The sequence below is a fragment of the Endozoicomonas sp. PH6C genome, from assembly GCF_059322965.1.
This window is the reverse complement of the sequence record NZ_CP185342.1, coordinates 5658700-5774042: the sequence shown is the minus strand read 5'-3', so window position 1 is coordinate 5774042 and position 115343 is coordinate 5658700. Positions and strand designations below refer to the sequence as shown.

At 49.0% G+C, this 115343-nt stretch carries 44 protein-coding genes (2 of these 44 only partly in view); 11 read left to right on the top strand and 33 right to left on the bottom strand.

Annotated features, from left to right (window positions below; translation table 11 throughout):
- The 3 genes from ACOMG9_RS20820 to ACOMG9_RS20810 form a co-directional block, all read right to left on the bottom strand.
- Nucleotides 1-4526, bottom strand: partial view of an AAA family ATPase gene (locus ACOMG9_RS20820; RefSeq protein WP_448218294.1) — the 5' portion only. Its footprint begins 2932 nt before the window's first position; the window shows 4526 of its 7458 coding nt (coding positions 1-4526); its start codon is at nucleotides 4524-4526; the stop codon falls past the left edge of the window.
- A gap of 125 nt (nucleotides 4527-4651) precedes the next feature.
- Nucleotides 4652-12178, bottom strand: coding sequence for an AAA family ATPase (locus ACOMG9_RS20815; RefSeq protein ID WP_494529336.1), 7527 nt, complete (start codon nucleotides 12176-12178; stop codon nucleotides 4652-4654).
- A gap of 123 nt (nucleotides 12179-12301) precedes the next feature.
- Nucleotides 12302-19960, bottom strand: a complete 7659-nt coding sequence (locus ACOMG9_RS20810) for an AAA family ATPase (protein WP_494529335.1) — start codon at nucleotides 19958-19960, stop codon at nucleotides 12302-12304.
- 266 nt (nucleotides 19961-20226) lie between these two features.
- Here ACOMG9_RS20810 and ACOMG9_RS20805 point away from each other — a divergent pair, with 266 nt between their 5' ends.
- Complete coding sequence (locus ACOMG9_RS20805; RefSeq protein ID WP_494529334.1) at nucleotides 20227-20634, top strand: type II toxin-antitoxin system HicB family antitoxin; 408 nt, start codon at nucleotides 20227-20229, stop codon at nucleotides 20632-20634.
- Nucleotides 20635-20812: 178 nt separating this feature from the next.
- On the opposite strand, the gene ACOMG9_RS20800 is transcribed toward ACOMG9_RS20805, so the two are convergent.
- From ACOMG9_RS20800 to ACOMG9_RS20790, 3 genes are read right to left on the bottom strand one after another with little or no spacing between them, the layout of a single operon-like run.
- Nucleotides 20813-21589: a M48 family metallopeptidase gene (locus ACOMG9_RS20800; protein ID WP_494529333.1), complete on the bottom strand. Its 777-nt coding sequence runs from the start codon at nucleotides 21587-21589 to the stop codon at nucleotides 20813-20815.
- Complete coding sequence (locus tag ACOMG9_RS20795; RefSeq protein ID WP_494529332.1) at nucleotides 21589-23640, bottom strand: type I restriction enzyme subunit R domain-containing protein; 2052 nt, start codon at nucleotides 23638-23640, stop codon at nucleotides 21589-21591. Before ACOMG9_RS20795 ends, ACOMG9_RS20800 begins: the two co-directional genes overlap by 1 nt.
- A complete protein-coding gene (locus ACOMG9_RS20790; protein ID WP_494529331.1) occupies nucleotides 23637-24680 on the bottom strand; it encodes a PDDEXK nuclease domain-containing protein in 1044 nt (347 codons plus the stop codon). Before ACOMG9_RS20790 ends, ACOMG9_RS20795 begins: the two co-directional genes overlap by 4 nt.
- Before the next feature lie 192 nt (nucleotides 24681-24872).
- Here ACOMG9_RS20790 and ACOMG9_RS20785 point away from each other — a divergent pair, with 192 nt between their 5' ends.
- Nucleotides 24873-25958: an IS630 family transposase gene (locus tag ACOMG9_RS20785; protein WP_494530400.1), complete on the top strand. Its 1086-nt coding sequence runs from the start codon at nucleotides 24873-24875 to the stop codon at nucleotides 25956-25958.
- 243 nt (nucleotides 25959-26201) lie between these two features.
- Here ACOMG9_RS20785 and ACOMG9_RS20780 read toward each other — a convergent pair whose 3' ends face one another.
- The 8 genes from ACOMG9_RS20780 to ACOMG9_RS20745 form a co-directional block, all read right to left on the bottom strand.
- Nucleotides 26202-33677, bottom strand: coding sequence for an AAA family ATPase (locus ACOMG9_RS20780; protein WP_494529330.1), 7476 nt, complete (start codon nucleotides 33675-33677; stop codon nucleotides 26202-26204).
- A gap of 147 nt (nucleotides 33678-33824) precedes the next feature.
- Nucleotides 33825-41285: an AAA family ATPase gene (locus ACOMG9_RS20775; RefSeq protein WP_448218286.1), complete on the bottom strand. Its 7461-nt coding sequence runs from the start codon at nucleotides 41283-41285 to the stop codon at nucleotides 33825-33827.
- 139 nt (nucleotides 41286-41424) lie between these two features.
- Nucleotides 41425-48990, bottom strand: coding sequence for an AAA family ATPase (locus ACOMG9_RS20770; RefSeq protein ID WP_448218285.1), 7566 nt, complete (start codon nucleotides 48988-48990; stop codon nucleotides 41425-41427).
- 138 nt (nucleotides 48991-49128) lie between these two features.
- Nucleotides 49129-56637 (bottom strand): AAA family ATPase, encoded by a 7509-nt coding sequence (locus tag ACOMG9_RS20765; RefSeq protein ID WP_494529329.1) that lies wholly within the window; start codon nucleotides 56635-56637, stop codon nucleotides 49129-49131.
- 218 nt (nucleotides 56638-56855) lie between these two features.
- Nucleotides 56856-57440, bottom strand: a complete 585-nt coding sequence (locus tag ACOMG9_RS20760; RefSeq protein ID WP_448218283.1) for an RING finger domain-containing protein — start codon at nucleotides 57438-57440, stop codon at nucleotides 56856-56858.
- 202 nt (nucleotides 57441-57642) lie between these two features.
- The gene (locus ACOMG9_RS20755; RefSeq protein WP_494529328.1) at nucleotides 57643-65193 is read right to left on the bottom strand and encodes an AAA family ATPase; all 7551 of its coding nucleotides are present in this window, start codon (nucleotides 65191-65193) and stop codon (nucleotides 57643-57645) included.
- A 158-nt stretch (nucleotides 65194-65351) separates the two neighbouring features.
- Nucleotides 65352-72938 carry an AAA family ATPase gene (locus ACOMG9_RS20750; protein ID WP_494529327.1) on the bottom strand — a complete coding sequence of 2529 codons (7587 nt, stop codon included), beginning with the start codon at nucleotides 72936-72938 and terminating at the stop codon, nucleotides 65352-65354.
- A gap of 158 nt (nucleotides 72939-73096) precedes the next feature.
- Nucleotides 73097-80410, bottom strand: coding sequence for an AAA family ATPase (locus ACOMG9_RS20745; protein WP_494529326.1), 7314 nt, complete (start codon nucleotides 80408-80410; stop codon nucleotides 73097-73099).
- Nucleotides 80411-81147: 737 nt separating this feature from the next.
- On the opposite strand from ACOMG9_RS20745, the gene ACOMG9_RS20740 reads away from it, so the two are divergent.
- The gene (locus ACOMG9_RS20740) at nucleotides 81148-83550 is read left to right on the top strand and encodes a hypothetical protein (protein WP_448218279.1); all 2403 of its coding nucleotides are present in this window, start codon (nucleotides 81148-81150) and stop codon (nucleotides 83548-83550) included.
- Between the two features lie 440 nt (nucleotides 83551-83990).
- Complete coding sequence (locus tag ACOMG9_RS20735; RefSeq protein WP_448218278.1) at nucleotides 83991-87941, top strand: hypothetical protein; 3951 nt, start codon at nucleotides 83991-83993, stop codon at nucleotides 87939-87941.
- A gap of 156 nt (nucleotides 87942-88097) precedes the next feature.
- On the opposite strand, the gene ACOMG9_RS20730 is transcribed toward ACOMG9_RS20735, so the two are convergent.
- The 7 genes from ACOMG9_RS20730 to focA all read right to left on the bottom strand — a co-directional run bounded on the left by ACOMG9_RS20730 (nucleotide 88098) and on the right by focA (nucleotide 97296).
- The gene (locus tag ACOMG9_RS20730) at nucleotides 88098-89378 is read right to left on the bottom strand and encodes an ISKra4 family transposase (RefSeq protein WP_494529308.1); all 1281 of its coding nucleotides are present in this window, start codon (nucleotides 89376-89378) and stop codon (nucleotides 88098-88100) included.
- Nucleotides 89379-90194: 816 nt separating this feature from the next.
- On the bottom strand, nucleotides 90195-91178 hold the full coding sequence (locus ACOMG9_RS20725) for a transposase (RefSeq protein ID WP_494529325.1): 984 nt from the start codon (nucleotides 91176-91178) through the stop codon (nucleotides 90195-90197).
- 69 nt (nucleotides 91179-91247) lie between these two features.
- Nucleotides 91248-91376, bottom strand: coding sequence for a DUF4411 family protein (locus ACOMG9_RS20720; protein WP_448218276.1), 129 nt, complete (start codon nucleotides 91374-91376; stop codon nucleotides 91248-91250).
- A gap of 25 nt (nucleotides 91377-91401) precedes the next feature.
- Nucleotides 91402-92562: an ImmA/IrrE family metallo-endopeptidase gene (locus ACOMG9_RS20715; protein WP_448218275.1), complete on the bottom strand. Its 1161-nt coding sequence runs from the start codon at nucleotides 92560-92562 to the stop codon at nucleotides 91402-91404.
- A gap of 145 nt (nucleotides 92563-92707) precedes the next feature.
- Complete coding sequence (parE, locus tag ACOMG9_RS20710) at nucleotides 92708-94597, bottom strand: DNA topoisomerase IV subunit B (protein WP_448218274.1); 1890 nt, start codon at nucleotides 94595-94597, stop codon at nucleotides 92708-92710.
- 133 nt (nucleotides 94598-94730) lie between these two features.
- On the bottom strand, nucleotides 94731-96110 hold the full coding sequence (locus tag ACOMG9_RS20705; protein ID WP_448218273.1) for an MFS transporter: 1380 nt from the start codon (nucleotides 96108-96110) through the stop codon (nucleotides 94731-94733).
- 298 nt (nucleotides 96111-96408) lie between these two features.
- Nucleotides 96409-97296: a formate transporter FocA gene (gene focA, locus ACOMG9_RS20700; protein WP_448218272.1), complete on the bottom strand. Its 888-nt coding sequence runs from the start codon at nucleotides 97294-97296 to the stop codon at nucleotides 96409-96411.
- 280 nt (nucleotides 97297-97576) lie between these two features.
- Between focA and ACOMG9_RS20695 the strand changes: the two genes are divergently transcribed.
- The gene (locus ACOMG9_RS20695) at nucleotides 97577-98107 is read left to right on the top strand and encodes a hypothetical protein (RefSeq protein WP_448218271.1); all 531 of its coding nucleotides are present in this window, start codon (nucleotides 97577-97579) and stop codon (nucleotides 98105-98107) included.
- Between the two features lie 85 nt (nucleotides 98108-98192).
- Here ACOMG9_RS20695 and ACOMG9_RS20690 read toward each other — a convergent pair whose 3' ends face one another.
- Together ACOMG9_RS20690 and ACOMG9_RS20685 are read right to left on the bottom strand one after the other, a co-directional pair.
- Nucleotides 98193-99677 (bottom strand): S41 family peptidase, encoded by a 1485-nt coding sequence (locus tag ACOMG9_RS20690; RefSeq protein WP_448218270.1) that lies wholly within the window; start codon nucleotides 99675-99677, stop codon nucleotides 98193-98195.
- 294 nt (nucleotides 99678-99971) lie between these two features.
- Nucleotides 99972-101120 carry a murein hydrolase activator EnvC family protein gene (locus ACOMG9_RS20685; protein WP_422135324.1) on the bottom strand — a complete coding sequence of 383 codons (1149 nt, stop codon included), beginning with the start codon at nucleotides 101118-101120 and terminating at the stop codon, nucleotides 99972-99974.
- Nucleotides 101121-101303: 183 nt separating this feature from the next.
- On the opposite strand from ACOMG9_RS20685, the gene ACOMG9_RS20680 reads away from it, so the two are divergent.
- Nucleotides 101304-102314, top strand: a complete 1011-nt coding sequence (locus ACOMG9_RS20680) for an MBL fold metallo-hydrolase (protein ID WP_448218269.1) — start codon at nucleotides 101304-101306, stop codon at nucleotides 102312-102314.
- A 39-nt stretch (nucleotides 102315-102353) separates the two neighbouring features.
- On the opposite strand, the gene ACOMG9_RS20675 is transcribed toward ACOMG9_RS20680, so the two are convergent.
- Nucleotides 102354-103799 (bottom strand): hypothetical protein, encoded by a 1446-nt coding sequence (locus ACOMG9_RS20675; RefSeq protein ID WP_448218268.1) that lies wholly within the window; start codon nucleotides 103797-103799, stop codon nucleotides 102354-102356.
- 262 nt (nucleotides 103800-104061) lie between these two features.
- Entirely contained in the window at nucleotides 104062-105525 is a 1464-nt protein-coding gene (locus ACOMG9_RS20670) for a hypothetical protein (RefSeq protein ID WP_448218267.1), read from the bottom strand.
- A gap of 136 nt (nucleotides 105526-105661) precedes the next feature.
- On the opposite strand from ACOMG9_RS20670, the gene ACOMG9_RS20665 reads away from it, so the two are divergent.
- Nucleotides 105662-105862, top strand: a complete 201-nt coding sequence (locus ACOMG9_RS20665) for a hypothetical protein (protein WP_448218266.1) — start codon at nucleotides 105662-105664, stop codon at nucleotides 105860-105862.
- 135 nt (nucleotides 105863-105997) lie between these two features.
- On the opposite strand, the gene ACOMG9_RS20660 is transcribed toward ACOMG9_RS20665, so the two are convergent.
- The 5 genes from ACOMG9_RS20660 to ACOMG9_RS20640 form a co-directional block, all read right to left on the bottom strand.
- A complete protein-coding gene (locus tag ACOMG9_RS20660; RefSeq protein ID WP_494529324.1) occupies nucleotides 105998-106258 on the bottom strand; it encodes a type II toxin-antitoxin system RelE family toxin in 261 nt (86 codons plus the stop codon).
- The gene (locus tag ACOMG9_RS20655) at nucleotides 106245-106478 is read right to left on the bottom strand and encodes an RH3 domain-containing protein (RefSeq protein WP_448218264.1); all 234 of its coding nucleotides are present in this window, start codon (nucleotides 106476-106478) and stop codon (nucleotides 106245-106247) included. The genes ACOMG9_RS20660 and ACOMG9_RS20655 overlap by 14 nt, the downstream gene beginning before the upstream one ends.
- 319 nt (nucleotides 106479-106797) lie before the next feature.
- A complete protein-coding gene (locus ACOMG9_RS20650; protein WP_422410935.1) occupies nucleotides 106798-107103 on the bottom strand; it encodes a HigA family addiction module antitoxin in 306 nt (101 codons plus the stop codon).
- 10 nt (nucleotides 107104-107113) lie between these two features.
- On the bottom strand, nucleotides 107114-107395 hold the full coding sequence (locus ACOMG9_RS20645) for a type II toxin-antitoxin system RelE/ParE family toxin (RefSeq protein WP_448218263.1): 282 nt from the start codon (nucleotides 107393-107395) through the stop codon (nucleotides 107114-107116).
- 156 nt (nucleotides 107396-107551) lie between these two features.
- Nucleotides 107552-108991 carry a hypothetical protein gene (locus tag ACOMG9_RS20640; protein WP_448218262.1) on the bottom strand — a complete coding sequence of 480 codons (1440 nt, stop codon included), beginning with the start codon at nucleotides 108989-108991 and terminating at the stop codon, nucleotides 107552-107554.
- 228 nt (nucleotides 108992-109219) lie between these two features.
- On the opposite strand from ACOMG9_RS20640, the gene bamJ reads away from it, so the two are divergent.
- Complete coding sequence (bamJ, locus tag ACOMG9_RS20635; protein WP_448218666.1) at nucleotides 109220-109840, top strand: BamJ family beta-barrel-assembly machinery protein; 621 nt, start codon at nucleotides 109220-109222, stop codon at nucleotides 109838-109840.
- Between the two features lie 61 nt (nucleotides 109841-109901).
- On the opposite strand, the gene gpmM is transcribed toward bamJ, so the two are convergent.
- Complete coding sequence (gpmM, locus tag ACOMG9_RS20630; protein WP_448218261.1) at nucleotides 109902-111431, bottom strand: 2,3-bisphosphoglycerate-independent phosphoglycerate mutase; 1530 nt, start codon at nucleotides 111429-111431, stop codon at nucleotides 109902-109904.
- A gap of 445 nt (nucleotides 111432-111876) precedes the next feature.
- On the opposite strand from gpmM, the gene ACOMG9_RS20625 reads away from it, so the two are divergent.
- From ACOMG9_RS20625 to secB, 3 genes are all read left to right on the top strand, one after another.
- On the top strand, nucleotides 111877-112293 hold the full coding sequence (locus tag ACOMG9_RS20625) for a rhodanese-like domain-containing protein (RefSeq protein WP_494529323.1): 417 nt from the start codon (nucleotides 111877-111879) through the stop codon (nucleotides 112291-112293).
- A gap of 65 nt (nucleotides 112294-112358) precedes the next feature.
- Complete coding sequence (gene grxC / locus ACOMG9_RS20620) at nucleotides 112359-112610, top strand: glutaredoxin 3 (protein WP_422135316.1); 252 nt, start codon at nucleotides 112359-112361, stop codon at nucleotides 112608-112610.
- A gap of 138 nt (nucleotides 112611-112748) precedes the next feature.
- Nucleotides 112749-113213: a protein-export chaperone SecB gene (gene secB / locus ACOMG9_RS20615; RefSeq protein ID WP_422135315.1), complete on the top strand. Its 465-nt coding sequence runs from the start codon at nucleotides 112749-112751 to the stop codon at nucleotides 113211-113213.
- A gap of 85 nt (nucleotides 113214-113298) precedes the next feature.
- Here the strand turns inward: secB and trmL are convergent, their stop codons facing one another.
- On the bottom strand, nucleotides 113299-113763 hold the full coding sequence (gene trmL, locus ACOMG9_RS20610) for a tRNA (uridine(34)/cytosine(34)/5-carboxymethylaminomethyluridine(34)-2'-O)-methyltransferase TrmL (RefSeq protein WP_494529322.1): 465 nt from the start codon (nucleotides 113761-113763) through the stop codon (nucleotides 113299-113301).
- A 591-nt stretch (nucleotides 113764-114354) separates the two neighbouring features.
- Nucleotides 114355-115343 carry the 3' portion of a hypothetical protein gene (locus ACOMG9_RS20605; RefSeq protein WP_494529321.1) on the bottom strand. It continues 34 nt past the right edge of the window, so only the last 989 of its 1023 coding nucleotides appear in the window; its start codon lies off the right edge, out of view; the stop codon is at nucleotides 114355-114357.

The following is a 115343-nucleotide window of genomic DNA, read 5'->3' as shown; positions in this document are numbered from 1 at the left end:
TCAACGTCCGGTACTGTCCGGTTGAACCATTCGCACAGGCCGGAATCAAGTTCACCTTTATCAAGGGCAAGAGCCGAAGATTCGGGCAGTTCATCCAGCGATAGGTTGGCAGCCATCAGGTAAAGCCGGTAGTGTTGATGGAGGCATTGATGAAGTGCTCTGTCAGTAAAATCGCCGCCTCTGAAGACAGCCCTGGCGACATTCTGTAAATCACGGCTGGTGGGTTGCAATGGCAGTTTTTTGCGCTGCAGGTAAGCCCTTAAAAGACAATGTTTTTCTGTTAGCTTTTTAGCGACGAATGTCCATTCCGGGGACTCTGGCAACAGCTTTTCGGCAATGGTCTGTAATTCTGCCGGGTTATACTGCCGGATGGGCAAATGCCGAAAACGTCCTTTCAGCGCTGGTGATAAGGGTTTTCGCCCACTGTACTCAGGTGGGTTGATGGTGGCAAACAGGTGGAAACCCGGATGGGCGTCACCGGCCAGAATATCGTTTAACTCACCTTCCAGGTGCTGGCTGTCGATCAGATTCATTTCTGAAATCACCACGATGCCGCCATCGACTTTTGCCTTTTGGATCTTTTCACACAGTTTGTCCCAGGAACAATCACAGGCATTCAGAAGATAGACTTCCGGCATGTATTCATCCTGTTGCTCAGCCTGCTTTTTAATAGCTTCAATCACCAGGTTCAGCGTGGCATCTTTACCTCGTCCCGCCGGGCCTTCAATCAGTGTTGCCTGACGACCGCCGTGTTTCCTGATGAAATGATAAGCCTGCTGACAGCGGTTTAAATCCTGTCCAAGTCGTTGCACCAGCTCACAGACTGCCGATCCGGAGGTATCAAAGTCTGGTCGGATTTTTTCGCTGACTGTGCTGAAGGTCTGCTGAATATCTGACAGGGTCTTGTTACGAACTCTGTCGCTCAGGGTGTTCTCTGATTTGTAACGGGCAGCAAACCAGATTTCCAGTGCTGACAGGGCATCCTGCTGAGTCTCGGTGATTTCAGGCCCCAGTACATCCCGAAAACTTTGTTGGATCAAACTGTTTATTTGCTCACAGGTCACAGTGCCGCGAGCGGGCAGGGCATGATCCAGATACCAGCCCACCCAACTGCAGATATCCGTTAAATCCCTGGGGGTAAACTCATGCTCTGGCAACAGCTCCTGATAATATTGCCAGAGTGCCATCACACTGTTGCTGGCACTGTCTGCAAAGTCGTTTATTTGATGCTCCGGCAGATGCTCTTGTAGATGCCTGAACAGAGCCGGTTCCACCACTCTGTCCCGAAGGAATGCCTGATCCAGGCGAGGGTAGTAAACTCTGGGCAGTTTCTCTTTCAGGGCCGGGTCCATTTGGCGCCCGGAGTAATGATCCGGGTTGCCGGTAAGAATCACCCGGTGTTTCGGGCCGACCCTGACAGGATGGCCATTGACGTAAATGCAGGGTTGCGGTTCCCAGAGGCCGTTCAATGATGCCAGCAATCCGGCTTTGGCCAGGTTGGCTTCATCCAGAACCAGAGTGACATAGTGTCCATCCTTGTCGGACGGAGTCTTGGCCCATTCCATCAATGCCCGGTTTTGCTGCACCATCGAGCGGTCGCCGTCGGCGTGTTGTTGCCACTGCCAGCGTTTCATCAGGGTCTGTTCGCTGTCAGAAGGTCCAAGAGAAATGACCGCAGCCCGTCCTGAAGCCCTTGCCATTTTGGCGGAAAAGTAACTTTTCCCGGTGCCGGTTTCTCCCTCAAGGAATAGAACGGGAGAGTCTTTAAGCCGGTCATGGAGCCGGGATAATCGACGGCTTTCACGATCCTCTTGACTCATCTTGCCGTGATAAAGATCCTGGGCCAGTGCTGACAATGGCCTATAAGCAGAACCCCTCCGTAGCGAATCAGACAGTCGATTTTCTATGCGTTCAATGCGTTCTGCGTCAGGATTTTCTGTGACATATTCTCCCCTGGCAATGTGTAAGCAGTCGCAGACCAGAGCGTGAATGGCATCGGATCGGGTCTGCCCCAGTGGCAAAGACAACAGCCAGCCAGAGGCCAGTGCGTCTTGCAGACGTTTGATCTGTCTTGATGGCCTGACGACTAAGGATTGATATTGTTCTGCTGCCGCTGGATCGACTGCCAACTGATTCGCCATTGCCTGTTGTTTTTCTTCAGGAGCATGGGCCAGGATCATGGCGCAGAAACTGTCCGGGACTCCTTGTCCATCCCATTCTGGAAATGGATTGTCATAGGACAGTTGTAAGTCGCCATTAAACACCGCCGGGTCAAAGGCCCGGGCCAGTTGCCAGGGGTTCTGCTCCACAAACTCTCTATCCAGCCGCAGGGCACTGTTGATGATGCCATTTAACCGATCCGGGTCTACCGAGGCGGCTTGATCCTTGTCCGGTAACAAGTACCAGCAAGCCACTTTCATAAAATCACGCACTGACGGATTCTGCCGGGTGCCGTGGGTGATAACGCTGTTGATAGCCTTGCGCCAGTGGCAGGGCAGGAGCTGTGGGGACTGGTCGGTCTGCCGTGCTCGCCGGGCAGCCAGTATCAGGTTATTCAATAACCCTTCGGTCATTTCAGGCAGAGGATTACAAAGGTCGCCAGGTACGGTTTTAAAGGCTTCGTAAAGTGAGCAAATTGCTTGTTCTGGCAATTCAGTCCGGGAGATATCATGCCTGTCGGCATTGATATCCCAAAGATCGACTTCAGGACAGGGCTTACCCGTGGAAACCAGCGAATTAAATACTGAAGATGAGCTTTTCAAAGACTCAGGACAGAGGAGTGTGACACGAGCTTGTGGGTAGGCCTGTAATTGACCATTCACCAACAGAGGTTGCCCAACCATCAGGGGTTCCAGAAGCTGCTGAAGCGCTGGATTAGTCTCCAGTCCCAGAAGCACAACAGGCTTACCCGCAGTCAATGCCTTCTGCAACTTACTTTGACTTCGTCCAAAATGGGCCTTTTGTTCCGAGGCGATATGGATATTATCAAATAGCTGGTTGAAGCCGGTCTGTTCATTGACCTGAATGACCAGAGGGGCTTCCGGCTGATGATTGATCCAGTGATTTGCCTGGGCATTTTGCTGGTAAGTGGCGGTATTAACGGCGACAGTATCTCTGATTGTATTTTGTAGCCTGGACAAAAGGCATTCGTCGTGTTCATTCAACCCCAGAGCTTCCGGCTGCTGTTTAGAATGAGCCACCTGAAGTTTGGGTTGCAGGCCGGTTGTCTCGCGAATCGTCTGCAGTGAACCGAGCAAACGAAACCAGAGTGCCTCAGTGAGGGGAGAGGTTACGGTGACGACACCTCCCGCCTGAACCTGTTCCAACAGACAGGTGTTGGTTGTTGCATAGCCTTCCGGGGCAATGGCAGTAGGGCTCAGCCATTCGCTGATATTACTCTGGTTAATAATGATTGGGTTTCCTGGTGCATTATCAGAGCAGGAGAGGCTTTGAAACAGTGAATAAAGCTCGTCATTGTCAACCGGCATTTGATAAAACTGAACATCGTCGGGTAACGGACAGACCTTGTCATTGCTTTCAAAGCACTGTTGCGCCAACAGCTGTCGAATCGTCTGCTCAAAAGTCAGGTCCTGCCAGTCGGCTCCTTTCAGAATGACTCGTTGTCCGGCTTTCAAAGACTCAAGCCTGCCGGGTATATGCTGGATTCGCCCCTGTTTATCGACTCCGGGACCGCCCATCAGTAACTGTCGCCAGTGACTGTGCAAGTGACAGTTAATTAAAACACTTTTGTCGTTTATGGTGCTTTCGCTGGAGGGGAGTTCAGCCAAAACCGGAGGAACCTTGTTGACAGTCATCGACGGGTGATTGCTGATTCGAGCTTCGAACTGCCAGGTATTACCTGGCCGATTAATGCGCCGCCAAAAGTCAGCGCCTGGTGCGCCGACCGGCGAAGCTTCGTCACGCTTGCCAACCGATGCCAACTGTTTAGGGTCTGCCACAACCAGCACAGAAACATGCTCACCCAGAGGGCGTTTCTGCTGGTTGACTTTGTCGTACAGACAGGGATTATCCGGGTCCAGCAGATCGTTAAATTTGGGCAAATCCTCGCTGCTGAGTTTTCGGATATCTATCAACAGGGTTAATGGCTCTGAACCTTCAAAGAGCTTACCTGAACGCAAAGTATGGCGACCCTCCCCGGAAATGCTCAACCGGGTCACCAGATTAGCCTGTGAGAGGTCATCGGGATGAGAAATGAGGGTGACATCCTGATGTTCATCGCAGGTTCGGGCAACCAAAAGCTGTCGAACCTCATCATCACTGGCGACAAAACGAAAATCGAAGGCGTGAGGTTTTTTTTGCAGTGAGGAATCGGCTGAGGATACGGTTCTCACTTTGTCAGGCATTGCCACCGAAGAGGGCGATGTCTTCAGTTTGGACGTCACCTGGTAGCAGATTTCTATGCCCTTTTCCTTTTCCTCTGATGGTTGCTTGGCTGGCACACGTCCATCAGGCACGTATCTCTCAAGAACAGGACTGTCTGTTTTTTCACCTATCTGACCATGCATAATCAATCTCTCTCCCGGAGGACTGCTTGAAGTTGGTTAATCGTTTGACCTTCAGACAGGAGAAAAGTTCTATTGGAGGGTTACCCGAAACCATTAAAGGGAAATCACTGGTCTCGAATAACTCATCACGATCCGGCTACTACCTGGTCCATCACTGCGTCACAAAGCGAATTCAAATTCACGCTGTGCAAAAACTCCTTGGCAATTTTTGTCAGCTCATGGGGTTTGAGCACCAGGGCGGTGCTGGCGTTTTGAACCTGCTTTAAGTAGTCAACCTTAACAAAACACTGAAAATCGAAAGAGCTTCCAATTCGATCCATCATGGCATACAGCTCTTTGGCTGAGGATGGGTCACGAGAGCCATAGCAGCTGCCCGGATCATACGACCTGTTGATGAGTGCATTACCCCAGCAATACGTTAGATGACCAGCCTCCGAGAGTGTCAAGTCACAGAGATAATGACAGAAGGCCTGCTCAACCGCTTCCCGACATTTATCTTTCAGGCTATATTGCGTATCTGTCGCAAAAAAGTTATTTATCCTCCCATCTTCGAAGAACTGCTTCATGCGAGGGCTGTTGCTGACTTTTTGAAACAGGGCTTCATACTTTTCACACATGTCTCCGTCGCCCCAGTTAGGTTTCCCCAAGATAATCACCGGACGGCGGTTCACCTTGCCCGACTTTAACTGCTCAAACGCAGGATCATGTACCAACATTCGTTCTATATTCGGAATGCCCTCAGGTACCTCCGTCCAGACGATCTGCATAGATGGATCGAGAATTTTCTTTTCAAGGAGTGACGAACTCCCATCATGACAATGAGTGATGAAGAAGGCGTTATTTTTTTGCTTTTGGAAGCTTTCATAGACCGGCGGCCATACCTGGCTACTCTTTCCTCTGGGCAATAATTTCCTGTACCACATTTTCAGGCAATGGGCGGCTCTGACCTTGAGTTCATCGATTCTTTCCAGAGTCAGCAACAGATTATGATGTTCTCTGGTCATCGTAACAGGGTTTTCATCGTCCGGCAGTGGATTCAGCCAACCCGATTTCAGTGCTTCATCGGCAAGGCGAATAAACGAAGGGGTTTCCTCATCACTCTTTGCCAATATATCCACTATTGATTTCATCCACTGGTGGGGGCTGGCTCCGTTCTGAACAATCATTTTTGAATACAATGACCTGAGTAGATCTGTGACCTGATCTTCGTCACTGTCGGACAAAATTTGCTGTACTGCTTCCGACAGCGGTTTATAGGTATACCCAGGGCCGTAACGCACATCACCGACCAATGCCTGCTCGTCAGGGCCCAGTGCTTCTGCCTCTAGCGACTCTAATAGTGAAACACCCGATGCAAAACCGGTTAAATCTTTTTTCTCCCAAAGGTTCCTTACTATTTTGGCTTGACTCAGATCATCGGTTACTGGCAATGCACTGCCTGTTTCAAGAGCTTTGTTCAGCTCCTCAAGGCTGATACCACAGGCTTCAGCCAGAGCCTGCTGTTGTGCCGAATCAGCCCCTTTCAGGAGATTCTTGATCCTCCTTGACTCAGTGCCACAACCACTGGCCCAATGGATGGGCTGGAAGTCAGGCAGGATTTCTGTTGCCTCGACAGGCTCCCCGCCCAAATCCACGAACTCCCAGGTTTGGCCTCCATCCAGAGAACACTCTGCAAAGGCGTGATCGCGGTTAATAATCTGTCGGCATGGAATCTCAAAATAACGACAAAGAGCGACAAAAACAGGCGTACGATGACGACAACTGCCTTGCCGCTGTGTTACCAGGAATCGAAACAAATTTTCACCGCACTTGGGTATAGAATCACCGGAAAACTGTTGGCAATAGTCCTTGATTGCCTCGGTTTGTTGCCTGATGTTTTCAGCTTTTTCCACGGTCTGCAGAAGCCGCTTTAATTCCGCTGACTGGTCCTCAATGGCCTCAAACAGTTCTTCCAGCACTGTTTTCATACCTTCGCAGCAGTGGGCGTCAAAACGTTTTGATTGTTCCGATCGGGCTTCTTCAGCAGCTATTTTTTCGCCGGGCTCCCTGGGTTCTACGACATAAGCAAATTTAATAATCTGGTTGGCTTCGGCCTCTGCAACTGTCAGTGTGTGAAGCCCGGTATATCGGTCCCTGACCAGGGTAAATGGCAATTCGGGTGTTATGCGCAGGGCTACGATATAGTCGTCAGGCGTCAGGCTGGGCAATTCATATCGACCATTTTCCGATGACCATTCAAAGGTTGCCAGCGTTTGATCTCTGGTTAATGTCACTTCCTGGTCAGGTTCTGGCAAGACTTCCGGAATCAGGACTTCGGCCCCCTGCAGGTGTTGATCATTAATATCGATCCATTTGATATCGCCCTTGGCAGACACAAAAATATCCTTTGCCCACCACCGATACATACCGGAAGAAAGGCCCGGCCTGTTAAAAATTATATGATTGTCAGTCTGTGACTTACCCCGTTTCCCGTAGCTTGTTCTCCGGTCCAATGCCAGAGCTTCTTCCTCGTGGTCTTCCGGATTGTATTTTTCAGGAGTGTTATCATCGCCAGTCGTCAGGGCTTCGTTAACAGGTTGTGGCTCATGGCTCGTGCTCTGAGCCAATGCCGGAGCCTGTTCTTCGTCGATTTTTGCAGCCCGCGCCTGGTCAACATAATGGTCAACCAGATGGCTCGGCAGATCACTCAGCTGATGCCAAAATGCAGGCCACAGTTGAACCGCATTGGCGTTCCATGCACTTATCCGGCGATCAGCCTCCCTGAGGTAAATCTGGTTAGCCGGTAATTTCAGCGTTTGTTGCTGTTCTTCCGTCAGGGGAAATACACGATCAGCGTTCACGCCCGTCTGGGCAAATTCAGAAGAAAACCAGCATTGTTGCCAGTGTCGATACAGCGCACTGGTGAGCACATCATCCCACTCATCCGGCTTCACAGAAAGACCGGACGCCTGCCACCTGGCCAGGGCCACTCTGTCGATGATTTCCGCTTTGGTTTCCTCATCGCTCTGAAGAGCGTTAAAGAAAATTTCATGGTTTTTTTCATCCATACCATTGCGATCACTGCGTCGTATCAACCACGGGCGATTAATGCCCGGTATCGTTCGGTTGAACCAATCGCAAAGTTCAACATCGGGCTCTCTTCTGGCCATGGCAAAAGCCGATGACTCGGGCAGTTGTTCCAGCGTTCTTCTGGCGGCCATCAGGTAAAGCCGATAGTGCTGATTGAGGCATTGATGAAGTGCTTTTTCGGTGAAATCACCGCCGCTGTTAACGGCCTTTGCCACATTCTGTAAATCAAGGCTGGTGGGCTGCAACGGCAGGTTTTTCTTTTGCAGACAAGCTCTTAATCGACAATGTTGCCGGGTCAGCTCTTTAGCCACGCTTTTCCCCTGCTCAGTTTGCGGCAACACTTTCTCGGCAATGGTTTGCAATTCGGTCGGGTTGTACTGCCGGATGGGCAAATGTCTAAAACGTCCTTTCAGCGCCGGCGATAGCGGTTTTCGGCCGCTGTACTCAGGCGGGTTGATGGTGGCGAACAGGTGGAAACCCGGATGGGCGTCACCGGCCAGAATATCGTTTAACTCACCTTCCAGATGCTGGCTGTCGATCAGATTCATTTCTGAAATGACTACGATGCCGCCATCGACTTTTGCCTTCTGGATCGCTTCACACACTTTGTCCCAGGAACAATCACAGGCATTCAGGTAAAAGACCTCCGGCATGGATTCTTGCCGTTGCTTTGCCTGCTGTCTGACACTTTCAATCATCAGATTCAGCGTGGCATCCTTACCCCGCCCAGCCGGGCCTTCAATCAGTGTTGCCTGTCGTCCACCGTGTTTCCTGTCAAGGTGATAAGCCTGCTGACAGCGACTTAAATCCTGCCCAAGCTGTTGCACCAGTTCACTGACTGCCGATCCGGAGGTATCAAACTCAGGTCGTTTTTTTTCGGTGAGTTGCATGAAGGGCTGCTGTATATCCCTGAGGTTCTGTGTACGAACTTTGTCGCTCAGCATGTTGTCCGGTTGGTATCGGGCAGTAAACCAGATTTCCAGTGCCAGCAAGTTATCCTGATAAGTCTCGGCGATTTCCGGACCCAGAAGATCCCGAAAGCTCTGCAGTATCAAACTGTTTATTTGCTCACAGGTAACAGGGTCAACGCTGGGCAGCGCACGATCCAGATACCAACCGACCCAGCTGCAGATATCCGTTAAATCTCTGGGGGTAAACTCATGTTCTGGTAACAGTTCCTGATAATATTGCCACAGTGCCATCACACTCTGGGTGGCACTGTGTGCAATGTCGTTTATTTCAGTTTCAGGCAGATGCCGTTGTAACTGATTGAGCAAAGCTGGTTCCACTACTCTGTCCCGAAGGAAAGCCTGGTCTAAGCGAGGGTAGTATGCCCCTGGCAGTTTCTCTTTCAGGGCCGGGTCCATTTGGCGCCCGGCGTAATGATCCGGGTTGCCGGTGAGAATCACCCGGTGTTTCGGGCCGACCTTGACAGGATGACCATTCACATAAATACAGGGTTCCGGTTCCCATAAGCCGTTCAATGATGCCAGTAATCCGGTTTTGGCCAGGTTGGCCTCATCCAACACCAGTGTTATGTATTCGTCGTCTTTGTCGGATTCGATCTTGGCCCATTCCATCAACGCCTGGTTTTGCTGCGCCATAGAGCGGTCGCCGTCGGCGTGTTGTTGCCACTGCCAGCGTTTCATCAGGGTCTGTTCGCTGTCGGAAGGTCCAAGGGATATGACCTTGGCCTGTCCTGAAGCCCTGGCCATTTTGGCAGAAAAGTAACTTTTCCCGGTGCCGGTTTCTCCCTGCAGGAATATAACGGGAGAGTCAGCAAATCGTTCATAGAGTCGCGACAATCGACGACTTTCACGATCCTTCTGATTCGTCTCGCCGTGATAAAGATCCCGGGCCAGTGCTGACAAGGGCTTATCAATGGAGCTGGTCCATTTCAGTGATTCAGACAGTCGCTGTTCTACACGTTCAATGCCTTCTGTCCTGGAATTCGCTGTTCTGGCTATGTGAAAACAATCGCTGGCCAGAGCCTGAATGGCATCGGATCGGGTCTGCCCCAGCGGCAAGGACAACTGCCAGCCAGAGGCCAGTGCATCCTGTAAACGTTTAATCTGTCTGGTTGGTCTGATGGCTAACGATTGACAGGGCTCTGTTGCCTTCGGATCAACTTCCAGCTGATAGGCCATTGCCTGTTGTTTTTCTTCAGGAGCATGGGCCAGGAGCATGGCACAGAAACTGTCCGGGACTCCTTCTTCGTACCATTGCGGAAATGGATTTTCAAAGGACAGCTGTAAGTCGCCATTAAAGACTGCCGGGTCAAAGGCTCTCGCCAGAGGCCACAGGTTCTGCTCGACAAACGTTCTATCCAACTGCAGGGTGCTACTAATGATGTCATTTAATTGATCCGGATCTACCGAGGCGGCTTGATCCTCATCCGGCGTCTTATCCGGTAACAATTGCCAACAGGCCACTTTCATAAAATCTCGCACGGAGGGGTGCTGCCGGGTGCCGTGGGTAATGACGCTATTGATAGCCTTGCGCCAGTGGCAGGGCAGGAGTTGTGGCGACTGGTCAACCTGCTGTGCTCGCCTGGCAGCCAGAATAAGGTTATTCAGTAACCCCTCGGTCATTTCAGGCAGAGGGTTACAAAGGTCAGCAGGTACGGTTTTAAAGGCTGCGTAAAGTTCATTAAGTGCTTGTTCTGGCAGCTCAGTCCGGGAGATTTTATGCCTGAGGACATTGATACCCCAGATATCGATCTCAGGACAAGGGGTGGCTGCGGCGACCATCGAAGCGAATACTGAAGATGGGCTGTTCGCAGACTCAGGCCAGAGTATTGTGACATGAGCCTGTGGGTAGGCCTGTAATTGGCCATTCACCATCAGAGGTTGCCCGACAACCAGGGGCTCCAACAGCTGCTGAAGGCTTGGGTTACCCTCGAGACCCAGCATTACAACCGGCTTGCCAGCCGTTAATGCCTCCTGCAATTGACTCTGGCGTCGCCTGAAATGGGCCTTAAGTTCCGAGGTGATATGGATCTCATCAAATAGCTGGCTGAGGCTGGTCTGGTCATTAACCTGAATGATCAAAGGGGCTTCCAGGTGATCTTTTATCCAGTGACTTATCTGGGCATGATGCTGGTAAGTGACGGTACTAAAAGCGGCCTGATTCCTGCTTTTTTTATCTTGCTGATGGCTCCCGGGCAGAGGGCACTCATCATTTTTTGTCAATCCCAGAGCTTCCGGTTGTTGTCTTGAATCGACCACCCGAAGCCCGGGCTTCATGCCGGTCGTTTCGCGAATAGTCTGCAATGAGCCCAGCAAATGGAACCAAAGAGCCTCAGTGAGGGGAGAGGTTACGGTGACGATCCCTCCCGACCGAACCTGTTCCAAAAGACAGCTGTTAGGGACGGCATAACCTTCCGGGGCAATGGCAATCGGGCTCAGCCATTCCCTGATATTGCTCTGGTTAATGATGATCGGGTTTCGCGGTGCGCCGAGGGAAAGTCCTTCCTCATCGTGTTTGTCAAAACAGCAGGACAGGCTTTGGAACAGTGAATGAAGCTCGTCATTCCCCACCGGCATTTGATAAAACTGAACATCGTCCGGTAACTGACAGACTTTCCCGTTGCTCTCAAAACACTGTTGCGCCAGCATTTGTCGGATCGTCTGTTCAAAGGCCAGGTCCTCCCAGTCGGCCCCTTTCAGAATTACCCGTTGCCCAGCCCTTAATGACTCAAGCCTGCCGGGGGTGTGCTGGATTCGTCCCTGTTTATCGACTCCGGGGCCGCCCAGCAGCAACTGTCGCCAGTTATTGTGAAAGTGGCAGTCAATTAGAAGGGTATTGCCGTCTATAGCGCTCTCGGCAGAAGGGAATTCAGCCAATACCGGAGGAACCTCGTCGGTTTCCATCAACGGCTCATTGCTGGTTTTTGCGTCAAACTGCCAGGTATTGTCCGGTCGATTAATTCGCCGCCAGAAGTCTGCACCCGGAGCGTCGGCCGCAGGCGCGTCGTCATGCTGGCCAACCGATGCCAATTGCACAGGGTCTGCCAGGACCAGCAGAGAAACATGAGGTCCCAGAGGGCGTTTCTGCTGACTGACTTTGTCATACAGACAGGGGTTATCCGGGTCCAGCAGGTCGTTAAATTTTGGTAGCTCATCGCTGCTGAGTTTTCGGATATCCATCACCAGGGTTAATGGCTGTGAAGCCTCAAACAGCTTGCCTGAACGCAGAGTCTGGCGACCGTCGCCGGAAATGCTTAACCGGGTCACCAGATTAGCCTGTGAGAGGTCATCGGGGTGAGAAATAAGGGTGACATCCTGATGTTCATCGCCGGTCCGGGCAATTAAAAGCTGTCGAACTTCATCATCATGGGCGACAAAACGAAAATCGAAGGCATGAGGATTTTTTTGCAGTGAGGAATCCGTTGAGGATACGGTTCTCGCTTTGTCAGGCATTGCCACCGAAGAAGGCGATGTCTTCAGTTTGGACGTCACTTGGTAGCAGATTTCTATGCCCTTTTCCTTTTCCTCCGATGATGGCTTGGTTGGCACAGGTCCATCAGGCACGTATCTCTTAAGCGCAGAACTGTCTGTTTTTTCACCAATCTGACCATCCATAATCAATCTCTCTCCCGGAAGACTGCTTGAGTTGTTTTGTTGTTTGACCTTCAGACAGGAGAAAAGTTCTATTTGGAGGGCTACCCGAAACCATTAAAGGAAATCACCGGTCTCGAAAACTCATCACGATCCGGCTACTACCTGGTCACTCAATGCGTCATAAAGCGAATTCAAATTCACGCTGTGCAAAAACTCTTCGGCGATGGTGCTCATCTCATCGGATTTGAGTACCAGTGCATTATTGGCGTTGTGTGCCTGACGCAAGTAGTTATCCTTAACAGATTGCTGAAACGCGGAAGAGCTCTTTATTTCAAGCATCATGGCATGCAGCTCTTCTGGTGAGGATGGGGCATGAGCGCCATAGCTGTGTTTTTGCCAGCCCTCCACACCAGCATCGGCCCAGCAATAGGTTAAGCAACCGCCTTTCGAGTGTGTCACTCCATAGAGATAATGACTGAAGGCCTGCAGAATGGCTTTCCTGCAGTTGTCTTGTAAATTTCCCACAAGAACATCCTCCCTGAGTGAAAGCTTAAGGGGTTCCAGAATGGCTTCGTACCTGCTTAGGATAACAGACCTTTTTTTCTGATATTCTTCTTCCAGAGTTCGATCTCGCAGACGACCCGGGACTTTGTTGCGATCTCTTAGCAACGCTGCAAGAGTGTTTTGGAGTTGCTTTTTTGTTGCCTGCACTTGATTGAGTCTTTCCAATAAATGCTTCAGGTCTGGACGGTTCTCAGCGAGTCGTTGTGACAGGGCTTCGACCTTTTCATTCAACAGTGTATCGTCCCAGGAAGGCTGCCCCAAGATAATCACCGGACGATGATTCGCCTTGCCCGAGATTGACTTCACAAAGGCAGGATGGCGCAGCAGCATCCGATCTATACATGGAACGCCCTCAGGTTCGTCCGTCCAGTCTTTTTTTATAGACGAGCTGATAATTTGATCTTCCAGAGATCGTGAAAAACCATCATGACAATGAGAGACCAGCGAGGTCCTGACTTTTCCCCACCGGGGGATTTCATAAGCCCGCTGCCATAGCCCGCAATTTTTTTCTCTGGACAGTAATACCCTATAGAACTTTTTCAGGCATCGGTCGGCTGCAACCTTCACTGCATCGATACCTTGCAGACGCACTAATAGCTCATGGTGCTCACGGAACTGTGGATGATTTCTAAAAAAGGTCGGCACACTATCCAGCCAACCCGATGTCAAAGCCTTTTGGGCAAAGTCAATAACCGGAGGCCTGGTCAGGTCACTGTCTATCAGAATTTTCACCATTGAAAACAACCAATCCTGGGGGGCCGCTTTGCCCTGAACAATCATTTTTGAGTGCAATATCCTGAGTGGTTCAGTGACCTGGTCTTCATCACTGTCAGACAAGATTTGTTTGACTGCCTCCGACATCGGTCTACTGTAGATATCCAAATCCCTGTCAGCTACAAGACTGACCAGACTTTTCTCTTCACTGCTCAATGTTTCTGTCTCCAGCGACTCCAGGATTGAGACGCCCATGGAAAAACCGGTTAAATCTTTTCTGTTCCAAAGGTTCACTACCATTTTGGCAATGCTTAGATGGGCTGCGGGCAATTCACAGCCTGTCTCAAGAGCTTTGTCCAGTTCTTCAGGACTTATGCCACAGGCTTTGGCCAGAGTTTGCTGTTGTGCCAGATCAGCAGTCTTCATAAGGCCCTGCAGGAGATTGCTTTTCTTCTTTAACTCAGTGCCAGAACCAGAGAAAATTTTGATGGGCTGGAAGTCGGGCAGAATTTCTGTTATTTCGCCAGGTCTCCCGCCCAAATCCGCTGACGTCCAGGTTTGGCCGCTATCCGTGGAATACTCTGCAAAGGCGTGGACATTGTTAACCATTTGTCGGCATGGAATCCCAAAATAACGACAAAAAGCAATAAAAACTGGTACACGATGACGACAGCTCCCCTGCCGCCGGGTTACGAGGAAGTGAAAGAAATTTTGATTGTGCCCGGGTGCAGCAGCGCCGGAAAACTCTGTGCAATAGTCCTTGATTGCCCTGATCCGTTCCCTCGTGTCTTTGGCTGTTTTTATTCTCAGCAGGGGCTCCTGTATTTCGGTTGGTTGCAGGCTAATGTTCTCAAGCACTCCTTTCATTACCGTCTTCATACCTGCGGAACAGCGGGCGTCAAGACGGTTTGATGTGTTTGATCGGACTTCTTCGGCAGAAGTTTTTTTGTCTGGTTTCCGGGATTCTACGACATAAGCAAATCGAATACTCTGGTTGGCTCTGGCCCCCGGAACAATCACTGTATGAAGCCCGGTATATCGGTCTCTGACCAGGGTAAATGGCAATTCGGGTGTTATGCGCAGGGCCACTATATAGTTATCAGGCTTCAGGCTGGGCAAGGTATAGCGACCATTCCTCGGTGTACAGTCAAAGGTCCCCAGCGTTTGTTTGCTGGCTAATGTCGCTGGCTGGTCATGTTCTGGCAAGAGGGCAGGTATGATGACTTCGGCCCCCTGTATGTGTCTGTCATTGAGGCTGATCGCTTCGACTTCGCCCTCAGGAGACACATAAATATCTTCTGCCCACCATCGATACAGCTCGATAGAAGGGTAATTCTGACGAAAAATTATATAATCGATATGCCGTAACTCACCCAGGTTCTCATAGTCAGTGATATGGTCCAATGTCGGAGTCTGAGCTACAAGGGCTTGCGGATTGCATTTTTCAGGCGCTTTATTTGCAGGCTGTGGCTCATGGTTCGGTCTCTGACCCAATGCCGGAGCCTGTACCTCGTGGACTTGTGGCATGTCTTCTGCAGGAGCCTTATCACCGCCAACAGCTGATGCCTGGTTGCTAAAATCGTCTGTCAAATGGTTCAGCAGATCACTGATCTGAAGCCAGAACCCAGGCCAACATTGAACTTCATCGTCTTTCCACGCGCTTATCCGCTGATCAGCCGCCTGAAGATAAGGCTGGTTAGCTGTCATTTTCAGCGTTTGTTTCTCTTCTGCCGTCAGGGGAAATACGCTGGCAGCGTCCACACCAGTCTGGCCAAACAGACGATCGAACCAGCATCCTTGCCAGTGTCGGTACAGTGCCCGGGTGAGAATATCGTCCGACTCATCCGGCTTCAGGGAAAGACCAGATGCCTGCCACCTGGCCTGAGCCACCCTCGTAATGATTTCCTTTTTGGCTTCCTTTTCAGACAGATCAGTGTTTATACAAATTTCATGGTTTGTTTCATCAATACTGTTGCGATCGCTGCCTCGTATCAACCACGGGCGATCGATCCTGGGGACCTTTTCGTTGAACCATTGGCAAAGTCCGGAATCAAGCTCATTTTTACCCATGGCAAGCGTTGCTGACTTGGGCAGTTTGTCCAGTGATAGGTTGGCGGCCATCAGATAAAGCCGGTAGTGCTGATTGAGGCATTGATGAACGGCTTTTTCGGTATAATCGCCTCCTCTCTTAACAGCCATGGCGACATTCTGTAAATCGCGACTGGTCGGCTGTAACGGCAGGTTTTTCCGTTGCAGGCAGGCCCTTAAGAGACAATGTTTTTCTGTTAGCTTTTTAGCGACGAATTTCCCTTTTGAGGACTCTGGCAACACTTTCCCGGCAATGTTCTGCAATTCTGCCGAGTTATACTGGCGGATCGGCAAATGTCGAAAACGCCCTTTCAACGCCGGTGATAAGGGTTTTCGCCCGCTGTATTCTGGCGGGTTGATGGTGGCGAACAGGTGGAAGCCCGGATGAGCATCGCCGGCCAGAATATCGTTCAACTCACCTTCCAGATGCTGGCTGTCGATCAGGTTCATTTCTGAAATCACCACGATGCCGCCTTCGACTTTTGCTTTCCGGATCGCTTCACACACTTTATCCCAGGAACAATCACAGGCATTCAGGAGAAATATCTCTGGCATGGTTTCTCCCTTTTTCTCAGCCTGCTGTTTGACACTGTTGATCATCAGATTCAGCGTCGCATCCTTACCCCGCCCGGCCGGGCCCTGAATCAGCGTCGCCTGACGGCCGCCGTGTTTAATCTCGCGATGATTAGCCTGCTGACAGCGACTTAAATCCTGTCCCAGCCCTTGTACCAGCTCAATGACTGCTGATCCGGAGGTATCAAACTCAGGTCGGAATTCTTTGGTGAATGCTTCGAAGTCCCGCTGAATATCTGGCAAGGTGTGGTTATGAACTCGGTCGCGCAGGGTGTTGTCCAGTTTGTAACGGGCGGCAAACCAGATTTCCAGTGCCGAAAGGGCATCCTGTTGAGTCTCGCTGATTTCGGGACCCAGTAGATCCCGGAAACTTTGCCGGATCAAACTGTTCATTTGCTCACAGCTAACACTCTCTCCTTCGGATAACGCACGATCCAGATACCAGCCCACCCAACTGCAGATATCGGTTAAATCCCTGGGAGTAAACTCATGCTCGGGCAACAGTTCCTGATAATATTGCCACAGTGCCATCACGCTCCCGGTAGCATCGGGTAGAATTTTGTTTATTTGAGGTCCTGTCAGATGCCGTTGTAACTGATTGAGCAGCGCCGGTTCCACCACTCTGTCCCGAAGGAAAGCCTGGTCCAGACGTGGGTAGTAAGCTCTGGGCAGTTTCTCCTTCAGCGCCTGGTCAAGCTGGCGTCCGGAGTAATGATCAGGGTTGCCGGTGAGGATTACCCGGTGTTTTGCGCTGACTTTGACAGGATGAGCATTCACATAAATGCAGGGTTCCGGTTCCCACAAGCCGTTCAATGACGCCAGCAATCCGGCTTTGGCCAGGTTAGCCTCATCCAGCACCAGGGTTATATATTCTCCATCCTTGTCGGATTCGGTATTGGCCCATTCCATCAATGCCCGGTTTTGCTGCGTCATAGAGCGGTCGCCGTCAGCGTGCTCTTGCCACTGCCAGCGTTTCATCAGGGTCTGCTCGCTGTCAGAAGGTCCAAGGGAAATGACCCTGGCCTGTCCTGAAGCCTTTGCCATTTTGGCGGAAAAGTAGCTTTTCCCGGTGCCGGTTTCCCCTTCAAGGAAGATAACGGGAGAGTCTGTAAGACGGTCATGGAGTCGGGATAATCGACGACTTTCACGATCCTTCTGACCTGTCTCGCCGTGATAAAGATCATGGGCCATTGCTGACAGGGATTGATCAGTGGAACCCGGCCATTGCATTGATTGAGACAGTCGTTTTTCTATGCGTTCAATGCGTTCTGCGACGGGATTCTCTGTGACATATTCTCCCCTGGCAATGTGGAAACAATCGCTGGCCAGAGCCTGAATAACATCGGATCGGGTCTGACCTGATGGAAGGTTTAGCTGCCAGCCAGAAGCCAGTGCATCCTGTAAACGTTTGATCTGTCTTGATGGCCTGATGGCTAACGCTGGACATTGCCTTGTTGCCTCCGGAGTGACTCCCAACTGGTACGCCATTGCCTGTCGCTGTGCTTCAGGTCCATGGGCCACGATCAGGGCACAGAGTCTGTTGAACGCTTCTTTTTTATCCCACATAAAAAATGGTTTTTCATAGGACAGATAAAATGTTTCATTAAATGCAGCCGGGTCAAAGGCACTGGTCAGTGACCACAGGTTCTGCGTCACAAACGCTCTATCCAACTGCCGGGTACTGTTGATGATGGCCGCTAACTGATCCGGGTCTGCTGTGGCAGCCTGATCCTCATCCGGTAGTAACTCCCTGCAAGCCCATTTCATAAAATCACGTACTGACGGATTCTGCCGGGTGCCATGGGTAATAACGCTATTGATAGCCTTGCGCCAGTGGCGGGGTAAAAGCTGCAGGGAGTGGTCAACCTGCTGTGCTCGTCGGGCGGCCAGTATCAGGTTATGCAACAACCCTTCGGTCATTTCAGGCAGAGGGTTAGATAGTTTGTCTGGCACGGTTTCAAACGCTTCGTAAAGCTTATCAAGCGCTTGCTCTGGCAGCTGGGACCGGGGGATATTATGCTTGTCGGCATTGATATCCCAGAGATCGACTTCGGGGCAGGGGTTACCCGTGGCAAGCTTGGAACGAAAGACGGGCGATGGGCTTATGGCAGACTCAGGCCAGAGCAGGGTGATATGAGCCTGCGGGTAGGCCTGTAATTGGCCATTCACCAGCAGAGGCTGTCCTGCAAACAGAGGTTCCAGCAGCTGCTGAAGGGTTGGATTACTTTCGAGTCCCAGGAATACCACCGGCCTGCCAGCGGTTAATGCTTTCTGCAAGCCACTCTCACGTTGTCCAAAATGGGCCTTTTGCTCCGAGGTGATATGGATATTATCAAATAGCTGGCTGAAGCCGGTCTGTCCATTGATCTGGATGACCAGAGCTGTCCCACAGTGACGGTTGATCCAATGACTGGCCTGGGCAGGTTGTCGATATGTGACTGCCTCAAAAGCATTGTGATCTCTGACTTTTTTCTGTAACTGAGGGCTCCCGGACAGAGGACCCTCATCGTTTTCTGCTAATCCCAGGGCTTCCGGTTGCTGTTGCGAATGAGCCACCTGGAGTCGCGGCTCCAGGCCGCTTGTCTCACGAATAGTCTGCAGTGAACCCAGCAAACGAAACCAGAGTGCCTCAGTGAGGGGAGAGGTTAGGGTGACTGTCCCACCCGCCTGAACCTGTTCCAACAGACGGGTGTTAGGCACGGCATAGCCTGCCGGGGTAATGGCAATCGGGCTCAGCCAATCGTTGAGGTTACTCTGGTTAATGATGATCGGATTTTCTGATGAATGATCAGAGCAGGACAGACTTTGGAACAGTGAATGAAGCTCGTCCTTCCCTACCGGCATCTGATAAAACTGAACATCGTCGGGTAATGGACAGATCTTCCCATTGCTCTCAAAGCATTGTTGTGCCAGCATTTGCCGAATCGTCTGTTCAAAGGCCAGATCCTGCCAGTCGGCCCCTTTCAGAATCACCCGTTGTCCAGCCCTTAATGACTCAAGCCTGCCGGGGATGTGCCGGATTCGTCCCTGTTGATCCACACCGGGGCCACCCAGCAGCAACTGCCGCCAGTTGCTGTGTAAGTGACAGTCAATTAGAAGGGTGTTGTCGTCGTCCATAGCGCTCTCGGCAGAAGGGAGTTCAGCCAATACCGGAGGAACCGCGTCGATTTTCATCGATGGCTCATTGCTGGTTTTTGCGTCAAATTGCCAGGTATTGTCTGGTCGATTAATTCGCCGCCAGAAGTCAGCTCCCGGTGCGTCGTCACGCTGGCCTACCGATGCCAACTGTTCAGGACCTGCCACGACCAATAGAGAAACATGCTCGCCCAGAGTGCGTTTCGTCTGGCTGACTGCGTCATATAAACAAGGGTTATCCGGGTCCAGAAGATCGTTAAATTTAGGCAGCTCATCGCTGGTGAGCTTTCGGATATCCATTATCAGGGTGAATGGCTTTGAACCTTCAAACAACTTGCCTGAACCCAGAGTGTGGCGACCATCGTCGGAAATGCACAACCGGTTCACCAGGCTGGCCTGTGAGAGGTCATCGGGGTGGGAAATAAGTGTGACATCCCGATGCGCATCGCAGGTTTGGGCAACCAAAAGCTGTCGAACCTCATTATCATTGGCGACAAAACGAAAATCGAAGGCATGAGGGGACTTTTGACGCAGGGAATCCGTTGAGGATACGGTTCTCGCCTTGTCAGTAGGCATAACCTGAGATGACGATAGATTAAGTTGGTCACTGAAATCAGTGCAAACAGCTTTAACCGTAGGCGATAAGTCCAAATCCAGCCTTGGCCTCTGGGCTGGCACGTCACTACCCGGAACGGGTTTGTTGATTTCTCTACCAATCTGACCATCCATAATCAATCTTTCTCCCGGAGGACTGCTTGAAGTTGTTTAATCGTTTGACCTTCAGACAGGAGAAAAGTTCTATTTGGAGGGTTACCCGAAACCATTAAAGGACAATAAGTGTAGTTGTCAGTGCTATCCAGTGGACTATAACGTTAGTTGTCAGTGCTACCCAGTCATGGATGAGTGTATAGGTTGTTAATGAATACTGAGGTGCCGGGCCGGGTGAAACCGCAGCGGCCCAAAAAGGCATAATGAACCCCCCGGAGGTGGTAACCATGAAATATCCAGTAGTTCTGCATACAGACGACGGCGAAAGCTATGGCGTAATGGTGCCGGACATCAGAGGATGTTTCTCCGCCGGTAACAGCATCGAAGAAGCCCTGGCAAACGTCAAAGAAGCCATCGAAGGCCATCTTGAGATCCTGGCGGAAGATGAAATAACAATACCTGAAGCAGGCCGCATCGCCGACCACCAGAACAACCCTGACTACGAAGATGGTATCTGGGCATTGGTGGATGTCGACATCACGCCATTCCTGGGCAAGTCAGAGCGTATCAACATCACTTTGCCGGTCCTGCTGTTGCGGCAGATCGACAAGTTGGTGGAAGCTGACCCGGCATACCGAACCCGCTCTGGTTTCCTTCAGGAAATTGCCCGCGCCAAGCTGCGCTCAATGGGTTGACAGCCTCGCTCTGCGTGGGAATGCATACCTCCCCTGAAAAGCCTACTCTGCAGCGCGAGATGGGTATGGGTTCCTGCGCTGGGACCCAAAGGCCTGAAAGCATGGGAATCAGAGTTTTTTGACAGCCTCTCAAAGTACGGGTTTTTACGCTTGTTCGATAATCACCGCAAAAAATAGTTCATTCGTTCAAGTACAATTCAGCCATCCCATCCAAACGACTTTTGACTTCTTTCCAGTGCGGCATAACCTGCGTCAGTAAACGCCAGAAGCGCTCACTGTGGTTATGTTCAGCGATATGGCACAGCTCATGGAGTACGACATAATCAATGCATTCCTTTGGGGCTTTCACCAGATGAGGGTTGAGTAGTAGTGAACCTTTTGCAGAGCAGCTACCCCATTGTTTCTGCATCTTCATAATGCGGAAACCGGGGATGCCTGTGACCCATGTAGTTTGAGGCAGCAAGTGGTTTAAGCGCTCCTGAAAAATGATCTCTGCCCGGTATTTATACCAGTCTTGAAGCAGTCCTTTGACTAGCTTGCCTTTATTGCTATCAAACCGTGGCAGTGTGACCAGCAGCTTCCCTCGATCCATCTTTACGGAAGCCGTTGACTCTTTATCTTCCACCACTTTCAGTACATAACGTCTGCCGAGGTAAAAGGTCATTTCACCACTGACATACTGTTTGTCCTGCACGAACTTTTGATGACTTCTGAACTCTATCAGGGCATTCCATATCCATTTTGAACGCTTAAGGACCGCCTCATGAATGTCGGAGTTGACCGCATCATCAGGGGCAGTGACGATTACTTGGCATTCGGGGTGAATACGGATACTGATCTTTCGTTTCTTTCCCTCAGGGTGAGGCTTTCTGACAACCTCATAGGATACAGCTTCATCTCCATAGACAAAGCTGTACTCTTCCCTGGAACGTTCATCGGAACCGACGGATGCCATTATTTGTTAAGTCCTGACAAACCTGACCGTGTGATTTGCACAACATCCGTAATCAATGCCTGAGCCTTATCAATCCCGATATCACCAAACAGCAGTGGCAGAAGGCCAATAGTAATTTGGTTCTCGATTTCCTGTGGGTTAATGCTGAACTCGGCAACAGACTTCCTGACCACTTCATCAATTTTCAATGCATGCTCAAAGCACTGAGCTTCCGATGGAGTATCGTGACCTTCAGGAGGCAGTTGTTCACCCAATTGCTTCAGAAACAACCCGTAATACGCCTGAACGTGTTGCCTGATTTGGGGTTCCAGAGATTCAAACCGATCTGTTGGAATACTTTCAACGCTTCGCTCTTTCACCTGCTGCTCTAAGTCAGCAAAGATCAGGTACTGCTTCACCGGAGCGTCGAACATATCCCTGGTTTGCTGAATGGCTTTCTTAAGCAGTTTGGAGAAATACTCCTGTGCATACGGGTCATCAGCCAGATCCTGATCAATCATCTTGCTAATGCGGCCAGTAATTTTATCTTTCTGGTTCCGGGCTTCGTCGTCGGACATTTCCTCAGGCTTGGTGCTTTTGCCCATGTTGCCAACCAGATAAACGCCTTCAGACTCCCTGACTTCAACGCCGCCAATATGCTTATCCAGCAATGCCCGGATATCGTCTGTGTACTCATCGTAATCGACGGTTTCTTCCGCATCCTCCCGTACTTGCTTACGCAGTTGCGACATCATCTTCAGCGTATCTTTGTAATGCTGGCGGGTAGTGGTATAGGTTCCAGGAAATAGTAGGTCAAAACTTTTGTCTTCAAAGTAAGTCGCAGATTGCAGTGCAACCTTCATGCAGTTGGCAAATGCGGTGAGTGCCGAATAAAAATCATCCCGTTTTTTCAGATGGGTATCCGTAAGCTGTCCATCAACGGTGTCAATCCTGGGAGCCAATGCTTGTCGTAAAGCCTGTCCATCCTGCTTGTTCTTGACGCTATCGAAAATAGCCCACAGATCAGCATACAAGCTCGGTAGCTTTTTATATTCGGTGTCCATGCGGTTATAGAGACCTTTCAGATCATCTATATCAAATCCGCCCTGAGTGCGTTCCGCCAGGTTTTGGTACTTTTCAATGGTGGCATCCAGCTCTTTGAGAATGCCCCTGTAGTCGATCAGATACCCAAACTGCTTTTTGCTGTGCAGGCGGTTAACCCTTGCGATGGCTTGAATCAGGTTGTGTTGCTTCAGGGGCTTATCGATATAGAGCACCGTGTTTTTTGGCTCATCAAAACCCGTAAGAAGCTTATCCACCACAATCATAATGTCTGGCCCATCTTCCTCGCCAAACTCTGCAATGATTTTCTTGGTATAGGCTTTCTCATCCTGACTGCCAACGGTTTCTTTCCACCAGTTCTGCACCAGATCGGTACTCTCCTGATCAACACAGTCGTGCCCCTCACGGGTATCTGGTGGTGACATGGCAACAACAGACGTGACCTTGCCAATCTCATCCAGCATTCTTTTGTATTGAATGGCAGAAGCCTTGGAGTCGCAGGCAAGCTGGCCTTTTAACCCCTGCTGCTTAAAGTTCTGGAAGTGGTCGGAAATATCATGGGCAATCAACTCAATCCGACCTTCAGTCTGATAAATCTGTCCCTTTTGAGCGAATTTCTTTTTCAGGTCTGAACGCTGCTTTTCGGTCAGCTTCTCGGTGATTCGATCAAACCACGCATCAATGGCTTTGTCATTGGTAGAAAGTTCAGGAATACGCTCTTCATACAACAATGGTGTTACAGTGCCATCTTCAACTGCCTGCTGCATGGTGTAAGAGTGGATGATCTTACCGAACTTGTTTTCAGTTTTGTCATCTTGCAGCAAAGGTGTGCCAGTGAACGCAATATACGCCGCCTTGGGTAAGGTTTGCTGCATACGGATATTGTTTTCACCATTCTGGCTCCGATGCCCTTCATCAACCAGCACAATGATATCCGGGCTGTCGTTGAAGCAATCCGGTAGCTTGATGGCTGTCCCGAACTTATCATTCTGGCTTAAAGGCAAGTTCAATCTTCTTTCTCTTCTGTCATCTGGCTCAACAACCGCTGCCGCTGCTGCTCCAGTTGCAGGCGCAGCTCCTCTTCACTGGGCAACTCCAGCTTGTACTTGGAAGCAAACAGTTGCTGACTGTCGTTCAGCACAGAATATTTGGCGACAGTGTGATTGCCTTCGGAGCAGAGAATCAGGCCAATGGTGGGGTTATCATCCCCACGGCGTTTTTTCTCTTCATACATGCGCACATACATGTCCATTTGCCCCACATCCTGATGGGTGAGCCTGTGCATTTTCAGGTCGATCAGAAGGAAGCACTTGAGATGGAAGTTGTAAAACACCAGATCGATAAAATAATCGCCATCGTCTGTGCTGATGCGTTGCTGCCTCTCGACAAATGCAAAACCCTTGCCCAGCTCCAGCAGGAATTTTTGCAGATTGTTGATCAGCTCCTGCTCAAGCTCATTTTCCTGAACTGAACCAGCAGGCAGATTGAGGAAATCCAGAATATAGGGGTCACGCAGGTAGTCCTGCGGTGTGTCTTGCAGAACCGAGGTCTTTTGCTCGGCTTCTGCCAGTACAGGCTGCAAACCGTGCTTTCCGTCCTGGGTCGCCAGCAGGCGCTCGTAGTACAGTGTCCCCATCTGGCGCTCAAGGGCACGGGCGCTCCAGCATTGCTCAGCAGCTTCCTTCATATACCACTGGCGAGCCCGTTCATTTTCGATGCGTGTCAGTGCTCTGTAGTGGGTCCATGACAATTCGAGACGCAGTGCGTCTCGTTTTGGAAAACAGAGGTAAAATGCCCGCATTTTTCGCAGATTGGTGAGATCAAACCCCTTGCCAAACTCCCGGCTGAGGCTTTCGGTGAGCTTTTTTAATACCTTTTTGCCGTAAGCCGCACGGGTTTCGCCCTGCTGTTCATCCTCAACAATCAGGCAACCAATTTCCCAGTAGGTCTGCACCATGGCGGCATTGACCGCCGTCACCACCTGCTGGCGACCTTGGGTCAGCAGCTTACGGATATTGTTAAGCAGCTTGTCGTGCTGGCTTTCGCTCATCAGGCGACCTCCTGAGTTTACTTTTACCCGGCGCTTGCCCGTTAGCAATTGTTGCATCAGAGATTTTTTCTCTTGTTTGAGATTGGCAAGTTTTGTTCCAGATGTTCTAGTGTAGTGCGACCTAATTAACAGTACATAAAGACTCCTAACGGTCTACTATGGATGTTATTCCAACCACTGCCTGTTTTTACTATGCGAGTTGCCACAGAGATAATACTTGATGCTTCTGAAGAAATACGACTCAGAAAGATTACTTCATCAAATACTTGCCCTCTTCGCTTGGCCCGCCGTGCCCAGATTGTTCTTCTCTCTGCAGAAGGAAAAAGCAATCTTGAGATTGCGCAAATACTGAAGATCGGTCGTCATCAGGTCAGCCGCTGGCGTGACCGATATGCTCAGGAAGGCTTCTCCGGGATTGAACAGGATCGAGCTCGCAGTGGCCGTAAAAAGAAGATTGATGCTGCTGAGATTGTGAGTCTGACCACAAACACCCTTCCGGAAAATGCCACTCACTGGAGCACCCGAACTATGGCTGCTGTTAGCGGTATCAGTGAGAGAAGTGTTCGCCGGATATGGCATGCATATGGCCTCAAGCCTCACCTGGAAAAGACATTCAAGGTGTCCCGAGACCCGAAATTTGTGGAGAAGCTTGAAGATATTGTCGGACTCTATCTGTCTCCTCCTGAACATGCGTTGGTGCTGTGCTGTGATGAAAAAAGTCAGGTTCAGGCACTCAATCGAACACAGCCTGGCTTACCGTTGAAGAAAGGGCGTGCCGCAACAATGACTCATGATTATAAACGACATGGTACAACCACTCTCTTTGCAGCACTGAATGTACTTGATGGTGCTGTCATCGGTCAGTGCCAGCAGCGTCATACCCATGTGGAATGGTTGAAGTTTCTTAAACAGATAAATAGGGAAACGGCAAAAGACAAAGAGCTGCACCTGATTTGCGACAACTATGCGACTCACAAACACCCGAAGGTGCGAGAATGGCTGGAAAAACATCCTCGTTTTCATATGCACTTTACGCCAACGTCAGCATCATGGTTAAACATGGTTGAGAGATTTTTTCGGGATCTCACGAGTCAGCGTTTACGCCGTGGTGTGTTTGTCAGTGTGCCACAGCTAGTCAGTGCGATTGATGAATATATTGAAAAGCATAATCAAAATCCAAAGCCGTTTATCTGGACTGCTAAGGCAAATGATATCTTAGAAAAAGTCGTTCGGGCTAATCGCCGGTTAAGTTGCAAAAAGAACGACGCACTACACTAGCTCACTATCAGCAGAACTGAGTACAGTCGCAATTTTTTTCTGTTGGCATAAAAAGAGTCTGGATCGTAAGTCTGAGGAGAGTATTGCAGTACGATAGTAATAGTTTAATAAAAAATGCAGTATTTATTTTATGCAATTTTGTTTTTGCTGCTCTCGTGATGCGTATCTCTTGCTTTTTTGCATCATGAATTGATGATTATGAACACTCTTGATTAAAGGAAATCACCGGTCTCGAAAAATTCATCACGATCCGGCTACTACGTGGTCCATCACTGCGTCACAAAGCGAATTCAAATTCACACTGCTCAAAAACTCTTCGGTAATTTTTATCAGCTCCGCAGATCTGAGTACCAGGGCGTTACTGTCGCCCAGTGTCTGTCGTAAGTAGGTATCATCAACCGATTTCTCAAACCACTCGGATCGATCAATTTCAGAGAACATGGCATACAGCTCTTCCGGGGAAGATGGGTCATGGGCGCCATAGTGGTTCCGATGAGTCTCAAACCGGACAGGAGCATCGCCCCAACAATAGGTTAAACGACCACCCTTCGAGTGTGTCAATTCATACAGGTAATGACAGAAGGCCTGAAGAATCGCCTGTTTGCATTTGTTCTCTAAATCACTGGCAAACTCTGCGTCCTTGTGTAACACGTCACCAGACTCAGAAATGGGTCTGTAGTGGTTGTAAATACCATTCATATAGCCTCGGTTTGAGACCACATTATCCTGTTTGACTTTTTCCAATAACCGCTTTAAATCAGGGTTTTTCTTAGCTTTCAGTTGCAACAGGTCCTGGGCTTTTTTATCAATTAATGTGCTGCTCAGGAAAGGGTGGCCCAGGATAATCAGCGGACGGTGTCTGGCTCTGACCGAGCGCAACTGCACAAATGCGGGCTGGTTCACCAGCATTCGTTCTATATTCGGAACACCCTTAGGGTCATCCGTCCAGGCGGTATCTAAAGATGGGTTGGTAATTTTATCATTAAGGGATGGCGAAGCCCCTTCGTGACAATGACTGACGAGCATGTCATTGCCTTTTCTCCTCAGAAAGTCTTTATAAATCGACCGCCAGTTATGGCTATTTTTCCCCCTTTTCAGTAATGTCTGATGCCACATTTTCAGGCAATTCATAGCTTCAACCTTTAGTTCTTCGACACCTTTCAGACGCATCAACAGCTCGTGATGTTGAGTGGGCATAATAATGCTGCGGCTATACCTTGGCACTGGATCCGGATCCAGCCAACCCAATTTCAGAACTTTAAGGGCAAAGCGAATAATCGAGGGGTTGGTCAAGTCAGTGTCCTCAAGTATATCCACCATTGAGCCCAACCAGTCGAGGTAGTTTGCTCCACCCTGAACAATTATTTTTGAATGCAATGATTGGAGTTGTTCAATGATCCGCACTTCATCACCGTTAGATAATATTTTTTTGACAACCGCCGACATCGGCCTGGAAGGCCAATCGCGATAAAAAAACTTACCGGCCAGTTGCCACTCGCGAAAGGTCAATGCTTTTGTCTCCAGCGACTCTAAAATTGAGATCCCAAGGGAGAAACCGGTTAAATCTTTTCCTTCCCAAAGCTTCAATACTGTTTCGCGGATATCCAGGTTTTTTTCTGGTAATGCGCCGCCTGTCTCAATGACCTTGTTAAGTTCCTCAAGGCTCAGACCATAGGTCTTAGCCAAAGTTTGTTGTTGTGCTGAATCAGCACCCTTCAGAAGACCCTGCAGGAGATCCCTCGCCTTCTTTAAATCACTACTGACTTTTTTGTTGTGCTGAAAGTCAGATGGGAATTTTCTTACCTCTAAAGGCACCCCGCCCAAATCCACTGACTTCCAGGTTTGGCCTCTATCCATGGAACACTCGGCAAAGGCGTGAGAAGGGTTGCGAATTTTCCGACACGGAATCCCGAAGTAGCGACATAAAGCGACAAAAGCAGGCACACGATGACGACAGCTTCCTTGCCGTTTTGTTACCAGGAATTGAAAGAAATTTTCATTGCTCTCTGCTGCGGCGGTACCGGAGAACTGTTGGCAATAGTCCTTGATCGCCTCAATGCGTTGCGTCGTGCTTTTTGCGTTCATTATTGCCTGCAAAGGCACCTTTATTTCAGGCAGTTGTTGTTCAACCTCATCAAACAGTTTGTTCAATACTGCTTCCATACCTTTGGAGCAGCGGGCGTCAAAACCTATTGATTGTGCTGGCTGGACTTTTTTAGTCAGTGTTTTTTTGCTCGCCTCTCTGGGTTCCACGACATAAGTAAATTCAATAATCTGACCGGCTTTGGCTTCGGGAACTGACAGTGTGTGCAGCCCGGTATATCGATCCCTGAGCAGTGTATACGGCAAAGCGGGTTCAATACGCAGGGCCACGACATAGTCTTCAGGCGTCAGACTGGGCAATGCATATTGACCATTGCTTGATGGCGCTTTGTAGTTTGCCAGTGTTTGGTTGTTGGCTAACGTCAGTTCCTGGTTACGCCCCGGTAACTCTTCGGGTATAAGGGTTTCGGTCCCCTGAAGGTGTTGATCACTCATTTCGGTCAGCACGACCTCACCCCCGGCAGATACACTAATATCCTCAGCCTGCAGGCGATACATATGGCGAGGGTAATCCGTGTCAAAAATTTTATAGTCGTCGACTTTTGACTTCTTACTGCACTCATAGTCCGTGTCACGGTCCAGGGTCTTACCCTGTTTCCCGCGAGCTTTTGAGATGTATTCTTCAGGAGCGTTATCACCGTCAATCGTTATATCTTCGTGAGTCTGATCGTTCACACAATGGTTCAGCAGATCACTGATCTGATGCCAGAACGCAGGCCACCATTGAACTTCACTGGCTTTCCACGCCCTTATCTGCTGGTCAGCCGCCTCAAGATAAGGCTGGTTGGTTGACGTTTTCAGCGTTTGTTTCTGTGCATTCGTGAGGGGAAATACGCTATCAGCGTCCACGCCCAACTGGCCATACTCACGGTCAAACCAGCGTTGCTGCCAGTGTCGGTAAAGTGTCTGGGTGAGAATATCGTCGGATTCATCCGGTTTCACTGAAAGACCCGATGTCTGCCAGCGGGTACGTGCCAGCATCCTGATAATTTCCATTCTGGCTTCCTCACCATTCAGATCAGTTTTGATACGAATTTCATGGCGTTTTTCATCCGTACTGTTGCAATAACTGCGTCGTATCAACCAGGGTCGATCAATACCTGATACCCTTTGGTTGAACCATTCGCAAAGTCTGGTATCAAGTGCTTCGTTACTTATGGCAATAGCCGATGACCCGGGCAGTTCTTCCAGCGTCAGCCTGGCTGCCATCAGGTAAAGCCGGTAGTGCCGTTGGAAGCATTGATTCAGTCCGTTTTCGGTAAAATCCCTTGCTCTGATAACAGCCCTGGCGACGTTTTGTAAATCACGACTGGTTGGCTGTAACGGCAGTTTTTTGCGTTGCAGGTGAGCCCTTAAAAGACAATGTTTTTCTGTTAGCTTTTTAGCGACGAATGTCCCTTCTAAGGACTCTGGCAACACTTTCCCGGCAATGGTCTGTAATTCTGCCGGGTTGTACTGCCGGATGGGCAAATGTCTGAAGCGCCCTTTCAGCGCCGGTGACAAAGGTTTTCGCCCGCTGTACTCAGGAGGGTTGATGGTGGCAAAGAGGTGGAAACCCGGATGGGCGTCACCGGCCAGAATGTCGTTTAACTCACCTTCCAGATGCTGGCTGTCGATCAGGTTCATTTCTGAAATTACCACGATGCCGCCCTCTACTTTTGCTTTCTGGATCACTTCACACAGTTGCTCCCAGGAACAATCACAGGCATTCAGGGGAAAGACCTTTGGCATGGTTTCTTCCCGTTCTTTAGCTTGCTGTTTGACACTTTCGATCATCAGATTCAGCGTGGCATCCTTACCCCGTCCGGCCGGACCTTCAATCAGCGTTGCCTGACGACCGCCGTGTTTTCTGTCGTGATGATAAGCCTGCTGACAGCGGCTTAAATCCTGTCCCAGCCCTTGCGCCAGATCAATGACTGCCGATCCGGAGGTATCAAACTCAGGTCGGATTTCTTTGGTCAATGTTCTGAAGTCCTGCAGAATATCTGGCAGGGTGTGGTTATGAACTCTGTCTCGCAGGGTGTTGTCCAGTTCGTAACGGGCAGCAAACCAGATTTCCAGTGCTGAGAGAGCATCCTGTTGAGTCTCGCTGATTTCGGGACCCAAGACATCCCGGAAACTTTGCTGGATCAAACTGTTCACTTGCTTACAGCTGGCACTGTCGCCTTTGGATAACGCACGATCCAGATACCAACCCACCCAGCTGCAGATGTCGGTTAAATCCCTGGGAGTAAACTCATGCTCGGGCAACAGCTCCTGATAATATTGCCACAGTGCCATCACACTCTTGCTGGCAATGTGTGCAATGTCGTTTATTTGATGCCGTTGTAACTGACTGAGCAAAGCCGGTTCCACTACTCTGTCCCGAAGGAAAGCCTGATCCAAACGCGGGTAATAAGCTCTGGGCAGTTTCTCTTTCAGGGTCGGATCCATTTGGCGCCCGGCGTAATGATCGGGGTTGCCGGTGAGAATTACCCGGTGTTTTTCGCTGACCTTGACAGGATGACCATTCACATAGATGCAGGGTTGCGGTTCCCACAGGCCGTTCAATGACGCCAGCAATCCGGCTTGGGTCAGGTTAGCCTCATCCAGCACCAGGGTGATGTATACTCCGTCTTTGTTGGATTCGGTCTTGGCCCATTTCATCAATGCCCGGTTTTGCTGCGCCATAGAGCGGTCGCCATCGGCATGCTTTTGCCACTGCCAGCGTTTCATCAGGGTCTGTTCGCTGTCAGAAGGTCCAAGAGAAATGACCGAAGCCTGTCCTGAAGCCTTTGCCATTTTGGCGGAAAAGTAGCTTTTACCAGTGCCGGTTTCTCCCTCGAGGAATATAACGGGGGAGTCTTTAAGCCGGTCATGGAGCCGGGATAATCGACGACTTTCACGATCCTTCTGATTGGTCACGCCATGATAAAGATCCCGGGCCAGTGCAGACAGAGGCTCATCAGCGGAACCCGTCCATTTCAGTGATTCAGACAGGCGATTTTCTATGCGTTCAGTGCCTTCTGCCTCAGAACTCGCTGTTCTGGCCCTATGAAAACAATCGCTGGCCAGACCGTGGATGGCATCGGATCGAGTCTGCCCTGAGTGCAAAGGTAAGTGCCAGCCAGAAGCCAGTGCATCTTGCAAACGTTTAATCTGTCTTGTTGGCTCGATGGCTAAGGATTGCCAGGGCTTTGTTGCCGCCGGATCGACTGCCAACTGATACGCTATGGCATCTCGTTGTTTTTCAGGCGCGTGGGCCAGGATCATGGCACAGAGCCTGTCCATAACTTCTTTTTCACCCGACTCTGGAAATGGACTTTCATAGGACAGTTGTAATTCGGTACCTATAAATACTGCCGGGTCAAAGGCTCGGGCCAGTTGCCACAGGTTCCGTTTGACAAACTCTCTATCCAGTCGCGGGTCGCTATTGATGATGGCAGCTAACTGATCCGGGTCTGCGGAGGCGGCTTGATCCTCGTCCGGCGTCTTATCCGGTAACAAGTGCCAACAGGCCACTTTCATAAAATCCCGCACGGACGGATGCTGCCGGATGCCATGGGTGATGACACTATTGATGGCCTTGCGCCAGTGGCGGGGCAGGAGCTGCAGGGAGTGGTCAACCTGCTGTGCTCGACGAGCAGCCAGTATCAGATTATTCAACAGCCCTTCGGTCATTTCAGGCAGAGGGCTGCAAAGGAGGTCAGGTACGGTTTTAAACGCTTTGTAAAGCTGTTTAAGCGCTTGTTCTGGCAGCTCAGTCCGGACGATACCATGCCTGCGGGCATTGATATCCCAGAGATCGAGCTCAGGACAGGACTTACCCGTGGCGACCATCCCATGAAATACTGAAGAGGCGCTTTTCACAGACTCAGGCCAGAGTATTGTGACATGAGCTCGTGGATAGGCCTGCAACTGGCCATTCACCAACAGAGGTTGCCCAATAACCAGGGGTTCCAGAAGCTGCTGAAGCCTTGGATTACTTTCCAGTCCCCTGAATACCACGGGTTTGCCAGCGGTTAATGCCTCCTGCAACTCACTCTGAGATCGTCTGAAATGCGCCTTTTGTTCCGAGGCGATATGGATATTATCAAAGAGCTGAGTGAAGCCAGTCTGTTCATTGACCTGAATGACCAGAGGGGCTTGTGGCTGATGATTAATCCAATGACTGGCCTGGGCATGTTGCTGGTAAGTGATGGTATCAAAGGTGGCATGGGCCCTGGCTTTTTCATGCAGGTTGGACAGAAAGCGCCCATCGTTTTCTGCCAATCCCAGGGCTTTTGGCTGCTGTCTTGTATGAGCCACCTGAAGTCGGGGCTCCGGGCCGGTGGTCTCGCGAAGGGTTTGCAATGAACTCAGCAAACGAAACCAGAGGGCTTCAGTAAGTGGAGATGTTACGGTGACGATACGCCCCGTCTTAACCTGTTCCAACAGGCAGGTGTTAGGGATTGCATAGCCTTCAGGCGTAATGGCAATCGGGCTCAGCCATTCTGTGATATTCCGCTGGTTAATGATGATCGGGTTTTCTGCGGCGTGCTCTTTAGACTGACTTTGGAACAGCGAATGAAGCTCGTCCTTCCCCACCGGCATCTGATAAAACTGAACATCGTTGGGTAATGGACAGACTTCCCCATTGCTCTCAAAGCACTGTTGCACCAGCATCTGTCGAATGGTCTGTTCAAAGGTCAGATCCTGCCAGTCGGCGCCTTTCAGTATCACCCGTTGTCCGGATGTCAACTGTTCAAGCCTGCCAGGAATGTGCTGGATTCGCCCCTGTTGATCGACACCGGGAGCACCCAGCAGTAATTGTCGCCAGTTGTTGTGCAAGTGGCAGTCAATAACCAGGATAGTGTCGTCGTCCATGGCGTTTTCGGCACTGGGGAATTCAGGCAATAGCGGTGGGGCCCGGTCAATGTCCATCGATGGTTCATTGCCAGTCTCAGCCTCGAACTGCCAGGTATTGCCCGGTCGGTTAATTCGCCGCCAGAAGTCAGCGCCCGGTGCGCCGGCCGCCGGAGCGCCGGCCGCAGGTGCCTCGTCATGCTGGCCAACCGATGTCAATTGTTCAGGGGCTGCCAGAACCAGCAGAGAAACATGCTCTCCCAGAGGGCGTTTCTTCTGGCTGACCTTGTCGTATAGACAGGGGTTATCCGGGTCCAGCAGATCGTTAAATTTTGGCAGATCCTCACTGGTGAGTTTTCGGATATCTATCACCAGGGTCAATGGCTGTGAACCTTCAAAGAGCTTGCCTGGGCGCAAAGCGTGGCGACCATTGCCGGCAATGGTCAACCGGCTCACCAGGTTAGCCTGTGCAAGGTCATCAGGGTGGGAAATAAGCGTGACATCGCGATTTTTATCGCAGGTCTGGTCAGCCAAAAGCTGACGAACCTCATCATCACTGGCGACAAAACGGAAATCGAAGGCATGAGGGTTTTTTTGGAGCGGGGAATCCGTTGAGGATACGGTTCTCGTCCTGTCAGGTGTCATAATCTGAGATGGCGATAGATTCAGTTGGTAATTGAGACCAGAGCAGACAGCTTTGACGTTTGATGGTAAATCTAAATCCTGCCCTGACCTCCTGGCTGGCCTAGCCGGAACGGATTTGTTAATTTCTCCACCAATCTGACCATCCATAGTTAACCTCACTACTACCATCTGAAGGATTGCATTAAAACTGTTTAATTATTCGACCTTCAAATAATACAAAAGTTTCATTTTGGTACTGGCTCGTTGCCATTGTGGGAAGTCAACAGTCTCGAAAAACTCATCATGATCAAACCTTTAACAAGTATTCAGTGACTCACAAAGCGAATTCAAATTCACACTGTTCAAAAATTCTTCGGTAATTTTTATCAGCTCTGCGGATCTGAGCACCAGGGCGTTACTGTCGCCCAGCGTCTGTCGTAAGTAGGTATCATCAACCGATTTCTCAAACCACTCGGATCGATCAATTTCAGAGAACATGGCATACAGCTCTTGCGGGGAAGATGGGTCATGGGCGCCATAGTAGTTCCGATTGCTCACAAACCGGATAAGAGCATCGCCCCAACAATAGGTTAAACGACCACCCTTCGAGTGTGTCAATTCATACAGGTAATGACAAAAGGCCTGAAGAATCGCTTGTTTGCATTTGTTTTCTAAATCACTGGCAAACTCTGCGTCCTTCTGTGAAATGTCACCAGACTCAGGAATGGGTCTGTAGCGATTGTAAATACCAATCATGTAGCCTCGGTTTGAGACCCCATTATCTTGTTTGACTTTTTCCAATAACAGCTTTAAATCGGGGTTTGTCTTAGCTTTCAGTTGCAACAGCTCCCGGGCTTTTTTATCAATTAATGTGCTGCTCAGGAAAGGGTCGCCCAGGATAATCAGCGGACGGTGTCTGGCTCTGACCGAGTGCAACTGCACAAATGCGGGCTGGTTCACCAGCATTCGTTTTATATTCGGAACACCCTCAGGGTCATCCGTCCAGGCGGTATCTAAAGATGGATTGGCAATTTTATCATTAAGGGATGGCGAAGCCCCTTCGTGACAATGACTGACGAACATGTCATTGCCTTTTCTCCTCAGAAAGTATTCATAAATGGACCACCAGTTCAGGCTTTGTTTTCCCCTTTTCAGAACAGACTGATACCACTCTTTCAGGCAATTCGTCGCTTCAACCTTGAGTTCTTCGATACCTTTCAGACGCATCAACAGCTCGTGATGTTGAAGGGGCGCAATAATTTCGTCCATATACCGTGGCAGTGGATTCAGCCAACCCAATTTCAGAATTTTAAGGGCAAAGCGAATAACCGAGGGGTTGGCCAGGTCACTGTGCTCAAGTATATTCACCATTGAACCCAACCACTCGAGGGGGCGTGCTTTAGCCTCAACAATCATTTTTGAGTGCAATGATTGCAGTTGTTCGATGACCCGGACTTCATCACCGTCAGATAATATGTTTATGACAACCGCCGACATCGGCCAGAAACTCCAGTCGCAAGTAATAAACTTACCGACCAGTTGCTGCTCGAAATAGCCCAATGCTTCTGTATCCAGCGACTCTATCATTGAGACACCCATGGAGAAACCGGTTAAATCTTTTCCTTTCCAAAGCTTCAATACCGTTTCGCGGATACCCGGGTTTTTTCCTGGTAATGTACCGCCTGTCTCAATGATCCTGTTAAGTTCCTCAAGGCTCATACCATAGGTTTTAGCCAGAGTTTGTTGTTGTGCTGAATCAGCACCCACCAGAAGACCCCGCAAGAGATCCCTCGCCTTCTTTGACTCACTACTGACTTTATTGGTGCGCTGGAAGTTGGATGGGATTTTTTTTAGCTCACCAGGCGCCCCGCCTAAATCCACTGACTCCCAGGTTTGACCTCTATCCACAGAATACTCTGCAAAGGCGTGGATATGGTTGATCATTTCCCGACATGGAATCCCAAAATAGCGACAAAAAGCAATAAAAACAGGCGTCCGATGACGACAACTGCCTTGTCGCTGTGTTACGAGGAAGTGAAAGAAATTCAGATGATGCCCTGCTGGTTCAGCACCTCCGGAAAACTTCAGGCAATAGTCCTTGATCGCCCTGATGCGTTGCGTCGTGTTTTTTGCGTTCATTATTGCCTGCAAAGGCACCTTTATTTCAGGCAGTTGTTGTTCAACCTCAGCAAACAGTTTGTTCAATACTGTTTCTATACCTTTGGAACAGCGGGCGTCAAAACGTATTGATTGTGCTGGCTGGACTTTTTTAGCCAGTGTTTTTTTGCTCGGCGCTCTGGGTTCCACGACATAAGTAAATTGAATAATCTGACCGGCTTTGGCTTCGGGAACAGACAGTGTGTGCAGCCCGGTATATCGATCCCTGAGCAGGGTACATGGCAAAACGGGTTCTATACGCAGGGCCACGATATAGTCTTCAGGCGTCAGACTGGGCAATGCATATTGACCATTGTTTGATGACGCTTTGTAGTTTGCCAGTGTCTGGTTTTTGGCTAACGTCAGTTCCTGGTTACGCCCCGGTAACTCTTCGGGTATAAGGATTTCGATCCCCTGCAGGTGTTGATCACCCATATCAGTCAGCTCGACCTCACCCTTGGCAGATACATTAATATCTCTCGCTCGCAAGCGATACATATTGAAAGGGTAGTTCGTGTCAAAAATTTTATAATTGTCGAATACTCTCTTCTTCTGGCGCTGATATTCCGTGCCCCGGTCCAGGGTATTGGCCTGTTTCCTGCGAACTTCTGAAAGGCATTCCTCAGGAGCCTTGTCACTGTCGATCACTATATCCTGGTGAGTATAATCGTGCGCACAATGGCTCAGCAGATCACTGATCTGATGCCAGAACCCAGGCCAAAATTGAACTTCACTGGCTTTCCACGCCCTTATCTGCTGGTCAGCCGCCTCGAGATAAGGCTGGTTGGTTGACGTTTTCAATGTTTGTTTCTGTGCATCCGTCAGGGGAAATACGCTATCAGCGTCCACGCCCAACTGGCCATACTCACAATCAAACCAGCGTCGCTGCCAGTGTCGGTAAAGTGTCTGGGTGAGAATATCGTCGGACTTATCCGGTTTCACTGAAAGACCCGATGCCTGCCAGCGGGTACGTGCCAGCATCCTGATGATTTCCGTTCTGGCTTCCTCTCTATTCAGATCAGTTTTAATACGAATTTCATGGCGTTTTTCATCCATACTCTGGCAATCACTGCGTCGTATCAACCAGGGTCGATCAATGCCTGGTACCTTTTGGTTAAACCATTCGCAAAGCCTGGTATCAAGTGCTTCGTTAGTTACGGCAATAGCTGATGACCCGGGCAGTTCTTCCAGCGTCAGCCTGGCTGCCATCAGGTAAAGCCGGTAGTACCGCTGGAAGCATTGATTCAGTCCGTTTTCGGTAAAATCCCATGTCCTGATAACAGCCCTGGTGACGTTCTGTAAATCACGACTGGTTGGCTGCAACGGCAGCTTTTTGCGTTGCAGGTGAGCCCTTAAAAGACAATGTTTTTCTGTTAGCTTTTTGGCGGCGAATGTCCCTTCTAAGGACTCTGGCAACACTTTCCCGGCAATGGTCTGTAATTCTGCCAGGTTGTACTGCCGGATGGGCAAATGTCTGAAGCGCCCTTTCAGCGCCGGTGATAAGGGTTTTCGTCCGCTGTACTCTGGCGGGTTGATGGTGGCAAAGAGGTGGAAGCCCGGGTGGGCGTCACCGGCCAGAATATCGTTTAACTCACCTTCCAGATGCTGGCTGTCGATCAGATTCATTTCCGAAATCACCACGATGCCGCCTTCCACTTTTGCTTTCTGGATCGCTTCACACACTCTGTCCCAGGAACAATCACAGGCATTCAGGTAAAAGACTTCCGGCATGGATTCTCCCCGTCGCTTAGCCTCCTTTCTGACACTTTCAATCACCAGGTTTAGCGTGGCATCCTTACCCCGTCCGGCTGGACCTTCGATCAGCGTCGCCTGTCGTCCGCCGTGTTTCCTGTCGAGGTGATAAGCCTGCTGACAGCGGCTTAAATCCTGTCCAAGTTGTTGCACCAGTTCAATGACTGCTGTTCCGGAGGTGTCAAACTCAGGTCGGATTTTTTGGGTGACTGTACTGAAAGTCTGCTGAATATCTGACAGGGTCTTGTTGCGAACTCTGTCACTCAGGGTATTCTCCGGTTGGTAACGGGCAGCAAACCAGATTTCCAGTGCTGACAGGGCATCCCGATGAGTTTCGGTGATTTCGGGCACCAGCACATCCCGAAAACCTTGTTGGATTAAACCTTGTACTTGCTTGCAGTTAACCCTGTCACCTGTGGATAACGAACGATCAAGATACCAACCTACCCAGCTGCAGATATCCGTCAGATCCCTGGGGGTAAACTCATGTTCTGGCAACAGTTCCTGATAATACTGCCAGAGTAGCATGACGCTCTCGGTGGCAATGCGTGCCATGTCGTCTATTTGCCGAGACTCCGGCAGATGCCGTTGTAAATGATTGAGCAGAGCCGGCTCCACCACTCTGTCCCGAAGAAAAGCCTGGTCCAGACGAGGATAGTAAGCCCTGGGCAGTTTCTCTTTCAGGGCAGAATCCAACTGGCGTCCGCCGTAATGAATGGGGTTACCGGTGAGAATCACCCGGTGTTCTGTGCTGACCGGGACAGGATGACCATTCACATAAATGCAGGGTTCCGGTTCCCATAAGCCGTTCAATGACGCCAGCAATCCGGTTTTGGCCAGGTTGGCTTCATCCAGAACCAGAGTGATATATTTTCCTTCAACATAGCCTCCATCTCTGGGGTGTGAGGTCTTGGCCCATTCCATCAGCGCCCGGTTTTGCTGTGCCATAGAGCGGTCGCCATCAGCGTGTTGCTGCCACTGCCAGCGTTTCATCAGGGTCTGCTCGCTGTCAGAAGGTCCAAGGGACAGCACCACAGCCGATCCTGAAGCTTTTGCTATTTTCGCTGAAAAGTAACTTTTCCCGGTGCCGGTTTCCCCCTGCAGGAATATAACAGGAGAGTCTGTAAGCCGGTCATGGAGTCGGGATAAACGACGGCTTTCACGATCCTTCTGACTCGTCTCACCGTGATAAAGATCCCGGGCCAGTGCTGACCAGGGCTCATAAGTCGAGCCCTGCCATGCCAGTGATTCAGACAGTCGATGTTTTATACGTTCAATGCCTTTTGTTTCAGAATTCGCGGTTCTGGCCATCTGAAAACAATCAGCAGCCAGAGATTTAATGGCTTCGGATCGGGTCTGCCCTGAGGGCAGAGGTAACTGCCAGCCGGAGGCCAGTGCATCCTGTAAACGTTTAATCTGTCTTGATGGCCTTAAGGCTAAGGTTTGATAGTGTTCTGCTGCCTGCGGATCGACTGCCAACTGACAGGCCATTGCCTGTCGATGTTTTTCAGGGGTATGGCTCACGATCAGGGCACAGAGTCTGTCCAAAGCGTCTTCTTTTCTCTGCTCTGGGAATGGATCGCAATAGGACAGTTGCAATTGCTTTAAGACTCCAGGGTCAGAGGCTGCTCTGATCAGCGGCCACAGGTTCTGCTTCACAAACTCTCTGTCTAACCGTGGGGCACTATTGATGATCTCATTTAACTGATCCGGATCGACCGAGGCAGTTTGATCCTCATCCCGCTTCCCGGGGGCGTCTGGCAGCAACATCCAACAAGCTACTTTCATAAAATTACGCACCGACGGACTCTGTCGCAGGCCATGGGTGATGACACTATCGACGGCCTTGCGCCAGTGGCAGGGCAGGAGCTGAAGTGAGCGGTCAACCTGCTGTGCTCGCAGGGCAGCCAGTGTCAGGTTATTCAACAAGCCTGCGGACATTTCAGGCAGAGGGTTACAACAGTTGGCAGGTACGGTTTTAAACGCTTCGTAAAGCAAGTTGAGGGCTCGTTCTGGCAGCTCAGTCCGGGAGATATCATGCTTGAGGGCATTGATATCCCAGATATTGACCTCAGGGCAGGGTTTTCCCATGGCAAGCATCGAATTAAATACTGCAGATTGGCTTTTCGCAGATTGAGGCCAGAGTATTGTGATATGAGCTTGTGGGTAGGCCTGTAACTGGCCATTCACCAGCAGAGGTTGGCCAACAACCAGGGGTTCAAGGAGTTGTTGAAGTGTTGGATTAGATTCGAGCCCCCGAAATACAACCTGCTTGCCAGCGGTTAATGCCTTTTGCAACTCACTCTGATCTCGTTCAAAAAGGGCCTTTTGTTCCGAAGTGATATGGATATTATCAAATAGCTGGTTGAAGCCGGTCTGTTCATTGACCTGAATGACCAGAGGTGCAGGCTGGTATTTATTTATCCAACGACTTGCCTGGACGTCTTGCTGATAAGTGACGGCACTAAAGGTGGCCTGATCTCTGATTTTTTCCTGCGGGTTGGGCAGAGACTGTTCATCGCTTTCTTCTAATCCCAGAGCTTTCGGCTGCTGTCTTGAATGGGCTACCAGAAGTCGCGGCTCCAGGCCCGTTGTCTCTCGAATAGTCTGCAATGAACCCAGCAAACGAAACCAGGCCGCCTCAGTGAGGGGAGACGTGACGGTGACCGTACCACCTGCTCGAACCTGCTCCAACAGACAGGTGTTAGGGACTGCGTAGCCTTCCGGAGCAATGGCAATCGGGTTCAGCCATTCTGTGATATTACTCTGGTTAATGATGACCGGGTTTCCTGGTGCGTGCTCTTGAGACAGGCTCTGAAACAGTGAATAAAGCTCATCCTCAGCCACCGGCATCTGATAAAACTGAACCTCGTCCGGTAACTGACAGACCTTCCCATTGCTCTCAAAACACTGTTGCGCCAGCATCTGTCGAATCGTCTGCTCAAAGGCCAGATCCTGCCAGTTAGCCCCTTTCAGAATCACCCTTTGTCCGGCCCTCAATAACTCAAGCCTGCCGGGGAGATGCTGAATTCGTCCCTGCTGATCCACACCGGGGCCGCCCAACAACAACTGTCGCCAGTCGTTGTGCAAGTGGCAGTTAATAAGAACGGTAACGTCGTCGTCCATGACGCTTTCGGCAGAGGGGAGTTCAACCAATAACGGAGGAATCTCATCAATGTCCATCGATGGGTCATTACCAGTCTGGGCCCGGAAGTGCCAGCTATTTTCCGGTCGATTAATTCGCCGCCAGAAATCAGCCCCCGGTGCATCGTCACGCTGGCCAACCGATGCCAACTGTTCAGGATCTGCCACGACCAATAGAGAAACATGTTCGCCCAGAGGGCGTTTATTTTGGCTGACTTTGTCGTACAGACAGGGGGTATCCGGGTCCAGCAGATCGTTAAATTTTGGCAAATCTTCGCTGCTGAGTTTTCGGATATCCAGCACCAGAGTCAGTGGCTGTGGACTTTCGAACAGCTTGCCAGAACCCAGAGTGTGGCGGCCATCGACAGAAATACTCAACCGTCTCACCAGATTGGCCTGTGAGAGGTCATCGGGGCGGGAAATAAGGATAACATCCCGTTGTTCATCGCAGGTTTGGGCCACTAAAAGCTGTCGAACTTCATCATCACTGGCGACAAAACGAAAATCGAAGGCATGAGTGGTCTTTTGGAGCGGGGAATCCGCTGAGGATACCCTTCTCGTCTGGTGAGGCGAGATCCCCGGAGCTGATGATTTATTGAGTCTGGGAGTTACATCTGAGCAGACCTCTGCAATCCTTGGCGGTGCATCCAGCTTTGCTCTCTTGTCTGGCACGCTGCAATCAGGTAAGGGTTGTTTATTTCTCCAGCCAATCTGGCCATCCACGGTAAATCTCGCTCTGTTATTTGAAGGACTGCATTGAAATGGTTTGATTTCGTATGGTTGAGTACTTATGTGACCTTCAGGCGGGAGGAAAGTTCCATTGGGTTAGTTAGCCGCAGGGCAATGGCATCAATCAGGATTATCAGTTATCCAATGACTCATAAATCGAATTCAAACTCACGCTGTTCAAAAACTCTTCGTTAATTTTGGTCAGATCATCGGACCTGAGTATCAGAGCGTTACTGATGTTGAGTGCCTGTTTTAAATAGGCATCCTTGGCAGATGACGGAAACTCGTAAGATTCAATTAATTGCATCATGGCATACAGCTCTTCCGGTGAGGATGGATCATGAGTGCCATACCATTTTATTCTAAGTATGTAGTCGTTGATAATTGCTTCGGCCCAACAATAGGTCAAGGAACCGCCTTTCGAGTGCGTCAAACCATACAGGTAATGACTGAAGGCCTGCCCAATCGCTTGCCTGCATTTGATTTTTAGATCACGTACAAGCTCTTTTTCCCGGTGTTGCAGCCCAATGGAATCCAGAAGGGGTTTGTAATGACTTTTGACAGCAAGTTTTTGTTTCTCATATTGTTCTTTTCGAGTCTGGCATTGCTGATCAGGAAGCATTGATTGTTCATGGCTTGAATGATCACTGTACCAATTATCCAGGTCATCCAGAGCTTTGTCGTATTCATTATCAATCTCCCTGTACTGTTTGACTTTTTCAAACGACCGCTTCAATTCCGGGCTGCTCTCAACTTTTAGTTGAAGCAGAGCTTCGGTTTTTTCAGTCATTGCTTCGCTGTGCCAGCGAGGTTGCCCCAGGATAACCACTGGTCGGTGGAGCGTCCTGCCAGAGTTTAGTCGCACAAACGCGGGATGGTGTATCAGCAACCGCTCTATATTCGGAATGCCTTCAGGTTCGTCCGTCCAGGCGTCTTGTAAAGCTTTACGGACAATCAGCTCTTCCAGGTATGACGAAAAGCCACCATGACAATGGGTCACCAGGCAGGCATCTTCTTTCGTTTGGGAGTCTTCATAGCTCAGCCGCCATTCCTGACTGTTTTTTTCTCTGGAAAACAACTGCTTGTATAAATTTTTCAGGCAATGGGTGGCTTTAACTTTTAATTCATCAACGCCTTCAAGGCGTAACAATAGCTCATGCTGTTCACGGACCCCGTTAATATCGCGGTCGTATTTCGGCAGTGGATCCAGCCAACCTGATTCCAGGGCTGCGAGGGCAAATTGAATAACCGAAGGCCTGGTTAAGTCACTGCCGTTCAGTATATCCACCATGGAACTCATCCACTGCTGAGGTCTCTCTCCGGCCTGAACAATCACTTTTGAATGGAGTAACTTGAGTTGTTCAGTGACCTGGTCCTCATCACTGTCGGACAATATTTTTGCTACTGCCTCCACCATGGGTTTATAGGTACTCGCCCCGTGTTTTATATGCACAGCACCAACCAATGCCAGCTCGTAATTGTTCAATGCTTTTATATCCAGTAAAATTGAGACGCCCATGGAAAATCCGGTCAAATCTTTTCTCTTCCAAAGTTCCCTCACCATTTTGGAGGTGACTTTAAATGGATTTGACGAGGCACTACCTCTTTCAAGGGCTTTGTTCTGTCTCTCAAGATTCTTGTCAATGGCTTGTGCCAGAGCTTCTTGTTGCGCTGAATCGGCCCCTTTCAGAAGATCCTTAAACCTCTTTGACTCACTGCCGGAACTACTGAGCTGCCTGGTGGGCTGGAATTCAGATTTGATTTCTCTTACCTGTGCGGGCCCTCCGCCCAAATCCACCGATTCCCAGGTTTGACCTCTATCCAGTGAATACTCGGGAAACGCGTGGGTAGGGCTATGAATTTGCCGACTGGGAATCCCGAAATAACGACAAAAAGCAATAAAAACAGGCGCGCGATGACGGCAGCTACCCTGCTGCTGAGTGACGAGGAATCTAAAGAAATTTTCTTCCGGCTTCGGTTCAGTCTTACCCGAAAACTGTCGGCAATACTCCGTGATCGCCTCAATTCGTTGCCGGATGTGTCTGGCGTTTTTTATTTTCTGCAAACTCATCTGTAGTTTGGCCGGGTGCTCTTTTACGGGCGACTCTTTTACGGGCGAAAACAGTTCGTCCAGTACGGTTTTAATACCTTCTGAACAGTGGGTGTCAAAACGCATTGATTGTTTTGGCCGGGCTTCTTCAGCCGAAACACTGTCGTCCGGTTTTTTGGGCTCTACGACATAAGTAAATTGAATAGTCTGTTCGGTGTTGGCTTCTGGAATAATCAGTGTGTGAAGCCCGGTATACCGATGCCTGACCAGTTTAAATGGCAAATTGGGTTCTATACGCAGGGCCACGATATAGTCGTCAGGCGTCAGGCTGGGTAACACAAATTGACCTTTCTTCGATGTCCACTTAAAGGACGCCAGCGTTTGCTTGCTGGTTAATATCACTTCCTGATCAGGCCCCGGTAACCGGGCCGGCATGAGGGTTACGAAACCTTGAATGCGTGGATCATTAAGATCAGTCAGTATGATATCGCCCCTGACAGTCACACAAATATCCTTTGCCTCCCAACGATACATACGGGAAGTGGGTCTCTGCGTTTTAAAAACGGGTAAATCGTATAATAGTGGCACTCTCAGGCACTCATAGTTTGTTCTCCGGTCCAGTACCTTATCTTTTTTCGAGGGAGCGTTTAGACGGTGTTTATCAGGCGCATTACCAGAGCCAGTCGCTAACTTTTCATCCATGTAATCGTCAAGCCAATGGTTCGGCAGGTTACTTATCTGATGCCAAAAGGCAGGCCACCATTGAACTGCGTCGGCTTTCCATGCACCAATCAACTTATCAGCCTCCCGGAGAAAAGGCTGGGAGGTCGACATTTTCAGCGTTTGTTTCTCTTCTTTGGTCAGGGGAAATAAGCAATTGGCGTCCTCGCCCGTCAGGCCGAACTCACGATGAAACCAGCGATGCTGCCAGTATCGGTACAGTGCCCGGGTGAGGATATCGTTATACTGATCCGGCGCCAGTGAAAAACCGGATGCCTGCCACCTCGCCTGAGCCACCCTCTTGATGATTTCAGTCCTGGCTTGCTTTTTATCCAGACCAGCCTCAACAAGAATTTCGTGGCCTTTTTCATCAATACTGTTGCGATCACTCTGTCGTATCAACCACGGACGATCAATGTTCGGTACCTTTTGATAGAGCCAATGGCTCAGATCAGAAGCAAGCGCTCCTTTGCCCATGGCAAGAGTCGATGACTCCGGCAGTTCCTCCAGCGACAGGTTGGCGGCCATCAGGTAGAGCCGGTAGTGCTGATTGAAGCATTGATGAAGTGCTTTTTCGCTAAAATCGCCTCTTCTTTTGACAGCCATGGCGACATTCTGTAAATCGCGACTGGTGGGCTGTAATGGCAGGTCTTTGCGTTGCAGGCAGGCCCTTAAACGACAATGTTTTTCAGTCAGCCGTTTAGCCGTGATTTTTCCCTGCTCATTCTCTGGCAAGACTTTCCCGGCAATGGCCTGCAATTCGGTAGGGCTGTACTGCCGGATCGGCAAATGTCGAAAACGCCCTTTCAGTGCCGGTGATAAGGGTTTTCGCCCGCTGTACTCAGGCGGGTTAATGGTGGCAAACAGGTGGAAGCCCGGATGGGCGTCACCGGCCAGAATATCGTTTAACTCGCCTTCCAGATGCTGGCTGTCGATCAGATTCATTTCCGAAATCACCACGATGCCGCCATCGACTTTTGCTTTCTGGATCTTTTCACACACTTGGTCCCAGGAACAATCACAGGCATTCAGGAGAAAAACTTCTGGCATGGACTCTCCCCGTTGTAGAGCCTGCTGTCTGACACTTTCAATCAACAGGTTCAACGTGGCATCTTTACCCCGTCCGGCCGGGCCTTCAATCAGTGTTGCCTGACGACCGCCGTGTTTTCTGTCGTGATGATAAGCCTGCTGACAGCGGCTTAAATCCTGTCCCAGCCCTTGCGCCAGATCAATGACTGCCGATCCGGAGGTATCAAACTCAGGTCGGATTTCTTTGGTCAGTGTTCTGAAGTCCTGCAGAATATCTGGCAGGGTGTGGTTATGAACTCTGTCTCGCAGGGTGTTGTCCAGTTCGTAACGGGCAGCAAACCAGATTTCCAGTGCCGAAAGGTCATCCTGTTGAGTCTCGCTGATTTCGGGACCCAACACATCCCGGAAACTTTGCTGGATCAAACTGTTCACTTGCTTACAGTTGGCACTGTCGCCTTTGGATAACGCACGATCCAGATACCAACCCACCCAGCTGCAGATATCTGTTAAATCCCTGGGAGTAAACTCATGCTCGGGCAACAGCTCCTGATAATATTGCCACAGTGCCATCACACTCTTGCTGGCAATGTGTGCAATGTCGTTTATTTGATGCCGTTGTAACTGATTGAGCAAAGCCGGTTCCACTACTCTGTCCCGAAGGAAAGCCTGATCCAAACGCGGGTAATAAGCTCTGGGCAGTTTCTCTTTCAGGGTCGGATCCATTTGGCGCCCGGCGTAATGATCGGGGTTGCCGGTGAGAATTACCCGGTGTTTTTCGCTGACCTTGACAGGATGACCATTCACATAGATGCAGGGTTGCGGTTCCCACAGGCCGTTCAATGACGCCAGCAATCCGGCTTGGGTCAGGTTAGCCTCATCCAGCACCAGGGTGATGTATTCTCCGTCTTTGTTGGATTCGGTATTGGCCCATTTCATCAATGCCCGGTTTTGCTGCGCCATAGAGCGGTCGCCATCGGCGTGCTTTTGCCACTGCCAGCGTTTCATCAGGGTTTGTTCGCTGTCAGAAGGTCCAAGAGAAATGACCGAAGCCTGTCCTGAAGCCTTTGCCATTTTGGCGGAAAAGTAGCTTTTACCAGTGCCGGTTTCTCCCTCGAGGAATATAACGGGGGAGTCTTTAAGCCGGTCATGGAGCCGAGATAATCGACGACTTTCACGATCCTTCTGATTGGTCACGCCATGATAAAGATCCCGGGCCAGTGCAGACAGGGGCTCATCAGCGGAACCCTGCCATTTCAGTGATTCTGACAGTCGATTTTCTATGCGTTCAATGCCGTCTGCCTCAGAACTCGCTGTTCTGGCCCTATGAAAACAATCGCTGGCCAGACCGTGGATGGCATCGGATCGGGTCTGCCCTGGGTGCAAAGGTAACTGCCAGCCAGAAGCCAGTGCATCTTGCAAACGTTTAATCTGTCTTGTTGGCTCGATGGCTAAGCATTGCCAGGGCTTTGTTGCCGCCGGATCAACTGCCAACTGATAGGCTATAGCATCTCGTTGTTTTTCAGGTGCGTGGGCCAGGATCATGGCACAGAGCCTGTCCATAACTTCTTTCTTACCCCACTCTGGAAATGGACTTTCATAGGACAGTTGTAATTCGGTACCTATAAATACTGTCGGCTCAAAGGCTCGGGCCAATTGCCACAGGTTTCGCTTGACAAAGTTTCTATCCAGTCGCGGGGTGCTACTGATGATGGCAGCTAACTGATCCGGGTTTACGGAGGCGGCTTGATCTTCATCCGGCAGTAACTGCAAACAGGCCACTTTCATAAAATCATGGACGGATGGATGTTGTCGGGTGCCATGGGTGATGACGCTATTGATGGCCTTGCGCCAGTGGCATGGCAGGAGCTGAGGGGAGTGGTCAAATTGCTGTGCCCTCCGGGCAGCCAGTATCAGATTATTCAACAACCCTTCGGTCAATTCAGGCAGAACATTACAAAGGCCACCGGGTACGGTTTTAAAGGCTTCATAAAGTGAGTGAAGTGCTTGTTCTGGCAGCTCTGCCCGGGAGATTTTATGCCTGAGGGTATTGATATCCCAGAGATCAATCTCGGGACACCGGCTACCCGTGGCAACCATCGAATTAAATACTGAAGAGGTGCTTTTCACAGACTCAGGCCAGAGTATTGTGACATGGGCTTGTGGGTAGGCCTGCAACTGGCCATTCACCAACAGAGGTTGCCCAATAACCAGGGGTTCCAGAAGCTGCTGAAGCCTTGGATTACTTTCCAGCCCCCTGAATACCACCGGTTTGCCAGCGGTTAATGCCGCCTGCAAATCACTCTGAGATCGTCCGAAATGTGCCTTTTGTTCCGAGGTAATATGGATGTTATCAAAGAGCTGAGTGAAGCCAGTCTGTTCATTAACCTGAATGACCAGAGGGGTTTGCGGCTGATGATTAATCCAATGACTGGCCTGGGCATGTTGCTGATAAGTGATGGTATTAAAAGTGGCGTGACCTGTGACTTTACTATGTGGGCTGGAGAGAAAGCGCCCATCGTCTTCTGCCAATCCCAGGGCTTTTGGCTGCTGTCTTGTATGAGTCACCTGAAGTCGGGGCTCCAGGCCGGTGGTCTCGCGAAGGGTTTGCAATGAACCCAGCAAACGAAACCAGAGAGCTTCAGTGAGTGGAGACGTTACGGTGACGACACCCCCCGCCCTGACCTGTTCCAACAGACAGGTGTTAGGGGTTGCATAGCCTTCAGGCGTAATGGCAATAGGGCTCAGCCATTCTGTGATATTCCCCTGGTTAATGATGATCGGGTGTTCTGCGGCGTGCTCTTTAGACTGGCTTTGGAACAGCGAATGAAGCTCGTCCTTCCCCACCGGCATCTGATAAAACTGAACATCGTCGGGTAATGGACAGACTTCCCCATTGCTCTCAAAGCACTGTTGCGCCAGCATCTGTCGAATGGTCTGTTCAAAGGTCAGGTCCTGCCAGTCGGCGCCTTTCATTACCACCCGCTGTCCCGACGTCAATCGTTCAAGCCTGCCAGGGATGTGCTGGATTCGCCCCTGTTGATCGACACCGGGACCACCCAGCAGTAACTGTCGCCAGTTGTTGTGCAAGTGGCAGTCAATAACCAGGATAGTGTCGTCGTCCATAGCATTTTCGACACTGGGAAATTCAGGCAATAGCGGGGGAGCCCCGTCAATGTCCATCAATGGTTCATTGCCAGTCTCAGCCTCGAACTGCCAGGTATTGCCCGGTCGGTTAATTCGCCGCCAGAAATCAGCGCCCGGAGCGTCGGCCGCCGGTGCGCTGGCCGCAGGCGCGCCGCCATGCTGGCCAACCGATGTCAATTGTTCAGGGGCTGCCAGAACCAGCAGAGAGACATGCTCTCCCAGAGGGCGTTTCTTCTGGCTGACCTTGTCGTATAGACAGGGGTTATCCGGGTCCAGCAGATCGTTAAATTTTGGCAGATCCTCATTGATGAGTTTTCGGATATCTATCACCAGGGTCAATGGCTGTGAACCTTCAAAGAGCTTGCCTGAGCGCAAAGTGTGAAGACCATTGTCGGCAATGCTCAGACGGCTCACCAGATTAGCCTGTGCGAGGTCATCGGGATGGGAAATAAGCGTGACATCGCGATTTTTATCGCGGGTCTGGTCAGCCAAAAGCTGTCGAACTTCATCATCACTGGCGACAAAACGGAAATCGAAGGCATGAGGTTTTTTTTGGAGCAGGGAGTCCGTTGAGGATACGGTTCTCGCCCTGTCAGGTGTCATAATCTGAGATGACGATAGATTCAGTTGGTAATTGAGACCAGAGCAGACAGCTTTGACGTTTGATGGTAAATCTGAATCCTGCCCTGACCTCTTGGCTGGCAAGCCACTAGCCGGAACAGGTTTGTTAATTTCTCCACCAATCTGACCATCCATAGTCAATCTCCCTACAACCATCTGAAGGACTGAATTGAAACCCTTTAAAGATTAGACTTTCAGAGGCCGGGAAAGTTCAATTTGGGTACTGGTCCGTTGCCATAGTGGGAAGTCAATGGTCTCGAAACCAAACGTTTATCACGTATCCAATGACTCACACAGCGAGTTCAAATTCACACTGTTCAAAAACTCTTCGGCGATGGTTGTCAGCTCATCGGATTTGAGCACCAGGGCGTTGCTGGCGTTGTGTGCCTGTTGCAACAGACGGACATCCTTCACTGGCTGCTGAAAGCAGAAAGAGCTCTCAATTTTACATATCATTGCATGCAGCTCTTCTGGTGAAGATGGATCATGAGCGCCGTAGTAGTCTGAATTCATGGAGTCTGCGATGGAAGCGTCAGCCCAACAATAGGTTAAACGACTGCCTTTTAAGTGCGTCACTTCATAAAGGTAATGACTGAACGCCTGCTGAATCGCCTGCCTGCATTGGTTTTTTAAAGTACCGAAAAAGTTTTCGTCATCCCATGACAGCTCAAGGCACTTCAGAATGGGTTTTTGACTGCCTGTGATAGCAAAACGTCTTCTCTCGTAGTGTTTGATGTCTTCCAACAATGCCTTCAATTCCGGGCTGTTCTCAATTTTTCGTTGCAACAGGGCTTCAACCTTTTCATTAAACACCTTACTGTCCCAGGAAGGTTGCCCCAGGATAATCACCGGACGATGGCCCGCCTTGCCCGAGTTTAACTTCACAAACGCCGGCTGCTGCACCAGCATTCGTTCTATATTCGGAACGCCCTCAGGGTCGTACACCCAGTCGGTCTGTACAGATGGATTGACCATATTTTTTTCAAGGAATGGCGAAACCCCATCGTGACAATGAGTGACGAACATGGCATCACTTTTTCTTCCCTGAAGGTCTCTATAAGCCACCCGCCATACCTGGCTATTTTTTTCCCTGGACAAGAGTGTCTGATACCACTTTTTCAGCTGATGGGTGGCTTCAACCCTGAGTTTGTCGACACCTGCCAGACGCACCAATAGCTTATAATGATGATCGGCCTTCATAATAGGGCTCTTATAGGTCGGCAGTGGCTCCAGCCAACCCAATTTCAGGGCTTCGTGGACAAAGTGAATAACCGAAGGGTTGGCCAAGTCACTGTTCTCGATTATTTCCACTATAGAACTCAACCACTCAAGAGGGCTTGCCCGGCCCTGAACAATCATTTTTGAGTGCAATAACCTGAGTTGTTCAATGGCCTGATCGGCATGACCGTTGGACAATATTGCCCTTACTGCTTCCGACATCGGTTTACAGGCATTCCCATCATGGTCATAGACAACTCCGACCAATCGCTTCTCACAAAGTCTCAGGGCTCTTGTCCCCGAGGCCTTTAACGTTGATACGCCCATGGAAAAACCGGGCAAATCTTTTTCCTGCCAAAGTTTCTGTACTGCTTCAAAAAGACTTATATTGGCTTCTGGCAATGCACTGTTTGTTTCAACGGCTTTGTTCAACTCCTCAAGGCTTATACCACAGGCTTTAGCAAGAGCTTGTTGTTGTGCTAAATCAGCCCCTTTAAAAAGATCCTTCAGGAGACCTCTGATCTCAGTGTTGTAAACGCTTTCTTCCAAGGTGGGCTGACTGTCATTCCACTTGAAGTCAGGGAAAATTATTGTGAACGGAAGATATGACCCACCCAAATCCACTGATTTCCAGGTCTGGTCTCCATCCGGGCAATATTCAACAAAGCTGTGTAAAAGGCTTCTGATTTGCCGGGATGGAATCCCAAAATAACGACAAAAAGCCACAAAAACAGAACTACGATGACGACAGCTACCTTGCCGCTGTGTTACGAGGAATTCAAAGAAATTTTTACCGGGCTCTGGTTTGCTCTGGCCGGAAAACTGTCGGCAATAATCCGTGATCGCCTCAATTCGTTGGCTGGTGTTTTCAGAGTGTTTTATTTTCCACAAAGGAAAGCGTATTTCGGCTGGTTGTTTGCCAATGTTATTAAACACTTCGTTCAGTACTGCTTTCATACCTTCTGAACAATGGGTGTCAAACCATGTTAATTCTTTTGCACGGGGCTCCGGTTTCCTGGGTTCTACGACATAAACCACTGTAATACTCTGTTTGGCTTCGGCCTCAGGAATAGAGAGTGTGTGAAGCCCGGTATATTTGTCCCTGACCAGGGCAAAGGGTAAATCGGGTTTCAGACGCAGTGCCACAATATAGTCGTCTGGCGTCATGCTGGGCAATGCATGATGACGGTTGCCCGGTTTTAAGTCGAGGGCCCCCATCGTCTGACCCCTGGCTACTGTCACTGGCTGGTTCTGCTTTAACAGGGTCGGCCTGAGTATTTCGACCCCCAGCGTGCTGTTATCACTAAGATCGATTCGTTTGACATCACCCTTGACGGTCACATGAATATCTTTGGCCCAATAGCGATACATGTGGCAAGGAAAATTCTTGTTATTAAAAACTTCATAATCGTAATGGTGTTGTACCTCCTGATGGTCTTCGTCAGTGTTCCGGTCTAATGCCTCTGTCTCTTTCTCGATGACTTCCGGATTGTATTGTTCGGCTTTGTTATCAGCGTCAACAGCCAAGGTTTCGTTAGTATGGTCCAGCACATCCTTCAACCGGTGCCAGAACCCAGGCCAACATTGAACTGCATTGGCGTTCCATGCCGCTATTTGCCGATCAGCTTCCCTGAGACAAGGCTCGTAAGCCGATAATTTCAGCATTTGTTCCTGTGCTTGCCAAAGGTGAAATACTTGGTTAGCGTCCACGCCCGTCTTGTGAAACTCATGAGCAAACCAGCCTTGCTGCCAGCGTCGGTATATTGACTGGGTGAGCATATTGTCCGACTTGTCTGGCTTCAGGGAAAGACCGGATGCCTGCCACCGGGCCTGGGCCACCCGCCTGATGATTTCTGTTTTGGCTGCCTCTTCGCTTAATTGAGTGTTAATACAAATTTCATGGTTTTTTTCATCCGTACTGTTGCGATGACTGAGTCGTATCAACCACGGGCGTCCTATCTTAGGTACTGTTTCGTTGAGCCAATGGCACAAATTAGGAGCCAGCGCCCCTTCAGCCATGGCAAGCGTTGATAAACCGGGCAGTTCCTTCAGCGACAGGTTGGCGGCCATCAGATAAAGCCGGTAGTGCTGATTGAGGCATTGATGAAGGCTGTCTTCGGAAAAATCGCGCCCTCTGGTAACAGCTTTTGCGACATTCTGTAAATCAAGGCTGGTGGGCTGTAACGGCAGGTTTTTCCGTTTCAGGTCAGCCCTCAATCGACAATGTAGCTGAGCCAGCTTTTCAGCCGCAAATTTCCCTTCCGTGGTCTGTGGCAACACTTTTTCGGCAATGGTCTGCAATTCGGTAGGGTTATACTGGCGGATCGGCAAATGTCTGAAACGTCCTTTCAGCGCCGGAGATAAGGGTTTTCGCCCGCTGTATTCAGGTGGGTTGATGGTGGCGAAAAGGTGAAAACCCGGATGAGCGTCGCCGGCCAGAATATCGTTTAACTCACCTTCCAGATGCTGGCTGTCGATCAGATTCATTTCCGAAATGACCAGGATACCGCCATCGACTTTTGCCTTCTGGATCGCTTCACACACTTTGTCCCAGGAACAATCACAGGCATTCAGGAGAAAAACTTCCGGCATGGACTCTCCCTGTTGCTTAGCCTGCTTTCTGACGCTTTCAATCACCAGGTTCAGCGTGGCATCTTTACCCCGTCCAGCCGGGCCTTCAATCAGCGTTGCCTGACGACCGCCGTGTTTTCTGTTGTGATGATAAGCCTGCTGACTGCGGCTTATATCCTGCCCAAGCTGCTGCACCAGTTCACAGACTGCCGATCCGGAGGTATCAAACTCAGGCCGGATTTCTTTGCTGAATGTACTGAAGGCCTGCTGAATAGCTGGCAGCGTGTAGTTGTGAACTCTGTCGCGCAGAGTGTTGTCCGGGTGGTAACGGGCAGCAAACCAGATTTCCAGTGCCAGCTGGGCATCCTGATGAGTCTCGGTGATTTCGGGACCCAGTACATCCCGAAAACTTTGCTGGATCAAACTGTTTATTTGCACAGGGGTAACATTGTCACCTTCGGGCAGCGCACGATCCAGATACCAGCCCACCCAGCTGCAGATATCCGTTAAATCCCTGGGGGTAAACTCATGATCTGGCAAGAGTTCCGGATAATATTGCCAGAGTGTCATCACACTCTCGGTAGCACTTTTTACAATGTCGTTTATTGGTTGCCCTGACAGATGCCGTTGTAACTGATTGACGAGAGCCGGTTCCACCACTCTGTCTCGAAGGAATGCCCGGTCTAACCGAGGATAGTATGCCCCGGGCAATTTCTCTTTCAGGGCCGGGTCCATTTGGCGTCCGGAGTAATGATCGGGATTGCCGGTGAGAATCACCCGGTGTTTTTCGCTGACCTTGACAGGATGACCATTCACATAGATGCAGGGTTCCGGTTCCCACAAGCCGTTCAGTGACGCCAGCAGTCCGGCCTGGGCCAGATTAGCCTCATCCAGCACCAGAGTGATGTAGTTACCTCCAACATAGCCACTGTCTTTATCGGGTTCGGTCTTGGCCCATTCCATCAATGTCCGGTTTTGTTGCGCCATAGAGCGGTCGCCATCGGCGTGTTGTTGCCACTGCCAGCGTTTCATCAGGGTCTGTTCGCTGTCAGAAGGTCCGATGGAAATGACTGAAGCTTGTCCTGAAGCCCTGGCTATTTTGGCAGAAAAGTAACTTTTCCCGGTGCCGGTTTCTCCTTGCAGAAAGATAACGGGAGAGTCGCTAAGCCGGTCATGGAGTCGGGATAAGCGACGGCTTTCACGATCTTTTTGATTCATCTCACCGTGATAAAGATCCCGGGCCAGTGCCGACAGGGGCTCATCAGCGGAACCCGCCCATTTCAGTGATTCAGACAGTCGATGTTCTATGCGTTCGACGCGTTCTGCCTCAGAATTCGCTGTTCTGGCAATATGAAAACAATCGCTGGCGAGGCCGTGGATGGCATCGGCTCGGGTCTGCCCTGATGACAAAGCTAACTGCCAGCCAGAAGCCAATGCATCCTGCAAACGTTTAATCTGTCTTGCTGGTCTGATGGCTAAGGATTGCCAGGGCTCTGCTGCCGCCAGATCGACTTTCAACTGGTACGCTATAGCATCTCGTTGTTCTTCAGCTGCATGGGCCACGATCATGGCACAGAACCTGTTGAGAAGGTCTTCGTTACCCCACAGTGGAAATGGGCTTCCATAGGACAGTTGTAATTCTCCATTAAATACTGCCGGGTCAAAGGCTCGGGCCAGTGCCCAAAAGTTGTGTTTTACAACCGTTCTATCCAACTGTGAGACACTATTGAGGATGCCATTCAAGTGATCCAGGTCTACCGAGGCGGCTTGATCCGGCTTCCTGTGAGCATCCGGTGTTTTATCCGGTAACAAGTGCCAACAAGCCACTTTCATAAAATCCCGCACGGGCCGACGCTGACGGGTGCCATGAGTGATAACGCTATCAATGGCCTTGCGCCAGTGGCAGGGCAGGATTTGTGGGGACTGGTCCACCTTTTGTGCTCGCCGGGCGGCCAGTATCAGGTTATTCAACAAACCTTCGGTGATTTCAGGCAGAGGGTTACAAAGGTCTTCAGGTACGGTTTTAAATGCCTCGTAAAGTTCATTAAGTGCTCGTTTTGGTAGTTCATTCCGAGGGATTTCATGTCTGCGGGCATTGATGTCCCAGAGGTTTATTACAGGGCACGGCTTACCCGCAGCAACTACCGAAGTGAATACTGAAGATGGGGTTTTCGCAGACTCAGGCCAGAGCATTGTGACATGAGCGTGTGGGAAGGCCTGTAACTGGCCATTGACCAACAGCGGTTGCCCGACAACCAGGGGTTCCAGGAGCTGCTGAAGACCTGGATTAGTTTCCAGCCCCCGAAATACCACCGGTTTGCCAGCGGTCAATGCCTCCTGTAATTGACTCAGACGTCTTCCGAAATGCGCCTTTTGTTCCGAGGTAATATGGATATTATCAAATAGCTGGCTGAAGCCAGTCTGTTCATTGACCTGAATGACCAGAGGGGCTTGTGGCTGATGATTAATCCAATGACTGGCCTGGGCATGTTGCTGATAAGTGAAGGTATTAAAGGTGGCGTGACCTGTGACTTTTTTATGTGGGTTGGACAGAAAGCGCCCATCGTCTTCTGCCAATCCCAGGGCTTTCGGCTGCCGTCTTGAATGGGCCACCTGGAGTCGGGGCTCCAGACCGGTGGTCTCGCGAAGGGTTTGCAATGAACCCAGCAGACGAAACCAGAGAGCTTCAGTGAGCGGAGACGTTACGGTGACGACACCCCCCGCCCTGACCTGTTCCAACAGGCAGGTGTTAGGGATTGCATAGCCTTCAGGCGTAATGGCAATAGGGCTCAGCCATTCTGCGATATTCCGCTGGTTAATGATGATCGGGTTTTCTGCGGCGTGCTCTTTGGACTGGCTTTGGAACAGCAAATGAAGCTCGTCCTTCCCCACCGGCATCTGATAAAACTGAACATCGTCGGGTAACGGACAGACTTCCCCATTGCTCTCAAAGCACTGTTGCGCCAGCATCTGTCGAATGGTCTGTTCAAAGTTCAGATCCTGCCAGTCGGCGCCTTTCAGTATCACCCGTTGTCCGGATGTCAACTGTTCAAGCCTGCCAGGGATGTGCTGGATTCGCCCCTGTTGATCGACACCGGGAGCACCCAGCAGTAACTGTCGCCAGTTGTTGTGCAAGTGGCAGTCAATAACCAGGATAGCGTCGTCGTCCATAGCATTTTCGGCACTGGGGAATTCAGGCAATACCGGGGGAGCCCCGTCAATGTCCATCGCTGAGTCATTGCCAGTGTGGGCCTCGAACTGCCAGCTGTTGCCCGGTCGGTTAATTCGCCGCCAGATATCAGCACCCGGTGCGCCGGCCGCCGGAGCGCCGGCCGCAGGCGCATCGTCACACTGGCCTACTGCTGCCAGCTGTGCAGGGGCTGCCAGAACCAGCAGGGAAACATGCTCGCCCAGAGGTCGTTTTTTCTGACTGACTTTGTCGTACAAACAAGGGTTATCGGGGTCCAGCAGGTCGTTGAATTTCGGCAGATCCTCGCTGCTGAGTTTTCGAATATCCACCACCAGAGTGAGTGGCTTTGAACCTTCAAAGAGCTTGCCTGGACGCAGTGTGTGGCGACCCTCTTCGGAAATGCTCAATCGGCTCACCAGGTTAGCCAGTGCGAGGTCGTCGGGGTGGGAAATAAGGGTGACATCGCGATTTTTATCGCGGGTCTGGTCAGCCAAAAGCTGTCGAACCTCATCATCACTGGCGACAAAACGGAAATCAAAGGCATGAGGGTTCTTTTGCAGCAAGGAATCCGTTGAGGATACGGTTCTCGCCCTGTCAGGTGTCATAATCTGAGATGACGATAGATTCAGTTGGTAAGCGAAACCAGAGCAGACAGCTTCAACTTTTGGCGGTAAATCTAAATCCAGCCTTGGCCTCTTGGCTGGCATGCCAGTATAAGACGGGTTACTATCACGCGCACCACGATCAGGCATGCTACCAGCCGGAACGGGTTTGTTAATTTCTCCAACCATCTGACCATCCACTGTTAATCTCCCTATTAGCATCTGAAGGACTGAATTGAAACTCTTTTGTAATGAGACTTTCAGAGCCCGGGAAAGTTCAATTTGGATATTGGTCCGTTGCCATTGTGGGGAAGCCAACGGTCTCGAAAAACTCATCAGGAGCTAACGGTTATCAGGTGTCCAATGAGTCAGACTTCAGGTGCATGGGCCACGATCATGGCACAGAGCCTGAATACAGTTCAAATCGTAAACTCACCATCAATATTCATGAAAGGACAAACAAGGCCAACGGATGAACTAGCCAAAAAACCAGCAACATGAGAAGCAGCAATGTAGCCATAAGTTTCAAAAGCTATAGGCACACCGTAAAAGCAAATAGCCCCACCAAAGAGCGCGAGAGGTCTTAAGTCAGCCAGGCTATTCCCCAATCCAAAAAAAGCTCCAGATACAATAGCTGTACGTACACCAGCAGCCAAAGCAGTCATGACATTATCAGTCCCAGCCAAGCCACGGCCAACATTAATAATGCCATAGGAACCAATAAGAGTTGCCGCAGTAAGAGCAGAGACAGCAGCACCGACAATAGTATTAGTAACGATTCTGACTACCCGATCACGCAAAAAAGGAGCAGAAAAAGATAACGGCATTTTAGACCTGCAAACAGGACAGGTCATGGATTGCTCAAACCATCTGACAATACATTTTCTTCCAAAGACATGAGTTTCATGACACGGGAGAACTACTTTATCATTACATCGAAGATCTTCATTATCATCAAAAGATCTGTAACAGATTAGGCACTCATCCACAACACCTATTGTCATAAAGTAAACTCCACCCTTGTTAATAGTTAATAATGAGATAAAAAACCGGCAAAGAAGTTCCCCAAATTTTATAACTCACCCTGTGAAAAGCTATTACGATGCCATTCAAGTATGATGAGCCTTTCAAAGGCCGGGAAAGTTCAATTTGGATACTGGCTGGTTGCTATTGTGGGAAGTCAACGGTCTCGAAAACAAACGTTTATCAGGTATCCAGTGATTCACACAGCGAATTCAAATTCACAGTGTTCAAAAACTCTTCGGCGATGGTTGTCAGTTCCCTGGATCTGAGCACCAGGGCGTTACTGGCATTGAGGGCCTGCCGTAAGTAAGAATTCTCAACAGATCTCTCAAACCAGACAGACTTGTGGATTTTAGACATCATCGCATGCAGTTCAAGGGGTGATGATGGATCATGAGCGCCATAGTCCTTATGATGGTTAGCACGTATGGAAATATCGCCCCAACAGTAGGTTAAACGACCACCTTTCGAGTGTGTCACTCCATACAGGTAATGACTGAAGGCCTGCATAATCGCCTCCCAGTATTTTCCATGTAAATGACGCAAAACCCGATCGTCCTCATTCGACAACGCAAGGGACTTTATAATGGGCTGGTACTTGCTTTCGATATCATGCTTTTTTTGCTCACGTTCTTCTTGAGTCAGGCATTGCTCATTCAATGCCTTCAGAGCGTCCCGGAGTTGTTTTTCCATCGCCTCATATTGCTTGTATTGTTCCCATAACCGCTTCAAGTCCGGGCTATTCTCTGCTTTTACTTCCATCAGGGCTCTGATTTTCTTTTTGATGACTGTCTTTCCCCATGAAGGCTGTCCCAGGGTAATCACCGGACGGTGGTTTGCGTTGACCGAGATTAACTGCATAAATGCAGGTTCTTGCAGCAGCATTCGTTCTATATTCGGAACTCCCTCAGGTTCGTTCGTCCAGGTGTAGTCCAGGATTGAGCGGGCAATTTTATCTTCAAGGAATCGCGAAAACCCACCATGACAATGAGTGACGAACAGGGCATTATTTTCTTCCTTCAGGAAAAACTTATAAGTTGACTGCCAGCTCTGGCTGATTTTTTCCCCGGACAATACAGTCTGATACCACTTTTTCAGGCAATCAGTGGCTTGAACCTTCAGTTCATCAATGTTTCTCAGGCGCATTAATAACTGATAATGTTCATCGGCTTTCATAATCCCGTTATCATAAACCGGCGCTGGGTCCAGCCAACCCGATGCCAGGGCCTCACGGGCAAAGTGAATAACCGATGGTTTGGCCAAGTGACTGTTTTTCAGTATTTTTACGATTGAACGCAACCATTGGAGATGACTTGCATTGGCACGATTAATCACTATTGGATGGAGTAACTTGAGTTGTTTGGTGACCTGATCTTCATAGCTGTTGGACAATATTTGCACGACTGCCTCTGACATCGTATCGCGGTCAGGGTAGTCGCCATACTCCTCAGCACCGAGCAATTTCCCCATGTTATACCAGTATGCCTCTGTCTTTAGCGATGTAATAAGTGAGACGCCCATGGAAAAACTGGCTAAATCTTTCTCTTTCCAAAGGTTCTTTACAATGTTGAAAGGATGTAGATCTTTGTTTGCCAATGCCCCGAATGTCTCAATGGCTTTGTTCAGTGCTTCAAGGTTGATGCCAATGGCTTTAGACAGAGCTTGCTGTTGTGTCAAATCAGCTTCTTTCAGAAGACTCTTCAGGAGTTTCTTAATCTTGTTTGACTGAGTATTAAGATCAATGCCCCTGCTGATGGGCTGGAATTCAGATTTGATTTCTGTTACCCGTGCAGGCCCCCCGCCCAAATTTGCTGACTTCCAGGTTTGGCCCCCATCTTCGGAATACTCAGCAAAGCTGTGGATAAAGTTTGTAATGCTCCGACATGGAATCCCAAAATAACGACAAAAAGCGACAAAAACAGGTGTACGATGTTTGCAGTAACCTTGCCGCTGTGTTACCAGAAAGTGAAAGAAATTTTCGTCTCTCTCTGGTTTGGTTTTACCGGAAAACTGTTTGCAGTAGTCCTTGATCGCCTCAATGCGTTGCGACCTGTTTTCAGCCTTTGTGATTTTCAGCAAAGGCACCTGTATATCCGTTGGCTGCTGGTCGATGTTTTCAAACAGTTTGTCCAGTACGGCTTTCATCCCTTCTGAACAGCGGGTGTCAAAACCTGCTGGTTGGACTTTTTGGCCCGGTTCCCTGGACTCTACGACATAGGCAACCTTTATACTCTGGTTGGTTCTGTCCCCGGTAATAAACAGTTTGTGCAGCCCGGTATATCGATCCCTGACCAGGGTGTATGGCCAATCAGGTTCTGTGCGCAAGGCCACGATATAGTCGTCAGGCGTCAGGCTTGGCAATGCACATTGACCGTACTTTAATTGCATCTCAAAGGTTGCCAGCGTTTGATTTTTAGCTAATGTCACTGGCTGGTCATGCTCTGGTAACAGCTCAGGTGTGAGCAGTTCCATCCCCTGAAGGTACTTATCACCAATTTCGATCCTCTTGATATTGCCCCCAGCCGTTACAAATATATCCTGTACTCTAAGTCGATACATCTGGGAAGGAAGTTTCTCCGTTTTAAAAACTTTATAATCCCTAAGTTTTGACCCCGCCAGAGCCTCGTAGTTCGTTATTTGGTCCAATGCCCTGGTCTTTTTCTCTTCGACTTCCGGATCGTATTGTTCAAAAGCACTATCAGCTGATGCTTCCTTAATAAATTCGTACAGCGAATGGTTCGGCAGATTACTTATCTCACGCCAGAACGCTGGCCACCATTGAACTGCCTTGGCGTTCCATAACCTTATTCGCTTATCGGCCTCCTGAAGATAGGGCAGGGAAGTCGGCGTTTTCAGTGCCTGCTCCTCTTCTTTCGTCATGGAGAATACACTGTTGGCGTCCATGCCTGTCTGGCCAAACTCACGATCAAACCAGCTTTTCTGCCAGTGTCGGTACAGTGCCCGGGTGAGAACATTGTCCGACGCATCCGGCCTTAGGGAAAGTCCGGATGCCTGCCATTGGGTCTGAGTGACCCTTTTGATGATTTCTGTTTTGGCGTCCTCTTCACTCAGATCATCCTTAAAACAAATTTCGTGTTTTTTTACATCAATGCTGTTGCTATTACTGCTTCGTATCAACCAGGGACGACCAATGTCCGGTAACGTTTCGTAGAACCAACGGCTCAGTTTATCAGCAAGTACTCCTTCGCCCATGGCGGAACCGGATGATTTTGGCAGTTTCTGCAACGATATTTTGGCTGCCATCAGATAAAGCCGGTAGTGCTGATTGAGGTATTGATGAAGTGTTTTTTCGGTAAAATCACCCCCTCTGTCAACCGCCCTGGCGACATTCTGTAAATCAAGGCTGGTGGGCTGCAACGGCAGGTTTTTCCGTTGCAGGTAAGACCTTAAACGACAATGTTTCTCAGTCAGCTGTTTAGCCGCGTTTTTTCCTTGCGGGGTCTGAGGCAACACTTTTTCGGCAATGGCCTGCAATTCTTTCTGGTTATACTGCCGGATCGGCAAATGTCGGAAACGCCCTTTCAGCGCCGGTGAAAAGGGTTTTCGCCCGCTGTATTCAGGCGGGTTGACGGTAGCAAACAGGTGGAAACCCGGATGGGCGTCACCGGCCAGAATATCGTTCAGCTCACCTTCCAGATGCTGGCTGTCGATCAGATTCATTTCCGAAATAACTACGATGCCGCCCTCTATTTTTGCCTTCTGGATAGCCTCACACAGTCTGTCCCAGGAACAGTCACAGGCATTCAGGGGAAAGACTTCCGGCATGGATTCTCCCCGTTGCCTGGCCTGCTGTCTGACACTTTCAATCATCAGGTTCAGCGTGGCATCTTTACCCCGCCCGGCCGGACCTTCAATCAGCGTTGCCTGACGGCCGCCGTGTTTTCTGTCGTGATGATAAGCCTGCTGAGCGCGGCTTAGATCCTGTCCCAGCCCTTGCACCAGTTCAATGACTGCCAATCCGGAGGTATCAAACTCAGGTCGTATTTCTTTGGTCAATGTTCTGAAGTCCTGCAGCATATCGGGCAGGGTGTGGTTATGAACTTTGTCGCGCAGGGTGTTGTCCGGGTGGTAACGGGCTGCAAACCAGATTTCCAATGCCAAGAGGGCATCCTGTTGAGTCTCGCTGATTTCGGGACCCAGTAGATCCCGGAAACTTTGCTGGATCAAACCGTTGATTTGCTCAGGAGTCACACTGCCAACTGCGGGCCGCGCACGATCCAGATACCAGCCCACCCAACTGCAGATATCGGTTAAATCCCTGGGGGTAAACTCATGCTCGGGCAACAGCTCCTGGTAATAGTGCCAGAGTGCCATCACGCTTTTGCTGGCACTGTGTGCAATGTCGTTTATTTGGTGGCGTTGTAAGTGATTGAGCAAGGCTGGTTCCACTACTCTGTCCCGAAGGAAAGCCTGATCCAGACGTGGGTAATAAGCCCTGGGCAATTTCTCTTTCAGGGCCGGGTCCATTTGGCGCCCGGCGTAATGATCGGGGTTGCCAGTGAGAATCACCCGGTGTTTTTTGCTGACCCTGACAGGATGACCATTCACATAGATGCAGGGTTGCGGCTCCCATAAGCCATTCAATGACGCCAGCAATCCGGCCCTGGCCAGGTTGGCTTCATCCAGAATCAGGGTGATATATTTTCCTCCAGCATTGTCGGAAGGGGTACTGGCCCATTCCATCAGCGCCCGGTTTTGCTGTTCCATAGAACGGTCGCCATCGGCATGCTGTTGCCACTGCCAGCGTTTCATCAGGGTTTGTTCACTGTCAGAAGGTCCAAGAGAAATGATTGAAGCCTGTCCGGAAGCCTCTGCCATCCGGGCGGAAAAATAGCTTTTCCCGGTGCCGGTTTCCCCCTGCAGGAATAGGACGGGAGAGTCCGCAAAGCGTTCATGGAGTCGGGATAATCGACGGCTTTCACGATCCTGCTGACTCATCTCGCCGTAATAAAGATCCCGGGCCAGTGCTGACAGGGGCTTATCAGAGGAACCTTGCCATTCCAGTGATTCAGACAGTCGATGTTCTATGCGCTCAATACCCTCTGCGTCAGAATTCGCTGTTCTGGCACTATGAAAACAATCGCTGGCCAGAGAGTGAATGACATCGGATCGGGTCTGCTCTGATGGCACATATAACTGCCAGCCAGACGTCAGTGCATCCTGCAAACGTTTAATCTGCCGTGTTGGTCTTATGGTTAACGGATGATATGGCCTGACTTTCGACTCTGTGACTTCCAACTGATACGCCATTGCAGGTCGTTGTTTTTCAGGCGTATGGGCCAGGATCATGTTACAGAGCCTGTCCAGGGCTTCTTTTTCATTATGTTTTGGAAATGGTCTTTTATAGGACAGTTGTAGTCCTTCAAATGGTTGTTCCGCAGAGAACGAAAATTGCCCGTCGTTAAAGAATGCCGGGTCAAAGGCTCTGGCCAGTTGCCACAGGTTCTGCTGCAAAAATGTTCTATCCAACCGCTGGGAGCTATTGATGATGGCATTTAACCGGTCCGGGTCTACCCAGGCGGCTTGATGCTTATCCGGTTTCTCATGAGCATCCGGCAGTAGCTGCCAACAGGCCACCTTGACAAAATCACGCACTGACGGATTCTGTCTGGCACCATGGGTGATGACGCTGTCGATGGCTTTGCGCCAGTGCCGAGGCAGGAGCTGTGGAGACCGGTCAACCTGCTGTGCCCGCCGGGTAGCCAGTATCAGGTTATTTAACAGCCCTTCGGTCATTTCAGGCAAAGGGTTACAAAGGTCGTCAGGTACGGTTTTAAACGCTTCGTAGAGTTCATGAAGCGCTTTTTCTGGTAGCTCAGCCCGTGGGATACCATATTTGGAGGCACTGATAGTCCAAAGATCGACTTCAGGACACGGACTGCCCGTGGCAACCATTGAACGAAATATGGGAGATGGGCTTTCCACAGACTCAGGCCAGAGAATTGTGATGTGAGCCTTTGGGTACTCCTGTAATTGGCCATTGACCAGCAGAGTTTGCCCGACAAACAGGGATTCCAACTGTTGCTGAAGTGTTGGATTGCTTTCCAGCCCCCGGAAGACAACCGGCTTGCCAGCGATTAATGCCTCCTGCAATTCACTTTGGTGACGTCCAAAATACGCCTTTTGTTCCGAGGTGATACGGATATTATCAAACAACTGGCTGCAACGGGTCTGCTCATTGACCTGAATGACCAAAGGAGCTTCCTCTTGATGATTGAGCCAATCACTTGCCTCAGCAGGTTGCTGATAAGTGACGGTATTGATGGTATTAAGGGTGGCGTGATGACTAATTTTTTCTTGTAGTATGGACAGTGATGAGTGCTCATCTTTTTTTGTCAATCCCAGGGCTTTTGGCTGCTTGATTGGATGAGCTACCTGAAGTTGCGGCTTCAGGCCTGTGGTCTCGCGAATAGTCTGCAACGAACCCAGCAAACGAAACCAATGAACCTCAGTGAGTGGAGAGGTTACGGTGACAGTATCACCTGCCTGAACTTGTTCCAACAGGGAGGTATTAGGGACTGCATAGCCTTCCGGGGCAATGGCAATCGGGTTCAGCCAATCGCTGATATTACTCTGGTTGATGATGATCGGATTTCCTGGTGCATCACCAGAGCAGGACAGACTTTGGAACAGTGAATAAAGCTCGTCCTTCCCTACCGGCGTCTGATAAAACTGAACACCGTCCGGTAACGAGCAAATCTTCCCGTTGCTCTCAAAGCATTGTTGCGCCAGCATCTGACGAATCGTCTGTTCAAAGGCCAGGTCCTGCCAGTTGGCTCCTTTCAAAATCACACGTTGTCCGGCTCGCAGAGACTCAAGTTTGCCGGGGATGTGCTGGATTTGCCCTTGTTGATTCACGCCAGGACCGCCCAGTAGCAACTGTCGCCAGTGACTGTGTAAGTGGCAGTCGATAAGAACGGTATTGTCGTCATCCATAGCACTTTCGGCAGAGGGGAGTTCAGCCAATAACGGAGGAACCTTGTCGATCTCCGCTGGGTCGTCGCCGGTCTGTGCGTCGAACTGCCAGGTATTGCCCGGTCGATTGATTCGCCGCCAGAAATCAGCGCCCGGTGCGCCGGCCGCCGGAGCGCCGACCGCAGGTGCCTCGTCATGTTGGCCAACCGAGGCCAATTGTCCAGGGGCCGCCAGGACCAGCAGAGAAACATGCGCTCCCAGGGGGCGTTTCTTCCGGCTGACTTTGTCATAAAGGCAGGGGTTATCCGGGTCCAGCAGATCGTTAAATTTTGGCAGATCCTCGCTGGTGAGTTTTCGGATATCCATTACCAGGGTCAATGGCTGTGAACCTTCAAAGAGCTTGCCTGAGCGCAAAGTGTGGCGACCCTCTTCGGAAATGCTCAAGCGGCTCACCAGATTAGCCTGTGAGAGGTCATTGGGGTGGGAAATAAGGGTGACATCGCGATTTTCATCGCAGGTCTGGGCAACTAAAAGTTGTCGAATCTCATCATCACTGGTGACAAAACGAAAATCGAAGGCATGAGCGGCCTTCTGGAGCGGGGAATCTGTTGAGGATACCCTTCTCGCCTTGTCGGGCAAAGCAATGGCAGGTGACGATAGACTGAGTTGGGCTGTTACGTCACAGACCTCTGCTACCGGAGGTGAATCCTGTCTTGCTTTTTTGGCTGGCACGCTGCGATCAGGCTCTGCGCTCTTAAAAAAAGGCCTCCTTATTTTCCCATCAATCCGACCATCCATAGTCAATCTCTCTCCCTACTGCTATTTGAAGGACTGCATTGAAATTAATTGTTTAATGATTGGACTTTAGAACGGGATTAAAGTTCCATTTGGAGAATTATTCGTTGCCATTGAGGGATGTCACCGATCTCGAAAAACTCATCATGATCAATCGTTTATCACGTATCCAATGATTCACACAGCGAGTTCAAATTCACAGTGTTCAAAAACTCTTCGGCAATGGTTGTCAGCTCGTCGGATTTCAGCACCAGAGCGTCACTGGCATTGAGTGCCTGCCGTAAGTAAGAATTCTCAATAGATTTCTCAAAACTATCAGGACCTATAGGACCTATGATTCTAGACATCATTGCATACAGTTCATGGGGTGAAGATGGATCATGAGCGCCATAGTCCTTATGATGGTTAGCATGTATGGAAATTTTGCCCCAACAATGTGTTAAACGACCACCCTTCGAGTGTGTCACTCCATACAGGTAATGACTGAAGGCCTGCTCAATCGCCCGGCAGCATTTCATATGTAAATCATGCAAAAGCCAAAAGTCACTGGGTGACAACTTAAGGGACTTTATAATGGGCTGGTACTTGCTTTCGATATCATGCTTTTTTTGCTCACGTTCTTCTTGAGTCAGGCATTGCTCATTCAATGCCTTCAGAGCGTCCCGGAGTTGTTTTTCCATCGCCTCATATTGCTTGTATTGTTCCCATAACCGCTTCAAGTCCGGGCTATTCTCTGCTTTTACTTCCATCAGGGCTCTGTGTTTTTTATTGAAGACTGTGACTCCCCACGAAGGCCGCCCCAGGGTAATCACAGGACGGTGGTTTGCGTTGACCGAGGTTAACTGCATAAATGCAGGTTCTTGCAGCAACATTCGTTCTATATTCGGAACTCCCTCAGGTACGTCTGTCCAGTTGTAGTCCAGGATTGAGCGGGCAATTTTATCTTCAAGGAATCGCGAAAACCCACCATGAGAATGAGTGACTAACAGGGCACTATTTTCTTCCCTCATGAAAAGCTCATAACTTAACTGCCATCTCTCGCTGATTTTTTCCCCGGACAACACAGTCCGATACCACTTTTTCAGGCAATTAGTGGCTTGAGCCTTCAGTTCATCGATGTCTCTCAGGCGCATTAATAACTGATAATGTTCATCGGCTCCCATAATCGCGTTATCATAAACCGGCACTGGGTCCAGCCAACCCGATGCCAGGGCCTCACGGGCAAAGTGAATAACCGATGGTTTGGCCAAGTGACTGTTTTTCAGTATTTTTACGATTGAACGCAACCATTGGAGATGACTTGCATTGGCACGATTAATCACTATTGGATGGAGTAACTTGAGTTGTTTGGTGACCTGATCTTCATCGCTGTTGGACAATATTTGCACGACTGCCTCTGACATCGTATCGCGGTCAGGGTAGTCGCCATACTCCTCAGCACCGAGCAATTTCCCCATGTTATACCAGTATGCCTCTGTCTTTAGCGATGTAATAAGTGAGACGCCCATGGAAAAACTGGCTAAATCTTTCTCTTTCCAAAGGTTCTTTACAATGTTGAAAGGACTTAGATCTTTGTTTGCCAATGCCCCGAATGTCTCAATGGCTTTGTTCAGTGCTTCAAGGTTGATGCCAATGGCTTTAGACAGAGCTTGCTGTTGTGTTAAATCAGCTTCTTTCAGAAGACTCTTCAGGAGTTTCTTAATCTTGTTTGACTGAGTATTAAGATCAATGCCCCTGCTGATGGGCTGGAATTCAGATTTGATTTCTGTTACCCGTGCAGGCCCCCCGCCCAAATTTGCTGACTTCCAGGTTTGGCCCCCATCTTCGGAATACTCAGCAAAGCTGTGGATAAAGTTTGTAATGCTCCGACATGGAATCCCAAAATAACGACAAAAAGCGACAAAAACAGGTGTACGATGTTTACAGTAACCTTGCCGCTGTGTTACCAGAAAGTGAAAGAAATTTTCGTCTCTCTCTGGTTTGGTTTTACCGGAAAACTGTTTGCAATAGTCCTTGATCGCCTCAATGCGTTGCGACCTGTTTTCAGCCTTTATGATTTTCAGCAAAGGCACCTGTATTTCCGTTGGCTGCTGCTCGATGTTTTCAAACAGTTTGTCCAGTACGGCTTTCATCCCTTCTGAACAGCGGGTGTCAAAACCTGCTGGTTGGACTTTTTGGCCCGGTTCCCTGGACTCTACGACATAGGCAACCTTTATACTCTGGTTGGTTCTGTCCCCGGTAATAAACAGTTTGTGCAGCCCGGTATATCGATCCCTGACCAGGGTGTATGGCCAATCAGGTTCTATGCGCAAGGCCACGATATAGTCGTCAGGCGTCAGGCTTGGCAATGCACATTGACCGTACTTTAATTGCATCTCAAAGGTTGCCAGGGTTTGATTTTTAGCTAATGTCACCGGCTGGTCATGCTCTGGTAACAGCTCAGGTGTGAGCAGTTCCATCCCCTGAAGGTACTTATCACCAATTTCGATCCTCTTGATATTGCCCCCAGCCGTTACAAATATATCCTGTACTCTAAGTCGATACATCTGGGAAGGAAGTTTCTCCGTTTTAAAAACTTTATAATCCCTAAGTTTTGACCCCGCCAGAGCCTCGTAGTTCGTTATCTGGTCCAATGCCCTGGTCTTTTTCTCTTCGACTTCCGGATCGTATTGTTCAAAAGCACTATCAGCTGATGCTTCCTTAATAAATTCGTGCAGCGAATGGTTCGGCAGATTACTTATCTCACGCCAGAACGCTGGCCACCATTGAACTGCCTTGGCGTTCCATAACCTTATTCGCTTATCGGCCTCCTGAAGATAGGGCAGGGAAGCCGGCGTTTTCAGTGCCTGCTCCTCTTCTTTCGTCATGGAGAATACACTGTTGGCGTCCATGCCTGTCTGGCCAAACTCACGATCAAACCAGCTTTTCTGCCAGTGTCGGTACAGTGCCCGGGTGAGAACATTGTCCGACGCATCCGGCCTTAGGGAAAGTCCGGATGCCTGCCATTGGGTCTGAGTGACCCTTTTGATGATTTCTGTTTTGGCGTCCTCTTCACTCAGATCATCCTTAAAACAAATTTCGTGTTTTTTTACATCAATGCTGTTGCTATTACTGCTTCGTATCAACCAGGGACGACCAATGTCCGGTAACGTTTCGTAGAACCAACGGCTCAGTTTATCAGCAAGTACTCCTTCGCCCATGGCGGAACCGGATGATTTTGGCAGTTTCTGCAACGATATTTTGGCTGCCATCAGATAAAGCCGGTAGTGCTGATTGAGGTATTGATGAAGTGTTTTTTCGGTAAAATCACCCCCTCTGTCTAAAGCCCTGGCGACATTCTGTAAATCAAGGCTGGTGGGCTGCAACGGCAGGTTTTTCCGTTGCAGGTAAGCCCTTAAACGACAATGTTTCTCAGTCAGTTGTTTAGCCGCGTTTTTTCCTTGCGGGGTCTGAGGCAACACTTTTTCGGCAATGGTCTGCAATTCTTTCTGGTTATACTGCCGGATCGGCAAATGTCGGAAACGCCCTTTCAGCGCCGGTGACAAGGGTTTTCGCCCGCTGTATTCAGGCGGGTTGACGGTAGCAAACAGGTGGAAACCCGGATGGGCGTCACCGGCCAGAATATCGTTCAACTCACCTTCCAGATGCTGGCTGTCGATCAGATTCATTTCCGAAATAACTACGATGCCGCCCTCTACTTTTGCTTTCTGTATAGCCTCACACAGTCTGTCCCAGGAACAGTCACAGGCATTCAGGGGAAAGACTTCCGGCATGGATTCTCCCCGTTGCCTGGCCTGCTGTCTGACACTTTCAATCACCAGGTTCAGCGTGGCATCTTTACCCCGCCCGGCCGGACCTTCAATCAGCGTTGCCTGACGGCCGCCGTGTTTTCTGTCGTGATGATAAGCCTGCTGAGCGCGGCTTAGATCCTGTCCCAGCCCTTGCACCAGTTCAATGACTGCCAATCCGGAGGTATCAAACTCAGGTCGTATTTCTTTGGTCAATGTTCTGAAGTCCTGCAGCATATCGGGCAGGGTGTGGTTATGAACTTTGTCGCGCAGGGTGTTGTCCGGGTGGTAACGGGCTGCAAACCAGATTTCCAATGCCAAGAGGGCATCCTGTTGAGTCTCGCTGATTTCGGGACCCAGTAGATCCCGGAAACTTTGCTGGATCAAACCGTTGATTTGCTCAGGAGTCACACTGCCAACTGCGGGCCGCGCACGATCCAGATACCAGCCCACCCAACTGCAGATATCGGTTAAATCCCTGGGGGTAAACTCATGCTCGGGCAACAGCTCCTGGTAATAGTGCCAGAGTGCCATCACGCTTTTGCTGGCACTGTGTGCAATGTCGTTTATTTGGTGGCGTTGTAAGTGATTGAGCAAGGCTGGTTCCACTACTCTGTCCCGAAGGAAAGCCTGATCCAGAGGTGGGTAGTAAGCCCTGGGCAATTTCTCTTTCAGGGCCGGGTCCATTTGGCGCCCGGCGTAATGATCGGGGTTGCCAGTGAGAATCACCCGGTGTTTTTTGCTGACCCTGACAGGATGACCATTCACATAGATGCAGGGTTGCGGCTCCCATAAGCCATTCAATGACGCCAGCAATCCGGCCCTGGCCAGGTTGGCTTCATCCAGAATCAGGGTGATATATTTTCCTCCAGCATTGTCGGAAGGGGTACTGGCCCATTCCATCAGCGCCCGGTTTTGCTGTTCCATAGAACGGTCGCCATCGGCATGCTGTTGCCACTGCCAGCGTTTCATCAGGGTTTGTTCGCTGTCAGAAGGTCCAAGAGAAATGATTGAAGCCTGTCCGGAAGCCTCTGCCATCCGGGCGGAAAAATAGCTTTTCCCGGTGCCGGTTTCCCCCTGCAGGAATAGGACGGGAGAGTCCGCAAAGCGTTCATGGAGTCGGGATAATCGACGGCTTTCACGATCCTGCTGATTCATCTTGCCGTAATAAAGATCCCGGGCCAGTGCTGACAGGGGCTTATCAGAGGAACCTTGCCATTCCAGTGATTCAGACAGTCGATGTTCTATGCGCTCGATACCCTCTGCGTCAGAATTCGCTGTTCTGGCACTATGAAAACAATCGCTGGCCAGAGAGTGAATGACATCGGATCGGGTCTGCTCTGATGGCACATATAACTGCCAGCCAGACGTCAGTGCATCCTGCAAACGTTTAATCTGCCGTGTTGGTCTTATGGTTAACGGATGATATGGCCTGACTTTCGACTCTGTGACTTCCAACTGATACGCCATTGCAGGTCGTTGTTTTTCAGGCGTATGGGCCAGGATCATGTTACAGAGCCTGTCCAGGGCTTCTTTTTCATTATGTTTTGGAAATGGTCTTTTATAGGACAGTTGTAGTCCTTCAAATGGTTGTTCCGCAGAGAACGAAAATTGCCCGTCGTTAAAGAATGCCGGGTCAAAGGCTCTGGCCAGTTGCCACAGGTTCTGCTGCAAAAATGTTCTATCCAACCGCCGGGAGCTATTGATGATGGCATTTAACCGGTCCGGGTCTACCCAGGCGGCTTGATGCTTATCCGGTTTCTCATGAGCATCCGGCAGTAGCTGCCAACAGGCCACCTTGACAAAATCACGCACTGACGGATTCTGTCTGGCACCATGGGTGATGACGCTGTCGATGGCTTTGCGCCAGTGCCGAGGCAGGAGCTGTGGAGACCGGTCAACCTGCTGTGCCCGCCGGGTAGCCAGTATCAGGTTATTTAACAGCCCTTCGGTCATTTCAGGCAAAGGGTTACAAAGGTCGTCAGGTACGGTTTTAAACGCTTCGTAGAGTTCATGAAGCGCTTTTTCTGGTAGCTCAGCCCGTGGGATACCATATTTGGAGGCACTGATAGTCCAAAGATCGACTTCAGGACACGGACTGCCCGTGGCAACCATTGAACGAAATATGGGAGATGGGCTTTCCACAGACTCAGGCCAGAGAATTGTGATGTGAGCCTTTGGGTACTCCTGTAATTGGCCATTGACCAGCAGAGTTTGCCCAACAAACAGAGATTCCAACTGTTGCTGAAGTGTTGGATTGCTTTCCAGCCCCCGGAAGACAACCGGCCTGCCAGCATTTAATGCCTTCTGCAATTCACTTTGGTGACGTCCAAAATACGCCTTTTGTTCCGAGGTGATATGGATATTATCAAACAACTGGCTGCAACGGGTCTGCCCATTGACCCGAATGACCAAAGGAGCTTCCTTTTGATGATTGAGCCAATCACTTGCTTCAGCAGGTTGCTGATAAGTGACGGTATTGATGGTATTAAGGGCGGCGTGATGACTAATTTTTTCTTGTAGTCCAGACAGTGAGTGCTCATCTTTTTTTGTCAATCCCAGGGCTTTTGGCTGCTTGATTGAATGAGCCACCTGAAGTTGCGGCTCCAGGCCTGTGGTCTCGCGAATAGTCTGCAACGAACCCAGCAAACGGAACCAAAGAACTTCATTGAGTGGAGAGGTTACGGTGACTGTATCACCTGCCTTAACTTGTTCCAACATAGAGGTATTAGGAACTGCATAGCCTTCCGGGGCAATGGCAATCGGGTTCAGCCAATCGCTGATATTACTCTGGTTGATGATGATCGTATTTCCTGGTGCCTGCTCTTTATCAGCTCCTTTATCAATTCCTTTGTCATCGTCTTTGTTATAAGAGTGGAACAGGCCCAGGAACAGTGAATGAAGCTCGTCGTCCGCTACCGGCGTCTGATAAAACTGAACATTGTCGGGTAACTGACAGATCTTCCCGTTGCTTTCAAAACATTGTTGCGCCAGCATCTGACGAATCGTCTGTTCAAAGGCCAGGTCCTGCCAGTTGGCTCCTTTCAAAATCACACGTTGTCCGGCTCGCAGAGACTCAAGTTTGCCGGGGATGTGCTGGATTTGCCCTTGTTGATTCACGCCAGGACCGCCCAGTAGCAACTGTCGCCAGTGACTGTGTAAGTGGCAGTCGATAAGAACGGTATTGTCGTCATCCATAGCACTTTCGGCAGAGGGGAGTTCAGCCAATAACGGAGGAACCTTGTCGATCTCCGCTGGGTCGTCGCCGGTCTGTGCGTCGAACTGCCAGGTATTGCCCGGTCGATTGATTCGCCGCCAGAAATCAGCGCCCGGTGCGCCGACCGCAGGTGCCTCGTCATGTTGGCCAACCGAGGCCAATTGTCCAGGTGCCGCCAGGACCAGCAGAGAAACATGCGCTCCCAGGGGGCGTTTCTTCCGGCTGACTTTGTCATACAGGCAGGGGTTATCCGGGTCCAGCAGATCGTTAAATTTTGGCAGGTCCTCGCTGGTGAGTTTTCGGATATCCATCACCAGGGTTAATGGCTGTGAACCTTCAAAGAGCTTGCCTGAGCGCAAAGTGTGGCGACCCTCTTCGGAAATACTCAAGCGGCTCACCAGATTAGCCTGTGAGAGCTCATCGGGGTGGGAAATAAGGGTGACATCGCGATTTTCATCGCTGGTTTGGGCAACTAAAAGTTGTCGAATCTCATCATCACTGGCGACAAAACGAAAATCGAAGGCATGAGTGGCCTTCTGGACCGGGGAATCTTTTGAGGATACCGTTCTCGCCTTGTCGGGCAAAGCAATGGCAGGTGACGATAGGCTGAGTTGGGCTGTTACGTCACAGACCTCTGCTACCGAAGGTGAATCCTGTCTTGCTTTTTTGGCTGGCACGCTGCGATCAGGCTCTGCGCTCTTAAAAAAAGGCCTCTTTATTTTCCCATCAATCCGACCATCCATAGTCAATCTCTCTCCCTACTGCTATTTGAAGGACTGCATTGAAATTAATTGTTTAATGATTGGACTTTAGAACGGGATTAAAGTTCCATTTGGAGAATTATTCGTTGCCATTGAGGGATGTCACCGATCTCGAAAAACTCATCATGACCAAACCATGATCAGGTATCCAGTGACTCGTAAATCGAATTCAAATTCACGCTGCTCAAAAACTCTCTGGCAATGGTTGTCAGCTCATCGGATTTGAGTACCAGCGCATGACTGGCATAACATGCCTGCCGCAAGTAGTCAGCCTGAAGCGATTTCTGAAACTCGCAAGAGCTCTCAATGACAGACATCATGGCGTGCAGCTCTTCTGGTGAGGATGGCTCATGAGCGCCGTAGTTGTTTTCCTCCGAGTATCCATATACTCGGGCATTGCCCCAGCAATAGGTTAAGCAACCGCCTTTCGAATGTGTTATTCCGTAAAGATAATGACTGAAGGCCTGCTGAAGAGCTTCCCTGCATTTGTTTTTTAAATTTCTCACTTTTATGTTCCACTCAGGCGCCCCGATGATAATCACCGGAAGGTGGTTAGCCTTGCCCGGGATGAACTTTGGAAATGCCGGATGATGCACCAGCATTCGTTCTATATTCGGAATGCCCTCAGGTTCGTCCGTCCAGGCTTTCTGCATAGATAAGCTGAGAATGTTCTTTTCCAGAGATGGCGAGAAACCATCATGGCCATGAGTGACAAAAAAGGTATTAGCATTTACTGCCTGGAAGCTTCTATAAGGCATCCGCCATATCTGGCTATTGTTTCCTCTGGACAAAAATTGCTTATACCACTTTTTCAGGCAGTGGCTGGCTTTAACCTTGAGTTCATCAACACTGTTCAGAAGCGCCAACAGCTGATGGTGTTCATGGGCCTCTATAATATGGCCTGCGTAGGTTGGCAGTGGATCCAGCCAACCCTGTGACAGGGCTTCCCGGGCAAAGTCAATCACCGAACGTTTGGTCAGGTTACTGTTTTGCAGAATATGCACTATTGAACTCAACCACTCGAGAGGGTTTGCGCCACCCTGAACAACCGCTCTTGAGTGCAATAACTTGAGTTGTTCAGTGACCTGACCTCCATCACTGTCAGACAGGATTTGTTGGACTGCCTCCGACATCGGTTTATATTTCTGTCCACTGTCGTCATAGACATCACCCACCATTTGCATCTCGCCAACGCCCAATGCTTTTGTCTCCAGCAAAAATATTGAGACACCCATGAAAAATCCCGTTAAATCTTTTCTTCCCCAAAGGTTCTTTACCATTTCGAGAGTGCTTAGATGGATTTCTGGCAATTCACAGTCTGTCTTGAGGGTTTGGTTCAGTTCCTCAAGATTCATACCAAAGGCTTCAGCCAGAGTTTGCTGTTGTGCTAAATCAGCACCCTCCAGGAGCCCCTGCAAGATATCCCTGGTCTTTCTTAACTCAGTGCCAGAACCACCGACCCTTTTTGTCAGCTGAAAACCAGAGGAGACTTCTTTTGCCTCGAAGGGTGCCCCGCCCAAATCCACTGACTTCCAGGTTTGGCCTCCATCCATGGAGCACTCTGCAAAGGCGTGGATACGATTGGTTATTTGCCGGCATGGAATCCCGAAGTAACGACAAAAAGCGATAAAAACAGGCACACGATGACGACAGCTACCCTGCCGCTCTGTTACCAGGAATTGAAAGAAGTTTTCATTCTCTTCTGGTATTGCAGTACCGGAAAACTCCAGGCAATAGTCTCTGATCGCCTCAATGCGTTGCGTTGTTTTTGTAGCGTTTTTTATTCTCTGCAAAGGTACCTGTACTTTGGATGGTTGTTGATTAATATGCGTTAACACTTCCTTCAGTACTTGTTCCATACCTTCTGAACAGCGGGCGTCAAAACGTCCTGATGCTTCTGACCGTGCTTCTGCAGCAGATGTTTTTTCGCCCGGTTCCCGGTGTTCTACGATATAAGCAAATTGAATGTTCTGACTGGCTTCGGCCTCTGCAACAGACAGCGTATGAAGCCCGGTATATCGGTCCCTGACCAGGGTAAATCGTAATTCGGGCTCTGTGCGCAGGGCCACGATATAGTCGTCAGGCGTCAGGCTGGGTAAGGCATATCGACTATTGTTTGATGACATCTCAAAGGTTGCCAGCGTTTGGTTTCTGGCTAATGTCACTGGCTGGTCACGCCCTGGTAAACGCGCCGGTGAAAGGACTTCGGCCCCCTGCAATTGTTGATCATTAATACTGATCTTTTTGACATCGCCCTCAGCAGACACGCAAATATCTTCTGCCCACCATCGATAAATACCGGGGAAATGGTTCGGCCTGTCAAAAATAATTTGATATTCACGTTGTGGCTCCCCCTCGTTCTCGTAGTTCGTTATCTGGTCCAATGCCGGAGCCTTTTTCTCATGGGCTTCCGGTATGTACTTTTCAGGTGCCTTATCACTGCCAGTAAAAACGGATGCCTGGTTGATAAAATCGCCTACCAGATGGTTCAGCAGATCACTGATCTGATGCCAGAACGCCGGCCACCATTGGACTTTATCGGCTTTCCACTCCTTTATCCGCTGATCAACCGCCTGAAGATAGGGCTGGTTAGTCAACATTTTCAGCGTTTGTTGCTGTTCTTCCGTCAGGGGAAATACGCTGTTAGCGTCCACGCCCGTCCGGCCAAAATCACCAGCAAACCAGCGTTGCTGCCAGAGCCGGTATATTGCCCCGGTGAGAATATCGTCCGACTCGTCCGGCTTCAGGGAAAGACCGGATGCCTGCCACCTGGCCTGAGCCACCTCCCTGATGATCTCCGTTTTTGCTTGCTCTTCAGTTGGACAAGCCTTAAAACGAATTTCATGGTGTTTTTCATCAATAGCGCTGCGATCACTGCGTCGTATTAACCACGGCCGATGAATGCCCGATACCGTTTCATTGAACCAATGGCAAAGTCCGGAATCAAATTCACTTTTCCCCATGGCAATAGCCGAAGACTCGGGCAGTTCCTCCAGCGCCAGGTTGACGGCCATCAGATAAAGCCGGTAGTGCTGATTAAGACATTGATGAACGGCTTTTTCGGTAAAATCGCCTCCTCTGAAGACAGCCCTGGCAACATTCTGTAAATCAAGGCTGGTGGGCTGCAAGGGCAGGTTTTTCTGTTGCAGGTGAGCCCTTAAAAGACAATGTTTTTCTGTTAGCTTGTTGGCGACGAATGTCCCTTCTGAGGACTTTGGCAACACTTTTTCGGCAATGGTCTGCAATTCGGTCGGGTTATACTGTCGGATCGGCAAATGTCGAAAACGTCCTTTCAGCGCTGGTGATAAGGGTTTTCGCCCGCTGTACTCAGGTGGGTTGATGGTGGCAAACAGGTGGAAACCCGGATGGGCGTCACCAGCCAGAATATCGTTTAACTCGCCTTCCAGATGCTGGCTATCGATCAGATTCATTTCCGAAATCACCACGATGGCGCCCTGGATTCTTGCCGTCTGGATCTTTTCACACAGTTTCTCCCAGGAACAATCACAGGCATTCAGGAGCAAGACTTCCGGCATGGATTCTTGCTGTTGTTTAGCCTGCCGTTTGACGCTTTCAATCACCAGGTTGAGAGTGACATCCTTGCCCCGACCCGCCGGGCCTTGAATCAGGGTCGCCTGACGGCCGTCGTGTTTTCTGTCGTGATGATAAGCTTGCTGACAGCGGCTTAAATCCTGCCAAAGCCGTTGCACCAGATCAATGACTGCCGATCCGCAGGTATCAAACTCAGGTCGGATTTCTTTGGTCAGTGTTCTGAAGCCCTGCAGCATATCTGGCAGGGTGTGGTTATGAACCCTGTCGCGTAGGGTATGGTCCGGGTGGTAGCAGGCAGCAAACCAGATTTCCAGTGCCGAGAGGGCATCCTGCTGAGTCTCGTTGATTTCGGGACCCAACACATCCCGAAAACTTTGTTGGATCAAACTGTTCACTTGCTCGCAGCTGGCACTGTCGTCTTCGGATAACGCACGATCCAGATACCAACCCACCCAGCTGCAGATGTCGGTTAAATCCCTGGGGGTAAACTCATGGTCTGGCAACAGCTCCTGATAATATTGCCAGAGTGCCATCACACTCTTGGTGGCACTGTGGGCAATGTCGTTTATTTGATGCCGTTGCAACTGATTGAGCAAAGCTGGTTCCACTACTCTGTCTCGAAGGAAAGCCTGATCCAGGCGTGGGTAATAAGCTCTGGGCAGTTTCTCTTTCAGGGCCGGGTCCATTTGGCGCCCGGTGTAATGATCCGGGTTGCCGGTGAGAATCACCCGGTGTTTTTCGCTGACCCTGACAGGATGACCATTCACATAGATGCAGGGTTGCGGTTCCCATAAGCCGTTCAATGATGCCAGTAATCCGGTTTTGGTGAGGTTAGCCTCATCCAGAACCAGGGTGATGTATTCTCCGTCTTTTTTGTCAGGTTCGGTATTGGCCCATTCCATCAACGCCCGGTTTTGCTGCACCATAGAGCGGTCGCCGTCGGCGTGTTGTTGCCACTGCCAGCGTTTCATCAGGGTCTGTTCGCTATCAGAAGGTCCAAGGGAAATGACTGAAGCTTGTCCCGAAGCCCTGGCCATTTTGGCAGAAAAGTAACTTTTCCCGGTGCCGGTTTCTCCCTGCAGGAATATAACGGGAGAATCCTTAAGCCGGTCGTGGAGTCGGGACAGTCGACGGCTTTCACGATCCCGCTGACTCATCTCGCCGTGATAAAGACCCAGGGCCAGTGCTGACCAGGACGTATCAGCGGAACCTCGCCATTTCAGTGATTCAGCCAGCCGATGTTCAATGCGTTCAATGCCTTCTGCCTCAGAATTCGCTGTTCTGGCTATATGAAAACAATCGCTGGCTAGCGCGTGAATGACATCGGATCGCGTCTGCACTAATGGCAAAAGTAACTGCCAGCCAGAAGCCAGTGCATCTTGCAAACGTCTAATTTGTCTTGATGGCCTGATGGCCAACGGTGGATGTTGTTTCGCTGTCTCCGGATCGACTTTCAACTGATACGCCATGGCCTGACGATGCTCTTCAGGCCCGTGGGCCACGATCAGGGCGCAGAGTTTGTCGAGAGCTTCTTTTTTACCCCACCTTGGAAGTGGATTTTCATAGGATAGTAGTAACCCTTTAGATTTAGTGCCCTTGAATATTGTCGGGTCAGTGGCTCTGGCCAGTGGCCACAGGTTCTGCTCCAAAAACGCTCTATCTAACTGCGGGGCACTGTTGATGATGGTCATTAACTGATCCGGGTCTACCGAGGGAGGGTGATCCTTATTCGGCTTCTTATCCGGTAACAAATACCAGCAAGCCACTTTCATAAAGTCCCTGACGAGCGGATTCTGCCGGGTGCCATGGGTGATGACGCTATTAACGGCCCTGCGCCAGTGGCGGGGTAAAAGCGTTGAGGACTGATCAACCTGTTGTGCCCGACGGGCAGCCAGTATCAGGTTATTCAACAACTCTTCGGTCATTTCAGGCAGAGGATTACAAAGGTCGGCAGGGACGGTTTTAAACGCTTGGTAAAGATTATTAAGCGCTTGTTTAGGCAGCTCAGCCCGGGGGATTTCATGCTTGTCGGCATTGATAGCCCAGAGATCGACCTCAGGACAGGGTTTACCCTTGGCGACCAGCGAATGCAAGACCGGAGACGTACTTTTCGCAGACTCAGGCCAGAGTAAGGTGACATCAGCCTGTGGGTAGGCTTGCAATTGACCGTTCACCAACAGAGGTTGCCCAATAACCAGTGGCTCCAGAAGCTGCTGAAGCCTTGGATTACGCTCGAGTCCCCGGAATACAACCGGTTTGCCAGCGGTCAATGCCTCCTGCAATTTACTCTGACGTCGTCCAAAATGCGCCTGTTGTTCCGAGGTGATATGGGTATTATCAAATAGCTGGCTGAAGCCGGTCTGTTCGCTGACCTGAATGACCAAAGGAGATCTCTGCTGATTATTTAGCCAATGACTTGTTTGAGCATGTCGCCGATAAGTGACGGCATTGAAGGTAGCGTGATCTGTGATTGGATGTTCATCGCTTTCTGCCAATCCCAGTGCTTTCGGCTGCCGTCTTGAATCAGCCACCTGAAGTCGGGGCTCCAGATCTGTCGTCTCGCAAATCGTCTGCAGTGAACCCAGCAAACGAAACCAGAGTGCCTCAGTGAGGGGGGACGTTACGGTGACTACACCACCTGCCCGAATTTGTTCCAACAGACAGGTATTTGGGACTGAATAGCCTCCAGGGGTAATGGCAATCGGGCTAAGCCACTCCCTGATATTATTCTGGTTAATGATGATCGGGTTTCCTGGTGTTTGCTCTTTATCATCTTCTTTATTGTTCGAATGAGACAGACTTTGGAACAGTGAATGAAGCTCTTCATTCCCTAACGGCATCCGATAAAACTGAACATCGTCGGGTAATGGACAGATCTTCCCGTTGCTCTCAAAGCACTGTTGCTGGAGCATCTGTCGAACCGTCTGCTCGAAGGCCAGATCCTGCCAGTCGGCCCCTTTCAGAATCACCCGTTGTCCGGCCTTCAATAACTCAAGCTTGCCGGGGATGTGTCGGATTCGCCCTTGTTGGTCCACTCCAGGGCCACCCAGCAGCAACTGCCGGCAGTTGCTGTGCAAGTGGCAGTTAATAAGAAGGGTATTTTCGTCATCCGTAGCACCTTCAGCAGCCGGGAGTTCAGCCAATACCTGAACCTCGTTGATATCCATCAATGAGGCATTGCCGGTCTTTTCGTTGAGCTGCCAGGTATTGCCCGGTCGATTAATTCGCCGCCAGAAATCAGCGCCCGGTGCGTCGGCCGCCGGAGCGCCGGCCGCCGGTGCCTCTTCATGCTGGCCAACCGATGCCAACTGTGCGCGATCTGCCAGAACCAGCAGAGCAACATGCTTGCCCAGAGGACGTTTTTTCTGGCTGACTTTGTCGTATAGACAGGGATTATCCGGGTCCAGCAGATCGTTCAATTTGGGCAGTTCTACGCCGGTAAGCTTTCGGATATCGATCACCAGGGTCAATGGCTGCGAGCCTTCAAAAAGCTTGCCTGAATGCAGAGTGTGGCGACCATCACCGGACAGGCTCAACCGGCTCACCAGATTAGCCTGTAAGAGGTCATCAGGATGGGAAATAAGAGAGACATCCCGGCCTTCATCACAGGTCTGGGCGATTAAAAGCTGTCGAACCTCATCATCATTGGCGACAAAACGAAAATCGAAGGAATAAGGGGACTTTAGCAGCGAGGAGTCCGTTAAGGATACAGTTCTTGCTTTGTCAGGCAATATCTCCGAAGATGGCGATATCTTCAGTTTGGATTCTATTTCGGAGCAGATTCCTACACCCTTTTCCTTCGATGACAAATCCCGCGTTGCTCTCTTGGCTGTTACACGACTATCAGGCTCTTGACTCTCAAGAACCGGTTTGGGTAGTTTCCCATCAATCCGGGCATCCATAGTCCATCTCTCTCCTGACATCTGAAAGACTGTATTTAAAATGTTTTAAGTACTCAGGCATACGGAATCGAATATTTCTGGCTTATTGGGCAGGTGCTCTGCAAGGCGCAACGACGGGATAGCAAGCTATGTGACCAGAGTTGCAACACAGCACGAATGCATGGATGCAGGAGCTAGAGCAACGCAGGAGCAGTTGCCGCGAGTGCCTGAACAATGAGTCAGAAAATATGATTTCGTATGGTTGAGTACTTATGATATGACCTTCGAAGTGGACGAAAGTTTCATTCGGATATTTAGCCTTGGCTATTGAAGATGCCGGGGCGGTAACACAAAACGTGAGTGTCAGCGGTTTCCGGACTCTTTGTGAGCAGTGGGAAAAAGATCTTGTCAGCTTTATTCTCCGTTAAATAATATTTCTTCAGTGCAGTTGATTAATAATTAAATCGCTACTACTTTTGGGTGCATGTCGATTGGATGTCTGTAAAATTCATTTGACAAGGTAGCTTGAACCTTATCCATAACAGCGAGTGTTGCGCTCGTTGCGGATTTAATCAAGAGTAGTACTTACTGAGGATATCTTTTTAGTACTGGGATGTTGAAGGATTGATGACCCTTGGAGCCTCAAATTTTGGGTATTGAAAATGAGCTTTCAGCAGCATAGCGTCAGGAAAAACTGAACGAAAATTATTCGTTATAACATGGAAAGTGGATTAACACTCAATCTTTATAAATGAACTATGAAAACATTAGTATTTTTATTCTCCTTATCCTTGGTTGCTTTGCACGTTCAGGCTTTTGGTTCTACTTCTCTTGATTATCAGGCGGCTCTTATTCCGGGTGTTGCTGGAAAATTATTTTCCCAAATACTTCCTCTTGAAAGAAACAGCGCTGAAAAATCGCTAATGAATGCTTTTAAGAAAAAAGTTATAGCTGATCTTAAAGGCTGGAAAGACCCCTTTCTTGAAAGCAAGACAAATAAAGCGACAAAAGAGTTCCAGGAACTCGATCGCAAAAAAAGTACAGGTGTTTCTAAAAAAGAAAAGGATAGTTTTTACCAGTTGGCCTATGGCAAAAATCAGGCTGGCAATAGTGCTCATGTCTTGAGTGCTTTTTTATCTTTATTAATCGATACTGCTAACAATGTTTCTTTGAGAGGTAATACAGGTGATATACACGGAATTGTCAGCCTCGGTAATTCAAATGAAAAGGGAGCAGCGGGTGGCAAAGGTGATCGGTTGCCTGAAAAAAACGGAAGATCAGCCAAGGATCAAAGCCAGGAAGCATTAACGCAATTTAAACCAGGCAAGCGCAAGAGGAAAAAGGAAAAAGAACTTGATTTTGAGGTGCAGGACTTATCACCTCGAGATGCAGCCAAGCACTTCCTGAATACCGTTAATCAACTTGCGAGGGAACATAATATATCCATCAAAAGAATAATCGGGAATAATAAGTGTAAGGGTTCTGGTTATATATATTTCAGCGATGGTAGTTACATTACTAGCAGTGCGAATGTTGAAGAGATATTTGTAGATTTTATATTGTTTACGGAAGGGTTGTTAAGAGATCAGAAGTTTGTTTATAGTGATGAAGCCGATAAATATCGTTCCGGTCAAAAAATTACTAATAACCAAGTGGAACTAATAGATTCAATTTTTTCAGAAATGTTTGCTCGGAAAGATAAACAGTTGTCAGATAGAAATCATTCATATCGTCGCTATTATCTTCGTGAATTACTATCCGATTACCTTTATGAGAATTACAGAGGCTTTGGCGATGTTGGTGGCTATCAGGCAGTTGGGCATGCGACATTTCCATTCTTTGAAAAGATGCTTTTTGGGGAAGGCTATTTTTCAGAATTTGCTGCTTTTATGAGTTTTACTGATCAATATAAGGTAGAAATTATTACAGAGTTAAATAAGAGTTTCAGCTTTATAGATTGCAAGAATGAAATTATCGCTGTCCTTAGAGGTAATGACAAACTCAGAATGGCTTTTAATGAAGAGGTCATGGCGGGGGAGTTTAATAGACGCTGGTTAGATATTCTTGATGATATGTTTCAAGAAAAACCAGACTCAGTCGGACAGGCTCTTCTACCTGATAATCCCATTAATCTCAAATTTGGTGAAGAGTTGGAATATGATTTGGTTTCTAAAGAAGAAGATCAATGGGGCGGGCCAAGTTACTATTATCTTACGAAAGTAGATAAATATATGAAAAAATTAGGAGCCAATAAGGAAACTGATTATGATCCTAAGAGGTACACTTTTGATGGTCATTTCTATGTAGCCCCTTTTGTAGATTTTAAAAAATGGCTTGAGGTGAATTGTACGCCCTACCATGATGGTGACGCTGGTGCGGAAAAATGCTTTAAAAAAGTATTTAAACTCGTTGACTTAATGATTAAAGATGGCTTTATAGATCATGCCTCCGGTCACAAGCATGTAGATGCACTCTCTGCTACCCATGGCAACCCCGGCGTTCTACTGGAATTACAGAGGGAGATTGAGAGCAATCCTTATCTAACCAGAGCATTCGGTAATAATGACCGAATTGTTAAAAAAGATGAGGGTCAATGGTACAAATTGTTTTCTGACTATGCTGCTTTGAGAAGCCTGGCAATTGAACGGATGAATTGGATGATTGCTACGTATAATGAGAAGTTGGCTGGTGTAAATTATGGAGAGGGGATTGCTTATTGGCTAACGGATTCAGAGAAATTGGAAAAGCTTAAACAGTTCTCAAAATTATACAGTCATTTTGTGCAATTGGCTCCTTTACAAAACATGTTTGGTGAAGTTGGTGATGTGTTTTTAGATAAATATATGGCTGTATCTTTGTTGCACATTCCAGGAACTGAGATAATTGATCCTTATGGAACAATAGAGTTTCGCTTTTTCCGTTGTCCAGAAAATATGCAGGAATTAAAATTGATTAATCAGTTTTTAAAAGCCTTGTTCGAATATATCCACGAGCGTCGAATGCGAAATGAGCCGATTGAGTCTGTACCTGACGACATTAAAGCCAGCAAAGATTACACTCCTGAAGAAGTTCTTCATCATACTGTTGAATACTTGCAAAAACTGGGACTGAACCCCGCTGACTATCAAAGCTTTCTGAATAAAGTATCCAAGGATATGTGATCATAAAATGGCGGGTTTGATAGCCCAGCGCAGCCCTAACCTCTATGCAAGCTTCCTGATAATGCGAAATGTTAGCTTTTTTTGGAGTACAGCCACCACATTCAAGTAATGATTGGCATTTTATTCTAAGCTCTCCCCTGCGCCAGTTAATGCGATCCGGGAATGTCTGGGCAGACTTGGTGTTCAATTATCGTAACCGCAGCAGGACCATTTTAAGTACGACAGCTTCCCAATATCTAAGTACCTGGCCGGTTGGTTTCGCATATTCTGGCGAGTGGATTTTTTCATCCTTCAAGGCGCAACGACGGGCGCGTAGCCGAAGCTACGTAACCAGAGTTGGAACGCAGAAGGATGGAAAAAGCCGCCGTCCAGAATATGCGAAACCAACTGGTTAGGTACTTATATTGGGTATCTTTTAATGGGTCATGGAGTGGAAGTTGTTGAGTATAAAAACCGGTATATCTTTCTTGTGCCTGGCCTGGCTATTTCTGGCCGTGTTTTGTACGTATTCTACTGATTTGTACGGTGATACCATTCCAGATAGCTCATCTTATTGTGCACAGTTTTCTGTTCCCGGTGTCTCTGTAAGTTTTTCGTTGAACCTGGAAGATGTCGGGGCTGCGGCGGTTGTGCAGCTGGCGGTATCGTCTGCAATCGTGTTATCAGAGTTAGTTTGTCAGGGTCATGCCGTGCCCTGTAGTCCGGTTATCTATCCTCTTTTGCAGGTTTACATTATTTCGGCTGGTCTGTTGCACCGTTTTCTTTTGATTGATGCTTTCCGGCAATGGGCTTCGTGGCTTGTATTTTCCGGTTCGCAGTGGAACCCCGTGAGAATACCCGATGCTGCCACTGCTGAGGCTGGCACTTTGAATCCGGTGCTTGGCTACTCGACTCTGGCAGAAGCTGATCCAAACTATCAGATACGGCACGATAATTTTGCCAGCCTGCACAGCCTTGTGGCCTATGTTACCGAGCTTAATAAGCAGATCACACCCGGTCAGTCGGTCGTGAAAAGTCGTGATGGAAAAGCCCAACTGCAGGTTGTGCAACAGGATACCACTGCAACCGTATTCTCGATCATTCTACCCAACAGTGACAACACGACCAGCACTTATCAGGTGGGGAGTAATCAGGGCATTTTCTGGATAAAAAAATTTAATGACATCAATGTAGAGCGGTATCAACAGGTTGTTTGGAGCGAACCGAAAGAAGGAAGTACTACTGCTTGTTTAACCGTCCAGCTTATTGCTCCAGAGAAAGCAAATGAGTCTGGCTTGCAACTCGCAGTAAGGGTGCCATCCTGGCTGACTCACCGGCTTCTGGCGGTCAGCACTGAAAAGACTATAGCTAAGTTCAGCCGGTTGTTTCTGAATTGGTATTGGTCGGCTTATTTAATGTCTGAACCGGTGAAGGCTATGATGTCCCGGCGACATCAAGAACCAGGCTTGCAAGGGCTGTCTCCTGTGGTTCCTGCCTGCTACTCCGACAATCAGCATTGTTTTGGCTGGATGACCACGCAAGGTTTTTCTGCTGGCGTTGTTCCACAGTCACATATGATGGATGCACCTGCAGAGGAAAATAGTTTTTCCAGCAGCGGAGAAAGCTTCACTCTCAACAAACCTGAAGAAAGGGAGCCAGAGGGTTCCGGGGCGGGTGAGGGTGAGGGAGCCGAAGGTGGAAAAGATAAGGACAAAGGTGAAGGCTCCCCATTTTCTGAAAAGCCACGTTTGTCACCCGTCGCGTTACCTGAGAGTCTTCTGTGGCAGGAGACAGAGCAGTTTTTTTTAAACAGTGGATTGAGTGTGGGGCAGTCACCCGAAGTCGATCTTCAGGATGCCTACGACTTAATGCGCAAGATGAGCCATGCAGGCATGCTGCAGGTTTTACCTGTTGAAGGTCAGCCGATGAAAGACTGGGCAATGGTTGTGAGTAAGCGTCTTGCTCGTTATATCAATCACCCCATAAGTCCAGCAAGTGATGCAGATCAGCCTGCTTTTTCTGATCACAGTCGTAGTCGTTATGATGAGTATGTTGTACCCATGACGCAAGATATGTTTAATCGTGTCGTTGATAGCTTTGATAAATATGACCAGTTTGCTCAGACTATTATTAATCTGCGCGATGGCCTCAAGGATATTATCGAAGCCTTTTGTGTAGAGAAAGAAACGGGTAGCTGCTTGTATGGAGGAGAGTCTGTAAGAGCGTACATAACCAAATACGGGTTTGGACATCAGCTTAAATTCAAGGATAACGAGCCTGTTACGGATGATATTGATGTGCTGCTTGGGTACGACAAAGTAGACGATTTAAAACAGTGGCTGGAAACAAAACTGGTTGGTTTTAAAGTATCAGAACCCCGTAAAAAAATGTTGTTTTCTTTTCCCGGACAGAGGCCTGATCCTGAAGCCTATAACCTGTATGTGTTTGATTTCGAGGTTGATAGCGGGTCAATCAACGCCTTCCTCCCAAGCCTGGATGTCGCTATGGCGATTCCTGGATCAAAGGCGACTTTTCAGTCAGAGGAACTGGTTATTTATGAGAGCATCGTCAGGGGGCTAAACGCTGATGCGTTGGTTCGCAATACCTCTGTTCGTAAGCAGGGCAAGCATTGGGACCGTGCCCTCTATTTGAAATCGGTTTTTTCACAGAATTATTTCTTCAGTATGCTTTTAGACGACATAGATCGGCAGACAGGTGAATTACCATTACAGCCAACTCACAGGAGTACTCATTCCAAGTCAGCCACGATTGAAGTGATGAAGGAGCGCATTGATGAACTGACCTGTGAATTAAATAATAAGGAACAACAATTAAAAATTTCGAAACAAAAAGTTTTGGATGCTTTAAAAACTAATGAAATCAGTCTTGCCAAAAAGGAAGAGGAGCGAAAGCAATTATTTCATGAATTTCAGCAGAAGCTGGCGAAGGAAGGTAAAGAGATAGCTGACAGGAAGTCTGCTAATAAGAAAATGGGTGAAAAAATATTGTTATTAAATAAACTGAATAAAAGCTATGAGGAAAAAAATGTAAATCTTGATAAAGAAATAAAAAGTCTTGAGCAACAACTAAAAAAAATAAAGCAAGATCTGGCTCAAGCTCAAGATAAAAGAAAGGGGATTGATAGGTATAAAGAAAAAATCAGTCAGCTTGATCTTGAAGTGCTCAATATTAAAAAAAAGTTGGAAGTATCAAATATCAGGTGTGACGAATTGCAGGCAGATAATGAAAGGCTTAAAAAAGAAGTTTCAGAGTATAAAAAAACACATGAAAAATGCCTTGAAGTCGATAATGAAACCTCGAAAAATTTAAAAAAGCCAATTAATAATGTTAGCCACCGACTAGACCAGAATAATAAGCTAACCGGCAAAAAAAACAGACGTAAAGCTAAATTAAAAAGCTCAGAACGATATGAGTATGAATCGACTAAAAGGTCATGGCTCAGAGCTTTTTTGGTAGGTATTTCAGTTTTTATAGGCTACAAGCTAGGCGGCTACGTGGCGCTAAAATACATGCAGGAGTCCGGTAGTGATGACATAGAAAATCCTTGCCTTAATTTAGATGATTACACAGGATTAAATAGGTATATACTGCAGACATTGTGCGGTCTCGATAAAAATTACAGAGTTGTTGATTATCAGATTTTCTCGTTCATTCGTAAAAAAGCAGCTTTTGAATTTATGAATAAAAAAACTTTCTTCGAGAACCAAAGAGCACAAAAAATACAGAAGGGAAGCAAGGTTATATTAGCTCATGCCAGGTACTACCTGCTATCTCAAATGACAACAAAGCAACTCCTGCAGGTTGTAGGTGGCATCAGAGCTGGCAAGGAATCGGTGGGTGATAAACTTTTATTGAATGAAATTATCCCTGGTGTTGTTGATTATTGTGGCTTGATGCCTGATAAAAAATGGCAGTACGACTGTGGTCGTATGGCAGTACAAAGAATGCTTTCTAAGCAATTTGAGAATGAGTATTATGTTGTTGTCAATGGAAGAAGAGATATCAAACTTGGAGATTCACACAGGGTTATCAATTTCCTTCCTGTGTGGGACATAACTTCAGAAAAACTGCGCTGGTACGATGTTTGGCCCTATCGTCTTGACAACGAAGGATATGCCATTCTGGGCAATATAGCTGAAAAACAAAATGCTGTATTTTTACTGTCAGAATGCAAAGATAGAAATATTAAAAAAGAGATTAAGTTAAAAGTATTCTCTAATTATAAGTGGCTCGACAAAGTTTTTAAATGTGCTGTGAAAACTGAAATAAGTGCGAATCTTGATGCAGTTTTCTGGTGGAATCATTATTATCCGGAGGCGCATCGCAGTACAGCTGGTTGTGATGATGGACATGGGCCGTACTACGGGGCATGGAAATATATCGATAAGTAGTTACCCGGAGCTGTCATGCCAGCTTCTGAGCCTGGGCAAAACTGGGCCGACTTTTGCCCTGCTACCACTCAAGCAGTTTTTCGGGCTTCTGTTTTAGCTTTCTCGCCAGATCAGCAGGAACCATCCCGGGGGTGCTCTCTCAATTTGATAACTGACTCATACGTCAATTAACATTTTCCCAGACATGAAATTAGACCAAAGCTGATCCCAGCGTCCTTTGCTTTGGATTAGAGATCTTGTTGCCAAAAGAACTTCTGCACCAGTGGGTTTCCACCTCATCCCTGAACTACACAATCGTTGTTTTACCAGTGTCTTACATGCCGCTTCTGTCACTCCGGAACCTATGGGCCAGTTATGCTTAAGAGCCTGGTGATATTTCATCAGATGGTGATTGTTTGTAAAGTAGGTCACTGCCTTGTAACGCTTTTCGGTCAGTGCAATTGTCTTTTTCGGAAGCTCGGCTGATTCAATTTCTTCAAGTATTTTCCTGGCTGCTCCACGCTTATTTTTCAAGCTATGAAGCCTGTCTTCAAGCCAGTGATGCCGCTTTGATTTACTGGTTGGAAACAGCGCTTCTGCTGCCCCTGCCAGATATTCTGATGCATGATAAAAATCAAGTATCTGAGCTGTGGTATGTTGTTTAAGATAACGCCAGTTTTCTTTGGCACCATCAGCTACTCCAACATATGTCGCTTTTGGATAGAGCCGTTTGAGCTCTGCAATTTCCTCGTTAAGCTTACTCGTGAAGCCCTGCTTGCCATATTCTGGTGAGCTCGCAGTATAGATGGTGTGGAGCCTGTCGCCATCCGCAGAATAAAGACTCAATGTTCCACACATTGCTTCTCGCCAGCCTTCTTCACAAAGCAGCATGCAGGTGCCATCCAGTCCGATAGCGATTGTTTCCACAGGTTCTGTAAGTGATGGCAAGTCGTAGCGAGTGTCTTTCAGGTCTTCGACTAACGCACCTACTCTGTCGGATAAATGCTTGATGTACGAGTTTGACAGTACTCTTTGATGATTGGTTTCAAAATCTTCTTTTACAGCAGGAGCAGGCATCTGACTGTATTTCCAGGCAAGCGTCTTGGCAAATTTGGGTGTAGCAGAGCCAACGATTCCAGTGCGAAGATCAAGCGGTGCCAAAGTGCTTCCACCCCTTACCCCCTGATAAACAGAACGTTCCATGGGTACGCGCCCGTATAAGGTTTCATAGTGCTTCAGCACTTTTCCCTTGTAGCTCCACTTCTGCTGGTTAACGACGATGGGTTCTTTATTAGGTGGCTCAAATAGCTTCAGTAACTCTTGGGTTCCGAGCTGCCCTGCTTCATTCAGTGCTCTCTGCAAACCATCTTCAAGATTCAGCATGTTCCCAGAATTGATAGGCACCTCAATCTGAAGGACAATAGTTTTCTCTCGGCGGGCAATGACAGAAGCAGACATGGCGGGTTACCACTAAGAAAAGGTGTCTCCATAATAGCTGTAAATTGAGTGTACATTTGTTTCAATCATTCAGAGAGAACACCCCATCCCGGCACGTTCCCGCGCCCAATGGACAATCTCTGGGTTGATCATGGCTTCGTTCATTATTGGCGTCCATCGTGTAATGGTTGGAACGGTATCATTATGAATATTCCATCGGTAGGTGTTATTAGAGGTTTACTGCCAACCTCCAAAACAGATCTCAAACACACTCTGGTTGTTTAAGTAATCTTTACCTAAAAATCCACATGAATGTCGTCGTTAAGATTTGCAAAGTTTGTTGCGTATTCTGGTCAGCAACGACGCTGTATGACTATTGTCGGGTGCGAAAAATGGTGAAACAAAAGTAGTGCGATTATGTACTACTTTTGTAGTGTTCATTTATTGGTTTTCATTACAGGAGGGCTGACAATGTAGAAAGTACATCATAGAAGTCATGTCTTATAGAAATGCTCATCGTTGAAAATAGCGATCTAAAATTTGCCTTCTGAAAAAATAAGACACCCATAAAAATAAAAACAAGACATTCAAAAAATAAAATAAATAAAATAAAATAAATAAAATAAGACACCCATAAAAATAAAAACAAGACATTCAAAAATTGTATTCCCAAAAAGGATCAGAAAATCTATCTTCAAGTAGCGTATCATCGAGCTACACATCGCCATCCAACGAACAGAGGCTGTTCAAGCCATAATTCAGACAATGCAAATTCATTCCGACATGAGTCGAAGAGAGATAAAGAGAGGGTCTTTGACGTCTTAACTGACTTCTACGCTAACCTATCATATACAAACGACTACAGACATTTAAACCTCGAAGCCACTTCTGTCCGGCTTCAAGTGCATAAGCCTTCATCGCCTCCAGACGGCCAACTGCCCGATAAAAACGATTATTCCATTGCATGGTTTTCAGCCACTCATCCGGATCAATTTCCAGTCTTTCAAGAATACGAGGGATATGCGACGGGATGGAACCTTTCTTATCTGTTCTGACAATGCGACCACTCCAGTCAACCAGTTCCAGATAGTCGTGAAGAAGGTAGGGAAGGGCAACGTCCGTATTCTGGCCCTGCGAACAAAAAGGTTTCAGGGTCAGCGGCTGCTTTTTAGTCTCAGAATGTGTAACCTGCTCCACGCGTTCCTGAATCGACGTGTAGTCTGATGCTTCCGGTGTTTCCACCTTTCCAGCCCGAATCGGATTCAAGTCAACATAGGTCATGCAGGTCAGTAACGCTGCTTCGTCCAGCAATGCCTGGCTTTTAAAGCGTCCTTCCCAGAAGCGTCCCTTACACTCGTCTTCTTTGTTGGCCTCACGAGCAAGATGTTCATTCAGGCAGCGCATAAACCAGCTGATATCCGTTAAACGACGCCGGTATTCCTCAGCATATTCATCAATACGGGCCAATTCAGCGCTGCCCAGTTTGTCAGCGGCCAGATGCCTTTGCACCAGAAGTGGACCTCTGAACAAGGTCGTCCAACGATGCAGCACTTCATTCCGTGACCATCTCCTGGCAGATGACTGATTGATATGCAAAACCACATGATAATGATTCGACATGACAGCGTAAGCGCAAACTTCGATAGCAAAGACTGAAACCAGTTCCTGAAGTTTATCCACCACCCATTGGCGGCGATGCTCGTAATTCTTGCCAGTCAGGTGGTTCTCTCCACAGAGGTAAGCCTGACGAACACATCTTGCCATGCAGTGGTAATAAGGCGTTGAGCCGGGGTCAATCAGAGTATTGCGGGGCTGAGCCATGAACTCACCTGTCTGGGTAAAAAATCAGTGATGGGTGAAAAAGTAGACCAGGTGGATGGGAAAGCAAATTTATGGGTGTCTTTTTTTCTTTTTTCTTCTCTCCCGCTCAAGCCAATCCCAGTAGCCGGGACAGATGTCCATAGCATAGTATTGGTTTTTCGCTTGGATAAACGTGTTCGCGTCCAAAAGGTATTGCATCAACAGCTCACCCTACATTGAGAGATTAACCATTCAGAGATTTGGTAAATTCGTTGAAAGTACTGATCTTACTGATATTCAAAAGCCGGGAAGCATCCCTGAGCAGTAAGCGCCCCTCGTTTGCGGCACCAACAACAGCCGTAGAAAAAAGAATGCCATTGCGCGTTTTCAGATTCAGGTTAAAAGAACCGCCACCGCTTTTTTTATTTCGAAACTTTTTCAGTTCAGAGTGGTAAAACTCAAGATACACCTCACGAGGTATCAGACCAAGATCGTAAGCACGACGAGCCAGTACCATAGAGCTGACCTTATACTGCTTTTTTAATCCTGCACAGTTTTCCACCAGACCGATCTGAGCCTGCCAGTCATTCATCAATGCCTTACCAGGCACTAGAAACTCGGCAGCAACACGGTTACAGAATATTTCTTCCTTTCTCTGGTGCCCTTGTTTAGAAACATCATCCAGCGGCATATTAGAAATACCGCTGTTACCCACCCATAAATGAGCAAGTTCATGAATCAGGGTAAACAAACGGGCAGCCGGGGCATCGGCAGCGTTGATAAAAATCAATGGCGCATACTCATCACTAATGGCAAAGCCGCGAAACTCCTCAACAGACAGCTTTCTTGTGGTGTTACTGCCAACAATACCACTGCGCATTACCATAATGCCGACAGACTCCGCCCGTTGAACCAGCATGCTAAGATATTGCTCCCAGTTTCCGGCCTCTTCCCGTGCCTTGGCAGTTACCTCCAGTGTTTGGGCAATATTTTCAGCAACACGGACTGGGTCGTCATTAAAGGAGCAGCGTCCTATAAACTCAACTTTGTCATTCCCATTTTCAATCTGGTACTCGCGAAACCACTCTTGCTTGAATAGTACGTCATTTAGGAGCTCACGGAAATCCTGTCCCAAATCGGGGGATACCCGGCTGCCCACAGTACGCAGATCAGGTATGGGCAAGGGCACTTCAGGAGGCTCTTTAAGAAAAAGATAACCAAAAGGAACCCGGAGCTGTCTCGCCAGCTTCTGAGCCTGGGCAAAACTGGGCCGACTTTTGCCCTGCTCCCACTCAAGCAGCTTTTCGGGCTTCTGTTTTAGCTTTCCCGCCAGATCAGCAGGAGCCATCCCGGCACGCTCCCGCGCCCAATGGACAATCTCCGGATTGATCATGGCTTCGTTCATTATTGGCGTCCATCGTGTAATGGTTGGAACGGTATCATTATGAATATTCCATCGGTAGGTGTTATTAGAGGTTTACTGCCAACCTCCAAAACAGATCTCAAACATACTCTGGTTGTTTAAGTAATCATTACTTAAAAATCCACACTCAGGAAATCTCCACCAAATCCCCCTTAGCCTCAAGCCAGCTCTTGCGATCGCCAGCCCGCTTTTTAGCCAGCAGCATGTCCATCTCTTCACGGGTCAGCTCAAAGTCTTCCAGTGTTAACTGAACCAAACGACGAGTGTCGGCAGACATGGTGGTTTCACGAAGCTGTAACGGGTTCATTTCACCCAGACCCTTGAAACGCTGTACGTTGACTTTGCCCCGTTTCTTTTCGGCCCTGATTCGTTCCAGAACGCCTTCTTTTTCTGCTTCATCGAGAGCGTAGTAAACTTCTTTGGCGACATCGATTCGGTAAAGGGGAGGCATGGCTACATAGATATGTCCCTGTTCTACCAAAGCTCTGAAGTGTTGTACAAACAGTGCACAGAGTAGGGTGGCAATGTGCAGACCATCAGAGTCGGCATCCGCCAGGATGCAGATTTTACCGTAGCGCAGACCGTCGAGTTTGTCTGAACCGGGGTCAACGCCCAAGGCTACAGAAATATCATGAATTTCACGAGAGGCCAGTACTTCGCTCGAATCCACTTCCCAGGTGTTCAGGATTTTACCGCGCAGTGGCAGAATCGCCTGATATTCACGATCCCTGGCCTGTTTTGCAGAGCCCCCTGCAGAATCACCCTCGACCAGGAACAATTCGGTGTAATTCAAATCCTGGCTTGAACAGTCTGCCAGCTTTCCGGGCAGGGCTGGTCCCTGAGTGATTTTTTTACGGGCTACTTTTTTGGACTTGCGCATCCGCTTCTGGGCGTTATTGATGCACAGTTCTGCCAGCAGCTCACCCTCTGCATGGTGCTGGTTCAGCCAGAGACTGAAAGCATCTTTGGCAACGCCGGAAATAAAGGTAGCGCATTCTCTCGAGGACAGACGTTCTTTGGTTTGACCTGAGAATTGGGGGTCAGCCAGTTTGGCTGAGAGAACGTAGGAGCAGTTTTCCCAGATATCGTCCGGGCCCAGTTTGACGCTTTTAGGTAAAAGGTTGCGGAATTCACAGAATTCGCGAATCGCTTCCAGCAAACCGGTTCTTAAACCATTGACGTGTGTCCCGCCCAGGGGAGTTGGAATCAGGTTGACGTAACTTTCTGTCAGCAATTCACCGCCTTCAGGAAGCCATTGTACTGCCCAGTCGACTGCTTCTTTTTCACCCTGCAGTGAACCTGTGAAAGGTTCCTGTGGCAGGGTTTCATATTCCCGGGTCGAACCTTTCAGATAGTCGGTGAGGCCATCTTCGTAGTACCACTCATCGCTATCGCCGGTGTGGTGATCGAGAAACTCGATGCTCAGGCCGGGGCAGAGTACGGCTTTGGCACGCAGTACGTGCTTGAGTTTGTTGACCGAGAATTTGGCTGAATCAAAGTAGCTGGCATCGGGCCAGAAACGAACCGTTGTGCCGGTATTGCGACGTCCACAGGTGTCGATCTCGTGCAGATCCTGGTCTTTGTAGCCATCCCTGAACGTAATCAGGGAGACTTTTGCGTCTCTGCGAACAGTGACTTCAAGACGTGTCGACAGTGCGTTTACAACCGATACCCCCACTCCGTGCAGACCACCAGAGAACTGGTAGTTCTTGTTGGAGAATTTACCACCGGCGTGCAGCCGGGTCAGGATCAGCTCTATGCCGGTTATTCCGTGTTCCGGATGAATATCCGTGGGCATACCCCGGCCATCATCAGTGACTTCCAGAGAGTTATCCTTGTGCAGGATAACCTTGATCTTGCTGGCAAACCCGGCCAGTGCCTCGTCGACACTGTTGTCGATGATTTCCTGAGCCAAATGGTTGGGCCGGGTTGTGTCTGTGTACATGCCCGGACGTTTGCGAACCGGGTCCAGGCCACTGAGTACCTCAATGGCTTCCGCTGTATAGTCGTTACGCATGAAATCCTTGTTGGGTCTGATTGCGCGTTAACTCATAAGTGTACCTAAAGCCTTGGCGTTAGTCAGTGTTGAGAGCACCTTATCATTGTTATGGGTATTTGTTCTCGGGATTTTAGTTCAGGGAAGACCTTTTTTATTTTGATGAAAGGGTCATGGATTGCGGTGTGGTCGGGCTGAACTCGAACGTAGGGTCAGGGTGCCTGTTTTCCCATAGCCAGAGCAGTAAAAGCAATAGCAGAGCCAGGAAGCTGGCACCGGCTAGCAGTTGGAAGCAGGCATCCCAGCCGTAGAGGTCGAGTACTTTTCCAAGTAACAGGTTGGCGGAAGTGGCTCCGAAAATATAGCCAAAGAGACCACAGAAACCGGCCGCAGTGGCTGCAAAGGGCAAAGGTACCAGATCAATAATATGAACGTGTACCAGCATGACCGGGCCGTAGATTAAAAAGCCGGTGGAGATCAGCGAGAGTACGGCGTGAGTGGTGTCGCCCGGTGGTGAGTTCCAGTATGCAATGACCGAAATGAGTACCAATGCCATAAAAAGTGCATTCATGGGAGCACGCTTGCCTTTGAAGTGCTTATCGCTCACGTAGCCGCAAATAAGGGTTCCGGGAATAGCGGCGTACTCAAAAGCGAAGAAAGCCCAGCTGGAGGCGTTGAAGCTAAAGCCTTTGGTTTCTGTCAGGTAGACTGGAGCCCAATCAATAACACCGTAACGAATGAAATAAGTGCAGGCGTTCACGACGGCCAGAATCCAGAGCGGTGGCAGAGTCAGGCAATGCTGGCCGAACAGCTGAAGCGTTCGGACAAAGGACGTCTTGTGTCGTTCTATCTCCAGTTCTTCCGGCAATTCCGCAGAAGGCGACGGTAGCTGGCATTGAGAAGGTCTGTCCCGTAAGAGCAGATACCCCAGTATGGCAATAATGATGGCTATAAAAGCTGGAACGTAGAACTTGCTTTGCCAGCTACCGAAGAGTGTTACTGCCAATATGGCAATGGGCCCCAGCAGGCCGCAGCCGACATTATGCGACAGGTTCCAAATGCTCATGGCTGTACCACGCTCTTGCCTGACGAACCAGTGAGCAATCAATTTGGCGCTGCATGGCCATCCTGAACCCTGTATACAGCCATTGAGGGCCAGGGTGATCACTATCATTATCAACGGGAACTGAAGCAATGGTGAAAAGCCAAGAACCAGAGAGAGTATCGCCGAGCCCAGAAGGCACAGAGGCATTAACTTACGGACATCAATACGGTCTGCCAGATATCCCATGGCCAGATTGCTGATTCCATAACTGAGGGCCAGTGCTGATAGCGCCATTCCGAGTTCAGATTTGCTGTAGCCTTCTGAAATCAGGTCGGGCATGACCATGACAAAGTTTTTCCGAACCAGGTAATAGGCCGAATAAGATAGAAAAGCCCCAAGCAGAATCTGCAATCTTAATCTTGAATAGCGTTCGTGCTGCTGTTTGGAGTAGCCATCAGGGACAACAGAGCATTTAAGGAAAGATCTCATGAATACTTCCATGAACTTTTAAGAAAAAGTGGAACACGTCAGGATAGAAGGGGCCGAAAAAACAAAGGTGGCAGTGTTTTTACGGAAAAAAAATCTTTTACCAGCGGAGGAGACGAAAGATTATCTTTGTCGTTCATCTGTTCAGACTCAAAGTCAACTTAGGGAATAATGTAGCACCATTCAGAAAAAACGCCTGTCGAATTAAAGTCTTATAAGGGTGATGTCATGAAAACCAGATATAAGACCACTATGGTTGAGCAGGGAGGCTGCGTCAATGCAGCCTTATCTTAATGAGGGCTCAGTCACGCTCGCGAAGGTGAACAAACCAGTAGCTCAGACCTACCATGACACCACCACCAATAATGTTGCCGATGGTTGCAGGGATGATATTCATGACAATCATGTTGAAGGCAGTGATATTGCTGAAAGAGTCTGCACTATAGCCTGTGGCTGCCCAGAATTCAGGCGCGGCAATGTTTTTGATCAGCAAGCCCATAGGCAGCAGGAACATGTTGGCAATGGAGTGCTCAAATCCGGCTGCCAGGAAGCAGGCGACGGGTAATGTGCAAGCGAGCATTTTTCCGGCTGCAGAACGTGCGCTCAGAGTCATCCAGTAAGTGAGACAGACAACAAGATTACAGAGGATACCCAGCATCATGGCCTGAATGAAATTGTGACCCATTTTGGCATTGGCAATGTACATGTAGTTGATACCTACCTCACCATGAGCGCCCTGGTATTGACTCACTCCCATGAGCATGGCCACCATGAAAAAGGCACCGGTCATGTTACCAAAGTAGACCAGTGTCCAGTTCCTGGTGATCTGGGCTATGTTGAGACGACGGGTGGCGCGACCCATCAGCAACAGGGTATTACTGGTAAACAGTTCGGCTCCACAGAGTACGACCATCATCAGACCCATGCTGAAAGTCAGTCCACCGACCAGCTTGGTCATACCATAGGGCAGGCCCTCTGTTCCTGTGGTAACGATGGTGTAAAACATGCCAGCCAGAGAGATAAAAATACCGGCCAGAACGGCAAGGACAAAGGTCACTTCAGGGTGCTTTTGAGTTTTACCCACAGCGGCGTCTTCTGCCAGACGGGCAATTTCAGAAGGAGGTACGCAGCCAGATTGTGGGTTGTTGTCGGTTTGCATGTCGGGGTCCAGAAGGGAAAGAACGGCCAAACTTAATGACCATGAGCGATTGAAGCTATTTCTCGTAGAGCTATTTCGAGTAAAACTATTTCGAGTAAAACTATTTCTCGTCACCCATCGTTGATGAAAATGGTGAGAAGTTTTTTCATTAAGAAAAGATAGTTTATCAATATGGGAGTCAGATGATCAGAAGGAGAATTCGTGAGTTGCTTTCAGGATTCACTCGTTGAATGGTTGACTTGTTTCGGCTTTTCCGGAGAGGATAGGGGAAAGATCCCTGTTCCAAATCGTGATTCCCGGAGAAAGGATAATGAACGGCGGTCCTTCAATCTTCGCAGTCTGCATCATGCTTTCCGTAAATACTCTGGCAGATGATGCCGACTTTATCCCTGTAGAAACCGGCGGTGAGGTTTTGAGCAGCCAACAACCAGCAAGCAGCCACACTTTTGGTCTTCGTGCTTATTCGTTGATCGGTGATGGTCTTTCTGTTCCCGATACTCACAGCTCTGCTTCAAAAAACGGTCTGTTGATTGATTACTACCCCTTTGAAAGTGGCTTCAGGGTCTCTGCAGGAGCATTTTCGGGCGACTCGAAGAAACTGGGGAAGGCCTATTTTTCTGGTGAAGGGCAGCAAGCCTATGTCGGTGTCGGTTGGAAAAAACTTCTTGATGATGCAAAACGAGTCGATCTCAGTGTTGACTTAGGTACTTTTCTGGACACAGGCCCTGAAGCGGTAGAGAGCACTGTTTCGGAGTCTACAGCCAACACGTTATTGCAACGTACCAGGTCTGACAGTAGAGATCAGCCTGTCATCAGTCTGGGGATTGAATTCAGGTTCTGAAATGCGGTGAATGCATCTGGCTTTCTGTTTTTTAATGGCTTGTAAAAAACCGTCTGAACGGTTCCAGACGGTTTTTTTACGAAGCTTAAAGAGTCGTTGCTGTTTTTATAGTCTCTTTGGGTTCTTCGGCCAATGCAGAGGGCTTTTTCTTGTCCCGGGTAGCATTTATATGAATGCCCTTAAGAACATTAAGAGCCAGGCTTAACTGATAATCTTGCTCGGCCAGAGAACCCGACTCGTCCTTCTGCTTGTCTTTGAGCTGTTTGCTTTTCTTGTGTTTGCCTTTTTCAGTCTTTTTATTGCCGTTGGTAAGATGACCCTGCAAGTCCGCCTCCTTGTAATCGGATACGTCTTCTTCAGGTGTCACTTTAGCCCTTGGTACAAAAATATCAGGCTTTATACCCTCGGCCTGAATTGAACGACCATTGGGCGTGTAATAGAGAGCCGTAGTAAGTTTCAGACCTTTCTCTTTATTATTTCTCAGAGGTAGTACGGTTTGAACGGAGCCTTTGCCGAAAGATTCGGTGCCGACCAGAACGGCTCTGTGATGGTCTTGCAGGGCTCCAGCGACGATTTCAGAAGCCGATGCTGAACCACCATTGATCAGCACTACCAGGGGCATACCTTCGGAAGGATCATCTTTGCTGGCTTTGAAGCTGAGCTGAGAGTTGGGGATATTTCCTTTGGTGTAGACGATCAGTCCTTCTTTGATAAAGGCGTCTACAACTCCCACTGCTGACTGAAGAACACCGCCGGGGTTATTTCGAAGATCCAGTACCAGACCTTTCAGTTTCCCGTTCTGAGATTTTTTGAGTTTGTCAAGGTGTTCAACCAGCTCCTTGTCAGACTCAGACTGGAACTGGCTCAGGCGAATGTAACCATAGCCATCCTCCAGAACCCGGGACTTGACACTCTGTACTTTGATGATGTCGCGTTTGACAACCAGGTTAATGGGTTTGGGCGCCCCTTCACGAACTATCGTTAACTTGATAGGCTCTCCGGGCTTGCCACGCATCTTATCGACAGACTCCATCAGAGTCATACCTTTCACGGAAGTGTCATCCAGCTTGATGATCAGGTCGCCTGCCTTTACACCGGCTTTCTGGGCCGGGGTGTCATCAATAGGAGCGATGACCTTGATAAAACCATTTTCCATTCCGACTTCGATACCCAGTCCGCCAAACTTGCCGGAGGTATTGATTTCAAGTTCTTTAAATTCGTCTGGTTTCAGGTAAGAGGAATGGGGGTCCAGGCCTGAAACCATACCCTGGATGGCATTATCCAGAAGCGTCTTGTCATCTATATCTTCAACATAGGCACTTTTGATAAGTTGCAGGGCCTCGGTGAAGGTACGCAATTCTTCCAGTGGCAGTGCGCCTTTCTTCTCTTCCTTTGCCGCTTTGGCATCGGCTTCTGACTCGGCGGGTTCAACCGCTGCCGGGGCGGGCTTATCTCCCCGGTCAACAGGGGCTGACCAGCCTTGCAGGGCAAACCCGGATGCCAATGCCAGCACAGCGGCTTTTATCCATTGTGGCATCGGCTGCCGGGAAGTAGAAAAAGATGTTGTCATGAATTCTCCCTGCACATTTATGGTGAAAATGCCGCTATTTCTGATCCTGCGGCAATGTTCGTGGTTTGGATGGTCCGGCATCCCGGTGGTCCGGCATCCCGGTGGTCCGGCATCCCGGTGGTCCGGTACTGAAGTATAGGCAGCTTTATTTAACAGACTGCGCTGTGCACTGTCTTTCAAGCTTCAGGTTCAGCCGGAAAAATAAGGGATAAGAAAACCCAAAGCTCTCTGTTTTATCGGTTCAACCCACCGTTTCTGCAATCTTTTATGGGACGATGTTTTATGATTCCTCTGTTACAATTTTGATAACCATGGAACTGGATTCTGCGGTTTTCCCCTGTGTCGGATTTCCAGATAGACTCCGGGTTCGTTCTGCCCCCCTGACTGACCGCTGAGTGCCAGTTCCTCTCCGGCCAGAACTGTCTCACCTTCTTTCTTCAGTAGCCATTGGTTGTGTGCGTACAGCGACAGGTAGTGATTACCATGGTCTACAATAATCAGCTGACCGTAACCTCTTAGCCAGTTAGAAAAAATGACAGTGCCGTCGTGTATGGCATTGACTTTGGTTCCGGCTTTTACCGAAATAAGAATCCCCTTCCAGCGAATTCGGGTATCTGGTCGCTGCTGGTTGAAACCGTACAAAACCCGACCTTTAACCGGCCAGGAAAGTTTTCCCCTGGACTGCTGAATAGGAGAACTGGCTGGTTTTCTGGCAGCCAGTTGGGCCAGAAGTGCCTGCAGCTGTTGCTTTTGTCGATTGAGAGAGTCCAGCTCCCGGTCATTGCTTTTGAATTGATCATTGATTCTGGAGATTAACTGCTTCCGGTCATTTCTGGATTTAATCAACCGGTCCTGTTTTTGGGTAAGGTCCGCTTGCTGTTTTTCCAGTCTGTCGTTCAGAGCCTGCTGCTGTTGTCTGTTGTCTTCTATGTCGGTCAGCGTTTTCTCGAAAGCTTCGATAGCCTCCAGCTGAGCTTTCTGAAGATGCTTCAGGTAGGTCAGGTGTCTGGATACTTCTTCCGGATCTTCCTGATTCAATAGTAACTTCAGCCGATTGTCGCGGCTGGCAAAATAAATGGAGCGTACACTGTTGGCGATGCGACTTTTTTCTTTATTTTTCTGCGCCGTCAGAGCCTGCTGACGGCTTTCGAGCTTTTTTATGTCGGCTTGCCCCTGCTCAAGAGCTTTTTCTATTTTACGAATAGAGTTTTGCAGCTGGCTTATTTCTGTTTCGGTAGATTGCAAGTGCCTCTCGGCAGATGAGCGTTCGTTGTTGAGCTTGTCCAGCAGCTTTTTCAGATGTTTAATGTCCCCGTTGATCGCCTCCAGCTGAGTCTGGGGTGATTCTTTTTCCACGGATTCTGCGTGGGCCGTTCCGCTGTTCATAAAATTGAACAGAGTCAGGACTACGGCGAACATCAGGTTTGCAGCCGTGATTCTCATACTCAAATGCCATTGATTTTTTTAGTAGATGTTTCAGTATGCCCTGAATGATCGGGCTTTCACATACTTATATGCAGGTTGCTTCCGATTTGTTTTCCGCTCCCTGTAACGTGTTATGCTGTTTCAAAAGCAGAAAGACGGCATAACCCATCTGGGAATACTGTGCAGGTAAACGACGATTTTATGAGATTTACTTTTCTCGGAACCTCGGCAGGGTCTCCTACCGCAGACAGAAATGTGACCGCAATGGCCCTGGCTCTGGATGAAAGTCGAGACTGGTATCTGGTTGATTGTGGTGAAGGAACTCAGCAGCGACTGTTGACAAAGGGCCCTCAGCGAACAGAGAGCCTTCAGCGAACAAAGAACCGTTACACACTCTCCAATCTTGCAGGTATTTTCATTACCCACGTTCATGGTGACCATATTTTTGGACTGCCAGGCTTGATCACCAGTGCCAGTATGCAGGGCAGAAGAGCCCCCTTAACGATCTGTGCACCAGAAGGTGTGGAAAGTTTTGTCAGACACTCACTCAAATGTGCTGCCGTTCGCAATATGCCCTTTGAACTGAATTTTATTCGCAGTGATCAATCGGGTTTTCACTTTCAGGATAAGAATTTTAAAGTGACTTCCCATGAGCTGTCCCATCGCGTTCCCAGCTATGCCTATCGCTTCGCAGAGAAGCCTGTTATTCAATCAATGGATCAGGACAAACTGGAAGCGTTGGGCGTGCCAAGGGGAGCGCTTTGGGGTGCATTGCAAAATGGCAATAGTGTTACCTCACCGGATGGCAGGGTTATTCATCCTCGAGATGTAAGGCAGCCGCCCCGGTCAGGCAGGGTGGCTATTATTGGTGGCGATAATGACCAGCCTGATCTGCTGATAGACGCCATGAAAGGTGTTGATGTGCTGGTGCATGAAGCCACCTTTACGGAACCTGTTCTGAAAAAAGTCGGACCCCAATATATGCACAGTACCGCCAGAATGGTGGGTGAAGCAGCGGAAAAAGGTGGAGTCAGTCATATCATCCTGACTCACATCAGTGGTCGTTATCGAAAACATGCGTCTCACTTTGCCTCATCGGTTGAAGCACTCAGAAGCGAAGCTCAATCGGTTTTCGGTGGGCAGATTGAGTTGGCTGAAGATTTTGCCTGTTGGGCTTTGGACAGGGAAAGAAAACTGACTCGAATGGAATAACGCGGAAGAGCTTTATAGCACCTCTCCCGCTTATCGGTCTCAGTGATTAGCCTGACGGAGTGAGTGCATAACCCTCAGGGCCCCAGCCGCTATCAATTGATCAGTCTCCTGCTTGTTGATGTAGGAGTAAGTCAGCCCCCATTCCTTAAAGCGTTCTCTGAATAAGGCATTGACAAAATCAATCTCGTTGATTTCGGCGTACTCTCCCAGAAAGTAAACATGGGGCTGATTGGATTTCCCCTTTTCTTCCGCTTTGGCGATCATGCCTGCAGCACGTTTCTGTATCTCTCTCAGAGTGGGTTCCATGGTGGCTTTCATATGGTCAACATACCACTCTTTGAGAGCCACTGGTGCTTCTGAATCCTGTAGTCTGAGTAACAGGATTCTATGGCCCAGCTCATTTTTTCTTTTGCGTTGGGAGTAGCGGTCAAAGAACTCCGGGCTTGATGCCTCTGAATCAATATTTTGCTTCAGATAGAAGTAGGCAGCGTTCTTATTTGATCTCAGTTTCAGCTCTTCCATACAGGTTTTTGTTCCTTCAAGACAAGCATATGCATCTGAAGTAATCTCCTGGAACTGTTGTTCAGACTTGTATTCTTCCCATCGTTTCATCTTTGCCCGACATGTCTGTAAATTGTCTTTGCAATCTGTTTCGGTATTGATAAAAAACTCGTCACTGGCGAAGGCTCCGATGCTGTGAACGCTGCCACTGGGAACGGATTTGGGGGGCTTGCGTGGCTTGGGAACCCTCATTACTGGCATCTTGAAACTATCTCTGAAATCCTCTTTGCTATCTCTATAGAACATTTTCATATCAACGGTTTTTAAGGTTCCCTGCTCCATGGAGCACACCAGATCGTAGGTGGTTTTAAAAACGAACAGCTCATCTTCAGCGTTCATCAGTTTCATAGCTTCCCCGATCAATGCGGTATCGCGGGTAGTCCTGATGTCTGTCAGAGCTATTCCGCTATCCTGAAAGGTTTCCTTAATGGCAGTTTCTGCCTGTTTCTGAATCTCGATGACATCCTGTGGGTTAAAGAAGGTGTAAAGTAAATCTCCTTCTTTGGTCGTGGCGGCATCAAAGCCAGCTACTGCATAGAGGAACGAAACCGGTGTTTTTGCAGGATCTATGCCCTTTTTGGCCAATACCGGCTTCTGCTCTGCAAGCATTTCCCGGGACATTTTTCTGGCCACAGCCACAGCGTTTCGTGAGGGGTCATAATCACCGCTCTTCATGTCGGTGCGGGTTCGTTTGGAAGCAATGTTCCCAACATGATCCAGATACGCTTCGTCGATACTCATGTCCCGCTTGATCGAGACCAGAACTCTGGGTTTGTCATTGTCCAGACGCTGAACCAGGTACATTTCGGCACGGGAATTCAAGCTCCAGAGTACATAGACCAGCTCTTCCTGAGCCTGGAGGATGGCACTGAAGCTTATGGAAAACAGGGCCACGAACAGAATAGGTACTTTTCTGATAATCATGAATTACTCCTTACAAATTCATAAAGACTCAAAGTTTAGACAGGAATTTCAGGCTTTTAGTTCCTTTGTTGTCGATATTCTTGTTTTATCAATACCTATGGTGTTAAGTCTGAAGTCGGGCAGGTTCGTGGTACAACCCATCGGGGGGGGGTAGTGAACAAAAGCATTAAGACTCAGATTATGGGCTTTGGACAGGGAAAGAAAACTGACTCAAATGGAATAACGCGGAAGGGCGTTATAGCACCTCTCCCGCTTATCGGGCTCAGTGATTAGCCTGACGGAGTGAGTCGATAACCCTCAGAGCTCCAGCCGCTATCAATTGATCAGTCTCCTGCTTGTTGATGTAGGAGTATGTCAGCCCCAAATTCTCAAGGAACTCTCTGAACAAGGCATTGACAAAATCAATCTCGATGATTTCGGCGTACTCCCCAAGAAAGTAGACATTGGGCGGATTGGACATTCCCTTTTTTGCCGCTTTGGCAATCATGTTTGCAGCGCGTTTCTTTATCTGTCTCAGAGTGGGTATCATGTTGTCTTTCATTTGAGCAACATACCACATTTTGAGAGCTGTTGGCGCTTTTGCATCCTGCAGTCTGAGCATCAGGATTTTGTAGCCCAGCTCATTATTTCTCTTGCGTTGCGAATAGCGGTCAAAGAACTCAGTGTCTGACGCCTCTGGATCAATGTGTAGTTTTAGATACTTGTGGCCTAGCAGCAGATCCACTTCTCCCAGACAGGTCTTTACATCGGCGTCGCAGGCAGATAATTCTGAATCCATCTCCTGATACTGTTGGGGAGAGATAGGTTCTTCCGATTGTGCCAGTTTCTCTTTCCATTGTGCCAGTTTCTCTTTCCATTGCGTCTGCTTTGTCTTACATGCCGTTAGAGTGTCTTTGCAAGATGTTATTGTTGTTTCGGTATTGGCAAAAAGCTCGTCACTGGCGTAAGCCCCGATGCTGTGAACGCTGCCACTGGGAACGGGTTTGGGAATCATCATTGGCATGCCAGGGGTTTCAGCGGCACGCTCCAAGTCATCACTGTACAGCATTTTCATATCGAGGGCTTTTAACTCGCCCTGCTCCATAGAACAGACCACATCGTAGGTGGTTTTAAAAACGAACAGCTCATCTTCTGCGTTCATCAGTTTCATAGCTTCCCCGATCAATGCGGTATGATGGGTAGTCCTGATGTCTGTCAGAGCTATTCCGCTACTCTGAAAGGTTTCCTTAATGGCTTTTTCTGCATGTTCCTGAACGACGATAGCATCCTGTGGGTCATAGAATATGTGTCGTAGATCTCCTTCTTTGGCCGTAGCGGCATCAAAGCCAGCCACTGCATAGAGGAACGAAATGGGTGTTTTTGCAGGGTCTATCCCCTTTTGGGCCAATACCGGCTTCTGCTCTGCAAGCATTTCCCGGGCCATTTTTCTGGCCACAGCCACAGCGCTTCGGGAGGGGTCATAATCCCCCCTCATCATGTCGGTGCGGCTTCGTTTGTAAGCAATGTTCCCAACATGGTCCAGATACGCATCGTCGATGTACATGTCCCGCTTGATCGAGACCAGAACTCTGGGTTTTTCATTGTCCAGACGCTGAACCAGATACATTTCGGCACGGGAATCCAGGCTCCAGAGTACATAGACCAGCTCTTCCTGAGCCTGGAGGATAGCACTGAAACTTATGGATAACACGGCCACGAACAAAATAGGCACTTTCCTGATAATCATGAGTTACTCCTTTTAAAATTGCTAAAGACTCGAAGTTCAGACAGAAGTTTCAGGCTTTTAGTTCCCCCGTTGTCGACATTTTTGTTTTACCAACACTTATGGTTTTAAGTCTGAAGTCGGGCAGGTTCGTGGTACAATGGCTTCCTTTCGCCGTAAGAATACTGAAAAGGCAGGCTTGTGGCGTCAGCTTGAGCGATGTGAATCGCTTACACCTGTTTCACCCAAAGTGAATAATCCAATGTCCGAATATACAAGTGTCGAAGAGCGCGTAATGAACTGCTGGCTGTCTCCTGACAACAGCAGTCGAGAAACAATTGTCGTGTTGAGAGTGGAATAATAACTCTGAGCAGGAGGTTTTCGACTCTACTCGATTTCCATGATCACAGGGAAAATCAATCAGTTATAGTTATTTTATGGCGTGAAAGTAATTTTGCAGGCAAAATGGTTTTTGTTTGCAAGCAGCAACATCCAGTCATGCTCGGTAGACCGCTGATCGGTGGCCTACCTTCACCACGGTCACCACAAGCTCGCTGTCTCTAATTTCATAGAGGATGCGGTAGACCCCTTGCCGGACTCTGTAGCGCTCTTTGCCTGAGAGCTTTTCACAACCTTGCCCCCGGGGCGTTTCTTTCAGTGCATCAATACGCTTGATAATGCGCTCTACATCCTTGCGTGGTAGCCCCTTTAAGTCCTTCGCTACCGACGGCTTAAACGTGATCTTATAGAGTGCCATCAGCCTTTAACTGCTCCAATAAATTCTCATAAGTAATTTCAGGCTCTCCAGCTCTATCATCAAAGGCTTTAAGGTCTTCCCTATCCTCGCTCATAAGGCGCTTTACAGCCTCATTAACCAGGTCTGAGATAGAGGTCTCAGAACTGGCTGCTCTCATCTTTAAAGCCTGATGAACTGCCGGGTCTAGATAGACCGTAGCCCTCTTGGTCAATGTGGCCATATCCAACACCTTTGTTGTATTAACGTTTTGTCATTATAACTACTGAATAAGTATAATGACAGGTTCCCGGAACCCAGTCCGGGAGACTGTGCGGTAATCCTGAAAGACTGGACGCGGTTGTTATGAGTTCGATTCCTTATCCCTCTCGGGATGTCCGGCCTGCAAAATTACTTTTACGTCAGATTTACTCGAAACGTCATCTGAAGCCCACCGGAATGAATTCGCAAGCCTGGAATAAGCAGCAGGGATCAGAAACACTTGGCTCGTAAAACATAGAGCTGAAGTTTGTAGTAATGTGGATGACTGTGCAGAATTTGTTTCAGCCGGTAGCCAGTTTTCCGACGGCCTGATAGCACTCATCATCACTGTTTTCCATTTCCCAAATATCCAGAGCATTTTGCATTCCGAGCCATACATCTACAGAGGTACCCAGAGCAATAGCCAACCGCTTGGCCATATCCTTACTGCATGGTATTCGTTCGTTCACGAAAGCGGATAAGTGCTTTCTGGAAACATTCAGAACTTTTGCCGCTTCTGTGACCGAAAGATTCAAAGGCTCAAGCACATCCATTTTTACAATCTGACCGGGATGGGTCGGCTTTCTACTTCTGATTCTCTTGGACATAATTTTTTCCTCAGTGGTACTGCTCATAATCAACTCTGATTGCATCCTGCCCTTCAAACTCAAAGGTGATGCACCAAGGCCCGTTTACATGGACCGAATAACGACCTGCTGTTTTTGGCTCCAGCTTGTGAAAGTTGAAGCCTGGAATTCTCATATCATGCGGTTTCTTTGCCTGATCAAGAATATCTAGCAATCGGGCTATACGATTCTTATGTTTCGGGGTTATCCCTTTGGTTGTGCCATCGTAAAAATAATCTTCCAAACCTTTGTGAAGAAATGTCTGTATTGCCATGAAATCACCGTAACCATATTGGTGACAGTTTAGAGTGTAACCAGAATGGTGTCAAAAGCATTAAGACTCAGATTATGGGCTTTGGACAGGGAAAGAAAACTGACTCGAATGGAATAACGCGGAAGAGCTTCATAGCACCTCTCCCGCTTATCGGGCTCAGCGATTAGCCTGACGGAGTGAGTCGATAATCCTCAGAGCTCCAGCCGCTATCAATTGATCAGTCTCCTGCTTGTTGATGTAGGAGTATGTCAGCCCCAAATTCTCAAGGAACTCTCTGAACAAGGCATTGACAAAATCAATCTCGATGATTTCGGCGTACTCCCCAAGAAAGTAGACATTGGGTGGATTGGATATTCCCTTTTCTGTCGCTTTGGCAATCATGTTTGCAGCGCGTTTCTTTATCTGTCTCAGAGTGGGTATCATGTTGTCTTTCATTTGAGCAACATACCACATTTTGAGAGCTGTTGGCGCTTTTGCATCCTGCAGTCTGAGCATCAGGATTTTGTAGCCCAGCTCATTATTTCTCTTGCGTTGCGAATAGCGGTCAAAGAACTCAGTGTCTGACGCCTCTGGATCAATTTGTTGTTTCAGATACTGGCGGCTTAGTATCAGTCTCTGTTCTATCAGACAGGCCTTTAAATCGGCGTCGCAGGCTGATAATTCTGAATCCATCTCCCGGTACTGTTGGAGAGAGATAGATTCTTCTGATTGTGCCAGTTTCTCTTTCCATTGTGTCTGCTTTGCCTTACATGCCGTATAAGTGTCTTCGCAATATGTTGTTTCGGCATTGGCAAAAAACTCGTCACTGGCGAAGGCCCCGATACTGTGAACGCTGCCACTGGGAAGGGGCAGTTTGGCAGCGATCATTGGCATGCTAAGGGTTTTAGCGGCACGCTCTATGTCATCCCTGTAGAGCATTTTCATATCAACGGTTTTTAACTCGCCCTGTTCCATAGAACACAACACATCGTGGGTGGTTTTAAAAACGAACAGCTCATCTTCTGCGTTCATCAGTTTCATAGCTTCCCCGATCAATGCGGTATGGTGGGTAGTCCTGATGTCTGTCAGAGCTATTCCGCTACTCCGAAAGGTTTCCTTAATGGCTTTTTCTGCATGTTCCTGAACGACGATAACATCCTGTGGGTCATAGAAGACCTGCAGTAAATCTCCTTCTTTGGACGTGGCGGCATCAAAGCCAGCCACAGCATAGAGGAGCGAAGCGGGTGTTTTTGCAGGGTCTATTCCCTTTTGGGCCAATACCGGCTTCTGCTGTGCAAGCATTTCCCGAGCCATTTTTCTGGCCACAGCCACAGCGTTTCTAGAGGGGTCATAATTACCGCTCTCCATGTCGCTGCGGGTTCGTTTGTAAGCAATGTTCCCAACATGGTCCAGATACGCATCGTCGATGTACATGTCCCGCTTGATTGAGACCAGAACTCTGGGTTTGTCATTGTCCAGACGCTGAACCAGATACATTTCGGCACGGGAATCCAGGCTCCAGAGTACATAGACCAGTTCTTCCTGAGCCTGGAGGATGGCACTGAAGCTTATGGATAACACGGCCACGAACAAAATAGTCACTTTCCTGATAATCATGAGTTACTCCTTATAAAATTATTAAAGACTCGAAGATTGGACGGGAGTTTCAGGCTTTTAGTTCCGCTGTTGTCGACATTCTTGTTTTATGGTTTTAAGTCTTAAGTCGGGCAGGTTCGTGGTACAATGGCTTCCTTTCGCCGTAAGAATACTGAAAAGGCAGGCTTGTGGCGTCAGCTTGAGCGATGTGAATCGCTTACACCTGTTTCACCCAAAGTGAATAATTCAATGTCCGAATATACAAGTGTCGAAGAGCGCGTAAGCTATGGTATTGGCCGTCAAATGGGCGACCAGCTGGCCAGCAATCCTGTTGAAGGTCTGTCCATCGATGCCGTTCTGGCCGGTCTGGCTGACTCCCTGAATGGGGCTCCAAGTGCCGTTGAGCATTCTGCTCTGCAGGAAGCGTTCAATGAAATGCATCAGCGCATCCAGGCCAGGGAAGCCGAGAAAGCCAAGGAGCTGTCTGCTGAGGGTGAAAAGTTCCTGGCTGAAAATGCCAAGCGTGAGGAGGTTACTGTTACTGAATCAGGCCTGCAGTACGAAGTGCTGGTAGCCGGTGATGAGAATGGCGAAAAGCCGGGACCCAACTCCACTGTTCGCACTCACTACCATGGTACTTTGCTCAACGGTTCTGTGTTTGACAGTTCTGTTGATCGCGGTGAGCCTATCGAATTCCCTGTTAACGGCGTTATTGCAGGCTGGACAGAAGCCCTGCAGCTGATGACCGTCGGCTCCAAATGGAAACTGTTTATTCCATACAATCTGGCTTACGGTACCCAGGGTGCAGGTGGTGCTATTGGCCCTTATGCAACTCTGGTCTTTGAAGTTGAGCTGCTGGCTGTTTCCTGACAACAGCTTTGGACTGGCAGCGTCCTGCTTCCAGTCCTGTTTTGCCAATATTCTGGAAGGATCAGCCCACCAGCGACTTACCGGTCATCTCTTCAGGTTGCTCGAGACCCATCAGGTCCAGCAGGGTAGGGGCAATGTCAGATAAAATACCGTCTTTCAAGTCAATGGCTTTGGGTCCAAAGTAAACGAGAGGGACCAGCTCGCAGGTGTGGGCTGTGTGAGCCTGACCGGTTTTAGGGTTAACCATCTGCTCAGCGTTACCGTGGTCGGCGGTAATCAGACACTGACCACCGGTTTCATCCAGCGCGGCAATAACTCTGCCAATGGCTTGATCGACGGCTTCCACGGCTTTCACAGCGGCATCAAAAACGCCGGTATGACCCACCATGTCGCAGTTAGCGTAATTGCAGACAATCAGGTCATGCTTGCCGCTCTTGATTTCAGCGACCAGTTTTTCAGTCACTTCCGGAGCGCTCATTTCAGGCTTGAGGTCGTAGGTGGCTACTTTGGGTGAAGCAACCAGAACTCTTTCTTCTCCTTTGTAAGGCTCTTCCCTGCCGCCACTGAAGAAGAAGGTGACGTGGGCATATTTTTCAGTCTCGGCAATACGCAGCTGTGTTTTACCCAGCTTTTCTATGTATTCACCCAAAGTATTAGGGAGTTCTGACGGTGGGTAGGCACAGATCGTATCGATGTTGGCAGCATACTGAGTCAGCATCACGAATCCGGCCATTGCGGGCTGTTTGGAGCGTGGGAAACCGTCAAAATCTTTTTCTACAAAGGCTCGGGTGATTTCACGGGCCCTGTCGGCACGGAAGTTCATGAACAGAGCCGCATCACCGTCATTGATGGTGGCCGGGCTTTCACCAAGGGTGGTAGCTTTTACAAATTCGTCGTTCTCATCACGCTCATAAGCCGCATGCAGTCCTTCTACAGCAGTTTTGGCAGAAAAGTCTGCTTTGCCCAGAGTCATCAGGTCATAGGCTTCCCGGACTCGTTCCCAGCGGTTATCACGATCCATTGCGTAATAGCGACCGATCAGGCTGGCCACTCTGCCAATACCTTTTTCCTTCAGGAGAGCGTCGGCTTTTGCCAGAGAAGCTTCGGCGCTGCGTGGTGGCGTATCGCGGCCATCCAGAAATGCGTGAACATAGACTTCTTTGGCGCCTCGTTTGGCAGCCAGTTCCACCATGGCGTTGATATGATCTTCGTGACTGTGAACACCGCCAGGAGATAACAGTCCCATGATGTGAACCGCTTTTCCTGCTGAGACAGCTTTGTCGATAGTGTCTGTAAATGCTTTATTCTCGAAGAAGTCACCGTCCTTAATGGACTTTGTAATACGGGTAAAGTCCTGGTAAACCACCCGACCGGCACCGAGGTTCATGTGGCCGACTTCGCTATTACCCATCTGACCATCGGGCAGGCCCACATCCATACCGGAGCCTGAGACAAAACTGAAAGGATGCTCCTTCTGGAGTCGGTCCATGACCGGTGTATTGGCAGCCAGGATAGCGTTGGAATCAGGTTCTTTTCGGTAACCGTAACCATCGAGGATGATCAGGGCGGTGGTTTTGCGCTTGTCAGTCATGGATCAAACCTTGGGCATAAAGGCCAAAATGGTGATCAAAATAGTGTCTTTGAAATACTGCTTTTACAAACGTTGCAGCTATTCTCAGAAACCGGGTTGAGCAGCATTTTTGGCTCAGGACTGTTTTGAGAGGTGAAGGCCTTGAATTCTACCTGCTTTACGGCTGGTTTCCAGAGACAGATAGATAGAAATTCACAATTTGCAGAATAGAACAATTGTTTTCGCCAAAGCCTGATTTTCTCTGCTTTCAGAGGGGTATACACAACCTGTTATGCTGACATTTACTAGCGAGCACTTTTAGTTCACACAGTCGTAACTCTGTTTAGCAGCCTGTATACTTGTCGCCTCAAGGAAAATAATTACGAAAACTGGCACGGTTCTCTCCTTAAATAGAGAGACAGTAAGCTGTTTTCCCCTCGTTAAGGCATATTAGTACTGGTTCGGTATGGAACAGATTATTGAATTTATAGGCAATCACCCTCTGCTGGTGGGTTCTCTGGTGGCTCTGGTGTGTGCACTGCTCTTTACCGAGATGCGTAAGGGCGGACAGAGCGTCGGTTCTCAGGAAGTGACTCAGCTGATTAACCACCAGGGGGCTATAGTACTTGACGTCAGGGAAAAAACCGACTTTAGCAAAGGTCATATCGTTGATGCCGTGAGCATGCCCTATGGCAAAGTGGCTGAGCGTATCGGCGAGCTGAACAAACACAAAGACAAGCCGATTGTTATCGTCGATGCCATGGGGCAGCATGCTGGTAGCGTTGGCAAGCAATTGAAAGACGCCGGGTTTGAGCAGGTTGTACGACTGAAAGGTGGTATTGGCACCTGGACGGCCGATAGTCTCCCTCTGGTTAAGAAGTAGATTAACAGAGAATGATTCACTCCCGGATAGACGAGTGAATCATTGTCAGCAACAATGGAAAACAGATGGCTCAGGTTACCCTTTATATTTCTGCTTATTGCCCCTTTTGCCATCAGGCGCTCAGGCTGCTGGACAGCAAAGGGGTCAGCTACCAGACTATCAGCGTCGACGGTAAGCCCGATGTCCGTCAGGAAATGACACGCAAGGCAGGTGCGCGCACAGTTCCCCAGATATGGATTGGCGACACCCACGTGGGGGGGTGTGATGACCTGTATGCTCTGGAATCTGCTGGCAGACTGGACGACTTGCTGAAGTAAAATGGACTCGTATCCTGAAGCTTCATGGGATCGAGCCCGTTTTTGAAAGTAGCTGGTTACCAGACTTGATACTGGTATTTTTATCCCCACTAATAAGTGGGAAGCGAATTTAGAACCGATGTTTTTAAGGAAAAGATAATGGCTGAGAATCAGCAGCAAGATCAGGCGCAGTTTGCGCTGCAGCGTATTTACGTAAAGGACCTGTCCTTTGAATCGCCAAAGTCTCCGGAAATGTTTCAGGCGCAGTGGCAGCCAGAAGTTAAGCTGGACCTGAACACCACTAACCGTCTGCTGCACGATGACATGTATGAAGTCGTGCTGTCTCTGACCATTACTGTCCAGAACGGCACTGAAGAAGAGAAAGAAACGGCTTTCCTGGCTGAAGTTCAGCAGGCGGGAGTTTTCCTCATCAAAGGATTGGGTGATGAGGAATTGCACCGCACTCTGGGTGCTTTCTGCCCGAACATTCTGTTTCCATACGCACGTGAAGCCATTGATAACCTGGTTCTGCGTGGCAGCTTCCCTCCGCTGATGCTGGCACCTGTCAATTTTGACGCCCTCTACCTGCAGGCGCGTGAACAGCAGGAAGCTACCGTTAACTGACGGACTGATAGCTTATAAATAGATAGCTCATAAATAGATAGCTCATAAGTAGATAGTGCCGGGCGTTGACCGGCACACTCTTCTCTCACTCACCCCCAATAAATTCCAGCTGCTTCCAGGCCTCGTAAACCATAACGGCCACAGTATTGGATAGGTTCAGGCTTCTGCTTTCAGGCAACATCGGTAAACGCAGTACCTGATCCTTTGGCAGGCTATTCAAAATATCGGCTGGCAGGCCTCTGGTTTCCGGGCCGAACATCAAGGCATCTCCGGGTTCAAAGGCATGTTCCGAGTAGCGGGTGGTACCTTTGGTGCTCAAAGCCAGAACTCTTTTGGGTTTCACTGTTTGAAGAAAGTCCTGATAGTGATCATGAATCTGCAAATTGGCGTACTCATGGTAATCCAGCCCGGCCCTTTTCAGACGCTGATCATCAAGATCAAAACCCAAAGGCCTGATCAGATGCAGGCGAAAACCTGTATTGGCACAGAGTCGGATGATATTCCCTGTATTGGGAGGAATTTCTGGCTGGTAGAGAACGATATCAAGCATGCTCGCGGGAACTGATTCAGTACATCGAGGTGGAATTATAAGGCTTTTAGCTTGGGTTGTGAGTGAATCTATACCCATCACTACATCTTTAAAGGCGATGGATACAGAAACGGTTGTTAACCTTTCAGACAGAAGCCTGAGCCAGACCTGAGATCAGAACCATGGTTAACAGGAGAGCAACAATGTTACAGCTGCGTCCGACGCTACATTGTTTTTCATCGCAGCGGCATTGGTCGTAAGGTGACAGATTCATCTTCAGAAGCCTCTTTAAATTTCCTGAGGGTTTGCTGATACACGCTTCGAATACTGCTCTGCCTTGGAAGCTACACAATTAATATTAGTAAAGCTTGTCAGGGCCGAAAGAAAATTTCTTGCCCTTATAAATCTGTCGGGATAATACTATTTTTCCGGGGGTTTTACAGGGTTTTCTTAACAAGTGTTGCTTTTCTGGCGTGTTCAATAAAATGTATGCTCAATCCAGCTCACCTCACCCCGGAGGAAGTGCGGGCGTTGATCAACCTGTCTCACAACAAGGATTATCAGCGACTGCCGGAATACCGGAAATGCCGCCGACAGGGACATCTGGAACAGTCAGCTTTCATCTTTCGAAGCGTAATGTCCAGCAACCTTTTCATGGGCAGCAGTCAGTGCCTGAAGAGTGCCGCTCCACATCAGATTGGAGACACCTCCCATGGCCGTTGCATAAGCTAACTGGGCAACAAAAACCTTAGGGTTTTTAGCGGCAGTGGCAGCCAGTTGTCTGAAAATCTCCTGATGGGTTTTGCCCAGTATCCGGCCATTGGCGTGGGTTTTGAGAATATTATTGATAAAACCCACTGTTGCACCCACACCAAACTGTGTTGCCCTCATTTCAAAATCACCAAGCTTCCCTTCATCCCGTCGTTTTACCTGCTGCCTGTCCATTGAATCCATCGAAAACATCAGCAGAGCGGAAAGGCAATTGCTTGTAACTCCTCGAAAATGCGATGTTAGCGTTCTTTTGAAACCCCGTTGCAGAATAGTTTTAGATTCCTGAGCTTTTTTTACATTGCGATCACTCATCTGCTGTTTAATTTGCATCACTGCAAAAGGCTGGCTGGCTACTGTCATTAGTGTGGCAGTAGTGCCGTTGACTGCAAAATTAGCTTTACCCTGGGTGTCTTCAGGCAGCTCCATTGTAGAAGACACGCCATAAAGCAATTGCGCAGATACTGTTCGAACCGTATCGGCAATCGCGTAACGAGTAACAGTGCGGGCTATGGCTGGAGCCCAGCCGGCCGTAGATAAAGCCGCTGTCAACTTAGGCAGCTGACCGGTTTGCTGTGACTGAACCAGTGGCCTGAGTAAGGAGGAAGTCGCAGGTGTGTTCAATACAGCAGGAAGCAGCATATTGTCTTTAGCAAACTTACTTACGTACAAAGGTAAAGGAGCACCCTTCAACAGGCTTTCAGGAGCCAGCTCTGTTTTTCGGCTTACAAGAGATGTTTCACTGCCAGTTTCTGCGTTACTGGCGTCAGGAAGGTACTTTGACGATTCAATGTCAGCAGAGGGCTTGTTTTCAGGTGAGACAGTACTCAGGC

Excerpts from the sequence above, each read along its gene's own strand:
- ACOMG9_RS20815 (WP_494529336.1), bottom strand. The coding sequence starts at position 12,178 with ATGGATGGTCAGATTGGTGAAAAAACAGACAGTTCTGCGCTTAAGAGA.
- ACOMG9_RS20810 (WP_494529335.1), bottom strand. The coding sequence starts at position 19,960 with ATGGATGGTCAGATTGGTAGAGAAATCAACAAACCCGTTCCGGGTAGT.
- ACOMG9_RS20805 (WP_494529334.1), top strand. The coding sequence starts at position 20,227 with ATGAAATATCCAGTAGTTCTGCATACAGACGACGGCGAAAGCTATGGC.
- ACOMG9_RS20800 (WP_494529333.1), bottom strand. The coding sequence starts at position 21,589 with ATGGCATCCGTCGGTTCCGATGAACGTTCCAGGGAAGAGTACAGCTTT.
- ACOMG9_RS20790 (WP_494529331.1), bottom strand. The coding sequence starts at position 24,680 with ATGAGCGAAAGCCAGCACGACAAGCTGCTTAACAATATCCGTAAGCTG.
- ACOMG9_RS20785 (WP_494530400.1), top strand. The coding sequence starts at position 24,873 with ATGCGAGTTGCCACAGAGATAATACTTGATGCTTCTGAAGAAATACGA.
- ACOMG9_RS20780 (WP_494529330.1), bottom strand. The coding sequence starts at position 33,677 with ATGGATGGTCAGATTGGTGGAGAAATTAACAAATCCGTTCCGGCTAGG.
- ACOMG9_RS20770 (WP_448218285.1), bottom strand. The coding sequence starts at position 48,990 with ATGGATGGTCAGATTGGTGGAGAAATTAACAAACCTGTTCCGGCTAGT.
- ACOMG9_RS20760 (WP_448218283.1), bottom strand. The coding sequence starts at position 57,440 with ATGACAATAGGTGTTGTGGATGAGTGCCTAATCTGTTACAGATCTTTT.
- ACOMG9_RS20755 (WP_494529328.1), bottom strand. The coding sequence starts at position 65,193 with ATGGATGGTCGGATTGATGGGAAAATAAGGAGGCCTTTTTTTAAGAGC.
- ACOMG9_RS20750 (WP_494529327.1), bottom strand. The coding sequence starts at position 72,938 with ATGGATGGTCGGATTGATGGGAAAATAAAGAGGCCTTTTTTTAAGAGC.
- ACOMG9_RS20745 (WP_494529326.1), bottom strand. The coding sequence starts at position 80,410 with ATGGATGCCCGGATTGATGGGAAACTACCCAAACCGGTTCTTGAGAGT.
- ACOMG9_RS20740 (WP_448218279.1), top strand. The coding sequence starts at position 81,148 with ATGAAAACATTAGTATTTTTATTCTCCTTATCCTTGGTTGCTTTGCAC.
- ACOMG9_RS20730 (WP_494529308.1), bottom strand. The coding sequence starts at position 89,378 with ATGTCTGCTTCTGTCATTGCCCGCCGAGAGAAAACTATTGTCCTTCAG.
- ACOMG9_RS20725 (WP_494529325.1), bottom strand. The coding sequence starts at position 91,178 with ATGGCTCAGCCCCGCAATACTCTGATTGACCCCGGCTCAACGCCTTAT.
- ACOMG9_RS20720 (WP_448218276.1), bottom strand. The coding sequence starts at position 91,376 with ATGCAATACCTTTTGGACGCGAACACGTTTATCCAAGCGAAAAACCAA.
- ACOMG9_RS20715 (WP_448218275.1), bottom strand. The coding sequence starts at position 92,562 with ATGAACGAAGCCATGATCAATCCGGAGATTGTCCATTGGGCGCGGGAG.
- parE (WP_448218274.1), bottom strand. The coding sequence starts at position 94,597 with ATGCGTAACGACTATACAGCGGAAGCCATTGAGGTACTCAGTGGCCTG.
- ACOMG9_RS20705 (WP_448218273.1), bottom strand. The coding sequence starts at position 96,110 with ATGAGATCTTTCCTTAAATGCTCTGTTGTCCCTGATGGCTACTCCAAA.
- ACOMG9_RS20695 (WP_448218271.1), top strand. The coding sequence starts at position 97,577 with ATGAACGGCGGTCCTTCAATCTTCGCAGTCTGCATCATGCTTTCCGTA.
- ACOMG9_RS20690 (WP_448218270.1), bottom strand. The coding sequence starts at position 99,677 with ATGACAACATCTTTTTCTACTTCCCGGCAGCCGATGCCACAATGGATA.
- ACOMG9_RS20685 (WP_422135324.1), bottom strand. The coding sequence starts at position 101,120 with ATGAGAATCACGGCTGCAAACCTGATGTTCGCCGTAGTCCTGACTCTG.
- ACOMG9_RS20680 (WP_448218269.1), top strand. The coding sequence starts at position 101,304 with ATGAGATTTACTTTTCTCGGAACCTCGGCAGGGTCTCCTACCGCAGAC.
- ACOMG9_RS20675 (WP_448218268.1), bottom strand. The coding sequence starts at position 103,799 with ATGATTATCAGAAAAGTACCTATTCTGTTCGTGGCCCTGTTTTCCATA.
- ACOMG9_RS20670 (WP_448218267.1), bottom strand. The coding sequence starts at position 105,525 with ATGATTATCAGGAAAGTGCCTATTTTGTTCGTGGCCGTGTTATCCATA.
- ACOMG9_RS20665 (WP_448218266.1), top strand. The coding sequence starts at position 105,662 with ATGGCTTCCTTTCGCCGTAAGAATACTGAAAAGGCAGGCTTGTGGCGT.
- ACOMG9_RS20660 (WP_494529324.1), bottom strand. The coding sequence starts at position 106,258 with ATGGCACTCTATAAGATCACGTTTAAGCCGTCGGTAGCGAAGGACTTA.
- ACOMG9_RS20655 (WP_448218264.1), bottom strand. The coding sequence starts at position 106,478 with ATGGCCACATTGACCAAGAGGGCTACGGTCTATCTAGACCCGGCAGTT.
- ACOMG9_RS20650 (WP_422410935.1), bottom strand. The coding sequence starts at position 107,103 with ATGTCCAAGAGAATCAGAAGTAGAAAGCCGACCCATCCCGGTCAGATT.
- ACOMG9_RS20645 (WP_448218263.1), bottom strand. The coding sequence starts at position 107,395 with ATGGCAATACAGACATTTCTTCACAAAGGTTTGGAAGATTATTTTTAC.
- ACOMG9_RS20640 (WP_448218262.1), bottom strand. The coding sequence starts at position 108,991 with ATGATTATCAGGAAAGTGACTATTTTGTTCGTGGCCGTGTTATCCATA.
- bamJ (WP_448218666.1), top strand. The coding sequence starts at position 109,220 with ATGTCCGAATATACAAGTGTCGAAGAGCGCGTAAGCTATGGTATTGGC.
- gpmM (WP_448218261.1), bottom strand. The coding sequence starts at position 111,431 with ATGACTGACAAGCGCAAAACCACCGCCCTGATCATCCTCGATGGTTAC.
- ACOMG9_RS20625 (WP_494529323.1), top strand. The coding sequence starts at position 111,877 with ATGGAACAGATTATTGAATTTATAGGCAATCACCCTCTGCTGGTGGGT.
- grxC (WP_422135316.1), top strand. The coding sequence starts at position 112,359 with ATGGCTCAGGTTACCCTTTATATTTCTGCTTATTGCCCCTTTTGCCAT.
- secB (WP_422135315.1), top strand. The coding sequence starts at position 112,749 with ATGGCTGAGAATCAGCAGCAAGATCAGGCGCAGTTTGCGCTGCAGCGT.
- trmL (WP_494529322.1), bottom strand. The coding sequence starts at position 113,763 with ATGCTTGATATCGTTCTCTACCAGCCAGAAATTCCTCCCAATACAGGG.